98 protein-coding genes, 2 tRNA genes, 2 pseudogenes and 1 riboswitch (1 of these 103 only partly in view) are annotated in these 115,343 nt (G+C 68.3%); of the genes and pseudogenes, 60 read left to right on the top strand and 42 right to left on the bottom strand.

Annotation, left to right across the window (positions count from 1 at the left end; all coding sequences use genetic code 11):
- The first annotated feature begins 126 nt into the window (after positions 1 to 126).
- The 7 genes from BM362_RS37190 to BM362_RS37160 all read left to right on the top strand — a co-directional run bounded on the left by BM362_RS37190 (position 127) and on the right by BM362_RS37160 (position 8,996).
- Positions 127 to 651, top strand: a complete 525-nt coding sequence (locus tag BM362_RS37190) for a hypothetical protein (protein ID WP_143132597.1) — start codon at positions 127 to 129, stop codon at positions 649 to 651.
- 149 nt (positions 652 to 800) lie between these two features.
- Positions 801 to 2,216 carry a hypothetical protein gene (locus tag BM362_RS37185; protein WP_143132596.1) on the top strand — a complete coding sequence of 472 codons (1,416 nt, stop codon included), beginning with the start codon at positions 801 to 803 and terminating at the stop codon, positions 2,214 to 2,216.
- Complete coding sequence (locus BM362_RS37180) at positions 2,213 to 3,154, top strand: polyprenyl synthetase family protein (RefSeq protein WP_167545575.1); 942 nt, start codon at positions 2,213 to 2,215, stop codon at positions 3,152 to 3,154. The genes BM362_RS37185 and BM362_RS37180 overlap by 4 nt, the downstream gene beginning before the upstream one ends.
- Positions 3,139 to 5,019 (top strand): FAD-dependent monooxygenase, encoded by a 1,881-nt coding sequence (locus tag BM362_RS49580; protein WP_167545574.1) that lies wholly within the window; start codon positions 3,139 to 3,141, stop codon positions 5,017 to 5,019. The genes BM362_RS37180 and BM362_RS49580 overlap by 16 nt, the downstream gene beginning before the upstream one ends.
- Positions 5,016 to 5,945, top strand: coding sequence for a glycoside hydrolase family 6 protein (locus BM362_RS37170; RefSeq protein WP_167545573.1), 930 nt, complete (start codon positions 5,016 to 5,018; stop codon positions 5,943 to 5,945). The genes BM362_RS49580 and BM362_RS37170 overlap by 4 nt, the downstream gene beginning before the upstream one ends.
- Positions 5,946 to 6,033: 88 nt before the next feature.
- Positions 6,034 to 7,032, top strand: a complete 999-nt coding sequence (locus BM362_RS37165; protein ID WP_093576323.1) for an FG-GAP repeat domain-containing protein — start codon at positions 6,034 to 6,036, stop codon at positions 7,030 to 7,032.
- A gap of 1,244 nt (positions 7,033 to 8,276) precedes the next feature.
- Positions 8,277 to 8,996 (top strand): S1 family peptidase, encoded by a 720-nt coding sequence (locus BM362_RS37160; RefSeq protein ID WP_093576322.1) that lies wholly within the window; start codon positions 8,277 to 8,279, stop codon positions 8,994 to 8,996.
- A 442-nt stretch (positions 8,997 to 9,438) separates the two neighbouring features.
- Here BM362_RS37160 and BM362_RS47885 read toward each other — a convergent pair whose 3' ends face one another.
- The 3 genes from BM362_RS47885 to BM362_RS37150 form a co-directional block, all read right to left on the bottom strand.
- Positions 9,439 to 9,579, bottom strand: coding sequence for a hypothetical protein (locus tag BM362_RS47885; protein ID WP_157904891.1), 141 nt, complete (start codon positions 9,577 to 9,579; stop codon positions 9,439 to 9,441).
- 100 nt (positions 9,580 to 9,679) lie between these two features.
- Complete coding sequence (locus tag BM362_RS37155) at positions 9,680 to 10,963, bottom strand: hypothetical protein (RefSeq protein ID WP_093576321.1); 1,284 nt, start codon at positions 10,961 to 10,963, stop codon at positions 9,680 to 9,682.
- 58 nt (positions 10,964 to 11,021) lie between these two features.
- A complete protein-coding gene (locus BM362_RS37150; protein ID WP_143132595.1) occupies positions 11,022 to 11,915 on the bottom strand; it encodes a hypothetical protein in 894 nt (297 codons plus the stop codon).
- Positions 11,916 to 12,309: 394 nt separating this feature from the next.
- On the opposite strand from BM362_RS37150, the gene BM362_RS37145 reads away from it, so the two are divergent.
- On the top strand, positions 12,310 to 12,528 hold the full coding sequence (locus tag BM362_RS37145) for a hypothetical protein (RefSeq protein ID WP_093576319.1): 219 nt from the start codon (positions 12,310 to 12,312) through the stop codon (positions 12,526 to 12,528).
- A gap of 46 nt (positions 12,529 to 12,574) precedes the next feature.
- Here the strand turns inward: BM362_RS37145 and BM362_RS37140 are convergent, their stop codons facing one another.
- The gene (locus BM362_RS37140) at positions 12,575 to 13,588 is read right to left on the bottom strand and encodes a hypothetical protein (RefSeq protein WP_093576318.1); all 1,014 of its coding nucleotides are present in this window, start codon (positions 13,586 to 13,588) and stop codon (positions 12,575 to 12,577) included.
- Between the two features lie 105 nt (positions 13,589 to 13,693).
- On the opposite strand from BM362_RS37140, the gene BM362_RS37135 reads away from it, so the two are divergent.
- From BM362_RS37135 to BM362_RS49575, 3 genes are all read left to right on the top strand, one after another.
- Positions 13,694 to 14,038, top strand: a complete 345-nt coding sequence (locus BM362_RS37135) for a hypothetical protein (protein WP_093576317.1) — start codon at positions 13,694 to 13,696, stop codon at positions 14,036 to 14,038.
- A 535-nt stretch (positions 14,039 to 14,573) separates the two neighbouring features.
- Positions 14,574 to 15,593, top strand: a complete 1,020-nt coding sequence (locus tag BM362_RS37130; RefSeq protein WP_093576316.1) for a ferritin-like domain-containing protein — start codon at positions 14,574 to 14,576, stop codon at positions 15,591 to 15,593.
- A 1,095-nt stretch (positions 15,594 to 16,688) separates the two neighbouring features.
- Positions 16,689 to 17,756: an integrase core domain-containing protein gene (locus BM362_RS49575; RefSeq protein WP_093576314.1), complete on the top strand. Its 1,068-nt coding sequence runs from the start codon at positions 16,689 to 16,691 to the stop codon at positions 17,754 to 17,756.
- A 76-nt stretch (positions 17,757 to 17,832) separates the two neighbouring features.
- Here BM362_RS49575 and BM362_RS37115 read toward each other — a convergent pair whose 3' ends face one another.
- The 3 genes from BM362_RS37115 to BM362_RS37105 form a co-directional block, all read right to left on the bottom strand.
- Positions 17,833 to 18,849, bottom strand: a complete 1,017-nt coding sequence (locus tag BM362_RS37115) for a hypothetical protein (RefSeq protein ID WP_143132594.1) — start codon at positions 18,847 to 18,849, stop codon at positions 17,833 to 17,835.
- Between the two features lie 128 nt (positions 18,850 to 18,977).
- Positions 18,978 to 19,832 (bottom strand): GNAT family N-acetyltransferase, encoded by an 855-nt coding sequence (locus BM362_RS37110; protein WP_143132593.1) that lies wholly within the window; start codon positions 19,830 to 19,832, stop codon positions 18,978 to 18,980.
- A complete protein-coding gene (locus BM362_RS37105; protein ID WP_093576312.1) occupies positions 19,829 to 21,049 on the bottom strand; it encodes a M16 family metallopeptidase in 1,221 nt (406 codons plus the stop codon). The genes BM362_RS37110 and BM362_RS37105 overlap by 4 nt, the downstream gene beginning before the upstream one ends.
- Positions 21,050 to 21,509: 460 nt before the next feature.
- Here BM362_RS37105 and BM362_RS37100 point away from each other — a divergent pair, with 460 nt between their 5' ends.
- From BM362_RS37100 to BM362_RS37085, 4 genes are all read left to right on the top strand, one after another.
- Entirely contained in the window at positions 21,510 to 22,448 is a 939-nt protein-coding gene (locus BM362_RS37100; protein ID WP_067581087.1) for a putative PEP-binding protein, read from the top strand.
- Positions 22,449 to 22,485: 37 nt separating this feature from the next.
- Positions 22,486 to 23,430, top strand: a complete 945-nt coding sequence (locus tag BM362_RS37095; protein WP_067581088.1) for a nucleoside-diphosphate kinase — start codon at positions 22,486 to 22,488, stop codon at positions 23,428 to 23,430.
- Positions 23,427 to 24,173: a hypothetical protein gene (locus BM362_RS37090; RefSeq protein ID WP_093576310.1), complete on the top strand. Its 747-nt coding sequence runs from the start codon at positions 23,427 to 23,429 to the stop codon at positions 24,171 to 24,173. The genes BM362_RS37095 and BM362_RS37090 overlap by 4 nt, the downstream gene beginning before the upstream one ends.
- Before the next feature lie 242 nt (positions 24,174 to 24,415).
- Entirely contained in the window at positions 24,416 to 25,522 is a 1,107-nt protein-coding gene (locus tag BM362_RS37085; RefSeq protein ID WP_167545572.1) for a PLP-dependent transferase, read from the top strand.
- Here BM362_RS37085 and BM362_RS37080 read toward each other — a convergent pair.
- Positions 25,485 to 26,678 (bottom strand): putative PEP-binding protein, encoded by a 1,194-nt coding sequence (locus tag BM362_RS37080; RefSeq protein WP_244287406.1) that lies wholly within the window; start codon positions 26,676 to 26,678, stop codon positions 25,485 to 25,487. The genes BM362_RS37085 and BM362_RS37080 overlap by 38 nt on opposite strands.
- Between BM362_RS37080 and BM362_RS37075 the strand changes: the two genes are divergently transcribed.
- The 4 genes from BM362_RS37075 to BM362_RS37060 are packed head-to-tail and all read left to right on the top strand — an operon-like array spanning position 26,581 to position 29,892.
- A complete protein-coding gene (locus BM362_RS37075) occupies positions 26,581 to 27,465 on the top strand; it encodes an ABC transporter ATP-binding protein (protein WP_198545306.1) in 885 nt (294 codons plus the stop codon). The genes BM362_RS37080 and BM362_RS37075 overlap by 98 nt on opposite strands.
- Positions 27,465 to 28,235 (top strand): ABC transporter permease, encoded by a 771-nt coding sequence (locus BM362_RS37070; protein WP_093576308.1) that lies wholly within the window; start codon positions 27,465 to 27,467, stop codon positions 28,233 to 28,235. Before BM362_RS37075 ends, BM362_RS37070 begins: the two co-directional genes overlap by 1 nt.
- A gap of 6 nt (positions 28,236 to 28,241) precedes the next feature.
- Positions 28,242 to 29,054, top strand: a complete 813-nt coding sequence (locus tag BM362_RS37065) for an ABC transporter permease (RefSeq protein ID WP_067581095.1) — start codon at positions 28,242 to 28,244, stop codon at positions 29,052 to 29,054.
- A gap of 28 nt (positions 29,055 to 29,082) precedes the next feature.
- Positions 29,083 to 29,892 carry a hypothetical protein gene (locus BM362_RS37060; RefSeq protein WP_093576307.1) on the top strand — a complete coding sequence of 270 codons (810 nt, stop codon included), beginning with the start codon at positions 29,083 to 29,085 and terminating at the stop codon, positions 29,890 to 29,892.
- 81 nt (positions 29,893 to 29,973) lie between these two features.
- Here BM362_RS37060 and BM362_RS37055 read toward each other — a convergent pair whose 3' ends face one another.
- Together BM362_RS37055 and BM362_RS37050 are read right to left on the bottom strand one after the other, a co-directional pair.
- Complete coding sequence (locus BM362_RS37055; protein ID WP_157904898.1) at positions 29,974 to 30,990, bottom strand: ParB N-terminal domain-containing protein; 1,017 nt, start codon at positions 30,988 to 30,990, stop codon at positions 29,974 to 29,976.
- Positions 30,991 to 31,532: 542 nt separating this feature from the next.
- Positions 31,533 to 34,631, bottom strand: a complete 3,099-nt coding sequence (locus BM362_RS37050) for an AfsR/SARP family transcriptional regulator (protein ID WP_143132592.1) — start codon at positions 34,629 to 34,631, stop codon at positions 31,533 to 31,535.
- A 648-nt stretch (positions 34,632 to 35,279) separates the two neighbouring features.
- On the opposite strand from BM362_RS37050, the gene BM362_RS37045 reads away from it, so the two are divergent.
- From BM362_RS37045 to BM362_RS46595, 3 genes and pseudogenes are all read left to right on the top strand, one after another.
- Complete coding sequence (locus BM362_RS37045) at positions 35,280 to 35,822, top strand: hypothetical protein (protein ID WP_143132591.1); 543 nt, start codon at positions 35,280 to 35,282, stop codon at positions 35,820 to 35,822.
- A pseudogene (locus tag BM362_RS50825) lies at positions 35,810 to 36,652 on the top strand (sporulation-delaying protein SdpB family protein); the annotation flags it as partial. The gene BM362_RS37045 and the pseudogene BM362_RS50825, both read left to right, overlap by 13 nt.
- A gap of 145 nt (positions 36,653 to 36,797) precedes the next feature.
- Positions 36,798 to 37,802, top strand: coding sequence for a GNAT family N-acetyltransferase (locus BM362_RS46595; protein WP_208865445.1), 1,005 nt, complete (start codon positions 36,798 to 36,800; stop codon positions 37,800 to 37,802).
- A gap of 382 nt (positions 37,803 to 38,184) precedes the next feature.
- On the opposite strand, the gene BM362_RS37035 is transcribed toward BM362_RS46595, so the two are convergent.
- Together BM362_RS37035 and BM362_RS37030 are read right to left on the bottom strand one after the other, a co-directional pair.
- On the bottom strand, positions 38,185 to 38,406 hold the full coding sequence (locus BM362_RS37035; protein WP_093576304.1) for a hypothetical protein: 222 nt from the start codon (positions 38,404 to 38,406) through the stop codon (positions 38,185 to 38,187).
- Between the two features lie 406 nt (positions 38,407 to 38,812).
- Positions 38,813 to 39,013, bottom strand: a complete 201-nt coding sequence (locus BM362_RS37030; protein WP_067581107.1) for a hypothetical protein — start codon at positions 39,011 to 39,013, stop codon at positions 38,813 to 38,815.
- 573 nt (positions 39,014 to 39,586) lie between these two features.
- On the opposite strand from BM362_RS37030, the gene BM362_RS37025 reads away from it, so the two are divergent.
- The 5 genes from BM362_RS37025 (at position 39,587) to BM362_RS37005 (ending at position 43,255) form a co-directional block, all read left to right on the top strand.
- A complete protein-coding gene (locus BM362_RS37025) occupies positions 39,587 to 39,931 on the top strand; it encodes a hypothetical protein (RefSeq protein ID WP_093576303.1) in 345 nt (114 codons plus the stop codon).
- Positions 39,928 to 40,170: a hypothetical protein gene (locus tag BM362_RS37020; protein ID WP_143132590.1), complete on the top strand. Its 243-nt coding sequence runs from the start codon at positions 39,928 to 39,930 to the stop codon at positions 40,168 to 40,170. The genes BM362_RS37025 and BM362_RS37020 overlap by 4 nt, the downstream gene beginning before the upstream one ends.
- Positions 40,171 to 40,241: 71 nt before the next feature.
- The gene (locus tag BM362_RS37015) at positions 40,242 to 41,513 is read left to right on the top strand and encodes a 7-cyano-7-deazaguanine synthase (RefSeq protein ID WP_093576301.1); all 1,272 of its coding nucleotides are present in this window, start codon (positions 40,242 to 40,244) and stop codon (positions 41,511 to 41,513) included.
- A gap of 14 nt (positions 41,514 to 41,527) precedes the next feature.
- On the top strand, positions 41,528 to 42,721 hold the full coding sequence (locus BM362_RS37010) for a helix-turn-helix domain-containing protein (RefSeq protein WP_143132589.1): 1,194 nt from the start codon (positions 41,528 to 41,530) through the stop codon (positions 42,719 to 42,721).
- Between the two features lie 3 nt (positions 42,722 to 42,724).
- Positions 42,725 to 43,255, top strand: coding sequence for a hypothetical protein (locus BM362_RS37005; protein WP_067581113.1), 531 nt, complete (start codon positions 42,725 to 42,727; stop codon positions 43,253 to 43,255).
- A gap of 467 nt (positions 43,256 to 43,722) precedes the next feature.
- Here the strand turns inward: BM362_RS37005 and BM362_RS37000 are convergent, their stop codons facing one another.
- Positions 43,723 to 44,253 (bottom strand): hypothetical protein, encoded by a 531-nt coding sequence (locus BM362_RS37000; RefSeq protein WP_143132588.1) that lies wholly within the window; start codon positions 44,251 to 44,253, stop codon positions 43,723 to 43,725.
- Positions 44,254 to 45,070: 817 nt separating this feature from the next.
- Between BM362_RS37000 and BM362_RS49570 the strand changes: the two genes are divergently transcribed.
- From BM362_RS49570 to BM362_RS49565, 3 genes are all read left to right on the top strand, one after another.
- Positions 45,071 to 46,138, top strand: a complete 1,068-nt coding sequence (locus BM362_RS49570) for an integrase core domain-containing protein (RefSeq protein ID WP_093576299.1) — start codon at positions 45,071 to 45,073, stop codon at positions 46,136 to 46,138.
- Positions 46,139 to 46,935: 797 nt separating this feature from the next.
- Positions 46,936 to 47,565 carry a LysM peptidoglycan-binding domain-containing protein gene (locus tag BM362_RS36990; protein WP_208865443.1) on the top strand — a complete coding sequence of 210 codons (630 nt, stop codon included), beginning with the start codon at positions 46,936 to 46,938 and terminating at the stop codon, positions 47,563 to 47,565.
- A 9-nt stretch (positions 47,566 to 47,574) separates the two neighbouring features.
- Entirely contained in the window at positions 47,575 to 48,633 is a 1,059-nt protein-coding gene (locus BM362_RS49565; RefSeq protein WP_093576298.1) for an integrase core domain-containing protein, read from the top strand.
- Here BM362_RS49565 and BM362_RS36980 read toward each other — a convergent pair.
- Entirely contained in the window at positions 48,608 to 49,117 is a 510-nt protein-coding gene (locus BM362_RS36980; RefSeq protein WP_143132587.1) for a hypothetical protein, read from the bottom strand. The genes BM362_RS49565 and BM362_RS36980 overlap by 26 nt on opposite strands.
- A gap of 302 nt (positions 49,118 to 49,419) precedes the next feature.
- Between BM362_RS36980 and BM362_RS36975 the strand changes: the two genes are divergently transcribed.
- The 5 genes from BM362_RS36975 (at position 49,420) to BM362_RS36955 (ending at position 55,766) form a co-directional block, all read left to right on the top strand.
- Positions 49,420 to 50,586, top strand: a complete 1,167-nt coding sequence (locus BM362_RS36975; protein WP_093576296.1) for a tyrosine-type recombinase/integrase — start codon at positions 49,420 to 49,422, stop codon at positions 50,584 to 50,586.
- A 250-nt stretch (positions 50,587 to 50,836) separates the two neighbouring features.
- Positions 50,837 to 51,127, top strand: coding sequence for a transposase (locus BM362_RS36970; RefSeq protein ID WP_067581121.1), 291 nt, complete (start codon positions 50,837 to 50,839; stop codon positions 51,125 to 51,127).
- A gap of 47 nt (positions 51,128 to 51,174) precedes the next feature.
- Entirely contained in the window at positions 51,175 to 52,008 is an 834-nt protein-coding gene (locus tag BM362_RS36965; protein ID WP_093576295.1) for an IS3 family transposase, read from the top strand.
- A gap of 66 nt (positions 52,009 to 52,074) precedes the next feature.
- The gene (locus BM362_RS36960) at positions 52,075 to 52,464 is read left to right on the top strand and encodes a hypothetical protein (RefSeq protein ID WP_093576294.1); all 390 of its coding nucleotides are present in this window, start codon (positions 52,075 to 52,077) and stop codon (positions 52,462 to 52,464) included.
- A gap of 665 nt (positions 52,465 to 53,129) precedes the next feature.
- Positions 53,130 to 55,766, top strand: coding sequence for a P-loop NTPase family protein (locus BM362_RS36955; RefSeq protein ID WP_143132584.1), 2,637 nt, complete (start codon positions 53,130 to 53,132; stop codon positions 55,764 to 55,766).
- 931 nt (positions 55,767 to 56,697) lie between these two features.
- Here BM362_RS36955 and BM362_RS36950 read toward each other — a convergent pair.
- Together BM362_RS36950 and BM362_RS36945 are read right to left on the bottom strand one after the other, a co-directional pair.
- Positions 56,698 to 57,204 (bottom strand): hypothetical protein, encoded by a 507-nt coding sequence (locus tag BM362_RS36950; protein WP_093576292.1) that lies wholly within the window; start codon positions 57,202 to 57,204, stop codon positions 56,698 to 56,700.
- Between the two features lie 472 nt (positions 57,205 to 57,676).
- Entirely contained in the window at positions 57,677 to 58,741 is a 1,065-nt protein-coding gene (locus BM362_RS36945) for an aldo/keto reductase (RefSeq protein WP_093576291.1), read from the bottom strand.
- A 73-nt stretch (positions 58,742 to 58,814) separates the two neighbouring features.
- On the opposite strand from BM362_RS36945, the gene BM362_RS36940 reads away from it, so the two are divergent.
- Positions 58,815 to 59,750: an AraC family transcriptional regulator gene (locus BM362_RS36940; protein WP_093576290.1), complete on the top strand. Its 936-nt coding sequence runs from the start codon at positions 58,815 to 58,817 to the stop codon at positions 59,748 to 59,750.
- A gap of 1,449 nt (positions 59,751 to 61,199) precedes the next feature.
- Here BM362_RS36940 and BM362_RS36930 read toward each other — a convergent pair.
- Both BM362_RS36930 and BM362_RS36925 read right to left on the bottom strand, forming a co-directional pair.
- Positions 61,200 to 61,502 (bottom strand): annotated as a pseudogene (locus tag BM362_RS36930) (dihydroxy-acid dehydratase); the annotation flags it as partial.
- Between the two features lie 78 nt (positions 61,503 to 61,580).
- On the bottom strand, positions 61,581 to 62,339 hold the full coding sequence (locus BM362_RS36925) for an IclR family transcriptional regulator (RefSeq protein ID WP_067581135.1): 759 nt from the start codon (positions 62,337 to 62,339) through the stop codon (positions 61,581 to 61,583).
- A 273-nt stretch (positions 62,340 to 62,612) separates the two neighbouring features.
- Between BM362_RS36925 and BM362_RS36920 the strand changes: the two genes are divergently transcribed.
- Genes BM362_RS36920 through BM362_RS36895 form a run of 6 tightly spaced genes read left to right on the top strand, consistent with a single transcriptional unit; the run spans position 62,613 to position 68,688 of the window.
- On the top strand, positions 62,613 to 63,191 hold the full coding sequence (locus BM362_RS36920) for a VOC family protein (RefSeq protein WP_067581137.1): 579 nt from the start codon (positions 62,613 to 62,615) through the stop codon (positions 63,189 to 63,191).
- Entirely contained in the window at positions 63,188 to 64,171 is a 984-nt protein-coding gene (locus tag BM362_RS36915; protein ID WP_093576288.1) for a fumarylacetoacetate hydrolase family protein, read from the top strand. The genes BM362_RS36920 and BM362_RS36915 overlap by 4 nt, the downstream gene beginning before the upstream one ends.
- Entirely contained in the window at positions 64,171 to 65,253 is a 1,083-nt protein-coding gene (locus BM362_RS36910) for an alpha/beta hydrolase (protein ID WP_067581141.1), read from the top strand. The genes BM362_RS36915 and BM362_RS36910 overlap by 1 nt, the downstream gene beginning before the upstream one ends.
- A gap of 47 nt (positions 65,254 to 65,300) precedes the next feature.
- Positions 65,301 to 66,233 (top strand): NADP-dependent oxidoreductase, encoded by a 933-nt coding sequence (locus tag BM362_RS36905; protein WP_067581287.1) that lies wholly within the window; start codon positions 65,301 to 65,303, stop codon positions 66,231 to 66,233.
- Between the two features lie 51 nt (positions 66,234 to 66,284).
- Positions 66,285 to 67,826 (top strand): bifunctional 3-(3-hydroxy-phenyl)propionate/3-hydroxycinnamic acid hydroxylase, encoded by a 1,542-nt coding sequence (locus BM362_RS36900; RefSeq protein WP_093576287.1) that lies wholly within the window; start codon positions 66,285 to 66,287, stop codon positions 67,824 to 67,826.
- Positions 67,827 to 67,872: 46 nt separating this feature from the next.
- Positions 67,873 to 68,688 (top strand): alpha/beta fold hydrolase, encoded by an 816-nt coding sequence (locus tag BM362_RS36895; RefSeq protein ID WP_067581144.1) that lies wholly within the window; start codon positions 67,873 to 67,875, stop codon positions 68,686 to 68,688.
- Here BM362_RS36895 and BM362_RS36890 read toward each other — a convergent pair.
- Positions 68,624 to 68,929: a pyridoxal-phosphate dependent enzyme gene (locus BM362_RS36890; RefSeq protein WP_093576286.1), complete on the bottom strand. Its 306-nt coding sequence runs from the start codon at positions 68,927 to 68,929 to the stop codon at positions 68,624 to 68,626. The genes BM362_RS36895 and BM362_RS36890 overlap by 65 nt on opposite strands.
- A 200-nt stretch (positions 68,930 to 69,129) precedes the next feature.
- Between BM362_RS36890 and BM362_RS47880 the strand changes: the two genes are divergently transcribed.
- Complete coding sequence (locus tag BM362_RS47880) at positions 69,130 to 69,306, top strand: hypothetical protein (RefSeq protein WP_157904903.1); 177 nt, start codon at positions 69,130 to 69,132, stop codon at positions 69,304 to 69,306.
- Between the two features lie 79 nt (positions 69,307 to 69,385).
- Here the strand turns inward: BM362_RS47880 and BM362_RS36880 are convergent, their stop codons facing one another.
- On the bottom strand, positions 69,386 to 70,333 hold the full coding sequence (locus BM362_RS36880; protein WP_093576285.1) for a hypothetical protein: 948 nt from the start codon (positions 70,331 to 70,333) through the stop codon (positions 69,386 to 69,388).
- Between BM362_RS36880 and BM362_RS36875 the strand changes: the two genes are divergently transcribed.
- Positions 70,230 to 71,792 (top strand): tyrosine-type recombinase/integrase, encoded by a 1,563-nt coding sequence (locus BM362_RS36875; RefSeq protein ID WP_342029830.1) that lies wholly within the window; start codon positions 70,230 to 70,232, stop codon positions 71,790 to 71,792. The genes BM362_RS36880 and BM362_RS36875 overlap by 104 nt on opposite strands.
- A 65-nt stretch (positions 71,793 to 71,857) precedes the next feature.
- Here the strand turns inward: BM362_RS36875 and BM362_RS36870 are convergent.
- The 3 genes from BM362_RS36870 to orn all read right to left on the bottom strand — a co-directional run bounded on the left by BM362_RS36870 (position 71,858) and on the right by orn (position 72,970).
- Positions 71,858 to 71,930: transfer RNA gene (locus BM362_RS36870), tRNA-Lys, on the bottom strand.
- 283 nt (positions 71,931 to 72,213) lie between these two features.
- Positions 72,214 to 72,286: transfer RNA gene (locus BM362_RS36865), tRNA-His, on the bottom strand.
- Positions 72,287 to 72,361: 75 nt separating this feature from the next.
- Positions 72,362 to 72,970: an oligoribonuclease gene (gene orn, locus BM362_RS36860; RefSeq protein WP_067582978.1), complete on the bottom strand. Its 609-nt coding sequence runs from the start codon at positions 72,968 to 72,970 to the stop codon at positions 72,362 to 72,364.
- Between the two features lie 118 nt (positions 72,971 to 73,088).
- Here orn and BM362_RS36855 point away from each other — a divergent pair, with 118 nt between their 5' ends.
- The gene (locus BM362_RS36855; protein ID WP_093576283.1) at positions 73,089 to 74,627 is read left to right on the top strand and encodes a helicase HerA-like domain-containing protein; all 1,539 of its coding nucleotides are present in this window, start codon (positions 73,089 to 73,091) and stop codon (positions 74,625 to 74,627) included.
- Between the two features lie 73 nt (positions 74,628 to 74,700).
- Positions 74,701 to 75,087 carry a DUF3224 domain-containing protein gene (locus tag BM362_RS36850; protein WP_093576282.1) on the top strand — a complete coding sequence of 129 codons (387 nt, stop codon included), beginning with the start codon at positions 74,701 to 74,703 and terminating at the stop codon, positions 75,085 to 75,087.
- A 118-nt stretch (positions 75,088 to 75,205) separates the two neighbouring features.
- On the opposite strand, the gene BM362_RS36845 is transcribed toward BM362_RS36850, so the two are convergent.
- From BM362_RS36845 to BM362_RS36835, 3 genes are all read right to left on the bottom strand, one after another.
- On the bottom strand, positions 75,206 to 76,129 hold the full coding sequence (locus BM362_RS36845; RefSeq protein WP_093576341.1) for a S1C family serine protease: 924 nt from the start codon (positions 76,127 to 76,129) through the stop codon (positions 75,206 to 75,208).
- Positions 76,130 to 77,019: 890 nt separating this feature from the next.
- Positions 77,020 to 78,342: a M20 family metallopeptidase gene (locus tag BM362_RS36840; RefSeq protein ID WP_093576281.1), complete on the bottom strand. Its 1,323-nt coding sequence runs from the start codon at positions 78,340 to 78,342 to the stop codon at positions 77,020 to 77,022.
- 37 nt (positions 78,343 to 78,379) lie between these two features.
- Positions 78,380 to 79,141, bottom strand: a complete 762-nt coding sequence (locus BM362_RS36835) for a class I SAM-dependent methyltransferase (RefSeq protein ID WP_208865441.1) — start codon at positions 79,139 to 79,141, stop codon at positions 78,380 to 78,382.
- Positions 79,142 to 79,306: 165 nt separating this feature from the next.
- Between BM362_RS36835 and BM362_RS36830 the strand changes: the two genes are divergently transcribed.
- The 4 genes from BM362_RS36830 to BM362_RS36815 all read left to right on the top strand — a co-directional run bounded on the left by BM362_RS36830 (position 79,307) and on the right by BM362_RS36815 (position 84,317).
- A complete protein-coding gene (locus BM362_RS36830; RefSeq protein WP_093576279.1) occupies positions 79,307 to 80,233 on the top strand; it encodes a DNA-3-methyladenine glycosylase family protein in 927 nt (308 codons plus the stop codon).
- A gap of 207 nt (positions 80,234 to 80,440) precedes the next feature.
- A complete protein-coding gene (locus BM362_RS36825) occupies positions 80,441 to 81,157 on the top strand; it encodes a M50 family metallopeptidase (protein WP_093576278.1) in 717 nt (238 codons plus the stop codon).
- 789 nt (positions 81,158 to 81,946) lie between these two features.
- Positions 81,947 to 83,179 (top strand): aldehyde dehydrogenase family protein, encoded by a 1,233-nt coding sequence (locus tag BM362_RS36820; protein ID WP_093576277.1) that lies wholly within the window; start codon positions 81,947 to 81,949, stop codon positions 83,177 to 83,179.
- A gap of 31 nt (positions 83,180 to 83,210) precedes the next feature.
- The gene (locus BM362_RS36815; protein WP_167545579.1) at positions 83,211 to 84,317 is read left to right on the top strand and encodes a dihydrofolate reductase family protein; all 1,107 of its coding nucleotides are present in this window, start codon (positions 83,211 to 83,213) and stop codon (positions 84,315 to 84,317) included.
- Between the two features lie 69 nt (positions 84,318 to 84,386).
- Here the strand turns inward: BM362_RS36815 and BM362_RS36810 are convergent, their stop codons facing one another.
- The 5 genes from BM362_RS36810 to BM362_RS36790 all read right to left on the bottom strand — a co-directional run bounded on the left by BM362_RS36810 (position 84,387) and on the right by BM362_RS36790 (position 92,509).
- Positions 84,387 to 85,607, bottom strand: a complete 1,221-nt coding sequence (locus BM362_RS36810) for a chitinase (protein WP_093576275.1) — start codon at positions 85,605 to 85,607, stop codon at positions 84,387 to 84,389.
- A 1,098-nt stretch (positions 85,608 to 86,705) separates the two neighbouring features.
- The gene (gene cobN, locus BM362_RS36805; RefSeq protein ID WP_093576274.1) at positions 86,706 to 90,311 is read right to left on the bottom strand and encodes a cobaltochelatase subunit CobN; all 3,606 of its coding nucleotides are present in this window, start codon (positions 90,309 to 90,311) and stop codon (positions 86,706 to 86,708) included.
- A 52-nt stretch (positions 90,312 to 90,363) separates the two neighbouring features.
- Positions 90,364 to 90,439, bottom strand: a riboswitch (cobalamin riboswitch).
- 67 nt (positions 90,440 to 90,506) lie between these two features.
- Positions 90,507 to 90,746: a helix-turn-helix transcriptional regulator gene (locus BM362_RS36800; RefSeq protein ID WP_037354504.1), complete on the bottom strand. Its 240-nt coding sequence runs from the start codon at positions 90,744 to 90,746 to the stop codon at positions 90,507 to 90,509.
- Positions 90,747 to 90,752: 6 nt separating this feature from the next.
- Positions 90,753 to 91,607, bottom strand: a complete 855-nt coding sequence (locus BM362_RS36795; RefSeq protein ID WP_093576273.1) for an ABC transporter permease — start codon at positions 91,605 to 91,607, stop codon at positions 90,753 to 90,755.
- Positions 91,604 to 92,509 (bottom strand): ABC transporter ATP-binding protein, encoded by a 906-nt coding sequence (locus tag BM362_RS36790; protein ID WP_093576272.1) that lies wholly within the window; start codon positions 92,507 to 92,509, stop codon positions 91,604 to 91,606. The genes BM362_RS36795 and BM362_RS36790 overlap by 4 nt, the downstream gene beginning before the upstream one ends.
- Before the next feature lie 96 nt (positions 92,510 to 92,605).
- On the opposite strand from BM362_RS36790, the gene BM362_RS36785 reads away from it, so the two are divergent.
- The 3 genes from BM362_RS36785 to BM362_RS36775 are packed head-to-tail and all read left to right on the top strand — an operon-like array spanning position 92,606 to position 95,864.
- Positions 92,606 to 93,730 carry a nitrite/sulfite reductase gene (locus tag BM362_RS36785; protein ID WP_093576271.1) on the top strand — a complete coding sequence of 375 codons (1,125 nt, stop codon included), beginning with the start codon at positions 92,606 to 92,608 and terminating at the stop codon, positions 93,728 to 93,730.
- The gene (locus tag BM362_RS36780; protein WP_067582668.1) at positions 93,727 to 94,350 is read left to right on the top strand and encodes a precorrin-8X methylmutase; all 624 of its coding nucleotides are present in this window, start codon (positions 93,727 to 93,729) and stop codon (positions 94,348 to 94,350) included. The genes BM362_RS36785 and BM362_RS36780 overlap by 4 nt, the downstream gene beginning before the upstream one ends.
- Positions 94,347 to 95,864, top strand: a complete 1,518-nt coding sequence (locus tag BM362_RS36775) for a precorrin-2 C(20)-methyltransferase (RefSeq protein WP_093576270.1) — start codon at positions 94,347 to 94,349, stop codon at positions 95,862 to 95,864. Before BM362_RS36780 ends, BM362_RS36775 begins: the two co-directional genes overlap by 4 nt.
- On the opposite strand, the gene BM362_RS36770 is transcribed toward BM362_RS36775, so the two are convergent.
- Entirely contained in the window at positions 95,855 to 96,283 is a 429-nt protein-coding gene (locus BM362_RS36770) for a MarR family winged helix-turn-helix transcriptional regulator (protein ID WP_093576269.1), read from the bottom strand. The genes BM362_RS36775 and BM362_RS36770 overlap by 10 nt on opposite strands.
- A gap of 59 nt (positions 96,284 to 96,342) precedes the next feature.
- Between BM362_RS36770 and BM362_RS36765 the strand changes: the two genes are divergently transcribed.
- Positions 96,343 to 96,834 carry a hypothetical protein gene (locus tag BM362_RS36765; RefSeq protein ID WP_093576268.1) on the top strand — a complete coding sequence of 164 codons (492 nt, stop codon included), beginning with the start codon at positions 96,343 to 96,345 and terminating at the stop codon, positions 96,832 to 96,834.
- Here the strand turns inward: BM362_RS36765 and BM362_RS36760 are convergent.
- On the bottom strand, positions 96,734 to 97,522 hold the full coding sequence (locus tag BM362_RS36760; protein ID WP_067582677.1) for an AraC family transcriptional regulator: 789 nt from the start codon (positions 97,520 to 97,522) through the stop codon (positions 96,734 to 96,736). The genes BM362_RS36765 and BM362_RS36760 overlap by 101 nt on opposite strands.
- 54 nt (positions 97,523 to 97,576) lie before the next feature.
- Between BM362_RS36760 and BM362_RS36755 the strand changes: the two genes are divergently transcribed.
- Positions 97,577 to 98,731, top strand: coding sequence for an MFS transporter (locus tag BM362_RS36755; RefSeq protein ID WP_093576267.1), 1,155 nt, complete (start codon positions 97,577 to 97,579; stop codon positions 98,729 to 98,731).
- Positions 98,732 to 98,774: 43 nt separating this feature from the next.
- Here the strand turns inward: BM362_RS36755 and BM362_RS36750 are convergent, their stop codons facing one another.
- Genes BM362_RS36750 through cbiE form a run of 6 tightly spaced genes read right to left on the bottom strand, consistent with a single transcriptional unit; the run spans position 98,775 to position 106,176 of the window.
- Entirely contained in the window at positions 98,775 to 101,864 is a 3,090-nt protein-coding gene (locus BM362_RS36750; RefSeq protein WP_093576266.1) for an arabinosyltransferase domain-containing protein, read from the bottom strand.
- A 32-nt stretch (positions 101,865 to 101,896) separates the two neighbouring features.
- Positions 101,897 to 102,541, bottom strand: a complete 645-nt coding sequence (bluB, locus tag BM362_RS36745) for a 5,6-dimethylbenzimidazole synthase (protein WP_067582680.1) — start codon at positions 102,539 to 102,541, stop codon at positions 101,897 to 101,899.
- Entirely contained in the window at positions 102,538 to 103,266 is a 729-nt protein-coding gene (locus BM362_RS36740; protein WP_093576340.1) for a cobalt-precorrin-6A reductase, read from the bottom strand. The genes bluB and BM362_RS36740 overlap by 4 nt, the downstream gene beginning before the upstream one ends.
- Positions 103,263 to 104,273 (bottom strand): Gfo/Idh/MocA family protein, encoded by a 1,011-nt coding sequence (locus BM362_RS36735; RefSeq protein WP_093576265.1) that lies wholly within the window; start codon positions 104,271 to 104,273, stop codon positions 103,263 to 103,265. The genes BM362_RS36740 and BM362_RS36735 overlap by 4 nt, the downstream gene beginning before the upstream one ends.
- Positions 104,270 to 105,031, bottom strand: coding sequence for a precorrin-4 C(11)-methyltransferase (gene cobM, locus BM362_RS36730; RefSeq protein WP_093576264.1), 762 nt, complete (start codon positions 105,029 to 105,031; stop codon positions 104,270 to 104,272). The genes BM362_RS36735 and cobM overlap by 4 nt, the downstream gene beginning before the upstream one ends.
- On the bottom strand, positions 105,028 to 106,176 hold the full coding sequence (gene cbiE / locus BM362_RS36725; RefSeq protein WP_093576263.1) for a precorrin-6y C5,15-methyltransferase (decarboxylating) subunit CbiE: 1,149 nt from the start codon (positions 106,174 to 106,176) through the stop codon (positions 105,028 to 105,030). The genes cobM and cbiE overlap by 4 nt, the downstream gene beginning before the upstream one ends.
- Before the next feature lie 70 nt (positions 106,177 to 106,246).
- Here cbiE and BM362_RS36720 point away from each other — a divergent pair, with 70 nt between their 5' ends.
- From BM362_RS36720 to cobC, 4 genes are read left to right on the top strand one after another with little or no spacing between them, the layout of a single operon-like run.
- The gene (locus tag BM362_RS36720; protein ID WP_093576339.1) at positions 106,247 to 108,226 is read left to right on the top strand and encodes a putative cobaltochelatase; all 1,980 of its coding nucleotides are present in this window, start codon (positions 106,247 to 106,249) and stop codon (positions 108,224 to 108,226) included.
- The gene (gene cobO / locus BM362_RS36715; protein ID WP_093576262.1) at positions 108,226 to 108,840 is read left to right on the top strand and encodes a cob(I)yrinic acid a,c-diamide adenosyltransferase; all 615 of its coding nucleotides are present in this window, start codon (positions 108,226 to 108,228) and stop codon (positions 108,838 to 108,840) included. Before BM362_RS36720 ends, cobO begins: the two co-directional genes overlap by 1 nt.
- Positions 108,834 to 110,186, top strand: a complete 1,353-nt coding sequence (locus BM362_RS36710) for a cobyrinic acid a,c-diamide synthase CobB (RefSeq protein WP_093576261.1) — start codon at positions 108,834 to 108,836, stop codon at positions 110,184 to 110,186. Before cobO ends, BM362_RS36710 begins: the two co-directional genes overlap by 7 nt.
- Positions 110,179 to 111,204: an Rv2231c family histidinol phosphate aminotransferase CobC gene (cobC, locus tag BM362_RS36705; RefSeq protein WP_067582695.1), complete on the top strand. Its 1,026-nt coding sequence runs from the start codon at positions 110,179 to 110,181 to the stop codon at positions 111,202 to 111,204. Before BM362_RS36710 ends, cobC begins: the two co-directional genes overlap by 8 nt.
- Here cobC and BM362_RS36700 read toward each other — a convergent pair.
- Positions 111,182 to 112,381 carry a hypothetical protein gene (locus BM362_RS36700; RefSeq protein WP_244287404.1) on the bottom strand — a complete coding sequence of 400 codons (1,200 nt, stop codon included), beginning with the start codon at positions 112,379 to 112,381 and terminating at the stop codon, positions 111,182 to 111,184. The genes cobC and BM362_RS36700 overlap by 23 nt on opposite strands.
- 469 nt (positions 112,382 to 112,850) lie before the next feature.
- On the opposite strand from BM362_RS36700, the gene BM362_RS36690 reads away from it, so the two are divergent.
- On the top strand, positions 112,851 to 113,087 hold the full coding sequence (locus BM362_RS36690; RefSeq protein WP_093576259.1) for a hypothetical protein: 237 nt from the start codon (positions 112,851 to 112,853) through the stop codon (positions 113,085 to 113,087).
- A gap of 54 nt (positions 113,088 to 113,141) precedes the next feature.
- Here the strand turns inward: BM362_RS36690 and BM362_RS36685 are convergent, their stop codons facing one another.
- Both BM362_RS36685 and cobT read right to left on the bottom strand, forming a co-directional pair.
- Positions 113,142 to 113,897 carry an adenosylcobinamide-GDP ribazoletransferase gene (locus BM362_RS36685; RefSeq protein WP_244287403.1) on the bottom strand — a complete coding sequence of 252 codons (756 nt, stop codon included), beginning with the start codon at positions 113,895 to 113,897 and terminating at the stop codon, positions 113,142 to 113,144.
- A 487-nt stretch (positions 113,898 to 114,384) separates the two neighbouring features.
- Positions 114,385 to 115,343, bottom strand: the 3' portion of a protein-coding gene (gene cobT / locus BM362_RS36675; RefSeq protein WP_067582701.1) for a nicotinate-nucleotide--dimethylbenzimidazole phosphoribosyltransferase. Its footprint extends 55 nt past the window's final position; only the last 959 of its 1,014 coding nucleotides appear in the window; its start codon lies beyond the right edge, outside the window; its stop codon occupies positions 114,385 to 114,387.

Genomic DNA, 115,343 nt, shown 5'->3' with positions numbered 1-115,343 from the left:
GGATTTCGCATCCGCCCTGGGGGGACTGGGGAGCGTGCGTTCGACGCACCGGAGGCGACGACGGAGTCCAAGGAGGAAGCTGTGTTTCCGCGTTATTCGGGTCTTTCGCGCTCTGCCGCCGGCGCCATGGCGGAGCGGGTCGCGCGGCGAACAGTGCTCGCGGGCACTGTCGCAGCCGCCGCGGTGTCCGTCGTCGGTGTGGTGCCGACCGCTGCCGCGGCGCCCTTGACCTCGCACGATTCCGACGAGGAATTGCTTTTGCACGTCGCGGGCACGGTCGCGGTTCTCCCGGTCGCCTTTCCCGCGTTCGACGAGCTGGGGACTGCGAAGCAGCGGGTCACCAAAAAGCGTTTGCAGCAGGTGCTTTCGCGGATGAGCGACGACGTCCGCGGCGATCTCGTCGACGGTCTTGCTCAGGTGCGGACGATGCTGTCGGTGCGGGACGACGAGGAAACGGTCGTCCGGGCCTTCGGCCGGGCGGCCGCGAGTTCCGCTCAGGTCCGCGGACTGCTGGCCGTGGTCTCTGCTGCGATTGCGACGATCTCGTCCCGGTTCGAACCGGGTCAGCGGCCCGCGGCGGAGTTGTGGCTGGACTACGCACGCAGGTTCGCCGCGATGCCGGCGCGCGGGAGAGAGGCAGGAGCGAGATGACGTTCTCCCGGCAGGCCCACAATCGACTGCAGCAGGGTCGCGACGACCTGATCCGCGGATTCGCGCAGCGGCGGGGTTTCAACGGCGCAGGCGTGGCTTACCGCATCCGCAACGGCGAGACAACCGACGAGCCCGTAATCGTTGCCTTTGTGACAAAGAAACGTTCGCCCGCGCTCCTCTTGCAAGAGGATCTGCTGCCGAGGCAGGTGAACGTCGACGGGGTGAACCACGGTGTCGACGTGGTCGAAGCCGGTCCCTTCATGCTGGGCGGCACGACGACATTCGACCCGGACGCGCCGGCGACGATCACCGGCAGGTACCGGCCGGTGCGCCAGGGCGGCCAGATCAGCAACATCGCGATGAACGGTTACGGCAGCCTCGGCGCGATCGTCCGGGACCTCAAGGACGGCTGGCCGAGCATCCTGTCGAACAACCACGTGCTCGTCTTGAACAACTCCAGCACCTCGATCGGACAGGCGATTACCCAGCCGTTCACCGGGAAAGCGGCGGACACGGTCGCCAACGTCACGCGGTTCGTGCCTTACACGTTCGGGGTGACCAAGCCGAATATCACGGACGCCGCTCTGGCGCGGCTGTCCGAGGCCGAGGCCAAACAGGTGACCGTCGCGGTCGCGGAAGACCTGATGGAGCCCTACAGCGCCGACCACCCCTGCGTCGGATTGTTCTTCGCGGCCGATCCGACGAACTTCTACAGCGTCTCGGCGAAGATCGACAACACGTTGACCGAGGTCGGCGCCGACCTGCTGACTGCGGAAGCCATTTACGTGCCCGGCCCTCCGGACCTCAATGCCCCGGTGGAGAAGGTCGGCGCACGGAGCGGTTACGCGTCGTCCCGCATCCACGCGATCAACATGAAGTTCCCGGTGTTCATGAACATCAACGGGGGCATGCGGATCGCGTGGTTCACCGATCTCGTCGGCGTTCCCCGGTTCGGCTGGCCGGGCGACTCCGGCTCCACGATCCGGCTCGGCGGCGACGGCGACACCCGGCTGCCGATCGATCTCGGCCTCAGCAAATGCGAGGTGACCGGCGCGGTCGCGTCCATGTACGACCTGCCGCTGGAGAACGACATCCCGCTCGCTGACCGCGTTCGCGACCAGTTCATGGCTTCGAGCACGACGGGCAACTTCCTGACCCAGCTGTTCTACCTGAACAACGGCGTGATCCTGGACCGCACGCAGGGAATCGAGGCGTCGCCGAGCGAGAAGGCGGGCGCGGCGAGCATGTACGACAAGTACCGGAACTTCGTCGACTCCGCGCTGGCGAACCCTGATCGGCCGGGTCTTGTGGTGACCCGGGAGAACATCGACGACGCCGCGCTGGGGCTGGCGTCGCTGCAGGGCCGGATGACTGCTGAGGAGACGAACGCGACCAACGATCTGTTCACCTCGCTCGTCCGCCAGACCGAGGGAATGAACCACCAGCAGCTGGTGGCGTTCATGAACCGCACCGACGTGTTCAACAAAGTCTGGGACACGACGGCCGCGGTGCCGACCATTCGGGCGCTCGGATCGCTCTACGGGGCCGAGCATCGCCCGCGGTGACGAATTTCGAGCGGACGACGGACTTCCCCGCATCCGTCCGGTTGAGACTCCTCGAGCTGACCGAAGACTTGCCCAGGGTGCTGCGTCCGGCGGTGGCGCCTTTGGTCCAGCGGCCGGGCAAGGGGATCAGGGCCGCCCTGGTGGAGGCCGCGGCCGCGGGGAGTTCTGCCCGGCGTTCGGAGCTGGTGCGCCTCGGCGCGCTCGTCGAGCTGCTGCACCTCGCGTCGCTGGTCCACGACGACGTGGTGGATCGCGCCGCGACCCGGCGTGGTCTGCCGAGCGCGCACGAGCGGGAGGGAGCCGACGTCGCGCTCTTGGCCGGCACTGCCTGCGTCGCCCTGGTGGGGCAAGAAGCCGCCGACCTCGGGCCGCGCACCGCGGCCGCCGTCAGCAGGTGCAGCGCGAATCTGGCGCTGGGCCAGATGATGGACGTGGAGCGGGCGTACGACACCGAACTCGACGCCGAGGACTACGTGGCGATGGTGGTCAAGAAGACCGGCGAGCTGTTCGTGCTCAGTTGTGTCCTCGGTGCCGGAAGTGCTGGCCGCGACAGCTCGTTCGTCACCGCGGTCGCGGCGTTCGCCACGGAGATCGGCGTGTGCTTCCAGATCCAAGACGACTGCAAGGACTTCCTGCCCGGCGATTCGGGGAAACCCGCGGGCACAGACCACAAACTCGGCCTCTACGGGCTGCCGACGCTGCACGCCTTGCGCGTCCGTCCCGCCGAGCTTGAGCCGTTGCTGCTCGCCCCGGAAATGGACGCGACCGCGGTGCGGCGAATCCGCGAGCTGGTCGTCGCGTCCGGCGGCCTGGACCACGCGATCGGCGAAGCCCGCCGCCATCGGGAGTCAGCGTTCGCGGCACTTCGCCCGTTCGAACACGAGGCCGCCGGAAAGAGGCTGCGGGAGGTGACCGACGCGGTATGGATGTTCTCGTGAAGGGGGCCGGTCCGGCAGGCTGCACCGCGGCGCGGCTCCTCGCCGCGTCCGGCTTCGACGTCCTGCTGGTGGAGCGGCCCAGGACCGGACCTGACCACCAGATGGTGGTCGAACAGCCCGTGGCACCTGCTTCCGCCGCGGGGACGAGCCGCCTGCTGCTTTCGTTCGGCGGTGAAGCGCCGCGGGACTTCGGCCGCTCAAACATGGTCATCTGCTCATATCGCACGCTGGTCGAGTCGTTGCGGGAAGCCGCGGTAGCCGCCGGTGCCGTCATCGCCACCGCAGTGCCCGACGAAGACATACCCGGGCTGGTGGTCGACGCGACCGGTGCGCCGCCGCACAGCGAGCGGCCGGGACACGGGTGGACAGTCACCGGAACCTGGCGGAACTGCTCCGTCGAAGGCACTGTGGTTACCCACCTGACCCAACCGGACGACGAGAACCCACGGGCGGCCCCTGTGGTCGTCCGCGTGGTTCCGGTTTCGGGCGCACCCGGGACGGCGACGGTGTCCGTGACCACCATGTCGTCCCGGCCGCTCGCCGGAGACCGCATCGAGTCCGCCGTGCGCTCGGCTGACCCGCGGATGGCCGCAGCGGTCGCGGTCAGTCCGTTGACGGTCTATCCGGTCAACGCAGGTTTCGCGCCGGAGAACGCGATCCGAGACGGTGCTCTTGCAGCAGGCGAGGCGGCAGGACTAGTCAACCCGTTCACCGGCGACGGGATCTCCTACGCGATTCGCAGCGCGGAGATCGCAGCTGAGGCGGTCGCTCGCCATCGAAAAGATCCGTCGCGGGTCAGCGATGCCTACCAGGCAGGGCTCCGGGCTTCCTTCGTCGGCTACTTCCACACCGCCCGGCACGCGATCCGGCACTACCACCTGGCCTGGCGAATCCTGTCGAGTTCGGCGTCCTCGGAGCATCCGTTCTTCCGGCAGAGCCATCGTGCGGTCCTTTTCGGCGGCGCGATGGCACACGACGCTCTCCGGGCTCGGCGAGAACCGGCCGATCCTGTGCGCCTGTACCTCGCCCCGTTCACCATGGCCTGCAATGAAGTGGCTGTCCGCAGGATCGGTGACGAATGGCCGCTGTTAGCGATGCACACGCTTGGCGGCCGCGATGGTCTTCACCGGGGCATCCGGCCCTCTGCGTTGTTCGCAGGCGCGTTGATGGCGGCGGGCGACCATCCCGATGTGCGCCAGGCGCCAGTGGCCGCTGCGATCGAACTGGCCCTTCTTGGCGCACTCGCGCACAGCGTTCCGGCCGGGGAGGCGAGCGCTCCGTGCCGTGGCGTGGACTGGCGTTATGCCTCCTCGGTGATGGCCGCGGACTACCTGCTGGCGACAGCGACCGACGTCCTGACCACTGCGCGACCAGACCTGTCCGCGGCTTTCGCGGCCTGGCTGGCCTCGCTCGTCGCGCTTCGGGCGGAACACAAGGCGGAGGCGCTGTTCGAGACTTTATTCGAATTCCCGGCTCGCCTCGGCGCTTATGCGGCGGGCTCGGATGACGCGACAGTCGACGTATTGCGCCGGTTCGGACGCACGTGCGGCAGGCTTTTCCTCCTTGCCGAGGACCGGGCGTTGCTGCTTGAGCGGCAAGGAAGGCTGGACACCACATTGACCGGCGCGTTAGCCGCGCGCCTCACCGGGTTGCCAGTTCGATTCGGACGGTTGAGCGAGAACGAGATGCGGGCCCGGAGAAACGTTCTGGCGGAAAAACTCGATGAGACCATCGCGGGAGAACTCCGTGCGGTCGACGAGTCGGTCGCGAAGGCGGTGCCGGCGCGATGCGAGCGAGTGCTGCGCTATTTCGCGCGTTCGCTCGCCAATCCGGTCCCCGGTGTGGACGAGGAGGCGGCGCGGTGAACCGGCTGGGACCGATCTTGCTGGCAGTGCTGCTGCTCGTGGGCGGATGTGTCGATCTGCCCGGCGAAGCGGGTCCGCCACCTGCGTCGCGCCTGCTCGCCGGCACGTTCCGGCTAGCTCGTGATCCCGAAAGCCCAGCCGCGATATGGACGCGCCAGAACGCTGGTGGCAAGTCGCCAGCCTTCGAACCGATCCAGCGCGACATCGCCTACACCCCAGTCGCCCACCGATTCACCGCGGCTGACGTGGACCTGAGCCAGCGCGTCCGCGACTACCTGGCCCAGGCGGCGAAACAACGTTGGATGCCGATGCTCGTCGCGGCGTTCACCGAGCCTGGTGTTTGTCCCGCCGAGCGTTCGCCCGCCGTCGGCGACCTCGCGCGCGGCCTCGGCGACGGCAAAGCGATCGTGGTGCTCGAGCCCCGCCTGCTGGGCGGACAATGCGCGGACACCGCGGGTGTCACCCGCTACCTGAACGCGTCGGTGCGGCAACTCCGCGCTGAGGCACCCAACGCGTTCGTGTTCTTGGACGTGTCAGCAGGTGGAACGGTGGATGAGCAGCGTGCGTGGTTGATTTCTTCCGGGGTAGCGCAGGCCGCCGGCGTCACCTTCGGCGTCGGCGACTACACGCCGGCCGCACAGCTGGCCGGGCCCGCCCGGAAACTCCACGACGCCCTTGCCGCCGCGACCGGCCGAAGCGACTATTTCCTTCTGGCTGACAGCTCCCGCAACGGTGCCGTCGTCACCGGGACCTGCAATCCCGCCGGTGCCCGGATCGGGCCGGACTCGGTGCTGTCCGACCAGCCGGGCGCACTTCAGCAAGCCTGGCTCACCGTCCCAGGGGTCTCCGACGGTCCCTGCGGAGCCGCGCCCGCCTCGCGAGCGGGCGAATTCGTCCCGGATCTGGCTCGCCAGCTGACCGGGTAGTCCGCCCACACCACGAATTGGGGGAGACGATCATGAAACGCACCACGAAGAGACCGCTGCTGGCCGGAATGGTCACTGCCGGACTGCTGTGTTCCACGCTGGTGACGACCAGCGCGACCGCTCAAGGTTCCCCGCACAAGACCGCCGTGCCGAGCATCGGACCGGCACTCGCGACGATGCTGCGGCACCAGAAAGCCGCCCCGCGAAGAGCCGTGCGGCGATCACCTCGTCCGCCAACGATCTGACCGGCGACGGGATCGACGACGTCATCGCGAGAGACCGCGTCACCACCCGGCTGGACGTCTTCGCGGGAAGCGGAAGCCTCGACGGTGCCGCCACCCTCGCCGGCCCCACCCAGATCCGGGCATCGACTCCGGACCGGGTGTGGTTCGGCCAAGGCGACCTCAACGGAGACGGCCGCAACGACGTCGCGAGCATCGACAGCGCCGGCGTGATGTACGCCGCGTACAACCAGGGCACCGTTGCCGGGGCGCCCCAGCTCAGCGCCGACGCGTCGTTCATCTCAGGCTTCACTCCGGGTTCGCCGATCTGCTTGGCGGACTTCGTCGGCAGCGACCCGAAAAACCCGCTCGAGCCGGACGGCCGCGCCGACATCATCATCAAGAAGGCCAGCACGAAGGCGATCGACCTCTACGTCAACGACGGAATGGTCAACGGCAAGCCGTCCTACAGCTACCGCGGTCAGCTGCTGACCGCCGCGGACTACGTGACCGGCATCCAGCTGGCCGATCTGACTGGCGACTACTTCAAGGACATCCTCATCACGATGTCCGACGGAACCCTGTGGATGCTCGACCTCTTCGCCGACGTCGACTCCAGCGGGAAGCCCGTCGCCAAATGGTTCAAAATCATCGGGTCGGGAATGAACACGGCCGACCACATCCTGTTCCCCGACTTCAACCACGATGACTACCCCGACTTCGCCGCCCGGCTCACCGCGTCCGGCGAGTTGCGGGGAGTCCTCCACTCCGGAGTGTGGAACCCGGCGAAGCCCGAAACGGTGTTCAACGCCGCCACCGGCCAGCTGATCAAATCCGGTTGGTCGAACTACGACTGGGTGTTCTGACGCAGCGCTGTGGTGCGCCCCATCGGGGCGCACCACAGCACGGTTCCCAGACGGGAGGCATGGGGTGCGTCGGTATGGCGGGGTTCGAAACCTGCAAGATCGACAGGCCTCGGCAGCCGAAGCTCACCAGCGTCGAGCGAATCCGCCGTCCTAACTGCAGCAGGAGGAACCCGACGCCGGCCACGTGCTGCTTGCGTTCCACTTATGCGGTAACGGCCCACGTTCCTAGCTGCCTCATCGCCTGCGGTTCTGACTCTGCACGACAGATCCGTCAGCGTGTCCAGGCGGAAGGCGCCGCCTGTCGCGCGCCGACGGCCAGCAGACTCGGTTCGCTGGCGTCAGGGAGCGGGTGACGACGAGCACCTCGTCGTCAGCGGCCGGTCGGCACCCGGCGACGGGGAGGCCGTGACGTTCACGGCGTAGGCTGAAAGCGGGGTGCGTCGGTCTTCGCCCTGAGGCTTTGTACAGCTGGGGAGCGCTCTTTCCCCGGTCGCGGCGGCGGTCCTGCACAACGCGTCGTCGGTCGCGGTGGTCGGCAACAGCTCACGTCTGATCCGCCACCGGCTCTGAGCAAGGTTCGTTCCGGCGGATGCGCAGGGCCGGATCGGTGCCGGTCGCGGTCTGACCGACCGCCTGGCCCGTTCGGCGCCTCTGCGCCCAGTCGGCGCGGTCCAGTGCGTACCTGTTCTCCGGCCAGCCGACCCGCTCGCGGCGACCCGCCAGCCATGCCAGGCCAGATCGAGCGTGGTGCCCTCGTCGAGTCACTGGTGTCTTCGACGAGGGTCGGATTGGCTCGGGTGCCCCAGATTTCCGCGTTGCCGCGGTGCCGGCGGTAGAGCTGTTCCCAGAATCTTTTCGGTCTCCGCCCGTCGAAGCCGGGCTTGTCCGGGGCTCCGATGTCACGCGTCGTTCCTTCCGGCGGTTCGTGCCGGGGGCTGTGCGGCCCTGCTGGCGTTCCGGCCGGGTTTTCTTGCCAGCCCGGCGAGCGGGTCGGTCGTGGTGAACGTTCTCTGTTCAACCCGGGATCCCGTGCCGGTGCCGGGGAAGCACCGGCTGGCCGGTGTTCCGCGAACCGCCTCGGACCCGGAACGATCCGCGACTTTCGTCTTCCTACCGACGACGGTGGTTCCGCCCGGGGACGCCGGGACATCGTGCTGGGTGCCGGGCCCGCGCATCAGGGGTCCCGGCGTTCCCTGACCGTTCCTACTACCAAGCGGCAACGAAGCCGCTGATTGCGAGCGATCATGCGCAAGGTGCTTTCGACCGCGCTCGGGATTTTCGCGGCCGCTCTCGTGGCGGCCGCCCCCGCAGCCGCGCAGGCCCAGCAAACCCCGGGTGCCCAGCCCCACATCATCGGCGGGACGACCGCGTCCGAGACCTACAGCTTCATGGTCTCGCTGAGCAACGGCTGCGGCGGCAGCCTGGTCGCGCCACAGTGGATCGTGACCGCCAACCACTGCGGCAGCGCGTCGCAAGGCCGCGTCGGCTCCGTCAACAAGAACTCCGGCGGCGAAGTCGGCCGCATCGACCGCCGGATCACCAAGCCTGGCACCGACCTCACGCTGATGCACCTTTCTTCGGCGGTGCGAGCCGCCCCGGTGCCGATGGCCACGAGCAACCCGCCCGCGAACACGACCGCCCGGTTGCTGGGCTGGGGCTGCACGAGCTGGCCGAACTGCGGCACTCCGGCCACGCTGCGGCAGATCGATCTGCGGGTGCTGCCCAGCAGCTCCTGTTACGCGGGCGGCGGCGGTGCGGGAGACGTGTGCGTTTCCGGAGACCGCGCGCATTCCGCTTGCCACGGCGACTCCGGCGGTCCGGCGATCGTAGGGACGGCCGGAAAGTGGACGTTGGTCGGCGAAACGCACGGCCCTGGCGACAACAACGGCGAGTGCGCGACGAGCACCCTTTACACCGGGATCGCCCAGCACCTGAGCTGGATCCGGCAGCAGATCGGATCGTGACGACCGGCCCGGCGCGTAGCGGTTCCTCCGCCGCGCTCCGCGCCGGGTTGCCTGATCACCACTGAGGCGGTGTCAACGGAGTGTCCCCGAGGCACTTCCGTTGGCACCGCCCTTGAGCCGAGCAAGTGTGATTCGTTCCGCGGTCGGCAGAGGGCGAAGCACCTCGCGGGAGGTTGTCGATCTCGGTCGCTGTCGCGCCCACTCACGATCCCCGCGCGCTCAAGCCGTCGGCGAGAACGGTACTGCGGCCGAGAAACCAGCCGAGCCGCACGTCCACAGGGCAGTAGGACAAACCTTGGTTCCGGTGCTGAGCCGTCATCGCGGCAGGAGAGGCGAACGTCGCGCGAATCAAGTCGTGGAGGATGCCTCGACGACGCACCAGCAGAGACAGTCTCGGGTGCTGATCTTGGCCCAGCCGGCGAACAGCGTTGGGCTGCAGATATCAGGCGAGCTTGCCGGTGTCGTTCTCGGGCAGCTTGTCCGCGTCGCGGCGCTGTGTCGAGCGCTTCGCGGGCTGGGACAGCTGTGCTGTTTCGTGCCAGAACAGACTCGCTGTCGTCGTCGGGCCGAGTGTGCGTCGCAATCGTTGGCCTCTCTTCGCCTCTCGCGCGGCTACCGGCTGAAATGGGAGCGGGGCACCGGGAAGATCCCCGATGCCCCGCTCCGTGCGGTCCCGCGCTCCGTCAGACGGTGTGCGGGGCGTGCGCGACGGTGTTCCAGCCCGTGGCGATGACGCCGGCGTTGCCGCCGTTGCCCGCTTGGCCGGAGTTGCCGCCGGTGGTGCTGCTGGTGTTGCCCGCGTCACCGGTCGAGCCGGTGGCGCCGGTGTCGCCCGAGTCGCCCGAGGTCACCGCGGTGTGCGACGTCGTGCGCTCGTGCTTCCAGCCGTCGTGATGGCGGCCCTGGTGCTCGTGCCCCCGGGCCGAGGCGACGGCCGTGTTGCCGCCGGTGGAGCCGGAGTTGCCCGAGGTGCCGGAGTTCCCGGTGACGGCGTTGTTGTGGCTGGTGGCGTTTCCGGCGTTGCCGGAGTCGCCGCCGTTGCCGCCGCCGGCGGTGCCGGTCACGGAGCCCAGGACGCCGGTGCGGCCGTTCTGGTCGTGCCGGTTCCGGTTCCAGTTGTTGCCGCCGTTGGCGGTGGCGGCGTTCTGGCCGTCGCTGACGACGGTGGCTTCGCCGCCGTTGCCCGCTTGACCGGAGTTGCCGCCGATGGTGCTGCTGGTGTTCGAGGCGTTCCCGGTCGCACCGGTGGCACCGGTGTTCCCGGAGTCACCCGAGGACACCGAGGTGGAGCACCGGGCCAGCACGCACAGGCCGTAGGCACTGTTGCCGCCGGTGGAGCCCGAGTTCCCCGAGTCGCCGGAGTTCCCGGTGACGGCGTTGTTGTGGCTGGTGGCGTTTCCGACGTTGCCGGAGTCGCCGCCGTTGCCGCCCTTCGCGGTGCCGGTCACGGAGCCAAGGGCCCCGACGATCCCGCCGCGCGCGGAGCGCCCGCCGCCGTGCGATCCGGCGGTGTTCTTGCCGGAGGACGCCGCGGTCCCGGAGCCGCCGTTTCCGGCGTTGCCGGAGTTGCCGCCGGTGGTGGTGCTGGTGTTCGAGACGTTCCCGGTTGAGCCGGTCGCGCCGGTGTTCCCGGAGTTGCCCGAGGTCACCGAGGTGCTGCACTTGGCCAGGACACAGACGCCGTAGGCGCTGTTGTGCCCGGTGGAACCGGAGTTGCCCGAGTTGCCGGAGTTCCCGCTGACCGCGTTGTTGCCGCTGGTCGCGTTCCCGCCGTTGCCCGAGTCGCCGCCGTTGCCGCCGGCGCCGGTCGCCGATGTCGCGCCGGCCACCGCCGAGTGCAGCGTGCCGCCGAGCCCGCCCAGCGGGCCCGGGTTCCCGGTGTCCGCACTGGCCACCGCGCCGCCCAGCAGGACGAACCCGCCGGAGATGAACGCGGCGGTCAGGCCGCGTCGTACGTACTTGTGCATGAACTTCCCTTTCCTTGCCGTCTGTCCTTGATGGATTTCTGGAAGCGGAAAGGGAATGTCAGCTCGGATGGTCGTTTCCGTAGAAGACCAGCCAGTACGGCGACGCACGCCAGCCCGGCGGAGCCCGCCAGGCCCGGTCCGTGCCGGGCGCGGCGAAACCGGACTCGGTCACGGCGAACTCGCTGCCGTGTGCGCTCCCGGCGCTCGCCGATACCGCCCCGACCGTGCCGGAGAGGTCCGCGGGCATCCCGCCGCCACCGGTACCGGGCTCCGGACCGGCAACGCCGGCGTCGGCCGAACCGATGTGTCCAGCGGCGTGCCGGACGGCGGACGTCACGGCAGGATGCTGTGCGACCGGCCGCGTGAACGCAGCTGACGTACTGGGCACCGCGGGCGCTGCCGGCGGGGAACTCACGTCGCCGCGTGGTGCGGACGCCGTAGGCGTTCCGTCGGCAGGATGTCCGCTCACCGCGGGAGCGGCATGCTCGCCACCGACCGCCCGAGCCGCGGGTGCGGTCACCGGGGCCGTGGCGTGCCCGGCCGGCGAGGTCACCGGCGATACTGCGTGCAGCACCGGCTGGGTCACCGGCCCTACGGCCGACAGCAGCGGCTCCGCCGCGTGCAGCACCGGACGGGTCAGCGGTGCGACCACGGGCTCGAGCCCGCTCGTCGCCGCCTTGACCGCTGGCGCTGCCTGTGACGACACGAGATGCGCGGTGTCCATGACCGGTTTGAGCGCCGGTCCGGCGGGCTTGAGCACCTCGTGCACGGTGTTGCCCGCCCGGTCGAGCAGACCGGGCCGATCCGGCGGTGGCGAACCCTCGGACGCGTCCGCCGCGCCCGATACGGCCAGAGCCAGCAGGGTGAACCCGAACAACGCACCGGTCACCACGAGCAGCCGCAGCAAGAGCGGCTGCCCGGCCGGCGAGTCATCCGTCAGAGAAGTATTCATCCATCTCACCCCCCTTCTGGTGTGAACTTCACTGTCAGTCGTATTTCGGCGCGGCCGGCGTCATCGGATTGGGTGTGAGCGGAAGTTTTTCTTTTCCCTCAAACGAGTTTGCTACCTCGGAGTAGCGGGTATCCCGCGCGGGTTTTCGCCGCGGGCCGCTCGGAGGTTTGACCAATCCGCGATGGGCCCAGCCTCGAATGCGCACGGTCCACAAAGGATCCGTCCTCGTGCGGATGCGCCGTACGTGTGCGGGAGGGGAGGAGTTCGCCCGTGTTCGGCAAACGCTGTGCCGCTTCGGCGAGGCGACCGGCATGACCGGCCTCGCCGCGGGGACCGCGCACGCTGCGCAGGTCGCGGAAACAAGACTTGTCTGGAGGCGGCGGGGATTCTCGCGGTGGATGCCTGCCGCGCGGGCAACATCCGCAGCGCGCTCTACCAGCGCGGCGAAGGCGCAGCCGCCATCAAGCGGCATCGCCTGCAGCCGTTCCCCGGTCAAGTCCTCGACATCGTCTGCCTCACCGCCAAAGCCGCCGCCTCCGGCGGCTTCTTTCCCAAAGGAGGCAATGGCGCTGTCAACACCAGCGTCGGGTGCCGCAGTTTCTTCCAGCGATAGACAGGCACTCGCGTTCCCGGCTCTCGGCGTCGCGCGGGTGCGGCGCTCATGCGGCCTCAGGAGGGATGATCTCGACGGTCCCGTCCGCGGTCCCGGTGACGTAGCGAGTGCCGGTGGCGGAGTCGACGGCGACGGTGTTGGGCTGGCGCACGGTGGGGATGGTGGCGAACACGCGCGGAACGGGTCCGGCGAGCGTGATGCCGACCAGTTGGTTCTTCGCGGTCAGGGTCACCCACAGCTGGTCGTGTCGCGCGTCGTAGGCCACGCCGTAGGGCGTTCCGGGCAGATCAAGCCTGCCCAGTGCGTGCGCGGGCGCTTCGGGGTCGAAGGTCAGCACTGCGCCGCCACGGGTGTCGATCACCGCGAAGCGGCCGCGGCGGTCGGCGACCACGTGGGTCGGTCCGGCACCGGCGGGCAGTCGCGCGACGCGGGTCAACGCGGCGGCGTCGTAGACGCTCAGATCGTTCTGGCGGACATCGACGAGGCCGACCAGATCGCCGGCCGCGGCGAGCCCGGCGGGCTGGGTGACGTCGGTGAAGGTGTGCACCAGCTTGCCGTCCTGGGTGACCGCGAGGCTGCGGCCGTTCTCGTTGGCGGCGAACACCCGGCCGTTCGCCGCGCGGGTGGCGTCGTGCGGCGAACGGCCGGTGGCGATCTCCCCGGTGATCCGGCCGTCCGGGAGCGCGACGGTCAGCAGCCGGTTCGAGTTCTCGTCCGGGACCAGGACCGGCCCGCCGGGCGCCGCGAGCTGCAGGTGCCGCAGGTGCCCGGGCAGTGCGACCGTGGTGGTGACCTGGCCAGTGGCTGTGTCGAGCAGCGCGAGCCGGTCGGGGTCTCGGATCCCGACTGCGACGCGGTGGCTGGGGCTGTCGGCGACGATGCCCTCCGGCTGCGGCCCCACCCTGACGATCGTGCCGGCGGGCACCGCGCCCAGCGGGGGCGATACGGCGGGCTCGGCGGCGGGCGGCAGCGGCGGCTGCGCTGGTCCGCCGGTCGACGGGGACGGCCCGCAGGCCGTGGCCAGCACCATGATCGAGAACAGCGCGCATCGTCGTCGCATGTCCGCTCACGGTAGAGGTTTCCCGGCTGCCGGTCGCGATGCGTAAGAACACCGTAAGCGGGTAGTCAAATGATTCGGACGGGCAAATTCGGAAGGGCGGGACGCATGAGCGCACTCGAGGTACGGGCACCCGTGCGGGCGGAACGCTGGCTGAAGACCCGGATGCTGGCCGCGGACGGGACGATCACCGTCGTGCTGGAAGGCCGGTTGATCGGCTCAGGTGTCGACACGCTGGTGGCCGAACTCGCCGAAGCGCTCGAATTATGTTGCGGCGTAGTGATTGTGGAGGCGACTGCCTGCCGGTGCGACGGCGACACCCTCGCCTCTGCCCTCGGCGACGCCGCAGTAGCGGCCCGGCGCGCCCGTTGCGGCCTACGGGTCGTCACCGCGGATATCGACGTCGCGATCGCCTTGGACGGGGCGGGGATCAGCCGAACGGTGCGAACCTGAACACGCGATTCGTGCCGAGGGGCAAAGCGCAGTCTTTCCCGCAGTTCGACGGTCGTCGGCTCCCGCCGCTTGTCGTTGTCCCGCCGACCCGAGCCGTCAGGCACGACGGAGTCGGCGCGGTTGCCGCATGTTCGCGGTAGTTCTTCTTCGACGGCTTGCGGCGAACCCGAACAACCCGCCGGCAATATCCAGCACCCGGAGCAAACCGGGTGCTTTCCCCGAACGTGTTCACCGGCCCCGGAGCAGCGGCGCAGGGCGCTGCGTTGTGCGGTGAACCAGCGGGCAAACCACGCAAACAGGTCATGAACCGCCAAGCCGAGAGCGCACCGTCACCGATACCGGCCATGCCGTCGCCTGCCGGCGGGTGACAATCTCGCCAGCCCCGGAGGGTTTCTTCACTTGATCAGAGGCGGCCGGCCAATCCAGACCGGCGTGGGCTCCGAATGCGAATAGTCCGAGAACGATCCGTCCCGCTGTCGGGAGCCGGCGGCGGGTACGCCCGCACCTTCGCGCGCGGGCGGGAAGGAGTTCATCCGTGTTTGGCAAGCGTTATGCCGCGTCGATGATCAACCGGAGCGCGGAGAACGATCAGGACCGCCGCCGTTTCCTGCGGGCGGCCGGGATGACCGGACTCGGGGTGGTGGGGGCCGGCGCGCTCGGCGGCCTGACCGCGGGCACCGCGTCGGCGTCGGCCCGCTCGGCCGCGCCGATGGCCGAAACCGCCGAAGCCGCCCAGGTGAGCGACGGCGCGGTGCTCAACTTCGCGCTCAATCTGGAATACCTCGAAGCGGAGTTCTATTTGCACGCGGTCACCGGCCGCGGGCTGCCGGATTCCCTGGCCACCGGCACCGGCGCCCAGGGCGGGGTGACCGGAGGCCGCGCCGTGCGGTTCGAGTCCCGCACCGTGCGCCAGTACGCCCAGGAGATCGCCGGCGACGAGAAGGACCATGTCCAGTTCCTGCGCAGCGCCCTCGGCGGGGCCGCGGTGTCCCGGCCTCAGATCGACCTCCAGTCCAGTTTCACCGCCGCCGCGCAAGCCGCGGGCCTGGTGAAGAAGGGCCAGAGCTTCGACGCCTTCGCCTGCGAGGAGAATTTCCTGCTCGCCGCGTACCTGTTCGAGGACGTCGGCGTGACCGCCTACAAGGGCGCTGCCCCGCTGATCACCAACAAGACCTACCTCGAAGCCGCCGCTGGCATCCTCGCGGTCGAGGCCTATCACGCCGGCAACATCCGCAGCCAGCTCTACGACCGGCGTGACGGCCTGCTCGGCACCGGCCTGCTCGGCACCGGACTGTTCAGCCACGACCTGCGCGAAGCCTCGGTCAAACTCTCCGACGCCCGCGACAGCCTCGACGGCCCGACCGACGACGACCAGGGCGTCATCGACGACCGCGGCAACGCCAACATCGTCCCGGCCGACGCCAACGGCATCGCCTACAGCCGCAGCCCCGGCCAAGTCCTCAACATCGTCTACCTCACCAGCAAAGCCGCCACCTCCGGCGGATTCTTCCCCAAGGGCGTCAACGGCGAAGTGAACACCAGCGCCGCCCACTGATCCCGCAGACCCCGGCACCGGACACCGCTGCCGTCCTCCGTGTCTTCTTGGCCCTTCGGCGCGGCGGATTCCGGTGCCAGGCCCGCGTTCTACGGGCTTTGGCTGATCGTCCTGACACACGAGGCCTTCGTTCCGCGGAAAATGGCTCACCGGCCAGATCGAGGCAGAACACCTGGACGCGGATGTCGCCATGCGACAGTTCGGCGAGTACAGGAGCGAGCAAGCTCGGACCGCGACCGGCGAGGTGCACCTGAGCTGCTGGTGGTTTGCTCGGAGCGCGTCCTTGATTCGATCCTGGTTCACGAGCGCGGAATGGCAGGATCGCCGGCCCTTGCCGAAGACTCTCCTCGGCGTCGGATTGGTCGTCGCGGGGGAACCTGTCGTCGAGGCCGCGCTCGTCGGCACCGGCCCGCCGCCTCGTCGCCTACCAGCTGTCACTGCTCCAACGCGCGGTTTTCCGGTGCCGCGACAACGGTTCGGCGGTTGACGAATTGTCCGGGGACGATCGCATAGCGGGTTTCTGGTGCTGCACCCGAATACGGGGTCCGACCGGCCGCGCGGTGCGCATTCGACGTTCTCAAGGGTCGTTCGACGCCTCTGGGCGACTCGGGCCACAGAATCTCCTACGGGTCAGTGCGGGTAGGCATACGGGCATTACGTAATCCGCCCCGCGCGGGGGACAGCGATGTGCGGCTCGGCGTTGAAAGACCGGTCGTTAAAGGGATCTGAGGTTCGGCGCAAGGTGAGTAGGATGCGAAGCGGACGGCCGGTTGTGCCGACCGCGAATTTCTTGGTGAGCGGAGTCCAGGACGCCGAACACGAGACGCTGTTGGATGCGCTCCGCGGGCATTCCCCGGCGGTGCTGGTCGAGGGCGCGGCAGGCACCAGGCGAGGCGGCGTGCCGTGCGTTGATCGGACCACAGCCAGTCGCGTTTCTTGAAGGACGCATACAGGGCGGCGGAAAGAATGACGATGACCAGCGTGGACGTCCAGAACCCGGCTGTGGTCTGAAAACCTGTGGGGTCCCAGAAGTCGGTTCGTGGATCTGACCTGCGGTGCTGGGCGCGTTCGATGGGCAGGGCATGATCGCCAGCCATGGCGCTGCGTTTGCTCTATCTGATCTTCCTCCGGCTGGTGGGTCTGCTGGTGTTGCTTGGGCGCTCGTCGGCGTCGAAGGATGTCGAGTTGCTGGTGTTACGCCATGAGGTGGCTGTGCTGCGCCGAGGTAACCCGAAACCTCGTCTGGACTGGGCTGATCGGACGGTGATCGCTGCGTTGGTTCGGCTGCTGCCCAAGACGCTGCGAACACACCGGCTAGTCACCCCGGCCACGATCCTGCGCTGGCACCGTCGCCTGGTCGCCGCGAAGTGGACCTACCCACACCGAGCCGGCCGTCCGCCTGTCGACGAGGCGATCACCGGGCTGGTCGAACGGATGGCCACCGAGAACCACCACTGGGGCAACAAGAGGATTCAAGGCGAGCTGCTGAAGCTTGGTCATCGGGTCGGTGCGTCGACGATCCGGCGGATCCTGAAGCGGGCACGCGTACCTCCCGCGCCGGACCGGCGTACCGACACGTCCTGGCTGCGGTTCCTACGCACGCAGGCGGCGACGATGCTGGCGTGCGACTTCTTCCACGTCGACTGTGCGTTCACCCTGAAGCGGATCTATGTGTTCTTCGTGCTGGAGGTCGGCAGCCGCTACGTGCACGTCCTGGGCATGACCACGAATCCGGACGGGGGGCGGACTACGCAGCAGATCCGCAACCTGGTGATGGATCTCGGTGATCGAGCCGACGAGTTCAGGTTTCTTGTCCGCGACCGGGCTGGCCAGTTCACTGCGTCGTTCGACACTGTCCTGGCCGGCGTGGGCATCGAGGCGGTAAAGATTCCTCCGCGTTGCCCGCGGGCGAACGGCTACGCCGAGCGGTTCGTGCTCACGGTCAGGACCGAGCTCACTGATCGTGTGTTGATCGTGGGTGAGCGGCATCTGCGGGCCGTGTTGGCCGAGTACGTCCGGCATTACAACGGTCGACGGCCGCATCGTTCCCGCGAGCTTCGCCCACCTCGGCCGACCCACCCCGTGGCGAACCTCGGCTCTCAGCGGATCAAGCGACAACAGCTCTTCGGAGGTCTGATCAGCGAGTACGAACGGGCCGCGTAAAGCTACTGGTCAGGACCGGTGACTGACTTTTGGAACCCTACAGGGTACCAGGCACGCCTTTGTTCGCACGACTGCCTCACTCCAGGAATTCGAGAGCAGGATCGAGCCAGCGCTCCTTGACCTGAGCCGAGTTGACGAGAAGGAATTCCCTTCCCGCCCCGCTGAGCAGTTGCCCGTCGTAGCTTCCTGTCCGGCGAACTGGGACTCCGAAGCCGAGCAGCTGGGTTCGGACCCGTGCTGACACTGGGAGCACGTCGTCGACGAGACGCCATGCCCTGCGGCGAATTTTGGCCCAGGGACCGGGAAACACCTCCGAGCGTTGCAGTGCCTGAAGAAGAGCCGTGCGCGGATAGTGCGCGCTGTTCAGCAAATGCGCCGCGACTCTCCTGAACCGACCTTCGCGGGCCTCCCGATCGGGGACCACGGCGAAGGAGGGGAGCGGAAGTCCATGAACCCGGGCGAGTGTCAGCAGCCGGGCGAGTTCCGGCACCAGCTTCAGCTCGCACGCATACTCGCGTGCAAGCCGGAACTCCTTCTCGGCGTCGGTGCCCAGGAGGAGAACTGCCGCGTCGACCATGTCCTTGGGCGAGAAGCCGCCTTCAAGCCCCTCCGCTGCGATGCTCGTCAAGTGTTCGGCGGTACCGAGCACCGGGGCACGCCCGATCTCCCTCCGAGCAGGGACTGTGCCGATGTCACCGGCGAACCCGTGTGTGTAGAGATCGATGGCGAGCGGCAACTCGAACTCACCGTCCCTCGCGGCGACGACAGTCGCTATGACGCAGTGCTCGCCGAATGCACCTCCCGCGCGAGCTGGGTAGCGGATCACCGCCTGCACCGCGGCCTTCCACTGATCTCGCAAGACTTCGGCGATCAGCCACAGCGAATCGACGTCGGTGACCACCAGGTCGAGATCCATCATCGTGCGGACGAGCGGCGACGGATACCGATCCGCCACCGCGTGTCCTTTGATCGCGTACGCCCCGGGTACCACCTCGACCACGGTGTCACGCACGGTACGTAACAGCTGCGTCCGCCGGCGGGCTTCGTCGATTTCATGGGCGAGGTGGTCGGGCAGCGTCGTGCGAGTGGCCACGGCGCTGAGCCAGGTCGGGACGAACGACGGGGCCCGTTTGCGGAGGTCCCGGAGCGTTTCGGACACCTCCGAGGACGGTGCGGGCAGCCAGGATTCGACGAGGTCGACGATATGGCCGGGCTCCAGCTTCAAGCGTCCGCACCTCCGCTCAGCGGCACCGCCCAGTAGCTTTCGGCACGATGCCAACCCGCTGCGAGCAGTCGCGCGGTGACCGCTTCGGAATGCGGATTGTCCCCTACGACGTGGCCGCGCAAGGCGTGGCCCGCCGAGCGTGCCCGCCCGACAGCGGCCGAGGCGAGGAGCCCGCCGGCGGCGGTGCCCCGCCACTCCCGCAGGACGAACTGGTCGAAGAGTTCGAGCTGTGGGGCACCGGTCAGCTCGTCCTCGTCTGTGACGACGGTCGCGTGCCCGGCGAACGTGTCCCGGTGGTAAGCCGTGAACACGGTGACGCCGTCGCTGTTCAGCAGCGATTCCACGAATTCGCCGACGTCCGGAACCGGAACGTCCGGCACCGTCGTCCGGTAGCCGAGTTCGAGCGCTTCGCGGAGCAAAGCGGCGACGGCGTCGTGGTTTTCCGGCCCGTAGGGCCGGAGCGTCCACTCTCCCGATTCCGTCACGGTGCGCACATCGGGACCGGCAACGATGTACTGGGTGGCTCGCTTGCCCACGAAGGTATCGGTCGGCTCGACCTCGGGCGGAAGACGCAAGACCAGGGTGCTGACCTTCTCGTCCCGTTCTCGCACTGCGTCGCGTACCTCGTTGAGCAGGGCCGGTTCCGACACCACCGGTGCAGTGTCCAGCGCGAGCAGGGCTTCCCGCCGGCCGCTGAGGGGCTCATCGCGGATCGAAAGGATCAGGCGGACGTCCCCAACCGCGAGGACCATCTTCTCGGCAGCGAACAGCCGGGCGCGAGTGCGAGGCAGCCCTCGCGAGGTCAGTTCGGACAGCATCCGGTCGACGCCGCCGGAGGTGCTCATGGTCATGACGACACCGCCACGTAGGTCTCCAGCACCCGATGCGCCGACTCCGCGACCATGTCGGCATCGATGGTTTTAAAGGCGGACTCCATGCGCCGGACCGGCGATTCTCCGGGAAGTTCGTCGCACGCCCGTGCCCCGGTCAAGTAGGCGCGCGACACCGGGTCCTCGTTGTCGATCAGCACCGCTCCTCGGCACTGGGCGATCGCGAACTCGAACGCGCCTTCGGGCAGTCGCCCGCTGGCGACTTGGTCGAGGCAAGCGAAGATCGCCTTCTCGACTGCTGCCGCCTCTGCGGGCGTCGTTCCGGCCAGGACTCGCCACGCGCCGCAGTCTGAGAAAGCCGTGTTGATCGTCTGCAGTTGGTACGCGGCGCCGAGTTCCTTGCGCAAGCGCTCGTAGAGCAACGAGCCGGGTATCCCGCCGACGAGTGCCGCCAGCACTTCGTACGCGGGCTGTAACTGGTGCCGGCGAGACGCACCGGATCCGCCGACTGCGAGGCAGATGTAGTCCGTGTCCGCAGCTGGCCGGAAGCCCTCCACCCGTCGGCTTTCCTGCAGTCGAGGGGCCTTCCTCTTGTCCTGTGACGACGAGACTGACTGCGCGAGGCGGGACGCGGCCACGGCGTCTATCGCTTCCCCCATGAGCTCGTCAGGCCCGACAAGGGACACCGCGATCGGCCGGGCGGTCAACCCCCGCCGGTGCCAAGAGAGCAGTTCGCGTGGGGTGAAATCCGGGAAATCGTCAGCGGTGCCCCCTACCGGCCGGCCAAGTTCGTGACCGTCGAAAAGCTGGGCGTAGAAGCGTTCCGTCGCGACGTCGGCGGGATCCGCTGCCGCGCTGAGCAGTTCTTGGAGGACGACCCGTCGTTCGGAAGCGCAGAGGTCGTCGGGAAAGGCGGGATCCGCGATCGCCCGGGTCAGCCGCAGTACACAGTCGATCGCCGAATCGGGTGGGGTCCGTGCCCAGTAGACCACGGTCTCTTTGGTGGTCATGGCGTTGGCCTGGCCGCCGACTTCGCTGACCCAGTCGCAGAAGCTGCGTCGGCGACTGTCGGCAGGAGCACTCATTACGAGGTGCTCGAGCATGTGCGTGACGCCGATCCGGTCGCCAGGCTCGTCCCGGGACGACGATGGCACCGTCACGCAGACGGTGAAGCTGTCCAGACCGAGATCGCTGTCCGCCGTAACCCTGGCCTCGCCCAGGGTCTTCGCTGTGAACATGACCAGACCTTTCGGGTTCCGGAAGAAGGGGGCGCGCGGCCCCGCAGGGCCGCGCGCCCGGCGGGCTACTTGCCCTTGCCCTTCACAACCAGCTTCGGGCGAAGGTTGGCGATAGCGTTGCGCGACATTGTTTCCCTCCCTTCAATCGTGAAAGTTTCTCCGCCGGCAGGCGGAAACCACGTCCGCACCGAATCCGGTCGCACAATGGTGTGTGCTCCGATGAAGCAGGGAGCGATCCTGATTGGTGCTGGGAATGTCCGAGCGGGAGTCCGGCAGGATTCCGTGATCACCGCTTCGATGCGATGAACGCTAGCAGCGTCTCCGTTCTGGCGCAAGCATTGTTCAACAAGTTCAACCAAGTTTGACACTTTTGCCGCCTCGTGTGAATGTCGATCGCATTGGATTTTCGTCTTTTCCGGCGTGAAAGAATTCGCATTGGTTCGGCATTCGAGGGGGATTTGTGTCGTCAGCGAGTCTGTTCGGAGCGAAAGCGTGGCTGGCCCTCAGCGGCGAGAACCCGGACCGGCGTGTGCTCGCTTCGTGCCGCGGCATCGGTCTCGTGCGGAGCGAGTACGTGGTCCGGCGGTGCGGCAAGGCCTGGCAGGACGCCTCCTGTGCGGCGGCCTTGCACGAATATCTCCGGTTGGTGGTCGACGCGGCCGGAACCCGACAGGTTTGGTATCGCTTCACCGATCTCGAAGCCCGCGACGTCAATGTCCTCCAGGCGAATGCCAATGTAGTCCACGACGACAATCCGCTGCTCGGAATGCGGGGAGCGCGACGGTACCGTCGATTCCCAGACGAGTTCACCGCTGAGTTGGACGCCGTCGCGGAGGTGGCGCACGGCGCGCCCAACCTGGGGTTTGTCGTCCCGTTCGTCCGCGACGCCGAGGAATTCGGCGAGGTGCTCTCCGTGATCCGCGGCAGAGGCATCGCGAACCCCGTCGGCGTGATGGTCGAGGTGCCTTCCGCGGCGCTCACGGTGGCGGACTTCCTGAGTGCCGGAGCCGGGTGCCTGCTGGTCGGCCTCAACGACCTGACCGGTCTGACCTTAGGGTCCGCTCGGAGCGACCCCAGGTTCAACTCGGCGCACAGTGCAGTCCGCGAGCTCATCACGCACATATGGCGCACCGCGAACGCGGAAAAGGTGGCGTGCCGCATCGCCGGCAACTACCCGGCCGCGACGGTCGCCAAGTTCACCGAGATCCCGCTTGAAGCCTGGACGGTGCACTACGCGGACTGGGCGCGGCTTGTCGACCCGGCGATCGGGGGTTATCGCGACCAGGACCTCATCCTGCGCTACCGGCACGCCAGTGACGCCAAGCTCGTGCGCTCCGGCGCGATGCACAGTTCGAACACCGTCGTTGCCGCCGGACTGCGGCTGGACGACGCCAGGTGAGACCTGCTCAGCCACTCCGACGATTCCCGAGGTGCCCATGCCTTCAGCCGACCACGCACTCGCTGTCCTGCTGCCCGACGCGGTGCGGCTCGGCCTCGTGCCCGCGCTCGGCGAAGAGCTCCAGGCACGAGGGTTCTTTCCGGTAGCGTGTCGGTCGCTCCAATTGGACGAGGAACACCTTTCGACGCTCTATGCCGGCACCCGATCGAAAACCTCCGAGTCCGGGCGCCAGTACGGAGTACTGCTCACCGCCCGGCTGGCTGCGATGGATTCGTCCCTGGCGGTCGTACTCGGCCGGCGGGACGGCCGCGACGCGAGCCGGACACTGCACGACGCGAAGGGCGCTAGCGTCCCATTCGAACGGGCGCCGGGAACTCTGCGCTGGCTGTCCCGCGTGTCCGGGCGCTGCCTGTCGCTCCTCCACACCCCGGACGACTTCGCAGAAGCCAGACGGGACATCGCCGCACTGTTTGCGCCGATGGGCATCGACGAAGTCGTGGCCATGGACCGTCGCCCGTCTTGGCGTGAGATCGCCGATCTGCGCGCCTACGTGCCGCCGGGTGACGAGAGCTCGCGCCACAGTGCCGTCGTCACTGCGATCCTCCGCCTCTCGGTCGCACTCACCGTCGACACCGCCCAATCTGTCGGCCTGGGCTTCCCGGAGGTCGCGGCACTGGCCCGGGATTTTCTCGCGGACGCACCGGCGACGGATCCGTTCGACGAGGCGAAGCGGTTCGCGTGCTTCTGCGACCAGGCGCGGGAGCGTGCGACCGCCGGCTACTCCCCAAGACCTTCTCCGGGGTCGTTCGGTCACCTGCTGACCGCGCTCGTTGATCCCCGCTGCCACTCCCTTCGCCTCGGTTTCGAACTCGTCCGCGCGATGGAGTCGGCGGGCTTCCGGCTGACCGACTTCGAACAGCAGAGATTGCTGACATCCCTGGCATTCCACCAATCCGAATATCTGAAGGAGCGCCTTCCGTGACAGTCACCTGGGATCCGAAAACCGTGGCCGGGGACTTCGCCGGCCGGATGGCCCTGGTATTCGAGCGCGATCTCCATCGAGCCGAGGCCGCCGAACTCGCCACGTCGATCGGTGCCGCATTGGCCGAGGAGGGGCCTTCGTCGAAGACCGGGCGCCGGTTGCTTCGCGAGTCCGGTGTCCGAGACACATGGAACCGCGTGTTCGCGGAGCAGCGATCCGCAGCGGTCGCTGCGGCGATCCGACCGCATGTACGCGGCCGCGTCGTCGATCTGCTGGCCGGCGACGCCACGGTCGCAGCAGCGCTGCGAGAACTCGGATGCCGGGATATCAGCTGCTGGGAACGCAGGGGAGCGTACCCGGAACCACCGCGGCTCCCCGTGTCGCCGTTCGAAGAGCTCCTGACCGTGCGGCCGGTCGCCGACACCGTCCTGATGGTCACGGTGCTGCACCACGAGAAATCCGCACCCGAACTGCTCGATCAGGCGCGCGAGCTGGGTGCTCGACGATGGGTCGTGGTCGAGAACTGCGTGAGCGAAACTGTGAGCGATCACCTGCACGAGTTCGCGGACATCTTCTTCAACACCTGCCTGAACGAGTTTGACGTCGACTGCACCACCGAACACCGGACGTTAGAGGCGTGGTGCGAACTGCTGGGCGGCCACGGGACAGTCGCACACGCCGGGGATCTGGGCCGGGTGCCCGGGATGCCGTTCCCCTACGAGCTCATCGTCGTGGACCTGTGATGCTCGGGCTCCCCGCCGAATGGTCCTACCTCAGGGATCTCACGAGCGCGTTGACAGACGAGGTCCGCGCCGCGAATGCCTGCCCGCACGTGAAAGCGTTCACCGACGATGCGAATCGGCTGACCGCGGCGGAGCCCGGTCGGCACAATTGGTATCCGGCGCTGGCCGCCTACACCAAACTGAAGCGCGCCTTCGGATCCTGGCTGGCCGGACGAGCTGAGGTAGCGGACAGCTACCTCACCATGGAGGAATTCTGGGACGCCGCCGCAGCCCAGCGGGCCGGCACATCCGGCGGTACCTTCTGGGACACCTACGAACACGGTGATCGACGGCGGCTCGAGCAGGTGTTCGCGGAGACCTTCCGATCCGACAGTTCCGTGCTGGTGAACTCGGGGATGTCCGCTGTCCACGTCGCACTGTCCGCGGTGCTCCGGCCCGGTGACACTGTGATCGTCGACCGGCGGTCGTACTTCGAGACGGGCGAACTGCTGGACACCGTACTGGCCCCGGCCGGGATCACCGTCGTTCGCGTCGATCTATCGCAGCCGGATCAACTGGACACGGCCCTGCAACGGTACCAATGCGCGGCTGTGCTCGTCGAAACGGCGTTGAACGCGCCGGTATGCACCGTGCCGGTCTTCGGAGGCTCTCCGTCACCGGTGGTTGTCGTCGACAACTCGATCCTCAGCCACGCCGTCGACTTCCGCCAGCTTGCTCGGGCGACCTGCGCTGAGCGGCTGCTGGTCGTGGAAAGTGCGATCAAGTATGCGACACACGATTGCAGTGCGGGCGTCGTCTACGGCAGCGGCGAAACGATCGAAGCAGTCCGTGCGTATGCCAGGCGGACGGGGCAACAGCTCCAGTCCAAAGCGTTCCATTTCCTGCGCGCGGCGGAGATCCGGTCACTGGCAGCGCGAATGGCACTGCACGCCGAACGCAACCGGCGATTCGTCGAGTGTCTCGACGGGACGCGCCTGGAAATCGCGAACACTGACTTCGCGGCAGCCGGCCGCCTCGACGCGTTCGCCGGCTTGGCGCGTCAGACAGGGCCCGGCAGCCTGGTCTTCCTTCGCACAGCCGTCGAACCAGAACGCGATTACACCTCGATTGTGAACCAGTGGGCGGCCCGGTGCCGTGACCGTCGCCTGCGCTTGGACATCCGCGCCGGCTTTGGCTGGGACGTGACCAGCGCGCGCAGCTACCGCTCCGGCTTCCTCAACCAGCCGGACGCCCCGACTTTCATCAGGGTGAGCTTGGGGATCGGGCCGATGGAGGAGGTCGAGGAAACGGCTCAGGAACTGCTCGGTGTGGTCAGTACACTCGCTGCTCGAAACCGTTCCGCGCGTTGAATTCCGCGATGGCGGCCCGGGTCCTGGCCTTGGTCGCGGCCAGCACCCCGAGATCGGGCAGGTCGTTCCACTGAGGGCCGAACACCTTCGGCAGGTCGGAATAATGCACGACGCACTCGTCGACCCCCAGCGTGCGGCAAGCAGAGATGAGCTCGGGGCTGAGGTATCCGGCGACGGCGAGCTCGGCGCCGATTCGCGAGGTTTCGCGCCTGGCCAGCTCGATCGCGCGAAGAAGCGGCGAAGCCGGCTCAACCGGGCCGCGCACTGACCGGGATCGAGCCAGCAGCAGCGACGACAGGTCGTTGCACCCGATGACCACCCGGCTGATCCCGGTGCCAAGGAGCCGGTCGAGCTCGACGAGCGCGGCTGGCGTCTCCAGCATCGTCGCGACCGGGGTACCCGATGCGTGGCGGTCGATCTCCGCTACTGCCCACTCGAGTTCTTCGGCGTAGGTGACGAACGGGATGATCACCCCGACGTCGGCTCCTGCCGCGCGGGCCGTCGCCACCCCTCTCAGCTCGGCCCTGAACGCTTCCGGGTAAGTGCGCGAACGGCGGATTCCGCGGAGACCGAGCAAGCGGTCTTCCTCGACGAGAACCGCTTCGACGCCCTCGAGCACATTGGCTTCCGCGGTGTCGACCTCCATCGTCCGGTACCACACGCGGCGTGGTGCCGCGGTCGCCGCGACGGCGCGCAAATACGGCTCCAGGAACTTGCGCACCGATTCTTGCGCTGGATAGCAGCCTTCCGCTCGGAATACATATTCGCCGCGGATGAGCCCGACGCCGTCGAAGTGTGCGGCCAATGTTTCGTCGAATCTTTCATAGCTCAGAGCAACCGTAAGCCTCACTGCTCTCCTTCGCAGGGTGACGGGCAAACCTGGACGACTGTTGCATGGCCGCGGAGGAGCCGTCAAGATCGACCGACGGAACGCCGGACTTCCGGATCGGGAAACAAAGGTGTCGATTGTGGCGAGCAATTCGTGTATCGAAATCCGCGGGCTCACCCGCACGTTCCGGGGACGGGCGAAAACGGCGGACGGGACGAGGAAGGTTTCCGTGGCACTGGACGACGTCGCGCTGAGCGTCGGGTACGGCGAAGTACGTGGCCTTCTCGGGCCGAACGGCGCGGGCAAGACCACGTTGTGCAAGATCATCTCCACGATCCTGCTGCCCACGAGCGGGGAAGTCCGGGTGTGCGGGCACGACGTCGTGTCCGAAGCCCGTGCGGTCCGTGCCCGGATCGGGATCGTCTTCGGCGGCGACCGCGGCCTCTACGGACGGCTCACCGTCCGGCAGAACCTCCAGCACTGGGGTGCGCTGTACGGCCTGCGGGGCCAGGCGCTGAACACTCGGCTCGACGAGCTCATCGGCCGATTCGGCATGACCGCGCGGCAGCACGATCGGGTCGAAGGCTTCTCTCGGGGGATGAAGCAGCGGGTCCATCTGGCACGCGGCCTGATTGGCGACCCGCCGGTGGTGTTGCTCGACGAGCCGACCGACGGCATCGACCCCGTGGGCGCACGCGACTTTCGGACGCTCGTCGAGCAGCTCCGCCGGGCCGGCAAGACGATTCTCATCACGACGCACGACATGGCCGAGGCGGAGCAGGTCTGTGACCAGGTCTCGTTCATCGACAACGGCAGGCTCATCGCCACCGAACCGCCGTCCGCGTTGGGATCCCTCGTGTCCCGGTGCGAACGGGTGGATGCCTGGCAGGTTCCCCAGCAGGTGCGCGAGCGGATTTCCCGCCTGGCCGGGGTGCGCTTGGTCGAGGAGCTTCCCGACGGGTACTTGCGGTTCCACGCCGACGACCAGGCCACCGCGGGCGAGATCCTGCTGTCTCTCGTGCAGGCCGGCGTGACCAGGGTGCGCAACACCGTGCCTGATCTCGAAGAGGTCTACCTCCACCTCATCGGTGACCGCGGAATGAAGGTCCACTGATGCATGCGGCGCTGAACGGCGCAGTTTTCCAGCTTCGCCTGCTGCGACGATCACCAGGCGACCTGATGGCTCTAGCGACGACGCCGCTCATGACGGTGATCTTCCTGGCGATCGTGCACCACGGTGCGCGCCCGGACCTGGAGGCGAACGCAGTGCTGGCACCCGCGCTTATCGCGCTGTGGGGCATGTCGTTGCTCATCGCAGGCGACATGATCGACGTCGAACGGGAAAACGGCACACTCGAGGCGCTCATCGCCGCGCCAACCAGCCTCTGGCCTTTGCTGACCGGTCGCATCGCGGTCGTGACGTCGGTGAGCCTGCTAGGACTGGCGGAGTCGTGGTGCGTCGCGAAGTTCGCGTTCGGAGTGACACTCACCTTGGGTTCGCCCACGGTCTTCGTCTTCGCGCTGATCGCCACCGTCTTCGCCATGAGCGGCTGGGCCGGTGTCATGAGTTCGTTGTTCGTATTGTCCCGGTCGGCACGTATCTTCCAGAACTCGCTGAGTTTCCCGTTCTACATACTGGGGGGCGTCCTGGTGCCCGTCGCGCTGCTCCCCGGCTTCCTGCAACCGCTGAGTCACGCGGTGTTCCTTTCCTGGAGCTCTGATCTGCTCCGGGAAAGCCTGTTGTCCGAGGCGCCGCGGGCACCGTTGCTCCGGATCCTCGTGATCGTGCTGTTGGGTGCGGCCAGCGGTCTTCTCGGCCGAGGCCTGCTCGCGGTGGTGCTCAACCGTGCCCGGACAACCGGAACGATTTCGTTCGGAAGCTGAGGAGAAATGACGACTTTGATCTCCACTGCCGCGGCCTGGTTGCGGGTGGGCCGGGCGGGCTCGGCGAACGCCTTCGCGGACTTCAAGGCGATGTACACGCCTGTCACGTGGACTTGTGGCTGGTTGACTCGGATTTTGGCGCAGGTGGCCTTCTACGCGCTCATCGGCCGCCTGCTCGATTCTCGCGAGCAGCAGGAATACTTGCTCGTCGGCGCGGCGATGACCGTGCTGGTGACGGAACTGATGCTGGTCTGCGCGTCGACGGCGTGGGAACGGCGGGCCGGAACGCTCCCGCTCCTGATCGTGGCTCCGGTGAGCTGGGTGCCCGTCTTCCTGGGACGCAGCGTGCAGTGGATCCCGAGTTCGCTCGCGACTTCCTCGGTTTCGCTCTTCGTCCTCGGCCCGCTGTTCGGTGTGCGGTGGACAGTCTTGACCGGAGTGCTCGCGTTCGGCGCTCTGGTGGTGAGCTGCCTTTCCAGCTACCTCTTCGCGTTCGCCATGGCGGTCGTCGTGCTCAACCGCCCGGAGCTGCGCAACCTCATGGGTGCGGTCGTCTCGGCTGTCACCTCCGCCGTATGCGGGGCCGTCGTTCCGGTGGGCTTCTGGCCCTTGCCTGTGCGCTGGCTGGCTCATCTTCTGCCACCGACCTACGGACTCGATGCGCTCCGTCGGCTGGCCCGTGGCGAGGTCGGCGTTCCGCTCCTGGCGGACGCGGGACTCGCCGCAGGCAGCGGATTGGCTTGGTTGGGGGTAGGCGCTTTGTTGCTGAAGCTGTTCCTGGACTCAGGGCGGCGTGAGGGCACGCTGGAGTTTTCCTGAGTTCCGCAATCCGAGGGAGAGGGATTCGATGTATATCCTGGGCCATGTCGAGACAGCCACTCGGTCCGAAGTCGTGCGGAGCGTGGATCTCCGCGCGGGCGAGCGGGTGCTCGAGCTGATGTTGCCGGATATCCTGAACTGCCACGACTGGGCGTACGAGCACAGCTGGTACCGCCACGAGTCCGCTCGTGACCAGCTGATCGTCACGCACATGGTGGGTGACGCGGTCGTCCACTACGGGACCCGGTGGTCCGGGGAACGCCGGAGGCGCGGATGGGCGTATGTGCGGATGGGCCAAGTCGCCCGGCGGTACGAGACGTTCTGGACCACCGCTGAACAAGCGGGTTGGCGCCGCCCGGACGCCGGAGAGCGCGACAGCCGCCGCGGCTGGGCACACAGCCTGGTCGAATACGCCATCGACCAGTTGCTGGCAGACACCGGCGACTGGACCGAAGTCTTCGAAGCCTGCCGGGACGGCGCTCGTGCGACGCTCCGCGACCCGGACTGGGTTGATACGTACGTGCACCAGCACACGATTCCAGACAGTTCGCTGAGCCGTACTTTCCCCGGACTCTATCTGGGCGCTGTTTCCCGGGCGCGGCAGCCAGACGAGATCCATCTCCGTGGCCTAGCCCTCAAGTTCGGCCTGGTCGAGACGGACGAGGTGCTCGACTGGCTGCGCACCTGGATGCGAGACATCGTGTCCGGTATCGGCCGCGAGGAGATGGAGCGGGCGCTGGCCAGCATCACCGAGGTTGTGGCCGAACCGGACGCCTACGCCTATCCGACGTCGTTGAAGGCGGCTGCACTGATTCCCGACCCTGCGCGCGTTCTCTGACGCGGCAAGACGTCCGAGAAGAAGCTGGGGGCCTCCGCTTGTGCAACGGAGGCCCCCCAGCACTTGTTCTCTCTGCACCCCTCAGCGACCGGACGCGGACTGCTCGAAGGTTCGGGATTCGAGCAGTGCGGCAATGCGCCGCCAGGAGTTCACACAGCGTTGAGCCGCGTCGGCGATCGCGCGGGTGCAATGGGCGGGAATGCTCTCGACGAGTCGTTCCCAGTCATCGTCGTGGGAAGCGTGGGCGTCGAGCAACCGGAGGAGTACGCGACCGGACTCGCTCAACCGCAACGAGGGATCTCGTTTCAAGACAGCGACCAGGTCGTCGAAGGTCCCAGCCGCTCTCGCGGCGGACGACGGGTCGCCCCGGCCGAACATGCCCGGCGGTGCCAGCCAGCGAGGCTCGTCGTCGATCTTCCGGACCCTTGGCGGCAACGGGTCCTGGCCGTTGCGGAGTCGTTCGCGGACGTCCTTCGCAGTGCCGATGGCTATCCCGGCGGTCCGGGCGATCTCGCGCAGCGTCGCGTCCGGATTCCGCCCGAGGAACTCGGCGGCGCGCCGCCGTCCCAGCGCCGGATTGACCGGCCGTACCCGGCCGTCGTGTCCTACACGGCCGTTCGACCTCGGAATCTTCGAAGTCGAACGCGCGCGTATCGTGGCCACCGTCTTGTCGGAGACACCCGCCGTCGCCGCGATCGCCGCGTTCGACCAATGAGAATGGGTCTCGAGGATCCTGACCACGGCCGCAGTGCGGTCGGCTCGGCTCAGCGGCAGCCCATGGTGGGCGTTGCGGCGGACAGCCTCGATAAACGCCTCGTCCGAGTTCCCGTCGAAGAACACGACGCCGATCCGGTCCTGGTGGCGGAGTGCCGCTGCCTTGAGCCTGTGCATCCCGTCGACCACGCGCATCGTCGTCCGATGCACGACGATCGGAGGCAACGGGCGATCCAGCGCCGCGAGAGCGTGCACGTGCTCGTCGGATTCGCCTGCTAAGCGCGGCGAATCCGACGGCGTCAGCAGGTGCAGGGGAATCGAGACGGTGGTCGACGCCGGTGCCGGTTTCCGGGCCATGACTACCGTGAACTGCCCGTGCCGCATCGGGTCAGGTTCTCGGACGTGTGTCGTTTCGCTTCTTTCCGAATCCGTGTCAGACGGCTTGCCCATCATCGATTCATCCAGACCATGTAACCGCTCATCCTCCCCATGCACGGAAGCCGGACTCGGCGCGGGATCGCTGCACAACGCACGTTCCCGCGGCCGTCGTTCGGACGGATCGGGAGAACGTTGCCAGATCCCGCTACCGGTCCGGCACTCCGCAGCTACTCGACCAGGCCGAGCAGTCCGGTCGAGCGTTGTCTCAACGGAACTTCGGCGTGGAGAGGCATTTTGCACGGCAAGAGCCGTCGGCGGCACGCTTGACCCGGATCAGTGCGCGTTCTCAGCGTCGGCGGCGAAGCTGACCCACTCGGTCGTCGGAAGCCTTCGCGCCATACGGGTATCGTGCAGCCCACGATCATCCTGGAGCACCCGTTCCTCCGGATCTTGGCGACGTCGTCGCGCTTTTCCTCCTGCTCGCGCACATCGAGGACTGAACCTGGTCTCCGCGTTGCCGCATCCGGCGCGAACAACGCCGTGCGGACCTACGCGGCGTCGTAGTGGAAACCACACCTGAAACAGTCTCCCGCCTCGGCTCTGCCCAACGAGTCAAGGTGGAAACGAGCGTATGCTCGTTCGTGCATGTTCGCAGGGTAGGTGTCGAGCGCGTCACGCCAGTGCCGCTCGGCCGTCGCCATATCGCCGCGAGCGTAAGCGATATGGGCGAAACCCTCAAACGCACGCGCTATAAAGCGGGAAAACGAGTATTCGCGCGAATAGCTCATCGCCTGATCGAACACCTCGGAGGAACTAGCTGTCGCGCCCGAGGAAAACCATGCCTCGCCGATCGTGCTGAGAGCCTCGCATTCCACTCGCCGAAAAGCGAACCTCCTCGCCAACGCAAGGGCTTGCCTGCCGAAGTCGATGGAATCCTCCACCTTGCCGAGCGAGCGTCGCGTCGCACTCATGCCGACGAGTCCGAGGGCCTCGCCATGGCTGAAGCCGCCGCGCACGCTGTCCTCGTACACCCGCGAGAAGAGCTCGTCAGCCTTGTGGTGCTCCCTCCTGAAGTGGGCGATCGAGGCGATGTTCCACAGCGGGACAGCGGTCCCGCGGATCGAATTCGTCCGGCTGCGCTCCAGTTCCAGAGCTGCGTGCAGGTAGTCCAGAGCCTCGTCGAACCTGCCGAGGTCTCGGCATGCCACGCCGAGGTTGTTGCGGATGGTGCGCAACATGTCGATGTTCTTCAGCTGTGCCGCTTTCTCCTCGGCCGCGAGGTAAGCGTCGAGGGAAGCTTGCAGCCGGTCTTCATTCGAGAAGAGCGCACCCAGATTGGTCAACTGCTCCATGTGGACGGCCTCGTCCCCGCTCGCGCGGCTGAGACGCAGCGCCCTGTTCAAGTGCTGGTGCGCTTCGGCCGTCGAGCCGCGCTCCCGGTGCACGGCCGCCAATCCCTGCAGACAGATCGACTCGGCCAGCTCGCTGCCGTCCGAGCGCGCTGAGGCGACGCCCAGTTCGCACAACTTTCGCGAGTTACCGTCGTAGTTGCGGCTTCGCAGATACGGCTGGACCATGCAGGCGAGCTGCCACGCAGTCCGGTGCCAGTTTCGCTCGGCCGCAAACTGGGCCGATGACACGATATTGCCGAACTCGTATTCGAACCCGCCGGCCGATGTCGAGGCCTGCACCTCGGCGTCTGTCCAGAAGGCGGGTCGTTCCGCTTGCGGCATCCCTAATTCGATTCGGCTGAGCGGCTCGCAGTGAGCGAATGCGGCGTGCACGTAGTAGTCGAGAAGCGCGCGCTGCGCCAGGTCTCGGTCCTCACGGCTGTCGACGTCTACGCACAGTTCATGGGCGCAGTCACGAACAAGATCATGGAAGTAGTACCGCCCCGGCACATCCTGCCGGACCAAGTTGTCGTCCAGCAGTGCCTCGAGTGTCTCCTCCGCTTCTTCCGCGGAGATACCGGCGAGTGCGGCCGCCGCGTATTTGTCGAAATCAGCGCCGGGGTGCAGGCCAAGCATGCGGAAGACGCGCTTCCCCAACGGCCGGAGGTAGCGATAAGAGACCCGCAGCACGTCCGCGACGCTGCAGCCCTCGACTTCGAGAAACTTGCCGCGCCGCGCCTGCCCCTCCAGCCGAATTACCAAATCGGCGACGGTCCACGCGGGACGTTCGCGAAACCGGGAACCAGCGATGCGCAGCGCCAGCGGCAAGCGGCCGCAAAGACGCACCACGTTGGAGATCGCCTCCGCCTCGGCCTCCGTCCGCCGTTTCCCCGCGACCAGCCGGAACACCTCGATCGCGTCCGAATGGGGCAGCACGTCCAAGTCGATGGACGTCATTCCTTCCAGCGCGGCGAGCTTGCGGCGGCTGGTGATGACGACCAGGATGCCAGCCGTCCCCGGGAGCAGCGGGCGCACCTGCTCCACGTTGACTGCGTTGTCAAGAACGACAATCGCGCGTTTGCCGGCCATATGGGCCCGCCATCGGGCCACCCGCCCCTCCAGCGCCGGCGGCACCAGTTCGCCCGCGACACCGCTGTCCCGCAGGAGCGAATCCAGTGCTTCCGCAGGCGTCAGCGGTTCGACGCCGAGCGTGAAACCGTGGAGATCGATGAAGAACTGCCCGTCCGGGTAATCCGCCAGCACGCGGTGTGCGAGATGTACCGCGAGAGCCGTTTTGCCGACTCCGCCCATCCCGCCGATCGCGGAGATCGACAGCGCTGTCGGCGACGAGACTTCGATGTCCGCCAGAAGGTCGGTGAGCTCGTCCGACCGGCCGAAAAAGTCCCGAGTGTCGTTGGGCAGATAGCACTGTGCCGGCCGCTCGGCGGCCAGTGCTGAGGAGTGCGTGCCGGGCGCTTCGAGCGTTCTGATCTCGCCGTTGACCAGAACGCCGATATCTCGGGCTCCCTGCAGGATATCCGCGTGCAAGGCCCGCAACTGCGGGCCGGGATCAACGCCGAGTTCTTCGGCGAGTTCGCGGCGCGCATGGTCGAACACCTCGAGCGCGTCCGCCTGCCAGCCTGCCTTGTAGAGCGCCAGCATGAGGTTGTAACGCAGAGACTCTCGCAACGGATACTGAGAGACCATCTCCCTCAGTTCGCCGACGACGGTGGCGAACTCGCCGGAAGCCAGCCGGAGCGCCGCCAAGCGCTCGCGAGCGACAAGCCGCCGCTCCTCCATGCTGGTCGCTATCGCGTCGATGGCAGGGCTCGTTATGCCGAGCAGGACCCGCCCCCGCCATAAAGCCAGCGCTTCTCTCAATTCGGCGACAGAGTTGTCGAGGCAGCCCATCGGGTCGATGCGTTCGACGTTCTTGACGCGATCGCTGAAAACGTGCAAATCGATCGCGCTGCGCTCGGCCTCGAGCAGGTACCCGGCAGGGCTTGTCGAAATCTGCAATCCAGGGTAGCCGGACAGTGTCCGGCGCACGCCGGCCACCGCGTTGTGAATCTGCTGGCGAACCGACTTGGGCGGCGCCTCCCAGAGTTCGTCAACGAGCCAGTCCACCGAGACGGTGCTGTTAACGTTCAGCAACAGGAGCGCAAGGAGCTTCTGCTGCCGCATGCCATTGATGGCTATCGCCTGTCCTGCGTGACGCACTTCGAGTGGCCCGAGTGCCAAGAATTCGACTGCCACTTTCCCCTCTCGCTCTACTGACCGCCTACCGAACGCACCCGCGAGCGCGAGTACCGGTACCGAGTCCAGCTCGCAAGCCTACCCGCATGGTCGTCAACGTCGAACGGTTTCCGGCTGAGAACTGACAGGTTCGGCCCCGACGGCCGGTGCGAGATGTCCGGCCGCGCCCGCCCGCCGGCTTGTCCTGCACCGAGCGAGCCAGCAGCGAAGCCAGCTCGAACTGTACTGCACCGAGCGATGCGGTCCAGTTCCCATGATCAGCCAGATGGAGCAACCGCTCCGCATGGCGGCCCGGCCGACGTCGCAAGCGGCCGGACCGCAGCACCCATCGGCCTTCAGCGAAGGGGTAGCAGTTGGGTAGAGATCGAGTAGGCCGAGTGCTATAGTAAGTCGCTGATCACGCTCAGCGAGCGTGGTTAAACGAGGGAGGGAATTTCTATGAAGAGGTCTTTTCTTGCTGGCCTAGCGATCGCCGTCGCCGTCGCCTTCGCGTTCTTCTTCACCGCGTCGGGCTCCGCCAGTCCGAACTCGGATAGCAAACCCGCTGCCGTAGGTGTAGAGACGGTTTTGTGAGCTGATTCGACGGCACGCCGAATGCGGAGAAGATTAAGTCGCAATACCGCGCTGGACGCTAGCGGCAAGAGTTTCGTGGCTGCAGCGACCACCTTGCTTCTCACCTTGGTTTTCACTAGCCTCTCCGGAGCCGTCTCCGGCTCGTCGACGGGCTGGCTGAGCGAGCGACTTCACTCGTATTCACTATTGTGGCCACAAGGGTGGTCTTTCTTCACCGGACTTTCCCGTGACGACGTCTTTGTGGGATACAAAGTCATCGACGATACCACGAAGCCGAACGCAATCGGCTTCGTGGAACAGAGTCGCGCGAAGTTTACCGACCGTCTCGGCGGACTGGACCGGTCAGGCGACACACAGCAGTACGAGCTCACTCAACTGGCGAGCCTGGTTCCGGAGCAGTACTGGCAGGGCTGTCATGCGCAGACCCCTTCCAGTTGTCAGCCAGCCTTCGATGCCGGCCGCTACGTCCGCATGAAGAATTTCTCGAAAAACCGGACGTGGTGCGGCAAGATCGCGGTTTCAGCGGCCAGCCCTGCACGCGTCACACTGTCGACGCTGCGCGGTATCCCACGAGTCATCGACCGAATCGCTTTGGTAGACCTGCAATGCGGTGGTTGACCAGGGCGGCCCGGTCGACGCTGGATGCAGCCGGCCGTTACGACCCTCGAGGGCTTCCTCTTGCGATCGGCCGGACCCTGCTTGCGGTTGCCACGCTTACCGAACTGCTGTTTACCCCGACCGCTGGCCTTTTTGGAGATGTCTCCGGCAAGGACGGCGGCGCGCACTGCGACGGAATCAGGTCGCTTTCCCCCTGGTGCATCAGCAACCGCGTCACCGGCAGCTTCGGTGCCGCTGAAATCACGGCGGTCGTCGTCCTTGCCGTCGTTGCGTCCGGATACCGGCCTAAGTGGACTTGCGTTCCGCATTGGTACGTCTCATTCGGGCTCGCGGTCAGCATGTCCGTGCCCGATGGCGGAGACAGCGTCGCGAAGATCGCCACGTTGCTCGCGATCCCGCTGTGCCTCGGCGATGGCCGTCGCTGGCAGTGGACAGCACCTTCGAGGCCGCTCGCTCCGCCCTGGCGTGGGTTCGCGCTCGCCACAGTGATGACCGTTCGTCTGCAAATCTGCATCATCTACGCCAGCGTGACACTGTCGAAGCTGATGGACGAAGCCTGGTCGCACGGCAGCGCGATTTACTATGTATTCTTCGACCCGGTCAACGGCCTGCCGCCCAGCGCGCGGCGATCGCTCAGCCCGCTGCTGGAATCGCCTTGGATCATCGGTTCGCTCACCTGGTCGGTAATCGGCATTCAGCTGGTGCTGGCCGCATGTGCCCTCGGCACGCACAAAATGCGCGTGTTTTCCGTGGTCTTGGGCATCGCCCTGCACACTGCGATCATCGTTGTGATGGGGTTGCCCAGTTTCGGCCTGGTAATGATCGCCTTGCTGACGATCTCCCTCGCACAGTCGCACAGGCATCCCTCCTCGCTCGACGGCGACATCGCCATGACAGAGGGTAAGTGCACAGCTGAACAGAAATCATCCGCGATTCTACAGAAACTCACGGCAGGGCTTGATGACCTCTCACGCGATGGTCGAACCGATCGATCCGGCGAATTCAGACCGTCTGACGCTCGAGGATGTTTACGAGGTGATCGCGTCCAGCAGCCGACTCGACAATCCGGAAGCCCCAGTACTGACGTTCGACGAAGCCATCGGCAGGCTCAAGAACCCGCAACCGGGTCTTGGCCAGGTCCTGCGCTGGGCAGTGCGTCGGGGCAACCACGTCGTCGGCCTCGCTTCCTTGTACTTCCCCGAGGCCGAGAACAGTCATCTGGGCCTCCTCGAGCTGACCGTGCACCCCCGGGCCCGCCGCGGCGGCATCGGAACGGCAGTCCTCCGCACGATAACGCCGGAGCTGCGGGTACGCGGACGCACAGTCGTGGAATGCTGGAACATCACCGAGGGGGGTGCCGGTGCGTCTTTCGGAACCGCGCGCGGCTTCGAAGCGGTCAGCACGACAGTGCTCCAGATGCTGTCGATCAGCACCGTCGACCGTTCCGTGTGGGAAGTCGAGCCACCGATCGGCTACCGACTGGTCTCCTGGTGCGGCCTCGCTCCGGACGAACTGCTGGCCTCCTACGCCGAGGCGCGGAGAGCGATCGCGGACAGCCCGTTCGGCCGTTCCGCATTCCGATTTCCGGCCTGGACCGCCGAGCGTGTCCGCGAGTCCGAAGCAGACCGCCGGCACCGCGAAATCGATCACCGCGTAGTCGCGATCGTGAGACAAGATTCCGACGAGGTCGTTGGCTTCACGGAGCTGCAGGTCTACCCGCATCGCAAGAACTTCGCCTACCAAGGCGACACCGCCGTGCTCGCCCAGCATCGCGGGCACTCGCTGGGTTTCTGCGCGAAGGCTGCCATGCTGCGGTGGCTGCAGACCGAGCGGCCCGAAGTCGAGCAAGTCATGACCTCGACGACAGCAGCGAACCCGTACATGGTCAACGTGAATCTCGCACTCGGCTACCGCAGCGCGCGCAGAATGGTCATTCTTGCTTGCGAGACCGAAAAACTGGCTCAGCTTCTTCGCGCATAGCCGAGCAGTCGAGCTCCGCCGCTGCGCTGGTGCTACACCTCGCCCGAATGGCATCGCCGGGAAAGTGACGCAATTTTTCCGTCCCGCTTGACGTTTTGTCGGGCCGGTGTAGGGATGTCGAGGGCTGCCAGCAGTCATCTGGAGATGAGGCACCAGGGGAAGGCGGCCTGGCAGGAAGCCAGGCCGCGTCCGGGTTCGAGAGTGAGGCGTTGGCCGTGTGCTGTCCACGCTCGGGCCGACGCTTCGACTATGACCGGTTCGTGGCCGAGCATGGCGAGAGCGCGGCAGATGTTGTCCCCGGAAATCCGGGTGACGGCGGCTTCCTGGGGCCGTTTGCTGACGATGACCGCGACGCGTATGAGTTTCCCCGTCCCTGTGGTGGTCAGCGTGTTCTGGGCGAGGTGAAAGGGATGGCTCGCTCGGCGTAGAAGCGGGTGAAGTCGTTCACCCGCACCGCGGCCGAGCGCTGGCTCTCCGGCGTGTCGCCGGAGGGGTTGTGGAAGACCAGGGCGCCGGGAGTGGCCGCGTGGACGAGGACGAGGTGACCGCTCTTGCTCGCGGGTGTTTCGCCGGGGCGGCGGATCTTCGGGCTGACCGAGGCCATGGCCCAGTGGCTTCCTGGACGGCGTGATGCAGTTCGTGGACGTCCAGCCGGGGCTCGACTCGCGAGTCGAGCGACCAGCGAGTGCGCGCGTAATCCACGAAAGGCGCGTAGATGAGTCCGTCGAGGCCGTCCGAGCTGCGCCGGTACCCGCCTGCGGCGAGAACCTCTCGGCCGAGGCCGATCGTGGTCGCGGATACGCCGTGCCAGGCGGCGAGGATGCCCTTCAAACACGCCATGCCGCAGGCGCGCCAGCTCCAGAAGGCGTACTCCTGCGGGCTGTCGGCTCCGGAGCCGGCCCGGCGCGGATCGTCCTCCACGGACATCTCGCCGCGAATTATGGGCCCCACCAATTTCGGAGATTCCCATTGCGCGAAGTACGGAACAGCGGTCGGCGGCGCGTCGAGTGTCATCGAGGCTCTCCCGCGGGTTCTTCGGAGGTGTTCGGAGCCTCGACTTGAGGATCACGCGAACGCGGCACCAGCAGCGCGGCCGCGGACGCGACAATTCCGCTGGCCAGCAGCACGACCCGGACGCCGGCGATTTCGGCCGCGAGGCCGCCGACCAGGGATCCGAACTGCATGGTTCCCCAGGTCAGCCAGCGGTACACGGCGTTGACGCTGCCGAACGGGGCCGTTCTCGGCCAGGGCGCTCAGGTCGGTGGCGAGAGCGCCTACGCGTTCGGTCTTCCAGCTGGTGAGCTCTTCGACGGAGTAGGCGCTTCCGGTCTCCGGACCCGTCGACACTCCCGTGGTGAGAGGTGCACAGCAGGATCAATTTGCGAAACGCGTGGCGGTCGTCGTCGGTCATCTGGTCGTCGTAGTGCAGGCCGTCCGGCCTCGCCGCGCGGATGTGGGCGATCCTGGCCGTGGCGACGGGGAGGTCGCCGTTCATCTTCATGACTGCTTGGGGCAGCCGCACGCGTAGCAACGGCCAAGGCTCAAGGCCAACAGCGCCTCTTTCGTCGGTGATCGCGTGGTCCAGGCAAGGGTTCAACTCTCGCCTTCGTCGCCAGGACACCTGACTCCAGGTGTACGGGTCGTTGCGGACTGTACGGCCCCCGACTGACAGTTTTGGGCGGGCGAGTCATCGTGGCTGGCGAGACCACCTTTCACTGATTTACTTATTGACATCCATCAAGGTCTTGAGCGACTATCGATGTCAATAAGTCAGGGAGGTGCACGTGCCTGATGGTGACTACATCGCCTGGCACGCGGCAGCGAAGTGGCGCAAACTTGCCAACCTGCTGAAGTCGGGTGCATCGGACATCGAGATCGAAGACAGCGCAGCTTCCGCTGTCGCCAAGACCATCCGAGCGTCCGGCGGGGTGCCTGACTTCGCAGCGGCTGCGCAACAGGTGTTCGCAGCCGTCGCCGTCGACTCTGCGGTGGTGGCCCGCCCCAAGCCGTCGGCGACCGTGGTCGACCGGATGCTGTCGGATTCGATCCAGGCACTTGCGGTCCGGTTGCAGAACTCGATGCAGTGGTCTCTCCGGCCCAGGCCGCTCAGCTGCTGGCGCGCCAGATGATCGGCCGGATCGTGGCGGCTGGCATCGACCACGACGTGCCTGCTCTTGTCGGCAAGGGGCACTTCACGGCGGGGGAACTGCAGACTGCGCTGCGCAGGGTGGTTGACTCCACCCCTATGAAGGAGCTGGCGATCCGGTGGTTGGCGCATCCGACCGGCATCGGACTAAGGGCTCCGAACCGCAGAACCGCTGCCAAACCGCTCGACGAACTGCTCGGCACCGCTTTGGATGAGCTGTGAGCGCCGTCTCGCGAAGCGTTATCGCCTTTCGCTCGTCGTCTGACCGGGCGGCGAGACGCATCGAGTTCGGGGTGGACGCTCGGCTGGACGGACAAGGCGTCCCCGACGTGCTGTCCCGTCAACTTGACCCGCTCGCGGCGGACTTGCTGGAAGTCGCGGCCGCCGTTTACGCCGTCGACCGCAGCGTGGTCCGACCGCGCTACGCGGGGTTCGAACGCGGGGAAAACTGGGCGCGGCAGATCGACCTGACGATCCCGGTGCGCTGCCGGGAACGCTGGGAGTCCGTGCGGACCGACCTGGCGGAACTGCTCGCATGGCTTACCGACGACGAATGGTCCGTCTCGTTCAGCGAGTCGGATCGCGACAGGCTCACCGGAGGCCAGGGATACCTGGTGAGCACCTTGCCGGATGACATCGAGCCGGTGTTGTTCTCCGGCGGCCTCGACTCGTCCGCGGGGCTGGCTCTCCGCCTGGGCGGGCCGCCGCTGCTGCCGGTCAGCGTGCGCACGAACAACGACATGGCTGGGGTCCAGGAGCGCGTCCTGTCCCGACTCCGCGGCGTGTCCCGCGAGGTCCTGCCAGCGGCCAGTTTCCGGGTCAACCTCACCCAGTCCAGGACCCGAGCTCCTGGGGCGAAGCAGGAGAATTCCCAACGCTCGCGCGGTCTGCTCTTTCTCGCCGCGGGCATCGCGGTGGCGATCACGCTCGGAAAGGGACGGCTGTGGTTCCTCGAGAACGGGATCGGCGCGATCAACCTGCCCTACTTGCGGTCCCAGGTCGGATCGCAGGCGACGCGGTCCGCGCATCCGCGGACGGTGCAGGCGATGGCCCGGCTGGCCGGGACCCTCACCGGTCAGGATTTCGCAGTGGAAACGCCGTTGCTCGGCCTGACCAAGGCCGAGGCGGTGTCGGCTGTGCCGCCGGAATACGAGCACGCTATCGCGTGCAGCGTGTCCTGCGACACGGGATTCGCGTCCCGGATCAGCGGGCATCCGCCCTGCGGCACCTGCACCTCGTGCTTGCTGCGGCGGCAGGCGGTGACAGCTTCGCGGTATCCGAAACTCGACGAGGGGAAGCGATTCCGGCGGATTCCGGACCGGACGACGCCGGAGCTGGCCGCGATGCTGTGGCAGGCTTCCCGGATCGAGTCGCGGCTGGCCGAGCAGGATCCGTGGAGCGGCTTCGTGGAGGAGTTCCCGGAGATCGCCGGAGCTGCGGAGTTCGTGCCCCGGGACCGTCTGCTGAGGCTGTTCGGCGCCTACGTCCGCGAGTGGCCTAAGGTTTTGGCCCCGATGGACGTGCCGGTCGGAGACTGGTTCAGCGGGCAGGAATTGGCTTCGTGACGACGGGAAAGACGATGGAACAGACCGAATCGGCCCAGGCGCTCGCCTCGCGGATTCGGGGTGCCCGCGAGGCGGCGAACCTCACCCAGGCACAGGCGGCAGCCGAGCTGGGCGTGAGCAGGCCGACACTCATCGCGATGGAAAAGGGCACCCGGTCGGTCAGTCCGCCGGAACTGGTCAAACTCGCGAACGCCTATGGGCGCGACGTCGCCACCCTGCTGCGCCCGACCGCGCCGCCGGCGTCGATCCGAGCCAAGTTCCGTACGGCGTTCACCACCGGGCCCGACAAGAGCGAACAGCTCGAGACCGCCGTGTCCGAGCTGGAGGAACTGGCCGACAACTACGTCGATCTGCTGCGGCGATCCGGATCGAGACTGCCCGGCCGACAGCCCGCGAGCAGATCGCTGGACTATCTCGCGCCCGACCGTGCCGGCGAGGACCTCGCGACGGAGGAACGCAACCGGCTCGGGCTCGGCGACGGGCCGATCCAGCAGCTCCGGGAGATGCTCGAAGTCGAAGTCGGGCTCCGGGTGTTCTTCCTCGACCTGCCCTCGAAGATCGCCGGGCTGTTCATCTACGTCGATCCGCTCGGCGGTTGCGTCGGTGTCAACCGCAACCACCCAGCCGAACGACGGCGATGGACGATGGCGCACGAATACGCCCACTACCTCTCCTCGCGCGACCGCAGCGAAGTCACCCCGATCGGCGCACGGGGCAGGATCCCGGACACCGAACGGTTCGCCGAGGCCTTCGCCGGGAACTTTTTGATGCCCCGCAACGGCATTACCCGTCGTTTCCACGAACTCAGCCGGGACAACGGAGGAAAGCCGACTCCGGCGACCATCGTCCAGCTCGCGCACGCCTACCGGGTATCGGCTCAAGCGCTCTGCCTTCGCCTGGAAGACCTTGCGCTGGTGCGCCCGGCGACCTGGGATCGGCTGAAGGACAACAACTTCCAGCCGCGAGCCGCGGCGGAGCGACTGCGGTTGCCGAACCTTCCCGACAACGGCTCCCGGCTGCCGTATCACTACCGCACGCTTGCGACGCAGCTGTTCGTCGACGGAGACATCACCGAGTCGCAGTTCGCCCGCTATCTCGGGACCGACATCGTCGGCGCGCGTGAGGAGTTCGAGCGCTTGACCTCCACCACGGATGTAGGGGACGACGGAGAGATGCAGGTGCTCGACCTCCTCGACGGCGTGGAGTGATCCGTGCCGTCTCCGCTGTTGCTCGACGCTTGCATCGCGATCAACCTCGCGGCCACCGGACGCTCACGCGACATCGAGGAGGTGCTCGAGCTCAAGTACCTCATGGTGGTACCGGCCGCGAAGGAATGCGGCAGCATCGAACTCGCCGGCGACCTGCCGATCGTGCGGCGCGCGCACGGCGGAGGCGGGCAAGCCCTGGTGGCCGAGGTTCTCTGGCTGATCGAGGCGGAATACGACATGTACGTCGAACTGGCGGCGGACGTCGACGACGGCGAAGCCGCGACCGCCGCGACTGCACACCATCGGTCCATTTCCGCCGCGACCGATGATCGGAAAGCCCGTCGCGTCATGAAGAGCTTAGGTCTGGCCGAGCCGGTCGGCACCCCGGAGCTCCTCAGGGACTTCGAAGCTGCAGCCGGGCTTCCGCCCGAAGAAACAGGCGCGATGCTCAGAGACGTCCGGGACAGGGCTCGTTATGTTGCTCGCCGGAACGACCCCCTGCACGACTGGTGGGAAGACCGGCTTCAGCGCTGACGGCGCGAAGGCCCGCGACTGGCCCGGACCAGCTCCGCCTGCGGCCAGGGCCGATTCACTGGCATGGGCGTCGCTGTCTCGGCAGCTGTCTGGCGCGATCGCGCGTACTGGATGCTCCAAGAGGCCGAAGCCAAGACCCGGCTGTTCCGCACTCTCGGGAAACGCGGTCTGAGCTGATTTGGTACCGCATTTCCGACACGAGCAAAACTCTCGCGTGGTGCATTCTAGGAGGGTCGAGGCCTCGTCGGCCGCAGTTAGTCGGACGCGGCTTGCAGGAAATCGCTCAATCGGCCCGCCTTGTTGATCCAACCGCGTTTGCTGGCCTGTTTCCGCGAAATGAGGACGATTCCCGCGCGTTCGAACGCGGCCGCCAATGCGTACGGATGTCGCCGCGTGGACTGGGTGCAGCCGCTCGGCCAGCGCCCGCTGAATCCGTCCGGGCTCAGCAGGTGCGGAACTCGGTGCGTTCAGGCCAGCAGATCTCCGCGAAAGCACCCGTCCAACGGTCGCCGCGTGCCGGTCGACGGGCGCAGGGAGTCCGCTGCGGCGTGTTTTCCGGTCGGAGTCTGGATCATCGGGATGATGTGCGTCTCGTCCAGCAGGGAGGCACGCCTGGCGACGACGACGGGAAAGTTGTTCCGGCTTTCCGGCCGAGGAGCTCGAAGCCAGCCTGCGGCCGTCTTCCCTTTGCCGAGCCTGATGCCTTCGAAACTGGAGTAGATGACGACCTCGCAGCCGTCGATGATCCCCCGGTAGGTTACGTCCGCGGCATGTTTTCCTCCGGACGGGCGCAAGCGCAGTGCGCGTGCCCACTGGGCTGCCGTGGCCGGGGCTCCGGGCCCGCACTCGACGGGCGGAAAGCCGATCACCTGACGGGAATTTCCTCGCTGCACTACGAGGGACTCGTAGTGCAGCGAGGGGTCGTTTTCCCTGGCGCGAGCGGTGATCGCACGTCGCAAGTTGGCGTCGCGTACTTCATGCAGCGGCTTGCGTCGCACCGGTACTCCTGGTTCGTTCCGTCGTCGTCAGGTTGACCAGGACATCTTGCCGTACCGGCCGATTACCCGATCGAGTTCCCCGGTTTTGCAGGAGCGGGCCGGCCCGGGCGAAGTGTTCGGGAACGCTGGGGCCCGATCGGTGAGGCGTCTTCCGTCCGCCCTGGTCGGCGAGACCGGCAACCTGATCATCGAGCTGGAGGACCTGTGGCCTCCACCGCCGCGCCGCGCGACGACCGGTTCGCGGCCGTCACCGACAATCTGACGGTCGGCGGGTTCTCATTCATTTGTGCTGGGCAGCGTGGGTTGTGGGTTGTGTGCGTTTCAGTAGTCGTTGGATCTCGGTGGCTTGTGGTGCTTCGAGGCGTCGGTAGATGTCCTGGGCCGATGGACGGGAGACCGCCAACTCGTCGGTTCCACGGTGCGGTGAGCGTGGTAGGGGTCGGTGACAGCCCTTGCCAAGGCCACGTTGGCACGCCTGTTCCAAGGTCGAAGCGGCGAGGTTCCGGTGTGTGGAATCGTGAGATGGACTCGCATGCCGCCGCCCCGCGACCATCGTCGTCGGACGGAGGAGTACGAGTCTTGACGAACTCGGTCCGCCCGCTGGTGGTGGCCGAATCCGAGCTGTCCGCGGCGGCCGCGGCTGCTGAACCCATCACCCAGAACAAGGAGTCCTGAGGCGTGGCCAATCTATTCCGGCTCTCGAAGCCCGTTCAGTGCAAGCCGCTCGACGAATGGGGCTGCGGGGTTCCAGAAGTCTGATCATGCATTCTGACCAGCGGCAATTGCTCTTTCGGCGGGTAGGGCATGATCGCCGGGCATGTCGCTGCGTCTGCTCTATCTGATCTTCCTCCGGCTGCTGGGTCTGTTGGTGTTGTTCGGTCGTTCGTCGGCGTCCAAGAACATCGAGTTGCTGGTGCTGCGCCACGAGGTCGCCGTACTGCGCCGAAGCAACCCGAAACCTCGCCTCGACTGGGCCGACCGGGCTGTGTTCGCCGCACTGGTCCGGCTGATGCCCAAGACGCTGCGAACACACCGGCTGGTCACCCCGGGAACGATCCTGCGCTGGCACCGTCGGCTGGTAGCCGCGAAGTGGACATATCCACACCGGCACGGGCGTCCACCCGTCGACGAAGGTATCGCCGGGCTGATCGAGCGGATGGCCACAGAAAACCACAGCTGGGGCTACAAGAGGATCCAGGGTGAGCTGCTCAAGCTTGGCCACCGGGTCGGGGCCTCGACGATACGGCGGATTCTGAAGCGTGCGCGTATACCTCCAGCGCCGGCCCGGCACACCGACACGTCCTGGCGGCAGTTCCTGCGCACGCAGGCCTCGACGATGCTGGCCTGCGACTTCTTCCACGTCGACTGCGCGTTCACCCTGAAGCGGATCTGCGTGTTCTTCGTACTGGAGGTCGGCAGCCGCTACGTCCACGTCCTCGGCACGACCACGAACCCGGACGGTAGATGGACCACGCAGCAGATCCGCAACCTCGTGGTGGCGCTCGGCGATCGAGTTGACGAGTTCAGCTTTCTCATCCGCGACCGGGCTGGCCAGTTCGCGGCCGCCTTCGATGCCGTCCTGGCGGACGTGGGCATCGAAACGATAAGGATTCCGCCGCGTTGTCCACGGGCCAACTGCTACGCCGAGCGGTTCGTGCTGACAGCCAGATCCGAACTCGCCGATCGTATGTTGATCCTCAACGAGCGGCATCTGCGGGCCGTGCTTGCCGAGTACGTCCGGCACTACAACGGTCGACGGCCGCACCGTTCTCGCCAGCTTCGCCCACCTCGGCCCACCTACCCCGCGGCAGACCTCAACGCTCAGCGGATCAAGCGACAGCGACTTCTCGGGGGCCTGATCAACGAATACGAACGAGCCGCGTAAAGCCGCTGGTGAGCGCCGGTGAGCGACTTTTGGAACCGCACAGGCGGTCACGTGTGCATATCTCGTCCGCCGGTGCAGCAGCGGAACCTCGATCAGCAACTGAGTCCCGGCTCGGTCGCCGTTGTGCGTACCGAATATTCCGTCCATGTAGTTCAGCGGTCATCGGCGTGTGACTGATCGCCGTCGGGCATGATCGCCGTCAGGCATGATCGCGACTCATGGTCGCTCGCTTCGCATATCTCGCCGTCACTCATGCTTTCGCCGAATTGCGGCTACTGCCGAACAACCGGCACCGAACCCACCGATCACTGGCTGCCGCGGCACCGCTGCGAGCCCGGCCTCAACCCCTTCAGCTCGACCGCATCGAACACCTCGCCATACGCCGAGAAGCCCGACTCGGCGGACTCATCCACGAGTACCAACATGCGGCTTGACCTGCTTGGACGCAATTTTCGGCACTCGCAACCCCCGCTCGCGCGGGGAGAACACTTCTTGACCTGGGAGTTTATCTGACGGATGGCGGGTTTTCATTCACTGTGCTGAGCAGCGTGGGTTGTGTGCGTGTCAGCAGTCGTTCGATCTCGGTGGCTTATGGTGCTTTGATGCGTCGGTAGATGTCGAGTGCCCGGCTGAGACAGGTTGTTGCTCGCTTGTGGTGCCCGGGGAGGCGCGTCCGAGGTAGCTGAGGGAGATGCCTTGGCAGGAGCGGCTTCCAACGGTTTCGTAGAGGCGCAAGGCTTCGGCGTGGTGGTCGACGGCGCTCCACAAGCAACTGTGCGCGAACCGCGCTGTGCCGAATGGATGACATACCGGGATGGAAGCTGCTGTTGCCACCGGATGCCGTCGCCTTGCCTCGTCCCGCGGACATCGCCACAGCGAGCGGGCGCACCGTCACCGTCGAGCCCACCGACACGCTCTCGGCCATCGCTGAACGCGAACTCGGCGACCCGGATGCCTGGCACGCGATCTTCGACCTCAACGCCGGCCGCAACCAGCCCGACGGCCGCGCGCTGCGCCACCCCGACCAGATCCTGCCCGGCTGGCACCTCGTTCTGCCCGCCCAGGCGACACCACCACCCGCGCAGCCACCAGAGCAGCCCGCGACGCCACCGAACAGCCCGACACCCGCGCCTGTCCCAGAAGGCCCGGCTACCTCCGCCGAGCAGCCCGCCCCGCCGCACGCACCTCGAGGAGAACAGCCCGACATGCCCGAGGCGCATCCCGGAGCTGGTATCGCACTGCCGACCGGCGCGTTCGTCGGCCTCGGACTGGCTGCCCTGATCACCCTCGCGATGATCACCGTCCGACTCCGGCACCGCCGCTGGTACCACCCCGGCGCACGCGACGACGCTGACCCTGCGGGGTTCCAGAAGTCGGTGCACGTATCCGACCTGGGGCAACGGGCAGATTCGACGGGGAGGGCATGATCGTCAGCCATGGCGCTGCGTCTGCTCTATCTGATCTTCCTCCGGCTGGTGGGCCTGCTGGTGTTGCTCTGCCGCTCGTCGGCCTCCAAGGACGTCGAGTTACTGGTGCTGCGCCACGAAGTCGCCGTGCTGCGCAGAGGGAACCCGAAACCTCGCCCGGACTGGGCCGACCGGGCTGTGGTCGCCGCGCTGGTGCGGCTGCTGCCGCAGGCGCTGCGGGCACACCGGATGGTGACCCCGGGCACGATCCTGCGCTGGCACCGTCGACTGGTAGCCGCGAAGTGGACCTATCCACACCGGTACGGGCGTCCGCCCCTGGACAAGACGATCGCCGGGCTGATTCAACGGATGGCCACCGAGAACCACGCCTGCTACCAGAGGATTCAGGGCGAGCTACTCAAGCTGGGACACCAGGTCGGCGCCTCGACGATCCGGCGGATCCTGAAGCGGGCGCGTGTACCTCCCGCGTCAACCCGGCACACCGACGTGACCTGGCGGCAGTTCCTGCGCACGCAGGCCTCGGGGATGCTGGCGTGCGACTTCTTCCACGTCGACTGTGCATTCAGCCTCAAACGCATCTACGTGTTCTTCGTGCTGGAGGTCGGCACCCGCTACGTCCTCGGCACGACAACGAACCCGGACAGCGGCTGGACCACCCAGCAGATCCGCAACCTCATGATGGATCTCGGTGATCGAGCCGAGGGGATCAGATTCCTCAACCGTGACGGGGCTGGTCAGTTCGCGGCCTCCTTCGATGCCGTCCTGGCCGACGCGGGCATCAAGACGGTCAAGATCCCGCCACGTTGCCCACGAGCGAACTGCTACGCCGAACGGTTCGTGCTCACAGCCAGAACCGAACTCACCGACCACATGCTGATCCTCAACGAGCGGCATCTGCACACCGTGCTCGCCGAATACCTCCGGCACTACAACGGTCGACGGCCGCACCGTTCCCGCGAGCTCCGCCCGCCCCGGCCGACCCACCCCGTGGCAGACCTCAACTCTCAACGAATCAAGCGTCAGCGCCTTCTCGGAGGCCTGATCAACGAATACCAACGGGTTGCGTAAAACTACTGGTCAGCGCCGGTGACCGACTTTTGGAACCCCGCAGGTCCTCCAGATCGTCTTGGAGCGTGACGAATCCGAACTGGTCGCGGCCGCCGAAGAGCGGGATGAATTTTGCGTAGTCTTCGCTGCGGGCATCGAGTGCGTCGTGCACGTCCTCGACGTGCTGGAGGTCGATGGTCAAGCCGGTGGCTTCGAAGATCGTGATATCGCTGCTTTCCTCGTCGAGTCGTTTCGTCGAGAGTGCCGTGCCTTCTGCCTTGTACCAAGGTTGGATGCCGTCAGCTTCGTCCTCGTCGGGAAGGACCCGCACGGTGGCGCTGGCCCACCAGTCGCTGGTTCCGGGATCGGTCTCGTCGCTTCCGGCGAGGCTTGCCTGGTTGTTGAGATGAAGTTCAACCCATTCCAGTTGAGCAAGCAACTGTCGCGAAAGGTCGGGGTCCCTGCGGCGTGCGGCCATAGGACCGTAGTACTCGGATTTCTCCATCTGCTCAAGATGAGCGCACCCTGATCTGACGGAACAGTCGGCGGCAGGGAGTTGTGATGGCGGAGCGCGGTGTGTGGAAGCGATGTGGGTGTGTCGATCCGGAGACAAAGCGTCCGTACGGGCCTCGGTGTCCCCGGCTGGCTGCGCGGGGGCACGGCAGCTGGTATTTCACGGTGGAGTTGCCGGGGCAGCGCGATGGCGGGCGGTGCCGGCTGCGGCGTGTTGGGTTTTCGTCGCGGGCGGCGGCGTTGCGGGCTCAGCGGTATTGGCGGGGTGAGGATGTCGAGCCTGATCTGAGTTTGGTGACGGTGGGGCAGTGGCTGGATATCTGGTTGGCGACTCGTCACGGGATTCGTCCGGCGACGCGGAGGATCTATACCCAGCTCGTGCGGGACTACCTCAGGCCCGGCCTCGGGAATGTCGCGCTGAGGGAGTTGACGATCGGTCGGGTGCAGGCGATGTTCACGTGCCTGCTGCGAGCGAATGCCGCCCGGGTCCGGCCGTTGTCGCCGACGACGTTGCAGCGGATACGTGAGGTGCTGCGTGCGGCGCTGAACGGGGCGATCCGGCGTGAGTTGATCACCAGCAACCCGGCGCGGTGGGTGGAGCTGCCATCGCTGCGCCGGCCGCGGGCGGTGGTGTGGACCGAGGCGCGGGTCGCGGTGTGGCGGGCGACCGGGGAGCGTCCGCCAGTGGCGGTCTGGACGGCCGAGCAGACGGCCGCGTTCCTCCGGCACGCCGGGTCGCATCCGTTGCATGCGGTGTTTCACGTCGCGGCTCTGACGGGGCTGCGACGTGGTGAGGTCCTCGGCTTGCGCTGGTGTGATCTCGACCTGGTTGGGGCGTCGTTGACGGTGACCCATCAGATTCAGGAGCGGGATGGTCGGGCGGTGATCTGTCTGCCGAAGTCCGCGGCCAGCGGCCGCGCGGTGTCCCTGGATCGGGGCACGGTCGCGCTGCTGGTGCGGCTGCGGTCTGCGCAGCGCCGCGAGGGTGGTGGAGCGGCTGACGGGTGGGTGTTCGCGCGGGAGAACGGCAGTCACTGGAGCCCGAGTTACGTGTCGCACACGTTCCGGCCGCTGATCGAGAAGGCTGATCTGCCGCCGGTGCGGTTCCACGACCTGCGCCACGGCGCGGCGACGCTATCCCTGGCCGCAGGCAACGACCTGAAGACCGTGCAGGCACTGCTCGGCCACGCCAGCATCGTCCTGACGGCCGACACGTACACCAGCGTGCTCCCCTCGCTGGCTCAGGCCTGCGCGGAGGCAACCGCGAGCTTGGTCCGCCGCGCCGGCTACGACCGGGGACGGAAGATCTGCAGGTCAGGTGCTAGGTCTACCCGGCACGGGCGACGTCGAGCGGTCGGACGCGGTCCGCGCTTCATCCGTGCCGGCGGGACTCTGGGTGGGACCCACAGCGGCCCCAGCGCGGACCCACAGATCGACAAAGCCCACCGACAGCGACCCTGAATTTGCAGGGAAACTGTTGGTGGGCTTTGCTTTCCGACTGTGCGCCATCAGGGACTCGAACCCCGAACCCGCTGGTTAAGAGGGCCTTTTCGTCTGGTCGCAAGGTGCTTGCGGTGTCGTGGTGTGTCGGCCGGTGTTGTCGTGTGGCGGAGGTCTCGGGCTCGCCTCGGGCTCGCAAATGTCTGAGCTTCCCCCGGTTGTCCGGACACCTCATCTGAGGTGACCTCCGGTCACCAGGGAGGATGTTCTCGTGCCTGCACCACACCCGCCTGAGTTCCGTCAGCGTGCCGTCGAGCTGGCCCGGTTGGGCGACAAACCGGTCGCCGCGCTGGCGAAAGATCTGGGCATCAGCGAGTCCTGCCTGCGCAACTGGATGGCCCAGGCCGACACCGACGAGCACGGTTCGGCCACCCGGCTCTCCAGCGCGGAAAAGAAGGAACTGGCCGAGCTGCGCCGCAAAAACCGGCAGCTCGAACTGGAAAACGAGATCCTGAAACGGGCCGCCGCATACTTCGCGCGGGAGAACATCCTCCCAAAGTAACGTTCCCGCTGGTCCACGAACTCGCCGCTGACGGAATCGACGTCGCGGTGGCCTGCCGGGCCCTGAACGTGTCCCGTTCCGGGTATTACGACTGGCGCGATCGGCCGATACCCGAGCGCGACCGGGACAACGAGCTGCCGCTGAAACACATCGAGCAGATCCATGCCGATTCCCGCCAAACCTACGGATCACCGCGAGTACACGCCGAATTGACGCTGGGCTTGGGCCTGCCGGTGAACCGCAAACGCGTCGAGCGGCTCATACGCGAGGCCGGCATCCAGGGCCTCTACCGGCGGAAACAAGCCTGGACCACCATTCGCGACCCGGCCGCCGAACCAGCCCCGGACCTGGTCAACCGCCACTTCGCTGTCACCGAACCGGATCGGTTGTGGATCACCGACATCACCGAGCACCCCACCGCCGAAGGGAAACTGTATTGCGCCGCGGTCATGGACGCCTATTCCCGGCTGATCATCGGCTGGTCCCTCGCCGGCCACATGCGCACCGAACTCGTCACCGACGCGCTCGGCATGGCCATCATCCGGCGCAAACCAGATGACAATGCGACAATTCTGCATTCCGACCACGGCTCGCAATACACGTCCTGGGCATTCGGGCAGCGACTCCGCGCCGCCGGACTGCTCGCCTCCGTGGGCACCGTCGGCGACTGCTACGACAACGCGATGATGGAATCGTTCCGGGGAACGCTCCAACTCGAAATCCTCGACCAGAAACAGTGGGACACCCGCGACCAGCTTGCCAATGCGATATTCGAATGGATAGAATGCTGGTACAACCCGAAACGGAGACACTCCGCCATCGGGATGCACAGCCCCGTCACCTTCGACGCCCTGCACACCCGGTCAGACCAAGATCACTGACCCCACACCGCAGGTGTCCGCCAAACGGGGGGAAGCTCAGCGCGGTTGTTGCTGGTAGGTGCGAGCGTGGTGACGTTGGCGTTGAACGTGGCTGAGCCGCTTGTTGCCGATTGTCTGGGGACAGCGTTGTTCGATGCGGTGGGGCCGTTGCTGCTGATCGGCTGGTCCGAGGTCGGGCCTGCTCTGCTGCAGGCCCTGGCCGCGGTGCCAGCCACCGCGTATCCGGTCGGCGTCGCCCCTTCTGCTGACTCGACCGGGCCCACCATGGACGGCGAAGAGGGCGCAAGCGTGGACGCTGAGTTGCTGGAGCGGGCTCGGCATGAGGATCTGCGGCATCGTGAGCTGTATCAGCGCCCGGTCTCTGCCGAGAATCTCCGCAAGGCCTTGGGCGTAGGCGCGGAGCGATCGCGGACGCTCGTAAAATTGGTGCGTGCGGAGTGGAGCATCCCGGCATAGCGTGATCGAGCTGCTCAGAGGAGTCGCTGCTGGCTTTCTGCCAACGTGGCACGCAGCGGGACCAGCGGGTGGAGATGATATTCGGGTGGCTCTCGGCGCGTTCTGCAAACGTTGCTGGCAGGCAGTAAGGGCGTGGCAGTGGAAAGAGAAAGGTCACGGACGACGTCGATTCGCTTGTTGCCTCGGTCGGAGCGGGCGACTACGAGGTGGCGTTCGCGATCATCACGGTGAAGGATCCAGCCCGGAAGGCGTTGAACCTGCCGTTGTTCTCGCGCATCAGCGGAATGCCCGCGTCCTGAGCCGGGCGATGGGTGTGCCGGTAAGGCTTGGCTCGTCAGAGACGTGTCGCTGCCGCAGCCTTCGAAAACCAAAGACCAGCAACCCGGCCGGGCCGTCGGTAGCTGCTTCCGGCATTCGAGTGGAATTCCGTTCTGGTCGGCGTGGTGACTCTCTACCGCTGGTGACTGCGGCTGTACTGGGCTTGGGCCTGTTTTCAGGGGAGGAACCGGGCATGAGAGCTGAGACTGGCTGATGGAATCTGATCTGGCCTGCGGTGCCTCTGCTGCGCGTCCAGCGCGGTATTGAACCAGGCGGCAACACCGAGAGACCGGGATGCGGCCCCGCACGCTGGCGGTTGGCAGCGCGTCGGCTCGAGCCGCGGGTACTTGATCGCCGGGGAGGGGATCATGCGCGAGAGCGGAGAGTCCGGCAATCGTAGTTCATTGCCGAGGGACTTCGATTCGATCATCACAGAGGTTCTGTGGTCCAACGACCTGCGCGATGTGTTCGCGGAGCGTCGCTGGCCGGCCAGCGTGATTGATCAGATCTACCTGAACCTGTTGCGAGACGAAGATTTTCTGCGTCGCTTGAGATCCGCGTACGCTGCGGTGGAGGACCGGGCCACTCGGCTTGACGAGCATGTGGACGAGAAACCGATCGTCCGCGCCGACGATTTTGCAGGGCTGCGGGAGAAGCCGCGCGCACGGACGCTGATCCTGGTGTTCGGGGCGATACTGACATTCGCGATCGCCGTGCCTCTGCTGGTGTTGCCTGACTGGTTTGTGCTGCAACTGGTGGCGATGTTCATGATCGCTGCTGCGTTGTACTGGCTGCCGTGGATCGACCGCGTCGTCGCTGACTCGCTGCCTCCGGCGCTGGAGCAACGCCGCGCGTGGGGACGGCACCGATGGCGGCTGCGTGCGGGGTTCACCCGGTTGCGCTGGGACTGGAAAACTACCGTGCGGAACGAGGTGGTGCTGCCGGAGATCCTGGCCCGCATCAACCGAGGCGTCCACCGCACGTTCAGCCACGATCTGCGGATCTACTATCGGTTCCTCGCTGGCCGGTCCTCGGCGTCGGTGTTCATTCCGACCGAGGCGGTGCGGCGGCTGGGCAGGGAACTGTCGCAGACTGCGTCGGGAGCGATCGCCTTGGCCGGACGGCGCGGCGTGGGAAAGACGACGTTGCTGCGGGCGCTGGAGAGCGGCATGCTGCCCGGAATAGACGTGGGCGACCGGCTGACGGTCGTCGTGCCGGCTCCGGCGCGCTACCAGTTACGGGAGTTCGTGCTTCACCTGCACGCGACGGTTTGCCGAGCTGTGCTCGAGGCCTTGGGCAATCCGCGGGTCGCCCACGGAGTCGCGGTACTGGACCGCTGGGAGCACCACTCCCGCAGCGCCGACCGGCGCGCGACGTGGAAAAGGGCTGCCCGTTGCTTCATCCGCGCGACGGCGTATGCGGTTCTTGCGGTGGCCTTGGCGGCGATGATCTGGCAACGACGGCCTGACCTCTCGAGCCTCCCCGGCGTCTACGGCGCGCAGGCCCGTCAACTGATCGAGGCCGCGCCGGCTCTCTCCCGCGACAACATCGGGAAGTGGCTGCTTATGTTGCTGGGTGCCGGCGCGGTCGTGCTGAGCTTGCTGGCTTCTGCGCTATGGCTGCTGGAATTGGTGACGCTGCCGCTGCGGCACGGCGTCATGCGCGCAGGGAGGCGATTGCGGGAGCGGGCCCGCAGATGCCTGCTGTGGTGGCGTGACTCTGCCCCGCGCTCCGGCGTGATGTACGTGCTGACCCGGTTGGCGCCGGTGCTGCCGCCGTCGCTGCGTCCAAGAGTGTCGTCAGCACCGGCGAGCCGCGTGCGGGCGAGGGCGACGCTGACCGGAATCGAGCGCGGCCGTCCTCTGCATCAGCTGAGCCAGCCGCTGAGAGTGCTGGCGACGCTGGCGACCGAGCAGCTGCGGCGGATCCGGTTCCTGCAGACGCATACCAGCGGCTGGTCGGGCAAGGTCGAAGGCCCGCGTGCGCTCGGCATGACCGTGACCCGCTCGATCGCCCATGCCGAACAGCCCCTGACCCAGCCCGAGGTCGTCGACCAGTTGCGCGGTTTCCTCCAGCACGCCGCGACCACGCTGATGCGCGCGCGACAGATCACCGGCATCGCCATCGCCATCGACGAACTGGACAAATTCGCCGACCCTGCTCAGGCACACGAATTCATTAACGAGATCAAAACCGTCTTCGGCGTCGACAACTGCGTGTTCCTGATCTCGGTGTCCGACGACGCGCTCGCCTCCTTCGAACTGCGCGGCATACCGGTCCGCGACGCCCTCGACAGCGCCTTCACCGCGATGATCACCGTGGACCCGTTCACCCTCGCCGAAGCCCACGACTGGCTCGACCACCGCCTCATCGGCCTGCCCAGCCCCTATGCGTGCCTGTGCTACGCCCTTTCGGCCGGGATCCCCCGGGAACTGGAGCGAGCCGCGGCCACGCTGCTGGACATCGAGCTGGACCACATGTCGGGCAGCGAAGCGTTCCCGGGCGGCATGTTCCGGTCGTACCCGCAGCTCGCGCACGTCACCCGCATGATCATCGCGGCCGACGTCGCGGCGAAACTACGTGCATTCACCTTCACCGTGCACCAGCATCCGCCGGGGGAATTGGCATCGCAGGTCATCGTCACCCTCAACACCGTCGGCGACCTCACCCATCCCGACGACAACGACCTGATCGAGCGGCTCGACGCACTGGCTGCGGCGTTGTGTGCACGCACCGAGGCCGCCGACGACGCCGAGCTTGTCCGGACCTGCCGCGAAGCCGCCGGATTCTGCCACCTGTGCGCCGCCATCCTGGAAATCTTCGACGACGACCTGGACGAGGCCACCTTGGACGCTCTGTCTGCCGAAGCCCTGCCGACACTCGCCGAGGCGCGTCGGGCGCTCGCAGTCGAACCCTTGCTCACCTGGTCGCTGGTCAACACCATTCGCGAACAGCGCGCCCAGTTGCGCGCTGACACTGCCTAGCCCTGCCAGACACCACGCCATCGGCGGACCGATCCCTCGGATGCGCTCCCACCGCGCAGCTGGCCTGGGACGCCGGGGAGCTCAGACACTCGTGGCCGGTCCGGCGGCTGATCGTGTCATTCGAGCTCGGCGACCAGTGCCCGCGGCTTGAGCCTGAGGAGAGGTTGTTCTTGTCCGCGTTTGCTGGCACCGCTGTCTCGAGCGGTGTTGCGTTGGCTTCGGCTTGTGGTCAGCTCGGATATCGTGCTGCGGTGGCATCACGACCTGGTGGGACGCCGTAATGTCCGTGAGAATGGGAATCGAGGACTCGAGGGCACGCTCCGCGCGCGAGAGGTCCGCGTACCTCCGTCTCCTAGTCAGTGATTACCGGCCGATCAGTTGAAGCGATCCGCGGAACCCGTCTCTCCCTCGCCGAGCGGCAACTGCCAGGTGACGACCGTCTCGCCGCCCACGCGGACGTAGCCGCGAGCGCGTCATGGGCGGCGTGAAGGTGCCCGAACAGCAAGGAAAAGCGTTGGGTCAAGCTGGGTCGACGAAATCACACGAATGGCCTGACCCTCTTCCCCTGTTTGCCTAGGGGCCGGGCCTACAGTGAGGAGGCGGAACAGGAGCAGAAAGCGGCGGACCGTTCCTCGGTCAAGGAACAGCCCGCCGCCTGTGATTGCGGTGCTAGCCCTGCCAGTGCTGGTACAGGGTTGCGACTCCCATGCCGGCCAGCATTAGCAGGAACACCACGCGGCAACCCTGAGGGGGAGGTGAACCAGATGCGGTCACCGCCCCTTACTCCAAGACCAGCAGTGTCGACCGGCTTCTGAACGGCCGCTGGCAGGGCCGTCGTTGTCCGCGCGGCCCAACTCTCGCCCGAGCCCGAGGCATCTGCACCAGCCGCTGCAGCCAACTACCGGACGAGGCCGCCGTCTCAACCGTCTGTTTAGCCGCCGATGGTGAGCGAGATCGGCGCGTGCGCCCGATCGGCTGTCAGGTATTGGTCTCCGCGGTGGGAGATTGTCAGTACGTAGGACGGGAGTCCGTCGGGGACGTCGTTGACGGTGAATCCGAGTTGGCATCCGGTCACGACGTTGTGGTCGTAGACGTAGCTGGTTTGGGCGGTGCCGCTGGTGATCGAACCCGTTGCGATCACGTGGCCGGCCCCGTCGGACACCTTGACGGCTGTGCCTGGTGTGAGGTCGGAGTACCCGCCCGTTCCTTGGCAGTCGCTGTCCGCCGCTCCGGTGTCGTTCGTCCTCACATCCGATGAGTCGCTCTCGATCGTGAGGATGCCGGTCAGCATGAACGTCTTCGTGGGCGGTGCGATCAACGACGACGGGACCCCGAGCGACATGCCCGACGGTCGGGTGGCGACGTAAGTGACCGTCGCGGTGGACGCGAGGGCGAGCACCGACGCGCTGACACCGGCGATGAGGCGGGTATTGGTCATCTCGTTCTCCAGTCGCTCGGACTGTTCTGGAGCAGTCGCACGGGACGCGGTGCGTGTTACGGGACCGATCCGCGAAGATCCGCCCTGTGCCGTCCGCCGTCGCGGCCCGGGATGAGCGGTCCCTCGGATCACCTGGACTACCGTGAGGAACGGTGGCCGTAACGCGCGTTCGGCCCGAGTACGCTCGTGAGTACGTGCGGTGCTTCGCCGACCCAGCCGCAATGGCGGTTGGTGCCTGCCTGAAGACGCCGGCGGTCCGGGGGTTTGGGCTTTGCGCCGTGTCGTGTGATGTTTCTGCTGTGGCCGCTCGTGATCTTGAGTTTTTGTCGTCGCGGGGTGGCAGTACCGGGACGTCGAGTAACGGTCGGTGATCCCGGAGGGGATGCCGTTCCTGGTTGACGATGATCTGTTGTTCGAGGACGGCCCGTCTGCGCCGCGGGTGGCGTCGGTGGTGAACGGTGGCTGGTGCTGGTCAGTGGGACGGTTGCCAGTTTCGGGACGGGATCCCGTTGATCGTCGCGCCGCCTTGGGCGAGGTCAGCCGCGCTGTTGTCGAGGAAAGCGAAGGGGAAGGGCAAGGACGGAGCGGTCAAGGTGTCCAGCGTGGCGAGCTGTTCCGCGGAGAGTGTCACGGTGAGGGATGCCAGGTTGTTCTCCAGTTGGTCGAGCGTCCGGCAGCCGATGATGGTCGCGGTCACTTCCGGGCGGTGGTTGACCCAGCCGAGAGCGACGGCGGGCATCGGAACCTGTTGCTCGGCAGCGATTTCGTGCAGTACGTCGAGCAGGGTGAAGGTGTTCTCGGTCAGCCGTGCGCGTGTGCTCGCCCAGTCCGCGCGGCCTGACTCGGCGGCACTGGTTCGGGTGTGTTTCCCGGACAGCACTCCGCCAGCGAGCGGGCCCCATGGCGTCACGCCGATGCCCAGGGCCCGGGCAGCGCCGAACAGCTCGCCCTCGACGGTCCGCTGCAGCAGCGAGTACTCCACCTGGATCGCCGTGACCGGGGCCCAGCCCCGGGCTTCGGCGAGGCTCGCCGCGCGGGCGACGGCCCACGCGGGGGTGTCGGACAGGCCGTAGTAGCGGATTTTGCCTGCGGTGATGAGGTCCTGCAGGGTGCCGATTGTCTCCTCGATCGGTGTGTGCTGGTCGAAGTAGTGCTGCCAGTACAGGTCCACGTGATCGGTGCCCAGCCGGGTGAGTGACGCGTCGAGTTGCCGCAGGATCGCTTTGCGGCCGGTGCCGCCTCCGTTGGGGTCGCCGGGGTGCAGGTTGCCGGCGAACTTCGTGGCGAGCACCAGCCCTTCCCGCAGCGACGGGTTGGTCCGGAGGAACTTCGCGATGGTCTGTTCCGCACGGCCGCCCGCGTAGCCGTTGGCTGTGTCGAGGGTGTTTCCCCCGGCGTCGACGTAGCGGTGCAGCAGGCGCAGCGCGGTGTCTTGATCGCAGCCCCAGCCGGGCTCGTCGAAGGTCAGCGTGCCGAGGATCAGCGGGCTGATCCGAAGACCGGTCCGGCCGAGAGTGCGGTACGAAGCAAGGTTCATAACCCCAGCGTGCACCCGGCAACGTGTACGATGAATAGTCTGGCGTCCACGTTTTTCGCGCGAAAGTACAGATATGCTCGCCGACCGGCATCCCGACCCGCTGTCGCAGGTCCTCGCCCTCGCCGGGGCTCGCTGCCACCTCACCGGAAAGCTGTCGGCGAGTGGCCGGTGGGCGCTGCGCTTCCCGGCCCGCGGCCGGCTCAAGATCATCGCCGTACGGCGCGGGAGTTGCACCTTTACCTCCGGCGGGCAGTCAGGCGAATTGCGGTCCGGCGAGGCGATCGCGGTGAACGGGGCTCATCCCTTCGTCCTGCGCACCGATGCCGACGTGCTGCCGATCGATGCCGAAACGATGACGGTGCCCGACCATCGCATCGGAACAGCGGACGAATTCTCCGGCATAGGCGGAGAAGTGACGGTCGAACCGGGTGGTGAGGCACTGCTGGTGCAGGCATTGCCGCCGCTAATGCACATTTCGGCAGCGCACCCGCAGGCGTCGGCTCTCGACTGGCTGCTGCGGGAACTGGACACGGAAATGGGCCACGACCGGCCCGGTCGCAGCTTCACTCGGGATCAGCTCGCGCAGTTGCTCCTCGTCCATATCCTGCGTGCATACCTGGCGCAGCCGAACGCCCTGCCCGCAGGCCGGCTACGGATCCTCGCAGACCCGCGGCTGGCCCCGGCCGCGCAGGCCCTGCACGAGAACCCGGCCCACACGTGGCGGCTCGACGAACTCGCCCGCCTCGCCGCGATGTCCCGCACCGGTTTCGCCGCGCGATTCCGCGCCGTCGCCGGCGTCCCGCCACTTGCGTACCTGACTGAGTGGCGCATGCGGATCGCGGCATACGAACTCACCCACCACGACACACCAGTAAGCGCACTGTCAGCACAGCTCGGCTACACCTCGGAAAGCGCCTTCATCACAGCCTTCAAACGTGCCTTCGGCAGGACACCCCTGCAGCACCGGCACCAACACCACGACCTTCACCGGGCCGAACCCTTGGCGTAATCGCCGCGCAGGAGCACCATGTGTCGCGAACCTGGCTCTCCGAAATCGGCCATGCCAAACGCGACACGAACCCAACCGCACACGGAGATCGTTGCAAGAGCGGAAGCTGGTGCGGCAGACAGGGGCGCGTTCGATGATGACGTACCAGATCCCGACTTGAGCCAGGAGCCCTGGTGCGCCTCTGGTTCGGCACAAGCTCTGGTTCCAGGAACGATGGCTTCGTCTCGGCCTATGGCACAGGCAGCCGCCGGGACCGAGCGTGCTGCGCATCGTCGCTGCAGCCGCCTCTGCCGCCTCGGCTGGGTGTAGTTGATGCCGCAACGTCGGAAATGTTCGGCCACAGCGGCACACGCGGCCTCTGTGCGTGGGGGATTTCCGCGTTACAGCGCGTTTCGCTGCCGCTGACGTCCCGCGGCAGCGGAGAGGCTGTGCGCCGCCCGGATCCCGGGTGCGCGTGATTATTGCTGCTGTGAAGGGAAGAATGTGCTGAAGAAGGGTTTGCGTCCGCTTCGGGCGGTAGGTCTTGCCGGGGTCGTCGCCGCGGGGATCGTGGCGTGCTCCGCGTGCACGCCCAGTCACGCGACAGGGCAGCAACCCAGCAGCGGCAAGGCATCGGCCCCGGCCGCCGACAGTGCCGCGCTGTCGGTCGGAAGCTTCTCCACGCCGCTTCCGCGGACGGGCTCGTGCCGCCTCGGCAACCGCAACGGGCAACCGACGCCCGACCCGTCCTGCACCCCCGGAGCGGTGAATCCGCAAGTCTCCCAAGCGAATATCGCCAGCACGGTGTGCAAGAGCGGCTGGACCAAACCGTGCGGCCGCCCACCGGCAAGACCGGCCGCATGAAGGACACCACGGCGAAGGCGTACGTCCTGCCGTCCGGCGAAACCGGCGAATACGACCACCTCGTCTCCCTCGAACTCGGCGGCGCGCCTGACGACCCGCGCAACCTCTGGGTCGAGCCGGGGAAGATCCCCAACCCCAAGGACGCGGTCGAGAACAAGCGTCAAAGACGCGGTCTGCAGTGGCCTGATCCCGCTCACCGCCGCGCAGGCCGCCGTCGCTCGCTCCTGGACCACCGCCTTCGACGACGCCGGACTCCGTGTCAGCGGCGGCAGCGCGTGCCTGCGTGCCGACCCCGGCCGGTGCACTCACGGCCAGCGCGGAGACAACACCGGCGAGCAGTCCCGGCCCGGCCGCGCTACGCGGTCCGTCGACGGCTGTTCGCGGACGAGCTTGATCGCCGGTCCGCGGACGGAGAACGCGCGGCAAGACGGTGGCGATGAACGAGTTCAGGCCGCGGCAGCCGGAGTGCCCGAACCCCGCACCCTGCTTCCTGTGGCCGCGGACCTCGATGAGAGGCGACGCCGGGCCTGAGTGGTGCCGATGCATTGGCCCCTCGGGGATCCAGGATCGACGGCTGGTGCCGGGGGAGGTGGCGCGGGTCGCTGCTCAATGCGACTCGCGGCTGACCTCTGAACCGCTCGAGCCCACGAGGAAGTCGAGGTCCGCGCCCGTGTCGGCCTGCGTGACGTGATCGATGTAGAGCCGCTCCCAGCCGCGTCGCGGGTTTGCGAACCCTGCGATCGTGCTGGCATTGGGGTGTCGCGCGGCCAGCTCCTCGTCGCTGAGTTCGACGTCGATGCGGCGGGCAGCGACGTCGAGGCTGATGACGTCACCTGTGCGCACGAGCGCGAGAGGGCCGCCGGCTGCTGCCTCGGGGGAGACGTGCAGAACGACTGTCCCGTAGGCGGTGCCGCTCTCACGGCTCGCTCTATTTTCTCAGCGGCCGTTTCATGTTGACTTCATCCGTGGGTGTGCTCAGTCTGTGCCCTAACCGAGGCGCGCGCCGAGTTCGGTGGCCGCGGCGACGACAGCGGCGCTGAGGAGGGCGAGTTTGGCGCCGGCCCGCCTCGCCGGGCCGGATACAGACAGCGCACCGCAGGCCACGCCCTGCCGGTTCCGTACCGTGGCGGCCACCGCGCAGAGGTCCCATTCGCTTTCTTCCATGTTGGTGGCGTAGCCGGTCTCTCTTACCTTCTCGAGTTCGGCCTCGAGTGCCCGGCGGGTGCTCACCGCGCGCTCAGTTCCGCCTCGCAGCCGGGCGCCCGGATAGCGGCGCCGCAGCTCTTCGCGGGAAAGCTCGGCGAGCAGAGCCTTCCCCGCGGCAGACGCGTGCGCCGGGCCTCGCTGCCCGGTACGCAGCCCGGCACGGATTACCTGCCGGCTCTCCACGCCTTCGACGAAGACGGTCTCCGTGCCTTCCAGCACGAGCAGATGCGCGGTTTCGGAGGTGTCGTCGACGAGCTTTTCCAGCAGGAGACGCGCTTCGTCGCGGAGGGCGCCTGCCCCGATCACGGCGATGCCGAGCCTGGCCAGGGCGGGCCCAGGTCCGTAGCTCTTGGTCTGGGCGTCCTGGCGGAGCAGGTCGCGAGCCTGCAGGGTGGTCAGCATCCGATGAGCGGTCGACCTGGCCACCCCGAGTTCGGCGGACACGTCGGCAACTCGCAACGACGGGTTATCCACCAGCATCAGCAGGATCCGCGCGGCGTTGTCGATCGCTTCCACCGGGTAGGCGGCCGGAACTGCCACAACCCCTCCATCTCGCCGTCGCCAGTTCGGCGTGGCTGTTCTGGTGATTGAACTGCATTTCGGCTGCCAGAATAGCCGGAGGCCCCCTCGGTGTCTCGGCGGATCTCGCGAGTCAGTCCGCAGCCGCCATTCCGTCGATGTGCCCGCCTTGTCGTGGTTCTGATGAGCAGAACATTTACTGTTCGGCAGAACATCGCCGTTGACGAGGCGCGAGATCATGCCTACCCTGCAGAACATGATCTGTTCTGCAGAACACTGCCTTGAAGGAGCGGCGTGACGACTCCAGCGCCGTCCATCGCGGAACTCGGCCATGTCGGCCTGCGCTGTCACGACGTGAGCCGGCAGCTGGCGTTCTACGCCGGCGTGCTCGGACTGACGGTCACCGACCATGACGAACGGCTCGGCATCTGGTTCCTGTCCGCCCGGCCGGACACCGAGCATCACGAACTGCTCCTAGCCGAGGGCCGGGACGCGCCGGTCGGAGTCAAACTTATCCAGCAGGTGTCGTTCCGGTGCGCGCGCTTCGAGGACATTCTCGGCTTCCATCGACGTTTCCGGGAACACGACGTCCGGCTCGACATGATCGTCTCGCACGGCAATGCCATCGGCGTCTACTTCTACGACCCCGAGGGCAACCGGTGTGAGGTCTACTGGCAGACCGGGCTCGTGGCACGACAGCCCTTCGTCGAGCACATCGACATCGAGACCGATCCCGAGGAGCTTCTGGACGCCATCCGGACTTCGGTCGAGCGCCACGGCGCGACGGGTTTCACCGAGGAGAGTTACCGCGCCTGGACGCGTGAACAAGCGATGGCGGCCGATGCCGCCGAAACCAAGGAGGCAAGGCAGTGAAGTTCGTTCGCTACGCGGACGGGATGTCCGCACGCGTCGGCGTCGTGGACGGCGACCTGGTCCGGGTCGTGGACGGCGTGGCGGACCTGTTGCCTCTCCTCGAGGCAGGCGAGGGCGAGTTGCTCGCGGCTGGACGGACCGCGCTGCGCAGCGGCACGGCCGTGCCGCTGCCGGACATCGTTGCCCTGTCGCCGATCGCGACGCCTCCGACAGTCCGCGACTTCTATGCTTTCGAACAGCATGTCCGGGCAGGCCGCGCCTGGCGGGGCCTCGAGATGGACCCGGACTGGTATGAGCTGCCCGTCTTCTACTTCTCCAATCCCTACGCCGTGACGGGCTGCGGGCCGGTGGCGATGACGCCGGGCGCGGAGCGTTTCGACTTCGAGTTGGAGGTCGCCGCGGTGGTGGGGCGCGGCGGCCGCGACCTGACCGCCAAGGACGCCGAACACGCCATCGCCGGTTACTGCGTGCTCAACGACTGGAGCGGCCGGGACGTTCAGCAGCGCGAGATGAAGCTGTCGATGGGACCGGTGAAAGGCAAGGACACCGCGACGAGCCTCGGCCCGTACTTCGTGACCCCGGACGAGATCGCCGATTTCCGCGAGGGCAACGGATATCGTCTCGAAATGTCCTGCACGGTCAACGATGCCCCCTACTCCCGCGCCGTGTGGTCAAACATCCACTGGTCGTTCGGCGAGATGATCGCCTACGCCTCCCGCGGTGCCGAAGTGCGGCCCGGCGATGTGATCGGCTCCGGCACCTGCGGAACCGGCTGCATCCTGGAACTGTCCCGCACTCACGGCTCGGCGGCCTACCCCTGGCTGCGGCCGGGCGACGAGGTCGTCGCGGCGGTCGAAGGTCTCGGCGAGCTGCGCAACACCGTCACCGAGGCGGTGCCGGTCGTTCCGTTGCGAGCCCGGGGCGCGACAGGGCAAGAGGGCGGAAGCCGACCGCGATTCGCCGGCGAAGCCGCGCGCTGATGGACGCTCCCGTATCGGCGGAGGACCCGGTCAAGCTCCGGGCCGCGCTGCTGCGTGCCATGCCGATGTCCCGGATGCTCGATTACGGCATGGACCACGGGGACGCCGTCCGCCTGGCCAACGCGGCCGTTTCGGAACCGTGGCACGAAGTCGCGGCTCGGCTGGCCGAGGCGCAATCGGCCCGCGCGGAGGCGGCCGCCGGCCGCGGTGATGTCGAGACTGCGGCCGCGTGCTACCGCCGGGCAACAGCCTGCCTGATCTTCGCGCAGATGGCCTTCAACACCGACCGCCCGGCCAAACGCGCGCTCTACGCCCAGCTCATCCGGGCCTACGAGGCCGCGGCCGAACTCGACACCGAGTTGCGCGTGGAACGGCTGTCGATCCCGTTCCGGCAGAGCCACTGCACCGCCTGGTTCGTCAGCCGCACCGGCGATCGTCCTGGCCCCGCAGTGGTCATTGTCGGCGGGCAAAGCGGTTGGGGCCCGGCCTTTCACCAGCAGGCTGAAGCACTGGCCCGACGGGGACTGTCCGCTCTTCTGCTCGAGGCACCGGGCCAGGGTGATTCGCGCATGGCCGGCGGACTCCACCTCGACGGGAACGTCGACCGAGTCTTCAGCACTGTCCTCGACGCCGTGCGTGCCCGTACCGGCTACGACGGCCGGTTCGGGGTGTGGGGCAACAGCTTCGGCGGACTGCTCGCCGCCCGTGCCGCGGTGCACGACAGCCGTTTCGGCGCGTGCTGCGTCAACGGGGCCAGCGCGAAGCCGGAGCCGCTGCCGTTCCGGACTGCACGCGAACAATCGCGGGCGCTCCTGGGCGTCGACACCGACGACGAAGCCGCAGCCGTCTTCCGCACCCTGTGGCTCGACCCGGCGGCCGAGCGCACAAGCGCGGCGATGCTCGTGCTGCACGGCGGCAACGACCCGCTGGTCAGCCTCGACCAGCAGAAGGTGTTCCTCGACCTGTCGGCGCATCCCACCCTGCGGGTTTGGGACGACGGCGAGCACACCATGTACAACCACTCTGCCGAGCGCACGGAATTCGTCTGCGACTGGTTCCGCGCCCAGCTCGGCCGCACGTGACGCAGGCGATCACACATCCGACTCCCGACAAGATCATCGAGGTGGCCATGAAAGCGATCGCACTCCCGCGGCACGGCGGCGCGGACGACCTGGAACTCACGGAACAGCCGACACCGGCCGTCGCGCCCGGGGAGTTCCTCGTCCGGGTCAAGGCAGCCGGAGTGAACCCGGGCGACGAAAAGATCGCCGTCGGCACTCTCGACGGCATCATGGTGACCCACTTCCCCCTCATCCCGGGCTTCGAGATGTCCGGCGTCGTCGAGGCTCGCGGTTTCGGCGCCACCGAGTTCGAGATCGGCGACGAGGTGATCGGCTTCGTCGTCAAGGACTGGGCGCAGAACGGCACCTACGCCGAATTGGTTTCCGCCCCGGCCCGCACGCTGGCACGCAAGCCGGCGTCCTGGGACTGGCTGCACGCGGCCTGTCTGCCGCTGAACGGGCTGACGGCTTACCAAGCCATCAAACGCATCAACATCGGCGAGAACGACACCGTCCTGATCCACGGGGCCGCAGGCGGCGTCGGCACGCTCGCCGTGCAGATCGCCGCCGACCGGGGCGCAAACGTCATCGGCACCGCCAGCGAGCGCAACCACGACTACCTGCGCGAACTCGGCGCCACACCGGTCAGCTACGGAGAAGGACTGGCCGAGCGGGTGCGCGAACTGGCGCCGGCGGGCGTCGACGCGGCGCTCGACTTCTACGGCGGGGACGCGGTGGCCGTCTCGCGGAAGGTCTTGAAGTATCCCGCGCGGGTCGCCTCCGTGGCCGACATCACCGCTCCCGATCAGGGCGGCCAATTGGTGTGGGCACGCGCGAACGCCGACGAGCTGACGGAAGTGGCTGCGCTCGCCGAGTCCGGGAAGCTGTCCGTCCCGGTGAATCGCTCCTTCCCTCTGGAGCAGGCCGCCGACGCGTGGCGGATGCTCCACGCGGCCAGCCGCGCTCGCGGCCGGATCGTACTGGACATCGACGCCGCCTGAGGTGATCTTCCGACGCCTGCACGCCGCTGTGCAAGGGAAGGGTTGGGACACATGAAGCTTGCCGATGAACCCCGCGCGTCCACGGCCGCGCCGGACGCGGATGTCCTCGTCGTCGGGTACGGCCCGGTCGGCCAGACCCTCGCTGCGCTGCTGGGGTCGTCAGGGCACCGCGTGCTGGTGTGCGAACGCCGGGTCGGGCGCTACGAGACGCCTCGGGCCGGACACTTCGATCACGAAATCATGCGCGTCTTTCAATCTTTGGGCATCGCCGACGAGGTGCGGCGCATCGCCGAACCAGCGCGGGTATACGAATTCCTCGATCCCGACGGAGGCGTGATTTCCCGTCTGCCAAGGGGATGGAGCGCTCCCTCCGGCTGGGACGCCTCGTACCACTTCTACCAACCGGAACTCGAGGATGCACTGGACGCGGCGGTCCGCAGAGCGTCCACTGTGGACGTCCGGTTCGGCGCGGAGCTGGTCTGCCTGCGCCAGGAGGCCGACCACGTGGTGGCTACGCTGGCGGACGGACGCGTGGTCACCGCTCGCTACGCGGTCGGGGCGGACGGCGCCAACAGCGCGGTGCGGACGCTCTGCGAAACTCCGGCGAGAGATCTCGGGTTCCGGGGCGACTGGCTGGTCGTCGACGTCCGGCCAAGGCCTGGCGCCCCGGCCCTGGACATCCCGGACACCGGCCAGGTGCTCGACCCCGCGCGGCCGAACCACCTCGGCCGGGTGGCCGACCGGTACTTCCGCTGGGAGTTCATGCTCCTCGAGGACGACGATCCCGCCGAGATGGTGCAGCCCGAACGCGTCTGGGAACTGCTCAGGCCCTGGATCGGCCCGCACGAGGGGGAGGTGATCCGGCGGACGGTCTACCAGTTCCGGTCCATCGTGGCCGATACGTTCCGCCACCGGTCGGTGCTGCTCGCCGGCGACGCCGCCCACGTCATGCCGCCGTTCCTCGGACAAGGCATGAGTTCTGGCATCCGGGACGCCGCGACCCTCAGCTGGATGCTCGATCTCGTGCTGACCGGCGCCGCGGGTCCGGACCTGCTGGACTTGTACACGCTCTCGAGAAGGCCACAGGTCATCGCCTACATCGAAGAGTCGGTCCGGGTAGGGACCGTCGTCTGCGAGACCGACCCCGTTCGTGCTGCGCGGCATCGTGCGGAGATGCGGTCGGCGACCGAGCTTCCGCCGCCGTTCGAGCCGCCTGTCGGCGCAGGCTTCCAAGACGGACAACCGCTGGCCGGTCACTTGGCCGTACAGCCTTTTCTGCGTACGGGCAACGGGAAGACCGAGCGGTCCGACGACGTCCTCGGCAGCGGGTTCACTCTCTTCAGCTTGGTCGAACTGGACGCGGCGACGACCGAGGCCGTCTCGGAACTCGAGCGCGCGATCGGACTGCGGTCCGTGGTGGTCGGCGTCGAGGGGGTCCGGGAAGAGGGCGAGGCGCTGAGCGGCTGGCTCAAGGAATCCGGCGTCGTGGCCGTGCTGGTTCGCCCGGACTTCTATGTCTTCGGCACTGCTACCGGGCTCTCCGAGGTGGCGGATCTGCTCGCCGCACTTCGCTCGAGCCTGTCGCTGGCGTAACGGCGGCCGCCGACATCCCGGATCACGTGACATACGGAGGAATCTCATGCCGACGACGACCAACGGCATGCATTACGAGGAGCGGGGAAACGGGCCGGACTCGATCGTTCTGCTGCCCGGACTCGGGTGCTCGCTCAACTGCTGGTCCGAGGTGGCACCCCTGCTCGACGGCTATCGCCTCGTTCTCATGGACCTGCCGGGCCACGCGGGCTCAGTCCACGCGCCCGCCGACGGATCAAGCCTCGCCCGGATCGCCGAACCGGTGATCGACGCTTGTGATCAGCTCGGCCTCGAACGCTTCGCCCTCGTCGGTCTCTCCTTCGGCGGCGCGCTCAGCGTGCGGATCGCTCTCGACCGGCCCGGTCAGGTGTCCGCGGTCATGGCGCTCATGCCGTGGAACGCGGGCGGTACCGAGGCGGGCGATCCAGTCATCGAAGGGTTCCACAAGTCCTTCCGTGACGTCGAAGCCATCACGCAGGCCATCGGGGCCATCTCGCTGGAGCCGAGCAAGACGACCGACGTCGTACACACGATGACCAGCGCGGTCACCGAGCAGTTCTGGCACAGCTGGCTCGGAACCGGCGGCGGTGCTTACACGAGCATGTTCGAGGAGTTGCCCGAGATCGCCGTGCCGACGTGCTACGTCATCGGCGGCAGAGACACCATCGCCCCGCAGGACAAGTTGATCGCCGACGTCCATGCGATGCCCGGAGGCCGGCTGGTCTTCCTGTCGGACGCAGGACATCTCGCCCCATACGAGTCTCCCGACCTCGTCGCCTGTGAGATCCGCGAGTTCGTCAGCCGCTACGCGAACACCCCGTCGCCGGCCACGGCCGACGAAGCCCCCCGGGGTTTTCGATGATCGCCGCGACCCCGAGTGCCGCTGATGGTTCGACGATGAGGCCGGCGTGCTCGTGGAGCATCCGCATACCGGTGACAATGGAGGCTTCCTGGACAAGTACCGCGTCATCTGCGACCTGAAGGAGGCCGGCCAGGGCAGCCGGAATGGGGTGTCGGCCAACGACGCCGTTGGCGATAGTGCCGGTCGAGTCTGTGCTGACGACACGCCGCTTGCGCCAGGATGTTGGGGTCAACCCCACCATGATTGTGTTGCTAGTGCGCGGCGATGTGGCCGTAGCCCTCTTGCGAGGACGGAACGCGTTAACCCAGCGCAGGCTTGCGCACGCGCGCCGGGTTCGCGAGCGCAAGCTCGAGACATCGCCGATGCGGTGCCGTTGTCGGCCGTGCCAAGGCCGGGACGTCCGCCGTGGTGAAAAATCACATGCAGGAGGCCTGCACCCTGGTGGGAGAAGTCGGCTCCGTCGCCCAGCGCGCCGGGGTCCGCGCGCTCGCGGTCTCGCACCTGACCGACTTCAGCGGGTACGTGGACACCGCCAAGCGGTCGAAACCGGCGGGGAACGGCTACGACGGCCAGGCAGCCATCGGGACAGGACCTGATGCGGATTCCGTGTACAAGTAAAGACCGCGATTCTGTATGCGGGCTGAGCACATGCCGGGGATGATGAGCAAGTTCGACGGTAGTCTGGCGTTCATCCCGTTCAGCGGCGGAAGGGTCGTCCAGTGTCCCGCGGTTCCATGTTGAGGAACCATTCGAACCAGGCTTGGGGCCGGTAGTCGCCGATGCCGAGTTTTCGGTTTTGGTCGGTGGCGGGGTCTTCGATGCCGTCGAGTCGTTTGCTGAACAGCGCGAGTATGTCGGTGTCTTGGAAGAGTATTTCGGTGAGCATGTTCCAGTTGTGGTCGTCCTTGTGCTCCGGCAGGTCCGCGTAGCGTCCGGTGAGGCTGGCCCAGTCGTCGTCGACGGCGGATTCCGCGTAGCGCAGGATGAGGTGCAGCGCCATTTCTTCGGCTGGGCAACGGGGTTCGGGCCAGTCGCCGGCGGCCAGGTCGCTGCTGAGGTCGTCGAAGGAGCGCGCGGCCTGTCGTCGCCAGACGACGTTCTGTCGCCAGGTGATCCGCGGGAATTCGTCGAACACCAACCAACTGCCGGCGTCGTCCGCGTGCTGGTCGCCGTGTTCGAGCACATCGTCGTAGGCATGGTCGGCGAGGAGACCGGCAGCAGTCCACAGGGCTGCTGCTGTTCGTGGTGTCACTTGGAAGCCGCTGCACTGGTCGCAGGTGTCCGCGCCGCAGGTGCACAGGGGGAAGAGTTCTGCGAACTGCGGCCAGACCGAGAGTGGTATGTCGTGTTCGTCGATCTCGATGGCGGACTCGGTGGCTTCGGCGAATTCGATGCCGGGGTGATCGTCGATCACCGCGCCGGAGTCGATGAACCATTGCACGGCGGCGACGGCGTCGCCGCGGATGTGGTCCTGCTCTTGCTGCCGGACCTGCGCGACAGTGAGGTCGCTGCCGGGCGAAACGGAGAACTGTGTTGTTTCGATGTCGGCGATGGCGGCTTGTTCGAGTGCGTTCTCGTCGGTGATGTCGACGATCGCTTCGACGGTGACTTTGACTCTGCGGCGGCGTCTGGGGGCGCTGGTCATTCGCCCAGGCTATCCCCGCGAGCAGCGTGTGGTGGTTGAAGAGACGGAGGCGCACGCTGGGGTGTCCGGCAAGGAGGTCGTGATGAGGCGAGCGGCGGTGTACAAGCGGTGCGGCTGCAAGACGCGAAGTGAAGCGGGTGGCGGGCGTTGTCCTCGGTTGGGGGAGCGGGGCCATGGGAGTTGGTATTTCTCGCTGGAGTTGCCGTGTGGCCGGGACGGTCGTCGGCATCGGGTGCGCCGCGGCGGTTTCCGGTCCCGTGCCGCTGCCGAGCAGGCCAGGGCGTATCTGCTGGGGGCGGATGTGGTTCCGGGGCGGGGTGCGGTGACGGTGGGGCAGTGGTTGGACATTTGGCTGGAGATGAGGCAGAGCTTGAGTTTCAACACGCGTCGGCTGTACACGCAGCAGGTGAACGACTATCTGAAGCCGTGTCTGGGGAGCGTGCCGTTGCGGTCATTGACGGTGGCGCGGGTTCAGGCGATGTTCGTCGGGCTCGTCCGGGCGAACGCGACGCGACAGCGGCCGTTGTCGCCGGCGACGTTCGTGAGGATCCGCGGCACGCTGCATGCGGCGTTGAACGGCGCGATCCGGGTCGGGTTGATCGAGCGAAATCCCGCGCATCTGGTGGAGTTGCCCTCGGGACGGCGGCCGCGCGCGGTGGTGTGGACGGATGCGCGGGTGGCGCATTGGCGAGCTACCGGGGAGCGTCCGCCGGTGGCGGTGTGGACGGCGAAACAGACGGCCGAATTCCTGGAGCATGCTCGCGGTCACCCGTTGTACGTGCTGTATCTGGCGGTGGCGTTGCTCGGGTTGCGGCGTGGTGAGGTGGCGGGGCTGCGGTGGTGCGATCTCGACCTCGACGCCGGAGTGGTGCAGGTGTCGCACCAGGTCCAGGACCGCGGTGGCCGCACGGTGGTGTGTCCGCCGAAGACCGAGGCGAGCGTGCGCACGGTGGCGTTGGATCATGGCCTGGCGGCGGCGTTGCGGGTGCTTCGGTCGCAGCGGCGGCACGGTGACGGTGGTGAGCCGGTCGGGTTCCTGTTCGCCAACCGGGACGGCGGGCCGTTGAGCCCGGGATATGTGACGCACACGTTCACGAGATTGTTGGTAGAGGCGGGTTTGCCGCCGGTCCGGTTGCACGATCTGCGGCATGGCGCGGCGAGCTTGTCGTTGGCTGCGGGCAACGATCTGAAGGTCGTGCAGGCGATGCTCGGGCACTCCAGCATTGTGCTCACCGCGGACACTTACACGAGCGTGCTGCCTTGTCTGGCTCACCGCGCTGCCGAGGCAACCGCGGCGCTGGTGTTGGAGGCCGCCCGCGACACCGCGATCGCGTTGCGAGAACGAGGGAGGAGAGAACAGCGCAGACGAGGAAAGGGACGCCGCAGCCGGGGAAGGGTGGCTAAGAAGCAACATCGACGGGTGCGGCCGCATTCGGCCCCACGCCGGTCCCACTCATGATCAAAGCCCACCGGCAAGATCCCCGTGATGAAGGAACCCTGCAGATGGGCTTCGATTCAGAACTGTGCGCCATCAGGGACTCGAACCCCGAACCCGCTGGTTAAGAGCCAGCTGCTCTGCCAATTGAGCTAATGGCGCTTGGTGCTTCCCGCCGCTGTGGTTTCCCTCGGCGACGTGGAAAAGATTAGCAGGGCGTTCAGGCCCCGTTTCAAGGGGGTCCCCTTTCCGGCTCGCCGGGACAACAGCCCAGGTCAGCGGCGGTGACCCACCGTGAACCCGGTCAGGGACAACCGACGCGGCAGCGGGCGGGCCAGGAGAGAGAGCCCAGTGACCTGCGCGACACCGACACTGGCAACAGTACCCCGGAAATGACAAAACCCCGGCCTCTCCGAAAAATATCTCGGTGAAGCCGGGGTGCGCGGGTGGCTAACGGGGCTCGAACCCGCGACCTCCTGGACCACAACCAGGTGCTCTACCAGCTGAGCTATAGCCACCATCTGGCAAAAAGATCTCGCGATCACCTTGCTGGAAGCAATCCTAGCGGGTGCCCGCGAGCGCTTTTCAGGGGGTCACCCTCGGTGGCGTTCCAGCACTTCGGCGGCGGCGGCTTTGGCCTCGTCGCTCGTCGGGCCGGGCTGGGGGACGAAGGCGATCGCGCGGTAGTACTCGAGTTCGCCGACGGACTCCCTGATGTCCGCGAGCGCGCGGTGGGCCAGGCCTTTCTCCGGCTTGGCGTAGTAGATCCGCGGGTACCAGCGGCGGACGAGTTCCTTCACCGACGACACGTCGACCATCCGGTAGTGCAGGTGGTTGTCGAGCTCCGGCATGTCGCGGGCGATGAAGCCGCGGTCGGTGGCGATCGAGTTGCCGGCGAGCGGCGCGCTGGCCGGGTCCGGCACCCATTCGCGGATGTACTCCAGCACGCGCTGCTCGGCCTCGGCGAGCGTGGTCGTCGAGGCGCGGACTTCTTCGGTGAGGCCGGACTTGGCGTGCATGTCGTGGACGACCTGCGGCATGCCGTCGAGTTCGGCGTCGTCGGCGTGGATAACGATGTCGACGCCCTCGCCCAGCACGTTCAGGTCGGCGTCGGTCACCAGCGCGGCTATTTCGATCAACGCGTCCTTGCCGAGGTCGAGCCCCGTCATCTCGCAGTCGATCCAGACAAGATGGTCGTTCACCCGCACCACCCTAACCCGACACGGGGATATCAGCGGCGTCACCTGGGCTTCCGGCGCGTTACGCTCGGTCAGCCAGTGCAACGAGGTGTGATTTCGGACTCGGAACGGGGTGCGGCCAGTGGCCGAGCAAGCGTCGGGACCAGCGGCGGAGATCGCGCAGGGATACGTGAGCGACGGGGCGGCCGTCGAGCTGGGCGCGGTGGTGATCGACGGGAAGACGGAAGCGTCGGCCGCGGTCCGGCTGCCGCTGGCGACGCTGAACCGGCACGGCCTGGTCGCGGGCGCGACCGGCACCGGCAAGACCAAGACGCTCCAGCTGATCTCCGAACAGCTGTCCGCGGCCGGGGTTCCGGTCGTGCTGGCCGACGTCAAGGGCGACCTGTCCGGCCTGTCCGCGCCCGGCGAGGCGAGCGATCGCACCGCGAAACGGTCCGCGGAACTGGGCGACGAATGGGTGCCCGAGGCGGGTCCGGTGCAGTTCTTGTCGCTCGGCACCAGCGGCACCGGCATCCCGGTGCGCGCGACGATCACCAGCTTCGGGCCGGTGCTGCTGTCGAAGGTGCTGGGGCTCAACGAGACGCAGGAATCGACGCTCGGCCTGATTTTCCACTGGGCTGACCAGCGCGGTCTCGCCCTGCTGGACACCAAGGACCTGCGGTCGGTGATCACGCATCTGACCAGCGACGAGGGCAAGGAAGACCTCAAGGGCATCGGCGGGGTGTCCGCGGCGACGGCGGGCGTCATCCTGCGCGCACTGTCCAATCTGGAGGCGCAGGGCGGCGAGGAGCTCTTCGGCGAGCCCGAGCTGGACGTCCACGACCTGATGCGCCAGCAGGACGGCAAGGGCGTCATCACTCTGCTGGAGCTGGACAATCTGCAGTCCAAGCCGGCGCTGTTCTCGACGTTCCTGATGTGGCTGCTGGCCGAGCTGTTCGAGGAGCTGCCCGAGGAGGGCGACCTCGACCAGCCGAAGCTGGTGTTCTTCTTCGACGAGGCGCACCTGCTGTTCTCCGACGCGTCGAAAGCGTTCCTGGAGCGGATCGAGCAGACGGTGAAGCTCATCCGCTCGAAGGGCGTCGGCGTGTTCTTCTGCACGCAGCTGCCGACCGACATCCCGAACAACGTGCTGTCCCAGCTCGGCGCGCGGGTGCAGCACGCGTTGCGCGCGTTCACGCCGGATGACCAGAAAGCGTTGGCGCGCACGGTAAAGACGTATCCGAAGTCGCCGCACTACGAGCTCGAGACGGCGTTGACGTCGCTGGGGATCGGCGAGGCGATCGTCACCGTGCTGTCCGAACGCGGCGCGCCGACGCCGGTCGCGTGGACACGGCTGCGCGCGCCGCGGTCGAAGATGGGGTCGATCGGGGCGGACGCGATCCGTGCGGCGGTCACGTCGTCGGAGCTGAACGCGAAGTACGGGGAGACGATCGACCGCGAGTCGGCGTACGAGAAGTTGGCGGCGAAAGCCGGGCCGGCCCCGGATTCGGCACCGGCCGCAGAGCCCGAGGCACCGGCCGCGCCCAAGCCGGAGAAGGAGGAGCCGGGGATGATCTCGCAGATGCTGACCAACCCGGCGGTGAAGTCGTTCATGCGCTCGGCGGCGAGTTCGCTCGGACGGGAGTTCTCGCGCGGGCTGTTCGGCAATCGGCGGCGTTGAAATACCTGACAGGAGATGGCAGGTATCGGCGGTTGACTGTGCGGGATCGAGTTTCCGGCAGAGGAGCAACAGCATGACCAGGACCGCCGTCGCCGCGTTCGAGCTGGACAAATGGGAGCCGCAGGCGCAGGACGAAACCGGTGGCACGACGTTCGCGCAAGTGCTGATCGAGAAGACCTTCACCGGTGCGGTCGAGGGGACCAGCCGGGTCGAGATGCTGACGGCGTCGAACGAGACGTCGCGCGCGTATGTCGCCTTCGAGCGTTTCACCGGCTCTGTCGACGGGCGGAAGGGCAGCTTCGTTCTCCGGCACACGGCCGGAGACGAGGGACTGTCGCTGCTCTTGCTGCCCGGTTCGGGCACGGACGAGCTGGCGGGCATCTCCGGGTCGGCCGACATCGCCGTGGATGAGGCGGGCAAGCACACCTTCACGCTGGTTTACCAACTGCCGGGTGCGTGAAGAAGCCGCTCTCTCCAGGCCCCGAATTCCCGGAGAGAGCGGCCAGGTTTCCTCACCGTCCCGAGAGTGAGGAGCGGAGGCGGGCCGCCCCGACCACGGTCCGCCTCCGGAGTTCCGGTCAGCCGTTGACGATCTGGTCGACGATTTTCTTGGCGTCGTTGATCGGGATGGCGAACCCGATTCCGACGCTGCCCGCCGAGGAGTCCGGGCTGTAGAGCGCGGAGTTGATGCCGATCACCTGGCCCTGGCCGTCGACGAGCGCGCCGCCCGAGTTGCCCTGGTTGATCGAGGCGTCGGTCTGGATCGCGGTGTAGCTGGGCCCGGACGTGACGTTCGAGGTTTGCCTCCCGAAGGGCGAGTTCTGCTGACCGCCGTCGCCGCCCCCGACGTCGGACAGCGGCCGGTTGAGTGCACTGACGATGCCGGTGGTGACCGTGTTCTGCAGCCCGCCCGGCGACCCGATCGCGATCACCTGCTGCCCGACGGCGAGCTTGCTCGAATCGCCGAGCGTCGCCGCGGTGAGCCCGCTCGCGCCCTGCGCCTGCAGCACCGCGATGTCGCTCTTGGTGTCCGAGCCGACGACCCCGGCCTGGTACTTCTTGCCGTCCGACATGGTGACTGTGACGGTCTGCGCACCCTGCACGACGTGCGCGTTGGTGAGGATCCGGCCGTCCGCGGTGAGGATGACGCCAGATCCGATCGCCGTCCCCCGCCCGGTCGTGACGTTCACCTGAACGACACTGGGCACCACCTTCGCAGCGACGCTGCTGACGTCCCCGGAGGCCGTGGTGTTGCTGATGGTCTGCCCCGTGGCGGCCGACGACGCGGTGCCCGGGGACGCACTGGAACCGCTCGTCAGCCCGACGATCGCCGCACCGGCACCGCCGCCGAGGAGAGCGGCGGCCAGTGCAGTGGCCCCGACGAGTGCGGCCAGCCGACCGGGCCGCTTCCGCGGACCAGCCAGGGCCGCGGGTGGTTGCACGGGTTGTGGCATTGGGCCGTAGTGCGGATTGCCGGGCTGATGGTGCGCGGTGCCGGGCAGCTGCTGTGGGGTGCTGGGCTGCTGCTGTGGGGTGTTGGCTTCGTTGGGCGCGGCGCCGGGCTGCTGCGGCGCGGAGGTTTCGTTGCGCGGGGTGCTGGGCTGGTGCTGCGGAGCACCGGTCTCGTGTTGCGGCGTGCTGGGTCGATAATGCGGCGTGCCGGTTTCCTGGTGCGGGGTGCCGGGTGGGTTATGCGGGGCGCCGGGTTCGTGGCGCGGAGTGTTCGGTTGGCGGCGCGGAATGCCGGTTTGGGCCTGCGCGGCGTGCGGGTTCGGCAGGGGCGCGGTGTTCGGCCCGGGCTGCGCGACAGCACCCGTCTGGGGCACTCGGGCCGCGCCCGGTCCGGTTGCCTGCGCACCGCTGGACGGCTGCGCGTTGCTCGGCCCTGCCTGCTGAGCGCTGGCGGCAGTCTCCTGCCCGCCACGCACTCCGGCCTGCCCAACAGGACCGCCTCCGACCCCCTGCGGATGCCCCTGCCCCGCGGCGAACGGACTCGACCCGGCCCCAGCGGGGCCGTACTGCTCACTGCTCTGGTGCGGCTGGCGCCCACCGGCTGTAGCGGGGCCGCGCCGGCTCTCGTTCTCGGTCATGAACCCAGACTCGCGCCCGTGCTTATGAGCAGCCTGTGGAAAACCCTCAGGCTTTCCTGAGAAGAATCAGCTGGCCGTGCCGTGCCGTGCCGTGCCGTGCCGTGCCGTGCCGTGCCGTGCCGTGCCGTGCCGTGCCGTGCCGTGCCGTGCCGTGCCGGACAATGAGCCCGCCGGTTCTAGTCCTCGCTACTGGCGCAGTGTCAGCCCAAACCGCCCAAAGCTTCAACCCAACACGTCAAACCGGCCGCGGCGCACCTCCTTTCCAACCTCCTGGCCGTCGTCATCCGCCGTCTCAACACCTGTCAGTCAAAGAAACTCGGCACGTCCAGCGCCCCTCCCGATGCCTCGAACTCGTCGTGCACGGCTTCGCGCAGTTCCGCGTCGGCGAGATAGTCGGCGGCAGTCAGGGCCAACCCCAGCGCGCCGTCGACGACTGCCTGATCACCCGTCGGCGATCCGGCAGCCTCAGCGAATTCCTTGGTGTGCAAGGCGACCGTCGGTCCGGACACCGCGATCATCGGGTGCAGTGCGGGCATCCGGAAAGACAAATTCCCGAGGTCCGTGCTTCCGGTCAGGAACTCCGGCACGATGCCCGGCGGCAACGGTTTCCGCCCAGTGCCCTGTTGATTGACCGACCATCGCCCGGCCAGCGTCGTGTTGAACCGGATCGGCAGGTACGCCGGCTGCTCATCCCAGTGCAATTCCACCCCGCAGCCAGTCATTTCCGCCGCGCCGTGGGCGATCGCGGTGATCCGGCTGGCCAAGTCGCGCAGCGTGTCGGGATTCGCCGACCGGAGGTAGAACAAGAGAGCCGCGCGGGCAGGGATCACGTTCGGCCGCGCACCGCCGTCGGTGAAGATGCCGTGCACTCGGTCGCTCGACGGCAGCTGTTGTCGCAGCGCGGACACTCCCTGGTAGGCCGCCACCGCCGCGTCGAGCGCGTTGCGTCCCATGAACGGCTGCGCCGATGCGTGTGCGCCGACGCCGTGGAACACCATTTCGAGCTGTCGCCTGCCGAGGAACGGGTGCAACGCGATATCGTGGCTGAACGGGTGCAGCATGATCACCGCGTCGACATCGTCGAAGACCCCAGCTCGCGCGAGCGTTTCCTTGCCGCCACCGCCTTCCTCCGCTGGAGTGCCCACCAGTGACACACGTCCGCCGAGTCGTTCGGCCACTGCTGCCGCACCGAGGAATCCGCCTGCTCCCGCAGTGCAAATAACATTGTGTCCGCAGCCATGCCCCAATCCGGGCAGCGCGTCATACTCGGACAGAACCGCGATGTGCGGCCCGCCGTTGTCCGGAGTCCCGGTGCGCAAGGCGGTGTCCAGCCCGCCGAGCCCGACGGTCACTTCGTGACCATGGGCGCGCAGCAACTCGGCGAGTGCGCCGACTGACCGGTGTTCAGCGAACCCTTCTTCCGGATGTGCGTGCAGATCCTGGCTGAGTGCGACGAGCTCGTTCGCGCGGGCACGCACTTCTTCGTCAACCGCAGCACGGGTTTCCGCGTCAGCCCCGGCGTAGTCGGAGCTGAGTGGTTCTGCAGCAGCCACGGCATCAGCGGTGGCTTCGATGAGGGAACGGAGGTGGCTGTCGTCGGGCGGGACAGGTGCGGCGTGGGTCATGCGGGGAATGCTAACTCCGAACCCCGACAGAAATGGATCACTGCACGTCGGACAGCCGACCGGAGACGAGTTGGGCGACACCGAAGTACTGCTCGCGCACCTCGTCGAAGCCACGCGCACGCAAGCTGGCCGCGACCTCCCCGCGGTCGAACATGCGTTGCCCGCTGACGATTCCTCCTGCGGTATCGGCGATCCGGGCCAGCTGGCAGTCCCGGCGGGCGCTGGTGAGCAGGACGATCCGGCCGCCGGGCCGCAGAACCCGGGCGAATGAATCGAGCGCGCGTTCCGGCTCGGCGAACATATGCAGGGCGGCGAAACAGCAAACAGCGTCCACAGTGGAGGAAAGCAGCGGCGGTTCGACCGCGTCGGCGCGAAGGTAGGCCACGGCTGGCGAATCGGTTTCTTCGACCGCGCGCGAAAGCATGCTGCGTGCGCCGTCCAGTCCGATCACGAGCCCGTCCGGGCCCACCGCGTCCCCGAACGCGCGCGTGAACCGGCCGGTTCCGCACGCGACGTCGAGCACGACCTGACCCGGCTGCAGCGCGAGCTGTTCGGAGGCAAGCACGACCTCGTCGGCCATGCTCGGGCCGCTGGGGCCTTTGAGTACGCGGCCGAGTACGGGCCGCCAGTAGCGTTCGTAGACCTGCGGCAGCAGCGTGGTGCGCATAAGTCGCTGAGTGAGCCCGGTGGGCGGGCCGGCCTGGGCCGCGTCGCCGAGCGTGTCGAGGAAGCCGTTGGCTGTCGTGGCCGGCTCGCTGAGCAGATCGGTGAGCCGTTGCTGGGTGCTGTGGTGCGGCACGGAGGTCCTCTCGGTGGGATACCGGCAGTATGCGGCATCAGTGCCTAACTCGTTCGAGTGAAGATCTCCCCGATCAAACGTTCGAGGACCGGCATTGTCGGTGCCTGTTCCTAACGTCGTCCGCATGGTCTCCGACTCGCGGAGACCAGCGAGGAGGACTGACTGATGACCGCACCGATCCTGCGTCCGATCGACCTGCCCACCGGTGAGATCGCCGTGCACGGGGCCTTCGACCTGAGCGCCGCCTCGCGGTGGCTCGCCGGGGCGGGCCCGGCGGGGTCCTTCGCCGCCGAACCGGGCGTGCTGCGGATGGCGTTCCCGGTGGAGGGGACCTGGACCCATGCCGGGGCCGCGATCCGGCAGAGATCCCCGGGCACGGTCGAAGTCGGAGTGGCGGCGCCGGTGGAGATCGCCGCGCGGGTGGTCGCGCAGGTGCGCCGGATGCTTTCGCTCGATGTCGACGAATCCGGGTTCGCCGAGGTCGCGAGCCGGGACTCGGTGGTCCGGCGGCTGCACGCCCGCCACAGCGGAGCGCGCCCCGTGCTGTTTCCGTCGCCGTATGAAGCAGCCTGCTGGGCCGTGCTCACGCAAGGAATGCGGGCCCAGCAAGCGCGGCGATTTCACGAGCAGCTCGCTCTGCGACATGGCTGTCAGGTGGGCGAAGACGGCCCGTTTTCCTTTCCCTCGCCGCAGATTCTGGCCAAGCTGGGCGACGAACCGTCGGTGGGGCCGTTCCGGCTCGCGCGCCTTCGAGCTGTCGCCCGGGCAGCTGTCGACGGCCGCCTGGACGCCGAAGAGCTGCTGGCGCTGCCGATCCCCGACGCGATGAGCCGGCTGTGTGCTATCCCGGGCATCGGAGCGTTCTCCGCCGAGCACATCCTGCTGCACGGTGCGGGGCATCCCGATCTCTTCCCCCGCCTGGACACCCAGCTCCACCAGATTCTGTGTGCGGAGTACGCATTGCCTCCCGACACGCCGCCGGACGAGCTTGAGCCGTTGGCTGAGGATTGGCGTCCGTATCGGTCGTGGGTCGTCCATCTGTTCCGGCTTGATCGGCTGGGGGCGTCGGTGTCCGGGGAGGTGGCGGACTGAGCGGTGCGTGAAGTCGCGGATCGGCAGGAGGGGGACGTCATGGAATGAAGCCGCGCCCATACCGAATCGTGGTCGACGGGTGTTGCCTGGGCTCTCACCGCAGCCAAATAGGGCCTGTGGTGAGGTGTCCGCGTGATTACGTCTGCACTCGCCGTCTCGACTGTGCTCAGTGCTCGACCGGGCACCGGAGAAATCTCCGGTGCGGCCATGGCAGCGGGCACTGGGACAGTCGGCGCGGCGCTGGAACAGGCGAACACGCCGAGTGTCATCACGTTGGTCACCGGCGGGATCGCGTTGCTGGTCGTCCTGGCCGGCGGGACGCCGTGGCGGTTCGCCCGCAACGTCATCACGATCGTGCACGAGGCAGGCCATGCGCTGGCCGCGGTGACGGTCGGACGGCGGCTGCGGTCGATCCGGCTGCACTCGGACACCTCCGGGGTCACCGTGTCGCGCGGCAAGCCTGAGGGACCGGGCATGGCGTTTACCGCCTTGGCCGGATACATCGCGCCGTCGGTCCTGGGACTGCTGTTCGCGAGCCTGGTCGGGGCCGACCTGATCACCACGGTGCTCGTGCTGGTCGCGTTGCTGCTGCTGGGCGTGCTGATCATGGTGCGCAACGCCTACGGCGTGTTCACGGTAGTGGCGAGCGCCGTCGTGCTCGGGCTGGTGGCCCTGGTCGCGCCGAAGATGGTGCAGGCGCCGTTCGTGTATCTGCTGACCTGGTTCCTGCTGTTCGGCGGGGTTCGGCCGGTGGTGGAGCTTCAGCTCAAACGGCGGCGTGGCCAGGCGCGGGACTCCGATGCCGATCAGCTGAGCCGGTTGACCGCTGTGCCCGCGGTGTTGTGGGTGCTGGTGTTCGGCGTGCTCACGGCGAGCTGCGTGATCGCGGGCGGGTTGTGGTTGCTGCAGCCGTTGGCGTTATGACGCGGTCGCTGCAGTTCTGGCTTGCGGCACGGTGGCGCGAACTGGCGGCTCGGCGGCGTCGTGCGACGGCGCGGGGTCGCTGGGTTGCGGCGGAGCCGGTGGTGGTTCGGCGGTGAGGTCCGCGGACGGCGGGCTGCTACGGATCGGTCGACAGCTGGGCTGGGCGGCCAGTGGGCACGCAGAGTGGCCAATGGCTGGGCTGAGCGGCTGCGGTTGGGTTGAGCGGCCGCAGTTGGGCGAAGTGACCGATAGCTGGCCGAAACGGCTGGTGGTTGGCAGCGAGGCCGGTGGGTCGGGCTGTGTGGACTGTGTCGCGGGTGCTGAACTGCGGTCGAGCGGGGGTTGGCCGCCGGGTCGCATGAGCTGGTGCTCTGGCCGTTGAGCGCGGTGGAGCGGGCAAGCTGCGGGCTGCGTCGGTTTGACGTCGGTGGGTGGCTGGCTCTGCTGCGGCTTGCTGGCCGGTCACTAGGCCCGACGGTACCGCGAAGTGTCTGGTGGCTGGACGGCCGCTGGGGCGTTGGTCGGCTAGCCAGGCGGGCAGCGCGACGGCGTCACGGTGCGATCGCGGGCCTGTGCTCTGGCGGCGCGGATGGTTGGCGGGGCATGCGTCCGTGCCAGTGGCGGCGGGCCGCAGGCTGGGCCGCTGCGGTCGTGAGCGGCGGCGTTGTCGACCATGTCGCCGACCAGGAGGCCGGTGCCGCGGGTGTCCCGAGGGCTGAGCCCGTCGTCTCCCCATGTGGGCGGTACGGCAGACTGGACGTCTGCTGAGCCGCCGGAGGGAGACAGGCGATGGACGAGGTCGCGAAGGCCGTCGAGGAGTGTGCGCGGGCGGCGAAGGCGGCTGCGCCGTCGTTGGCTGCCGCCGGGGACGACGCGGTGGACGCGGCGCTCGTCGGGATGGCGGAGCGGCTCGTCGCGCACCGGGACGAGGTGCTTGAGGCGAACCGGGCCGACGTCGCCAAGGCTACGGCCGACGGGATGAGCGCCGGTCTGCTCGATCGGCTCACCATCACGCCCGAGCGGCTCGACGGGATGGCCGCGCAGCTGCGGCTGCTGGCCGGCGCGCCGCACCAGGAGCGGTCCGTCGACGTGTCCACGTTGGACGGTGGGCTGCGGCTGGTCGAACGGCGGCGTCCGGTGGGCGTCATCGGCGCGAACTACGAGGCGCGGCCGAACGTGACGGTCGACGTGGCGTCGCAGCTGGTCAAGTCGCGCAACGGCGGCGTGCTACGGACCGGGTCGGCGGCGCTGGGCTCGGCGCAGCGGTTGCGGGACGTCGTGATCGCGCCCGCGCTCGCCGCCGCCGGGATCGATCCGGACGTGGTGCAGCTGGTGCCGCGCGTGGAGCGGGAAGCGGCGTCGGCGCTGGTTCGGCTGCCTGGGCTCGTGCCGCTCGTCATCCTGCGCGGCAGCGGCGACAGCACGCGCGCGCTGGCGACCGAGGCCGCGGTGCACGGGGTGCGCACGTTGGCGCACGCCGATGGCGGCGGAGTGCTGTACGTCGACGCCGCGGCGGATGCGGGCAAGGTTCGTGACCTCGTGTTCTCGAGTCTTGACCGGCTCGGCGTCTGCAACCGGCTGAACCTGCTGCTGATCCACGAGGACGTGCACGACACGGTGTGGCCGCAGATCGAGTCGGCGCTGGCCGAGCGCGGCGTCACGCCCTCGCTCGCGCCGCACGAGCATCCGATCGGCTACGAGTGGGCGCTGGACTCCGAGCGGGAGGCGACCGTCACCGTGGAGAAGGTCGGCGGGCTCGTCGACGCGGTCGAGATCGCGAACGAGCGCACGTCCGGGCTCGCCGCGGGGATCGCGACCGAGAACCCGGCGGCCGCGGAGCAGTTCTTCGACGGCTACACCGGCACGGGCGTCTTCTGGAACGCGCCGACCCGGCTGCTGGACGGCTTCAAGCTGCTCGCGGTGCCCGAAACCGGCATCAACCTCGACCGGGTGCCGGGGCCGCGCGGGCCGGTGACGTACACCGACTTGTACGTACGTCAGTACGCCGTGATCCCCGGCTGACTGGCTGGAGCACGATGACCGGATGAGCACGATGACCGGACGGCCGCACGTCCTGCTGTCCGCGGCGCAATCGCTGGACGGCTACCTCGACGACGCCGGCAGCACCCGTCTGCTCCTGTCCAACGAGGACGACTTCGCGGAGGTCGACCGGCTCCGCGCCGGGGCCGACGCGATCCTCGTCGGCGCGGGCACGGTGCGGGCCGACAATCCGCGGCTCCTCGTGCGCTCCGCCGACCTCCGCCGCGAGCGGGTCGCGGCGGGGCGGCCGGAACAACCGGTCAAGGTGACGGTCACGAGCAGCGGCAAGCTGGATCCGGCGTCGCGGTTCTTCACCTTCGGCGACACCGAGAAGCTCGTCTACGCGCCGCGAGGCAGCGCGGACAGCTTGAGCGCGGTCGCGACTGTCGTGGAGGTCGGCAGTCCGCCACGGCTAGAGCACGTACTGGACGACCTCGGCGCGCGCGGGATCCGGACGCTGCTCGTCGAGGGCGGCGGGGCAGTGCACACGCAGTTCCTCGACGCCGGGCTCGCCGACGAACTCCGGCTCGCGATCGCGCCGATCATGGTCGGCGACCCGCGCGCGCCGCGGTTTCTCGGGCCGGGCGCGTTCCCGCGGCCGCTGGAACTGACGGAAGTGCGGCGGCTCGGAGAGGTTGCGGTGCTGCGGTACCGCGCCGCGGCTGAACCGTCGTCGCTTGATCTGCTGCGGTTGCGGCAGGCCATCGAGCTCGCCGACGAATGCCCGCCGAGTTCGACGTTTCGAGTCGGTGCGGTCGTCGGGCTGCCGGACGGGACGGTGCTTGCCACCGGGCATTCAGGAGAAGGCGATCCGCGCAACCACGCGGAAGAAGCCGCGCTGGCGAAGCTGGATCCGCACGACCCGCGACTGGCCGGCGCGACCATGTACAGCTCGCTCGAACCGTGCAGCGATCGCGCGTCCCACCCCCAAAGCTGCACGCAGCTGATCCTCGAAACCGCCATTCCGCGCGTGGTGATGGCCTGGCGGGAGCCCTCGTTGTTCGTCGAGGCGGAGGGGGTCGAGCGGCTTGTCGCGGCCGGACGACGGGTGATCGAGGTGCCTGCGCTGGCTTCGGAAGTCCGCCGGGCGAATACCCACCTGCCCGGCGTTCGTCCGTGATTTCTCAACGCGGCTGACGGATCGGGCGCCGCGGCACGGAATCCGCGTCGCCGCGCCCGATCGGGAAAATCAGCAGCCTCCGTTGTCGGTCCAGACGCCCCACTGGCCGGTCGTGCCGGGTTCCTCGCCCTGGGTCCACCATTTGGCGGTCCATTTGTGGCTGTTGTGCGAAACCAGGGTGCCGGCGGTGTAAACCTGCGTTTTCTGCCATTCCGGTGCCGAGCAGGTCCCCGGGGGATTGCTGGTCGGACTGGTTGGGCTCGTCGGCGGAGTGGTCTGCGGCGGGGTCGCGCCGGCGAACCGGGTGGTGAACTTCGTGAAATCCCAGTCGTTTTGCTGGACGTTCGAGCACACGCTGTTGTCGGTCGTCGTCGTGCATTGCCGGTCGCGGTTGACCGCCCAGAAAGTGAACCGGCCGAGGTGGTGGCTCGTCGCGTAGTCATACACCGTCTGGAAATCGGAAATATTGAAGTATTCCGACGTGTCGGATTTCCCGTTCATTCCCGAGAAACCCTCGTGTGCATACGCGGTGTCGCTGTCCCAGCCGAGGTGGCTTTGCAGCAGGCCGTGGAACGCTTCGAGCGCCGACACCTGCGACGCGCCGCCGCCGTTGAAGCCGCCGTCGAACGGCATGATCGAGAAGTTGTTGGGAGAGAAGCCGATCGACTTCGCCTGGTCCAGCAGCTGGGTGCCGAACCAGCCGGTGCCCGCCGCGGTTCCCGGCATGGTCACCGAGACGAACAGGCCGGGGTTGTCCGCCTGGAGTTTCTTCGCGGCACCGAGTTCGTTCGCGATGGCCGCGGTGTCTTCGTACTCGGGTTCTTCGAGGTCGAAGTCGATGGCCTTCAGGTTGTACTTCGCGACGACCTGCTGGTAGGCCGCGGCGGTCGCATCGACGGTGCCGCAGGTCTGGCCCAGTTTCGTGCCGCCGTAGCCGCCGACCGAAACCGACACGTCGCCGCCGTTGCCGCGGATGCGGTTGATCGCGTCGCCGACGGTCGTGTCCGAGGAGACGGGCGAGGTGCCGTCCCAGGTGGGGCTGCATCCGCCGCTCTTGGGCGCGAGGATGAAAGCCAGCTGGAACGCTTTCTGCCCGGTCGCGTTCATGACAGTCACCGGGTCGGGCGGGTTGTTGCTCTGCGGCATGAGGTACGGCGCGGCGGCGTACCAGTTGTTGTCGAGGCCGGTCGACGTCCCGGTCTGCGCGTGCGCGGTCGCGGCCACGACGGCAGCTGCCCCGGCCACGGTGGCGGCGGCGACGAGTGTGGCGGCCAGTCTGCTTCGCTGCATCTGTCCTCCGGCGAGCATTCGGAAAATGACTGCCGTAAGCATTGGACTAGACCATTATGAAGTCAAGGTGCGGTCGGCTGCTCTTGTCCGGCGGGGGGCTGGTTCGGGAGGTATGCCGGAATTCGCTGCGGCGGGTTCACCCTTGCGGCGCAACGGTTCCGCGCAAAGGGACGCGGACCGCGGGGGCGAGTGGTCCGCTGGGGAGAGGGGGAGACGGTGACGGTGCGGTTGGACTGGGCAGGCGCGGGCAGGGGAGGCCGGTCGGGGAGCGTGGCGACTGCTCGGCGAGGGAAGTTCGGGCGGTGCGGCGAGTGGTGGCGTGGGCAGTGGCGGTGGGCGGTGGTGGCGTGGGCAGTGGTGGTGGGCAGTGGTGGTGGCGCGAGCAGTGGTGGTGGCGGGGCTGGGCGGGGCGAGCTTGGCGGTAGGGCGAGGATGGTGGGGTGCTGTTCCGGCGGACGTTCACGAGGGCGGGCGGCTGCGGACGCGGTTGGTCCAGTGGGTGCGGCCGAAGGGGAGGCGCGACGACGGAGCGGGGGCTGCGTCATGGTGCTGGGTGGGCTGGCCGGGTGCGGGAGTGCTGCGTGGCGGGGTGCGGGAATGCTGCGTGGCGGGTGTGGGAATGCTGCGTGGCCGAGCGCGTCCCCACTGCCGCGCCGGTGGCGGGAGTGCTGTGTGGCGGTGGCGAGAGTGCTGCGTGGCGGGTGCGGGAGTGCTGTGTGGCCGAGCGCGTCCCCACTGCCGCGCCGGTGGCGGGAGTGCTGTGTGGCGGTGGCGGGAACGGCGTTGGGTGGGTCGGCGGTGGAAGGACTTGGACACCGCGGTGTTGTCGAGGCATTGAACGGCTGGCCAGTGGCATGGCGGAAGTGCCGCGCGACGGCTGTCGGATCTGCGTCGAGGTGCTGTGTGGGTTGGTCGTCTGGGACGGCGAAAGTGCTGTAAAGCCGTAGGAGAGCGCTCAGCGGAGCCATGATCCCGCAGGCAGGGAGGCAACCCCGCCGAGCCGCCTGCCCGGACGGGCCCGCGGTGCGGCTCGAAAAGCGCTGGACGATTCAGCCGTGTAGTTGTGCCCGGGTCGGCCCGCAACCCGGCACAACGGGCTCAGTCGTTCTCCAGATCGCCTTCCAAACTCAGATAAACCTCACGCATCTGGGCCATCAGCTCCGGGTCCGGCTCTTCCCACAATCCGCGATCCGCGGCTTCCGTCAGGCGTTCGATGATTCCCCGCAACGCCCACGGGTTCGCGTCTCGCAGGAACTGCTGGTTTTCCTCGTCCAGAACGTAGGACTGCGACAGCTTCTCGTACATCCAGTCGCCCACAACACCCGCGGTGGCGTCGAAGCCGAAGAGGTAGTCCACGGTTGCCGCGAGTTCGAAGGCGCCCTTGTAACCGTGGCGGCGCATCGCGGACAGCCAGCGCGGGTTCACGACCCGGGCGCGGAAGACGCGGGCCGTTTCTTCGCCCAGCGTGCGGGTGCGGACGGCGTCGGGGGTGGTGGAGTCGCCGACGTAGGACGCGGGCGCGGAGCCGGTCAGGGCGCGGACGGTGGCGATCATTCCGCCGTGATACTGGAAATAGTCGTCCGAGTCGGCGATGTCGTGTTCGCGGGTGTCGGTGTTCTTCGCGGCCACGACAATGCGTTTGTACGACGATTCCATGTCCTCGCGAGCGGGGCGCCCGTCCAGGTCTCGGCCGTAGGCGAAGCCGCCCCAGACCGCGTAGACCTCGGCTAGATCCTTGTCGTCGCGCCAGTTTCCGGAGTCCATCAGCGGGAGCAGGCCGGCTCCGTAGGCGCCTGGTTTGGAGCCGAAAATGCGCGTGGTGGCGCGGCGGTTGTCGCCGTGGGCGGCCAGGTCCGCGCTGACGTGGGCGCGGACGTAGTTGGCGGATTCGGGTTCGTCCAGGGAGGCGGCCAGGCGGACGGCGTCGTCCAGCAGGGTGATGACGTGCGGGAAGGCATCGCGGAAGAAACCGCTGATGCGGACTGTCACGTCGATCCGCGGGCGGCCCAGTTCGGACAGCGGGATGGGTTCGATGCCGGTCACGCGGCGGGAGGCTTCGTCCCAGACCGGCTGGATTCCCAGTAACGCCAGGACTTCCGCGACATCGTCGCCGGAGGTGCGCATGGCGGAGGTGCCCCACACCGAGAGGCCGACGGACCGCGGCCAGTCGCCGGTGTCTTCGCGGTAGCGGCGGAGCAGGGAGTCCGCCAGGGCCTGGCCGGTTTCCCAGGCCAGGCGGCTGGGGACGGCCTTCGGGTCCACGGTGTAGAAGTTCCGGCCGGTCGGCAGGACGTTGACCAAGCCGCGCAAGGGGGAGCCGCTGGGGCCGGCGGGGATGTAGCCGCCGTCCAGGGCGTGCAAGACCGCGTCTGCTTCGGACGAGGTGCCGGCCAGGCGAGGGACGATCTCGGTGGCGGCGAAGGTCAGGACGCGGGCGACTTCGGCGTCGGGGGAGCCCAGCACGCCGGTGACGACGGAAGAAACCGACGCGGGGGACCACGACTGGGTCTCCATGGCGGAAACCAGCGTGTGGGCGGTGGTTTCGATGGCGTCTACTTCGGACAGCGGGGCGTCCGAGTTTTCCTTCAGCCCCAGGGCGGAGCGGAGGCCGGGGACCGCGCCTTGCTTGCCGCCCCACATTTGCTGGGCCCGGAGCATCGCCAGGACCAGGTTGACGCGGGCCTCGCCGACCGGAGCCTCGCCCAGGATGTGCAGGCCGTCGCGGATCTGGGCGTCCTTGACCTCGCACAGCCAGCCGTCGATGTGCAGCAGGAAATCGTCGAACTCGGCGTCGTGCGGGCGTTCCTCGACGCCCAGGTCGTGGTCGAGTTTCGCGGCCTGGATGAGGGTCCAGATCTGCGCGCGGATCGCCGGGAGCTTCGCCGGGTCCATCGCGGCGATGTTGGCGTGTTCGTCCAGCAACTGCTCAAGCCGGGCCAGGTCGCCGTAGGACTCGGCGCGGGCCATGGGCGGGACCAGGTGGTCCACGATGGTCGCGTGCGCGCGGCGTTTCGCTTGCGCTCCTTCGCCGGGGTCGTTGATCAGGAACGGGTACACCAACGGCAGATTGCCCAGCACGGCGTCGGGGGCGCAGGCGGCCGAGAGGCCGGCGGTCTTGCCGGGCAGCCATTCCAGCGAACCGTGTTTGCCGAGATGGACGACGGCGTGCGCGCCGAATTCCTCTTCCAGCCAGCGGTAGGCGGCGAGGTAGTGGTGGCTCGGCGGCAGGTCCGGGTTGTGGTAGATCGCGACCGGGTTTTCGCCGAATCCGCGCGGCGGCTGGATCATCAGGATGACGTTGCCGGACTGCAGCGACGCCAGCACGATGTCGCCCTCGGGGTTCGCCGACGTGTCGACATACAGCGAACCCGGTGCGGGGCCCCAATGTTGTTCCATCGCCTCCCGCAATTCCGCGGGAAGCGCGGCGAACCACGAGCGGTAGCGGGCGGCGGGGACGCGGATCGGGTTGCCGGAGAGCTGTTCCTCGGTGAGCCATTCGGGATCCTGGCCGCCCGCGGCGATCAGGGCGTGGATCAAGGCGTCGCCGTCCGGCTGGTCGGTGCCGGTCGGGTCGACGCCGGGGAAAGCGTCGGGGCCGAGGTCGTAGCCGCGGTCGCGCATGAGGCGCAGGAGTTTGATCGCCGAAGCGGGGGTGTCGAGGCCGACGGCGTTGCCGACGCGCGAGTGCTTCGTCGGGTACGCGGACAGCATCAGGGCGATCCGGCGGGAAGCAGGCGGGGTGTGGCGGAGCCGGGCGTGCGCGAGGGCGATGCGCGCGACGCGGGAGGCGCGCTCGGCGTCGGCGAGGTAGCGGGGGAGGCCGTCGTCGTCGAATTCCTTGAAGGAGAACGGGACCGTGATGATCCGGCCGTCGAATTCGGGTACCGCCATCTGGTTGCCCGCGTCGAGCGGGGACAGGCCGTCGTCGCTGGCGGACCAGGTTTCGCGGTCGCTGGTCAGGCACAACGCCTGCAGCACCGGCACGTCCAGCGCGGCCATTTCCGCGACGTCCCACGATTCGTCGTCCCCGCCGGCCCCGGCTTCCGACGGACGGGTGCCGCCCGCCGCCAGCACGGTGACCAGCAGGGCGTCGACCTTGCCCAGCTCAGCCATCATCTCCGGCGCGCGCGTGCGCAGGGACGCGGTGTGGATCGGCAACGCACGGCCGCCCGCGGACTCGACCGCGTCGGCCAAAGCGTGCACGAAGCCGGTGTTCCCGGACAAATGATGCGCGCGGTAGTAGAGGATCCCGATGACCGGGCCGTCACCCGCGGGAGCGGGCCGCGAAAGCACGCCCCACGAAGGCAGTTCGGCGGGCGGCTCGAAGCCTTCGCCGGTCAGGAGCAGGGTGTCGGACAGGAACCGGTGCAGCTGCGTGAGGTTCTCCGGACCGCCCTGCGCGAGATACAGATGCGCTTGCGCGGCGATCCCGGCGGGAGTGGTGGAGAGCTTCATCAGCTCCGCGTCCGGCGTCTGCTCGCCGCCGAGCACGATCACGTGCGCACCGGACGCGCGCAGCGTGTCGAGGCCTTCCTGCCAGGTCCGCGGCGTGCCGAGGATCCGGACGACGACGATCGACGCGCCATCGGCCAGTCCGGGCAGCTCCCGCAGCGGCAGCCGGGACGGATTGCCGAGCCGGTAGTCCGCTCCGCTGGCCCGGGCGCTGAGCAGGTCGGTGTCCGAAGTGGACAGCAGCAGGATCACGGCGTTCCTCACTCGGGGTGTCCGCGCCCCGGGTCGACGGTGTCGCCGGCGGGAGTTCCTGGCTGCCGACGGCCGCGGGGCCGCCGGTCACAGTGGCGGGACCGCCCCGGATTTCCACCGGGTTCCTCCGCGTGCCGACGCGTGTGCGCTCTTACTCTCGCCGGGCGCACCCGCGTCGTCAAGGTGAGCAGACCCTCATGCGGGCTTGCTTTCGTCCCCGATCCGGGGGAAGGGCGCGGTGGAGAACAGCACCTCCACCGCGACCTCGAAGAACTCCGCGATCCGCAACGCCAGGTAAAGGCTCGGGCTGTACTCGCCGCGCTCCAGGTACCCGATGGTCTGGTAGTGCACGCCGAGCGCGTCCGCGAGCTGCCGCCGCGAGATGCCGCGTTCGGCGCGGAGCACCGCGATGCGGTTGTAGACGTTCTCGCTCACCGCGTCTCACACACGCTGAAGTGCCCTTTCCCGTCGCGCCGCCACCGACGACCCCGATTCGCGCCGGGCCATCCGCTTCAGCAGGATCGGGGCCAGCACCAATCCGATCACGGCCCACGCGAGCAGCACCCCCAGGGTCGCCCACGGCCGCCACGACTGCCCGATTTCGACGACGACCGCCTGGCCGGGCAGCAGTGCCGAGCGCATGCCGAGCCCGAGCCAGTACATCGGGAACACCTGCCCGACGCCCTGCAGCCAGCCCGGCAGCGCGGTGATCGGGTAGAAGATGCCGGAGATCGCGCCGAGCCCGAGCATCGGCAGCATGACCAGGGCCATCATCCGCGAATCCTGGATCAGCGAGCCGATCGCCGCGCCGATCGGCATGGTCGCGACCAGGCCCGCGGCGAGCACCCACACCAGGTTCAGGATGGAGAAGAACCCGTCCGGGGCCAGCCCGTCGAACAGGAACAGCGCGGGCACCAGCAGCGCGACGATGCTCGCGACCTGCACCATCGAGAACGTCGTGATCTTGCCGATGAGGTAGCCGAGCATGCCGTTCGGCGTCGCCTTCGCCCGCAGCAGCGTGCCGTCCTCGCGGTCGACGATCAGCGCCCCGGCTACGGCGGACATGCCGTTGAACACGAGGCCCGCGCCGATCACGCTCGGCACCGTCGCGGCACCCAGCGAAAACGAGGTGCCCGGCAACTGCGCGCCGCGCATGAACAAGAGCGTGCCGAAGATCATCGCCAGCCAGGCGACCTGGCCGATCAGGTCGTCCCGGTTCGTCCATTGCTGGCGGAATTCGACGAGACCGCGGCGGAGGCCGGCCCGCGCCGCGACTCGCTGCCCCGACGCCGTCATCGCGCCCCTGCCGCGGCCATCCCGGACTCCGCGCGCTGCACGAGCGTCAGGTAGGTGTCCTCCAGCGACGCGCGCCGGACCTCCAGGTCGGCGACCGCTTCGCCGTGCTGTTTGAACAACTCGTACACGTATTTCGTCGCCTCCGTGGTCGAGTGCACGAACCGCTGTCCGCCGACCGTCCAGCGCACCTCGGCCTCGCCGGCGATCTGCCTGCTCAGCTGGTCCGGCGATCCGTCGGCGACGATGTGGCCGCCGCTCAGGACCAGGATCCGGTCGGCGAGCTTCTCGGCCTCGTCGAGGTCGTGCGTGGTGAGCAGGATCGTCGTGTCGTCGTCGGCGAGGCGGTGCACGAGCTCGTGGAAGTCGCGCCGCGCCCGCGGATCGAACCCGGCGGTCGGCTCGTCGAGGAACAGCAGTTCGGGACGGCCGACGATGCCGATCGCCACGTCCAGCCTGCGCCGCTGCCCGCCGGAGAGCATCCGGATCTTCTTGCCCGCGTGCTCGCTGAGCCCAACCGCCTCGATCAGCTCGTCGGTGTCCCACGGACGGCGGATCCGGTCGGTGGAGTACGGCGAGTAGAACGACCCGAGGAGGTCGAGCAGTTCGCGCACGCGCCATTTCCCGTGGTCGCGCCAGGACTGCAGGACGACCCCCAGCCGCGCCCTCCAGTCCTCGCCGCCGCGCGCCGGGTCGGTGCCCAGCACCGACACCTCGCCGGCGGATCGCATGCGGAACCCCTCAAGGATTTCGATCGTCGTGGTCTTGCCAGCCCCGTTTGGGCCGAGCAGGCACAGCACCTCGCCGCGGTGCGCGGTGAACGACGTGCCGTGCAGCACGTCGTTCGCGCCGTAGCGCATGCGCAAGCCTTCGACGCGGAGCACGGTGTCCGCTGGATCTCTCATGAGATGTCCCCCATCCTGCCTGTGCGATGAAATGTAGCAGACGTACTACATATGATCGCGAGCCTGTTAAACCAGCCGCGGGTTACAGTGAGCGCCATGTCCAGCCCTGCCCGCGTGCGCGCCGACGCCTGCCCCGGAGTCTTCGCGACGCACGACGCGGCCGACGGGCCGCTCGCCAGGGTCCGGCTTCCCGGCGGCGTGGTGACCGCGGATCGGTTGCGGGCGTTGGCAACCTGTGCGGAAGACCTCGGCGACGGCGACGTCCACCTGACCTCGCGAGCGAACGTCCAGCTGCGCGGCGTGCACCGGCCGGGCTTGGCCGCACGGCTGACGGGAGCGGGGTTGTTGCCCTCGCCCAGCCACGAACGCGTGCGGAACGTGCTGGCCTCGCCGTTGAGCGGGGTACGGGGCGGGCTCGCCGATGTCCGGGGGTTGTCCGTGACGCTGGATCGGGCGTTGTGCGCCCAGCCGGAACTCGCCGAGTTGCCGGGACGGTTCCTGTTCGGTTTCGACGACGGGCGCGGCGACGTGGTGGGCACGGATGTGTGCTGGCGCGCGATCGGTCCGATGACCGGGGCGGTGCTGCTGGCGGGCGTTGATTCCGGCTGGCTGGTGCCGCGGGACGAGGCGGTGTCCGCGCTGCTCACGGTGGCGGAAACGTTTGCGCGGACGCGCGGGCAGGCATGGCGGATCGGGGAACTGGCCGATCCTTCGACGCTGCTGCCGGACGGTGCGCGGGAGATGCCGCGAACGCGCCCGAGCCGGATCGACCCGACGGTCGGGAGGATCCGGCGCGACGACGGCGGCGAGGCGGTGGGGGTCGCACCTCGATTCGGCCAGTTGACCGCCGCTCAGTTGCGCACGCTGGCCGGCTTCGGCGACGCCGTGGTCACGCCGTGGCGTTCGGTCCTGCTGCCCGGCGGCGCGGATGTCGAACGCCTGCACGCGGCGGGACTCTCGACGGATCCGGCGACGGCGGAGCTGAGCGCCTGCATCGGCGCGCCGGGGTGTGCGAAGTCTCTCGCCGACGTCCGCGCGGACGCGGCGACACTGGTCGCGGACGGCGAGCGGGTGCACGTCTCGGGCTGTGCCCGGCGGTGCGGACGACCGTCCGGCGCCCACCGCGACGTTGTCGCCGAACCCGGCGGCTACCGTGTCGACGGACGCTGGAGGACGGCGTCCGAGTTGGCGGATGCGTTGGCGAGAAAGGGACCTTCGTGATCGACTACCTGCGGGACGGGGCCGAGATCTACCGGCACTCGTTCGCCACGATCCGCGAAGAGGCGGACCTGGCGATCCTGCCCGGCGACGTCGCGGGCGTCGCGGTCCGGATGATCCACTCCTGCGGCATGGTCGACCTGGTCGACGACCTGCGGTACTCGCTCGACGTGGTCGAGGCGGGCCGTGCCGCGCTGGAGGCGGGTGCGCCGATCCTGTGCGACGCGAAGATGATCGCCAGCGGCATCACGCGCACACGCTTGCCCGCGGCGAACGACGTCGTGTGCACCTTGGCCGACCCGAGCGTGCCCGGCCTGGCCGAACGGCTCGGCACCACGCGGTCGGCCGCCGCGCTGGAGCTGTGGCGAGACCGGCTTCCCGGCTCGGTGGTGGCGATCGGCAACGCGCCGACCGCGTTGTTCCGGTTGCTGGAGCTGCTGGACGAGGGCGTCGGCGCACCGGCGGCGATCATCGGTGTGCCGGTGGGGTTTGTCGGCGCGGCGGAGTCCAAAGTGGAACTGGCGAAGCGCGCGCCCGCGCCGTACCTGGTCGTGCACGGCCGGCGCGGCGGCAGTGCGATGGCCGTCGGCGCTGTGAACGCGATCGCGAGCGCGGTCGAATGACGGGGCGGCTGTACGGCGTCGGGCTGGGTCCCGGCGATCCGGAACTGATGACGGTCAAAGCGGCGCGGCTGATCGGCGAGGCGGACGTCATCGCCTACCACAGCGCGCGGCACGGGCGGAGCATCGCGCGGTCGGTGGCCGAACCGTATCTGCGCGAGGGACAGCTGGAAGAGCGGCTCGTTTATCCGGTCACCACCGAGACCACCGACCATCCCGGCGGGTACGAGGGCGCGATCGCCGATTTCTACGAGCTGAGCGCGAAAAAGCTTGCCGAGCACCTCGACGCCGGACGGGACGTGGTGCTGTTGTGCGAGGGCGATCCGTTCTTCTACGGCTCCTACATGTACATGCACGAGCGGCTCGCCGGGCGGTTCGAGGCCGAAGTGGTGCCAGGCGTGACGTCGGTGAGCGCGGCGGCGTCGGTGCTCGGCCGCCCGTTGGTGCAGCGCGACGAAGTGCTCACGGTGCTGCCCGGAACGTTGCCAGCGCCCGAATTGGCGCGGCGGCTGGCGGACACCGAAGCGGCGGCGGTGCTGAAATTGGGCCGTACCTTCGGTTCTGTGCGGGAAGCGCTCGCGGAGTCGGGCAAGCTCGACGATGCCTGGTACATCGAGCGGGCGACCTGGGGACAGCAGCGGGTGGAGCCGTTCGCGGACGTCGATCCGGAGTCGGTGCCGTATTTTTCCTTGGCGCTCTTGCCGAGTCCGGCTTATCAGTCGCGAGTGGACGGTGAGCCCGCGGTCGCTCCTTCGGCTCCAGCTCCGGCGGCAGGCGGCGAGGTGGTCGTCGTCGGGCTCGGCCCGGCCGGGCCGGAGTGGCTGACGCCGGAAGCGTCGGCGGAACTGGCGGCGGCGGACCACATCGTCGGCTACGGGCCGTATGTCGCGCGGGTTCGGCAACGGGCGGGGCAGCAGCGGCACGCGTCGGGGAACCGGGTCGAGGCGGACCGGGCGGTCGAGGCGCTGCAGCTGGCCGCGACGGGCGCGCGAGTGGCCGTGGTGTCGTCCGGGGATCCGGGTGTGTTCGCGATGGCTTCGGCGGTGCTGGAACAGGTTTCGGCTGGGAACGGTGCCGGTGCTCGGGTGCGGATCGTGCCCGGCGTGACGGCGGCGCAGGCGGCCGCGTCGCGGGTCGGGGCGCCGCTGGGGCACGACTACTGCGTACTGTCCCTTTCGGACCGGTTGAAGCCGTGGGAGATCATCGAACGCCGCCTGGACGCGGCTGGTGCGGCGGATCTGGTGCTGGCGCTGTACAACCCGGCTTCGCGGACCCGGGTGACACAGCTGGCTGACGCGCGGGAAGTTCTGCTGCGGCACCGGGACCCGGGAACGCCCGTGGTGGTGGCCCGGGACGTCGGCGGGCCGGAGGAGGACATCCGGGTTACCACGTTGGGCGGGCTTGATCCGGCTGCTGTGGACATGCGGTGCCTGCTTATTGTGGGCTCGTCGCGCACAGTGGCGGAGGAAGGGCCGGACGGGCGGTCGATTGTGTGGACGCCGCGGAGTTATTCCTGACCTTCTCGCAGCAGTCGTTCCGCCTCGGCGAGGTGGCGGGTGAGTTCTTTCCGCTGTGCGGCACTGAGTTTCGGTGCGAACGCGGCGAGGGCTGAGGCGATCGAACCGTCCGCGCGAGCGCGGAACAGCGTGCGGGCGGACGGTTCGATCTCCAGCCTGGACTTGCGCCGGTCCCTCTCGTCGGGCCGCAGGCGCATGATGCCCGCATCCGCCATCCGGTGCGTGATCCTGGAGACGAGGCTCTGCGCCAGCCCGGTCCGGCGCGTCACGTCGCTGATCGTCGCGCCCGGGTTTCGCGAGACGTCCTCGACCACTGCCAGTTCTCCCGCGTTGACCTGGTCCGCGCCGGTGTTCCCGGTGCTGGTCAGTGCGATCTCGCGCAGCGTGCGGGCGAGGCGGTGCAGGTCGGCGGCGCGCATGGCCTCATTCAATCACCGGTGATACATTCGGAGAAGTATCACTAGTGATGGAGTTGGCGATGGTTGACGACGTGCTGATCGCGGTCGCGGCCGGGATCCTGATCGTGCGGCAGTTCCAGTGGCGCTCCGCCGAACCGCGGCGGATGCTGGTGATGCCGCTGGCGCTGATCGCGGTGGGACTGGGCTGGCTGGGGTTCGAGCTGGACGGCGGGTTCCAGCGCGCGGACTGGCTGCTGATCGGCGAGCTTGTCCTGGTGGCGGGCACCGGTGCCGCAATGGGTTGCGTAACGAGGTTCCGGCAGGCCGACGGGCTGCAGTATCGGCTCACCGGGGCGGGAATCGCGCTGTGGGCGGTCTTTCTCGCGGTCCGCGTCGGCTCGTTCGCGCTGGCCGGCGTCCTGGGCGCGCATCTGCTCGACGCGACCGGCCTGATCCTCGTTTCGTTCGGCGTCAACCGGTTCGCGGCGAGTCTCGTCGTGCGCCGTCGAATTGCCCGCTGTGGAGGTAAAATCCCGGCGTATGCCCAAGAGACCGCCGGAACACGTCGATGAACGCGCTGGTGGTAGCGAATCCGCACAACTGCGCCACGGACGTCACTGACCGGCCTTCCACCAGCAACCGCAAGGCGTGATACAGCCGCAATTGGGTGCGCCACTGCGGAAACGTCATGCCGGTGTCCGCGCGGAACAACCGGGTCAGCGTCCGGGCGCTGGCGCCGACAGTGCGGCCCAGCGCTTCCAGGCTGCGCGAATCGGACGGATCCGCCTCCAGCGACTGGCACACGGCCACCAGTCGGGGATCGTGCGCGGCGGGCACCCGCACCGGACGTTCCGGAGCCAGCGCGAGCTGGTCGAACAACACCGCCCGCATCCGCTGGCCAGCCGGGGTCGAGCGGTCCCCGCCGAGTTCCGTGTACGCGATCAGCAGTTCCCGCAGCAGCGGGGTGACCGCGAGGGCGGTCGGCTCGGTGACCGACAGCGGGCTCAGTTCCTGCGGAAAGCCGAACAGATGCAGCCGCGTGACGCCGTAAGCGCGGTGGGAATGCACGGTGCCCGCCGGAATCCACAATGCCCGGTGCGCGGGCGCGATCCAGCGTGACCGGTCCGTGTGCACGGCCAGCACCCCGCTGCTGGCGTAGACGATCTGGTGCTCGTCATGCCAGTGCTCGGCGATGCCCGCGGTCGCGGCCAGATCGCGGATGTTCGTGGGCGCGGCCGGCAGGTGGCTGGAAATCGACACAACTCGGCATAATAACGGAATCGCGAAGCTCGTCCGAGGCCTGACGATGCTTGAGTGACGACAACACTCCCCGCTCCGCCGCGGACCGCGCGCTGGCCGATGCCGTTGATGGTGATCGGCCACGCGGTCAACGACCTCTACCAGGGCGCGGTCGCCGCGCTCGTCCCGTTTCTCGTCGCCGAGCGGCATTACGGCTACCTCGCCGCGGCCGGGATCACGGTGGCCGCGACGTTGCTGTCCTCGGTGGTCCAGCCGCTGTTCGGCGTGCTGACCGACCGGCGGCCGATGCCATGGCTCGTGCCGGCCGGGATGACAGTCGCCGGGGCCGGGATCGGACTGTCCGGGCTCGCCGACTCCTACGCGCTGACCTGGCTCGCGATCGCGCTGTCGGGCCTCGGCGTCGCCGCCTACCACCCGGAGTCGGCGCGGATCGCCCGCCGGATCGCCGGCGACGGGCACGTCGGGATGAGCTGGTTCTCCCTGGGCGGCAACGTCGGTTTCGCGCTCGGGCCGATCGTCGTCACCCCGGTGCTGCAGGCGGGCGGGCTGGTCGCGACGCCGTATCTGGTGCTCCCCGCGTTCGTCGCCGGGGTAGTCATCGCCGCGTTGTTCCGGCGGATGAGCGATCTGCATGCCACGGCGAAAAGCCGCGTACACACCGGGCGCGACGATTGGCGGCAGTTCGGCTGGCTGACCGTCGTGGTCGTCGGACGCTCCATCGTGGCCTTCTCGCTCAACACTTTCCTCGCCATCTGGGTCACGCAGCGAACCGGCAGCGTGTTCGCCGGGGAAGTGGCGTTGGTGGTGCTGTTCGGCGTCGGCGCGCTGGGCACGCTGCTCGGCGGGGTGCTGGCCGGACGCTGGGGGCGGATCCGGACGGTCCGTGTCTCGTACGCGGCGGCGGTGCCCGCGGTCGCCGGAATCGCGCTGGTGCCGGGGTACGGGGTGTTTCCGCTGGTCGCGCTTGCGGCGGTGGCGTTGTATGTGCCGTTCTCGCTGCATGTGACGCTGGGGCAGGACTACTTGCCGAACCGGCTGGGGACGGCCAGCGGAGTGACGCTCGGGCTGGCGGTGAGCGTCGGCGGGGTGGCCGCGCCCGCGGTGGGGGCGCTGGCGAACGCGGCCGGGCTGCAGTGGGGCTTGCTGGCGTTGGCGGTGCTGCCGGCGGTGTCGGCGGGGGCGGCGCGGCGGCTGCGGGAGCCCTCGTGAGTGGCGATCCCGGTTCTCCCCGGGACCGCCACTCACGAGGCACTTAGCGCGTCGGGTCCTTGCCGTTCGGCTGCGAGGGCCCAGGCCCCGGCGACCACCAGCCCCACACGGTCTTCTCGCCGTGCCGCACCGTCGGCGCCACCCCGGTCGTATACGGCTCGATCTGCAGCAACTGTCCCCACGACTGGTAGGGCTGCCCGTTCAGATAGCTCGGCACCTCGGGCTCGTCCGCGATCTCCTCAAGCCAGCCGTTCGGGCCGCCGTTGGTGCTGGACGCCCATTTCGCCTCGTCGGCGAGCTGGCCGGGGGTGATGCGGTAGTCCGGCATCGCGGAGATGCCGTCGTGCGAGGTGACCGGGTCGGCGCACGGGTACACGAACGACGCGGGCCAGTCGATGTACACCGATTTGCCCGCGAGCTTGTCGGTGAGCGTGGTGAAGGTCGGCACGCGCGGTGCGGACGCGGCGATCCAGCCGTCCTCGGTGAGGTCGTTGTCCACCATCACGATCCGCACCGACGTGGTTTCCGGCGGCAGGTCGCGCAGGTTGATCCGGGTGTCGTTCCAGCCGCCGGTGCCCGCGCCGGGCGGGAGCGCGAACTGGCCGCGCAGCACCCGCACGCCCTCCGGTGTGTTCACGCCGTACTCCAGGCTCACCGAGGTGGGACGCCGGGGCTGGCTCGCGGTGGCGACCACGATCTGGCCGTTCTCGGTGCGGTCGGTGAGCGCGTACCAGTCGCTGCGCAGCCGTCCGGCGCGGGTCTGGGTGTCGAGGTAGCTGCTCCACATCGGCACCTGGTCCTGCTTGAACCCGTGCGGCGGTTCGGCCAGCGGGTCCTTGTCGTCGACCGGGCTGGTGTGGAAGCCGGTCTGGATCCGGCCGTTGTCCTGGTCCGGGTTCGGCAGCGGGTTCGGCGGGTTCTGCGTCACCGGCTTCTCCGGCACGGTCCGCTGTTCGCGCTGCGGGTGCAGGATGCTCTTCACCGCGTCGCGCTCGACCATCACGTGGTCGGACAGGTTGCAGCTCTTGCCGAACAGGTGCCCGATGTTGGCCGCGCCGAGGCTGTAGCTGTCGCGCTGGAAGTAGATCGCCGCGCCCATCGTGTAGATCTCGCCGGCCGCGACCAGGCCGCACACCACGACCAGCGACAGCGAACCGAGCCGCAGCGACCGGCTGCGGCCTTCCTGCGGCGCCGGTCCTGGCCGGTGCGCCCGGACGTTCTCCACGAATGCGTAGATCCCGGCGACCGCGGCGGCCCCGAGCAGGATCGTCGACAGCGGGATGCCGCCTGCCGAGGGTGCGCCGTTCGTCCACGGCACCCCGATCCGCGAGACGAACCAGTACGCGTTCGGCCCGGTCGCGGCGAGCGCGCCGACCACCAGCAGCACGGCCAGGAACGCCGCGCGGTTGCGGTTGGAACGCAGCACGGTCGAGCTGGTCGCCAAGGCGGTGAGCGCCGCCATCGACGCGCCGACCGCGGCGAACGCGCCGAAGTGGTGCGTCCATTTCGTCGGAGTCAGCGCGAGCAACAGGAAGAACAACGCGGTGGTGCCGATCAGCCGGCGGCTCGGCCCGAGCGCGGCGCCGGGAATCCGGCCGCGGCGCAGCAGCACCACCAGGCAGGTCATCGTGCAGAGCAGGACGAGCAGCACCGGGAACCGGCGCGGCGCGGAGCCGTCCGGAAGGTTCTCGAACAGCAATTGGTACCGCGCGAGTTCCTGGAACCACGACAGGTTCGGGCCGACCGCGGTGCGGATGCGGGTGGCCTCCTGGACCGTCGCGAACGTCTGGTCGGCGAACATCACCACGAGCACCAGGAAGCCGGACGCGAGGATCGGCGCGAGCATCGGCAGCCAGCCGCTCGCCGACCGCTGCCGGACCAGCGTGAACAGCGGTTTCCCGGCGACCAGGAACGGGGCCACGGCGATCAGCCCGGTCGGCGTGGCGGCGAGGGTGAACGCGGCCGCCGTGAGACCGAGGCACAGCGGCAGCAACCGGCGGGTGACCAGCGCGCGTTCGACCGCGCAGATCGCCAGCAGCGACCCGAGCGCGGCGACCGGTTCCGGCCGGACGCCGTTGTTGTAGGGCATCCACCAGACCAGGAACACCGCCGCGGCGGCCCAGCCCGCGGCGCGGCTGCGGCGGACCTGAGTGCCCAGCCGCGGCATCACCTCGCGGCTGATCAGCAGCCAGCTGATCACGCCGAGCAGGTACGAGGGCAGCCGGATCCACGGCGGCACCGTGCTGACGTGCGTCATCAGCTCGTACAGGTGATAAAACCAGCCGAACGGGGCTTCCGCGACGCCGAACCAGCGGTGGTAGTTCGTGAGGTACCCGGTGGCCTCGGTGACCCGGGCCATGGTGAGGATGTAGCCGTCGTCCGAGGTCACCGGCCCGATGAAGACCCACGCGCCGAGCACGCCGAACACCGTCGCGTCGCGGCCGGTCAGCCGCCACCAGCCGACCGGGGCCCAGCGCGGCGCGCGGCGGGCGAACCCGGAGTCCATCCGCCACACCGCGATCAGGCAGCCGAGGAACGACAGCGCGGCGAGGACGCCGACGACGATCTTCAGCGCGGTCGGCGAGGTCTGGTAGCGGGTGTCCGGGACGACCGACACGTGCAGCCCGGCGATCGGGTCGCGCGCGGAGGTGATCGAGGAGTAGATGCCGAGCACGCGCGGCCGGACGTCGCCGGTCGTGTGGAAGATCGGGGTCTTGCCGACCGCGAGCGTCATCTGGGTCGCGTCCGAGTCCAGCGTGACCGAGCAGCCGGTCTGCGGGAGCGGCTGCTGCGAGATCTGCTGGCCCTGGCTGGACGCGAGCAGCACGCCGTTGTCGACGCGCAGCTGCAGGCCGACGCCGTTGGCCGCGTGCTTGCCGGTGCGCCCGTCCGGGACGGTCGAGAACAGCAGCGCGGGGCCGTTCGTGCGCGCGTCGAGCGAGCGGATCGTCTCGCAGGGCAGCTCGGCCTTCAGCTCCTGTGCCCAGTACCCGGTCAAGGGCGCGTTGACCGAACGCGTGTCGGAGGCGGCGGGCCAGACGACTTCCGCGGTGTCCTGCACTACCGGCAGGAAGGGATAGGCCAGGGCGCACAGCGCCGAAAGCAACCCCAGCACTACGGCAATCGGACGCATTAGAGGAAATCTATTGGGTCACTCCGGCAGGTTCACGCTGACCCCTCGTCGCGCGGGGTGAACCGCTCGTGGTGTAACGCGCTGGCCAGTGGCGCTCGGCCGCGCCAGCCGTGCCGTTCCAGGTCGGGAACCTCGGCCAGATTCGTTACCGGTCCTATACAAAGCCAGGCCACCGGCCGGATCCCGGCGGGAATGCCGAGCAGGTCCGCGAGCGCGGGTTCGCGGTAGAAACTGACCCACCCGACGCCGAGCCCCTCCGCGGTCGCGGCGAGCCACAGGTTCTGGATCGCCAGGCAGACCGAGTACAGCCCGGCGTCGGCGATCGCGTGCCGCCCGAGCACCGCCGGGGCTCCGCGCTGCTCGTCGTAGGTGACGACGATGCCGAGGCTCGATTCGCGGATGCCCTCGACCTTGATCTTGGCGAACGTCTCCGCGCGCTCGCCGTCGAGGGAACGGGCGAACACGTCGCGCTCCTCGTGCACGTGGCGGGCGAACTCCTCGCGCGTGGCGGGGTCGCGGACGAGCACGAAGTCCCACGGCTGGCTCATCCCGACGCTCGGCGCGGCGTGCGCGGCCTCGAGCACCCGGGTGAGGACGGCGTCGTCGATCGGTTCGCCGGTGAACTCGGCGCGGACGTCGCGGCGGCGGTGCAGGACGTCGTAGAACAGTTGATTCATCGGTTGAGCACCCATTCGACCGCGGCGGCGGGGTCCGCGGTTTCCGTAGTGGACGGCCGGGGCGGGCGGCGCACGACGACCACCGGCAGGCCGAGTTCCCGCGCGGCGGTCAGCTTCGCGGCCGTCATCGCGCCGCCGCTGTCCTTGGTGACCAGCACGTCGATGTCGTGTTCGGTCATCAGCGCGCGTTCGCGGCCGAGGCGGTACGGGCCGCGGTCGAGCACCACCTCGTGCCGGCGCGGCAGCGGCTGGCCGGGCGGGTCGACGCAGCGGATCAGGAACCACAGCGGGTCGAGGCCGGCGAACGCGGCCAGGCCCTGGCGGCCGCTGGTGAGGAACACGCGGGTGCCGAGGCCGGGCAGGAGCGCGGCGGCTTCTTCGAGGTCGGCGGCCCAGTGCCAGCGGTCGTCGCCGCTCGGCTGCCAGCCGGGCCGCGCGAGTCGCAAGAGGGGAATGCCCGCCGCCTGGGCGGCGTGGAAAGCGTTGGCGCCGATGCGTTCGGCGAACGGATGCGTGGCGTCGACCACTGCCTGGACACTGTTTTCGCGCAGCCAGGCCGTAAGGCCTTCGACGCCGCCGAACCCGCCGATCCGCACTTCGCCGACCGGAAGGCGCGGCCGCGTCACGCGTCCGGCCAGCGAGGAGACCACCGGGACGCCGCGGTCGTGCAGCTGGGCGGCGAGGTCGCGGGCTTCCGCGGTGCCGGCCAGGACCAAAACAGTCATCGCCCGTACCCGACGGCCGCGCGCCACCGGTCGAGGGTGCGCATGTTGGCGAGCGTTTCGGCCCAGGCCAGTTCCGGTCCTTGCCGGTCCGCGACGTGCGCGGCGACGTAGTCCGCTTCCCGGGCGTAAACCCCTTGGGTGGCTTCGATTTCGATGACCTCGGGCTCGCCGTCCGGCGGAGTCAGCACGATCGTCGAAACGCCCGGCGTGCGCAGTTCGTGGATCCACGCGGGCTTCGGCACGTACAGCTGGCCGGCGGTGCCGTAGATCCGGATGTGGTCGTCCTGCGTGAGCAGGTAACCGCAGGACAGTTGCGCGATGATGTCGCCGGGCAGGCGCAGCAGGCCCATCGCGAACTCGTCGACGCCGCTCTCGGTGAGCCGTGCCATGCCGGTGACGCGTGTCGGCTCCACGGCCGGAATTCCGGTCGCGGCTTGCGAAACCAGGCGGGCCAGCGAGGTGCAGTAGCAGCCGACGTCGAGGATTCCGCCGCCGCCGAGCGCGGGATCGCCGAGCCGGGCCGCGTCGTTCTCGCCGGAGTCGAAGCTGAACGTGACGTCCACAGCCCGGACTTCGCCGATCGCGCCGGACTCGATCAGCTCGACCAGCCGTCGCGTCTGCGGGTGCAGCCGGTACATGAACGCTTCCATGAGGAAAACGTCGTTGCGCCGCGCGGCATCGATGACCTTCTCCGCGTCGGGCGCGGTGAGCGTCAGCGGTTTCTCGCACAGCACGTGCTTGCCCGCTTCGGCGGCCCGGATCGCCCATTCCTCGTGCTGCGCGTGCGGAGTGGCGACGTAGACCGCGTCGACGTCCGGTTCGGCGAGGAGTTCCTCGTAGCTGCCGTACGCCTTCGGGATTTCGTACCTGGCCGCGAAATCGCGCGCCCGCTCGGCGGTGCGCGAGGCCACCGCGGCGAGCGCGCCGTGACGGCTTTGCTCGACGCCCGCGGCGAATTCGGCGGCGATGGTCCCGGTGGCCAGCAGGCCCCAGCGCAGATCGGTCACAACGACTCCGGTTGGCTCGCCCGGTCCCGGGTGCTCGAATACAGGAAACTGTCCGGGAATCCGCCCGCGGCGAGGACCCGGCCGACGAAAATCGTGGCCGCGCGGGTCATTCCGGCGGCCCGCGCTTGACCGGCGATGTCGGCGAGGGTGCCGCGGACCACCGTCTCGCCGGGCTGGCTGGCCAGCGCGACGACGGCGGCGGGACAGTCCTCGCCGTAGTGCCCGGCGAGTTCTTCGGTGACCCGCTCCACGTGGTTGATCGCCAGGTGCAGCGCGAGAGTCGTACCGGTGCGGGCGAAATTCTCCAGCGTTTCGGCGTCCGGCATCGCGGTGGACCTCGCCTGCGCGCGCGTGATCACCAGGCTCTGCCCGATTCTCGGGACGGTCAGCTCGCGGCCGAGCACGGCGGCGGACGCGGCGAACGCCGGAACCCCGGGCACCACCTCGCAGGGCACGCCTTCCGGTTCCAGCCGCCGCACCTGCTCGGCGACCGCGCTGTAGAGCGACGGATCGCCCGAACACAGCCTCGCGACGTCGTGCCCGGCTCGATGCGCCTCGATCAGTTTCGCGGCGATCTCGTCGAGGCTGAGGTTGGCGGTGTCGACGCGTTCGGCGTCCGGCGCGCAGTAGGCGAGCAGATCGGTCGGCGTCATGCTGCCCGGGTACAGGCACACCTGGCAGCGTGCGAGCAGGTCGCGGCCGCGCACGGTGATCAGGTCGGCCGCGCCCGGTCCGGCGCCGATGAAGTAAACGGTCATTTCCAGCTCCACTGCGTGACTGCTCGGGACGGCGTCCATCCGGTGTACCCGCCGAGCGGTTTCGCGTGCTCCACGGAGATCCGTTGCAGTTCCCCGCCGTGCCGGGCGTACGCGGCGGCCAGGATCTGCTCGGCTTCGAGGGTGACACCGTGCGCGACGATCCGGGCGTCGGTTTCGACACACCTGTCGAGGACACCGGGCACGGTCAGGCCGCCGCCGACGAAGATCGCGTCCGGACGGGGGAGCCCCGCGAGCGCTTCGGGTGCTGGACCGGTGACCACCTGTAGTTCCGGCACGCCAAGGGTATTGGCGTTGCGCTGGATGCGTTCGGCGCGCGCGGGGTCGCGTTCGATCGCGACGGCGCGGTTCAGCGGATGCGCGCGGGACCATTCGATGCCGATGCTGCCCGCGCCCGCGCCGACGTCCCACAGAAGTTCGCCCGGGTTCGGTGCGAGGCGGGCGAGGGCGGAGGCGCGGAGGTCGCGTTTGGTGAGCTGGCCGTCGTGCTCGAAGGCATCGTCGGGGAGACCGATGAGCGGGAGCCCGGGTCCGTCGCAGAGCACGGCGAACACGGTGAGCGGACCGGGGTCGCGGGTCCAGCCGTCGGAGATCCGTTCGTCGTCCGCGCCGAGGTTTTCCAAGGCGGTGAGGGCGGAATCGCCGTACCCGCGGGCCTTGAGCAGCTCGCGCAATTCTGCCGCGGAGCCGCCCAGGACCAGCAGTTTCCGGTGGGGTGCCAGGGCTCGCGCGACGCGGTGGACGGCGCGGCCGACGACCGTCACGACCTCGGTTTCCTCGAACGACCAGCCGAGCCGTGCGCGAGCCAGTGTCACTGACGAAACGGAGGGATGGACTTCGAGCGCGTGGCCGCGGTCACGGAGGGTGGTGGCGATGCCGGAGAGGAAGGGGTCGCCGCTGGCCAGCACGCACACCCGGCCGGTCTGCTCGGCCAGGATCCCGTCGAGCGCGGGAAGCAGCGGGCTCGGCCAAGGCCGGGTGCGGAGGCCTTCGGGCAAGGTCGCCAGGTGCCGTTCCGCGCCGAGCACGACGTCCGCCTGCCGCACGGCGTCGCGGGCCTCGGGGGTGAGCCCGGCCCACCCGTCGGCCCCGATCCCGACCACCGTCAGGCGTGATTCTTCGCGCACGATTTCCCACCCTAAGCGAGGGGCTCGTTGTGCGATGATCGGCCGGACGCCGACCCACGAGGGAGTGCTCTTGAAGCCCTATCCGTTCACCGCTGTCGTCGGGATGCCGGACCTGCGTCTGGCGCTCGTCCTGTCCTCGATCTCGCCCGCGGTCGGCGGGGTACTGGTGCGGGGCGAAAAGGGCACCGCGAAGTCGACCATGGTGCGCGCGCTCGCCGGGCTGCTGCCGGGCGTCGACGTAGTGGACAGCTGCCGGTTCTCCTGCGACCCGGTCAGCCCGGACCCGGCGTGCCCGGACGGCCCGCACGCGGCGGGCGTTCCCGCGCACCGGCGGCCGGCGCGGCTGGTGGAACTGCCGGTCGGCGCGGCCGAAGACCGGGTCGTCGGCTCGCTGAACCTGGAGAAGGCGCTGGCCGAGGGCGTCACCGACTACCAGCCCGGCCTGCTGGCCGCCGCGCATCGCGGGCTGCTGTACGTCGACGAGGTCAACCTGCTGCACGACCATCTGGTGGACACGCTGCTCGACGCGGCGGCGATGGGCCGGGCGACGGTCGAACGCGAGGGCGTTTCCGTTTCGCACGCGGCGCGGTTCGTGCTGATCGGGACGATGAACCCGGAGGAGGGCGAGCTGCGGCCGCAGCTGCTCGACCGGTTCGGGCTGACCGTCGAGGTCGCGTCGAGCCGGGATCCGGAGCAGCGCGTCGAGGTCGTCCGGCGGCGGCTGGCCTACGAAGCGGATCCGGACGGTTTCGCGGACGGCTACGCCTCGGCGGACGCGGCGCTGGCGGCGGAGATCGAGGCGGCGCAACGGCTTCTGCCGTCGGTGAAGCTGCCGGACGCGGCGCTGCAGCAGATCGCCGAGGTGTGCGCGTCGTTCGAGGTCGACGGCATGCGCGCGGACATCGTGACGGCGCGGACGGCGGTCGCGCACGCGGCGTGGGCCGGGCGCGCCGAGGTCACCACCGAGGACATCCGGGTCGCGGCGCGGCTGGCATTGCCGCACCGGCGGCGGCGGAATCCGTTCGACGCGCCGGGGATTTCCGAGGAGCAGCTGGAACAGGCGCTGGAGGATGCGCAGCCGCAGCCTCCGGACGGACCGGACGACGACGGGCCTTCCGGCGGCGGGCCGGGTCCGGACGGCGGCGGGCCGCTTCCGGACGACGGCGGCCCTTCCGAGGGCGCTCCGTCTTCCGGGCCTTCCGAGCCTTCGGGCAATGGGTCTTCGCCGCAGAAGACGGTCGGCGCCGGGGATACCTTTCGTGCGCGGGTGTTCCGGGTGAAGGGCACCGGCGAGGGCGAACGGGGCCGTCGGTCGCGCGCGATCACCGACACCGGCCGGACGATCGGCGTGCAGCCGCCCAGTGTGCGGGACGGGCGGCCGCATCTGGTCGCGACGATCCGTGCCGCCGCACCGCATCAGCAGGCGCGGGGCCGATCCGGGGCCGGTCTCGAAGTGCGGTCCGCGGATCTGCGGTTCGCGCTGCGCGAAGGCCGCGAAGGCAATCTGGTGCTGTTCTGCGTGGACGCGTCGGGTTCGATGGGCGCGCGGACGCGGATGCGGGAAGTGAAGACCGCCGTGCTGTCCCTGCTGTTGGACGCCTACCAACGGCGGGACAAGGTCGGTCTGGTCACCTTCCGTGGCACGGACGCCGAGCTGGCGCTCCCGCCGACGATCAGCGTCGAAGCCGCCGCGGCCCGGCTGGAGGGCTTGCCGACCGGCGGCCGTACGCCGCTGGCCGAGGGATTGCTGGAAGCCGCGCGGGTGCTGCGGGTCGAGGCGATCCGCGATCCGCGCCGCAGGCCGCTGCTGGTGCTCGTCACCGACGGCCGCGCCACGAGCGGTTCCGACGCGGTGGCGCGGGCCAACGCCGCCGCGGGTTTGCTCACCGACGTGACGACGATCGTGATGGACTGCGAGACCGGCCGGATGCGCCTCGGCCTGGCCGCGGAACTGGCGGGCCGCCTGGGAGCCGAGCACGTGCCACTGTCCGATGTGGCCGCTGAATCGCTGGCCTCGGCCGTGCGCGAACGGACGGGAAGGGCTGCCTGATGCCGCGGGGAAAACCGGCTGTCGTGCCGAAGGACGGGCTCACCACCCGGCAGCGCCGCAACCGTCCGCTGCTCGCCGTGCACACCGGCGAGATGAAAGGCAAATCGACCGCGGCCTTCGGCATGGCGTTGCGCGCATGGAACCAGGGCTGGTCGATCGGCGTGTTCCAGTTCGTGAAGTCGGCGAAATGGCGCGTCGGCGAGGAAGCCGCGTTCAAGGCGCTCGGGAAGCTGCACGACGACACCGGGCAGGGCGGTCCGGTCGAGTGGCACAAAATGGGCGAGGGCTGGAGCTGGTCGCGCAAGCCGGGTTCCGAAGCGGACCATGCCGCCAACGCCCGGGAAGGCTGGGCGGAAATCAAACGCAGGCTCGCCGCCGAAACGCACGATTTCTATGTCCTGGACGAATTCAGCTACCTGCTCAAATGGGGCTGGCTCGAAGTGGACGACGTGGTGTCCGCTTTGGCCGCCCGGCCCGGGCACCAGCACGTCGTGATCACCGGCCGCTACGCGCCGCCGGAATTGGTCGAGGCCGCGGATCTGGTCGCCGAAATGACGAAAGTGAAGCACCCGATGGACGCCGGGCAGAAGGGCCAGCGGGGGATCGAGTGGTAGCACGGGTCGTCATCGCCGCGCCCGGTTCCGGGCACGGCAAAACCACCATCGCGGCCGGCCTCATGGCCGCGTTGCGCAGCGCCGGGCACGCGGTGTCCGGGCACAAGGCCGGCCCGGACTTCATCGATCCCAGCTACCATTCGCTCGCCACCGGCCGGCCCGCGCGTAACCTGGACCCGTTCCTGCAAGGCGAGGACACGCTGGTTCCGTTGCTGCGCCACGGTTCCGCGGGCGCGGACATCGCGGTCATCGAAGGCGTGATGGGCCTTTTCGACGGCGCTTTGGGCACCGAAGGCTACGCGTCGACCGCGCATGTCGCGCGGTTGCTCAACGCGCCGGTCGTGCTGGTGGTCGATGCTTCGGCGGCTTCGCGCAGCGTCGCGGCGACCGTGCTGGGGTTCGCGCAGTACGACACGCGCGTCCGGCTCGCCGGGGTGATCCTGAACAAACTGGGCTCGCAACGGCACGAGGACGAGATCGTCACCGCACTGGAAGCGACCGGCGTTCCGTTGCTGGGTGCCTTGCGGCGCAACGAAAACGTGCATGCGCCGAGCCGGCACCTCGGTCTGGTTCCGGCCGCCGAACGGGCCGCGGAGTCCCAGCGGTTGCTGCCGGAACTGGCGGAATGGGTCGCCGCTGGGGTCGATCTCGAAGCCATTGCGCGGGTGGCTCGAACTGCTCCCGCGCTGACTGGTCCGTTGTGGACTGCCGGTCCGGGGTGGGCCGGTCCGCGTGCGACCCTCGCCGCCGCAGGCGGTCCGGCGTTCACCTTCCGCTACGCCGAGAACATCGAACTGCTGGCCGCTCGCGGAATCGACGTCGTGGACATCGATCCCTTGCGGGACAAGACCTTGCCTGCGGGGTGCGCCGGTTTGTACTTCGGCGGCGGATTCCCGGAGGTGCACGCCGCCGAGTTGTCGTCCAATGTGGAACTTCGGACGGCCGTCGGCGCGGCGATCGACGCCGGAATGCCCGTGAGCGCGGAATGTGCGGGCTTGCTGTACCTGTGTCGTTCGCTGGACGGGCTGCCGATGGTCGGCGCCATCGCCGCGGATGCGACCATGACGTCGCGGGGGAAGCTCGGCTACCGCCGGGCCGTCTCGGTCGCGGACAACGTGCTCGCGGCGGCCGGGCAGCGGGTCACCGGGCACGAATTCCACCGCACCGAAATCACGCCCGCGCACGGGGAAACCGCCGCGTGGGGCTGGGATCGCAGCCTGGACGGGTTCGCTTCGGCCTCCCTGCACGCGTCCTACCTGCACGTGCACTGGGCCGGAAATCCCGAACTGGCGGACCGGTTCGCCTCGCGGGTGCGCGCCCATTCCCTGGCAGCGGTCCATGGCTGATTACGACCTCCACCACCACGGCGACCGCGAGGTCGGCGAGGGTCTCGTCGACCTCGCGGTGAACGTCCGGCTCCCGGCTCCGCCTTCGTGGCTGCGTGCGGAACTCGCCGCCGCGCTGGACGACCTGGCCGCCTACCCGGACCCAACCCGCGCCGCGGAAGCCGTCGCCGCCCGGCACGGCCGGGATTTCGACGACGTCCTGGTGACCGCCGGTGCCGCGGAAGCGTTCACGCTGCTGGCTTCGCTTCCCGCTGAGCACGCGGTGGTGGTCCACCCGCAATTCACCGAACCGGAAGCCGCTCTGCGCGCCGCCGGACACCCGGTCGACCGGGTCATCCTGTCCGAAGCGGACGGTTACCGCCTGGCTCCCGCCGCGGTCCCTGATTCGGCCGACCTGGTCTTCGTCGGCAACCCGACCAACCCGACGTCGGTCCTGCACCCCGCCGATTCGCTGCGGGCCCTGGCGCGTCCCGGACGGGTGCTCGCGGTGGACGAAGCTTTCCTCGACGCCGTCCCCGGCGAAGTCGAAAGCCTTGCCGGAGAACGAATCCCGGGCGTGGTGGTGCTGCGAAGCCTCACCAAAACCTGGGGCTTGGCGGGCCTGCGAGCCGGATACGTGCTCGGCGAGCCATCGCTGATCGCCCGTTTGCGCGCGGTACAGCCACCCTGGTCAGTGTCCACTTTGGCCGCTGTGGCCACAGTCGCCTGCTGCCGCCCCGCCGCCCTGGAAGAGGCCGAAAAGCTGGCCGCCGCCGCGGAAGCCGACCGCGACTACCTGGAATCCGGCTTGGCCGCACTGGGAATTCCCGTACCCGGCACCCCGCGCGGCCCGTTCGTGCTGGTCCGAATCCCCGGCGGCGCGGACGTCCGATCGCGACTGCGCGAAGCAGGCTACGCCGTCCGCCGCGGCGACACGTTCCCTGGTCTTGGCGCAGACCACCTGCGTATTGCGGTCCGCGACCGCGCGACGACGGACGCCTTCCTCGCCGCGCTGGCTAATGGTTCTGGAGCACGGTGAATTCGTCTAGCCAAGCGTAATTCGGCGCTGCTGTGCCGTCGGGATTCTTCTGCACGGTCGCCCGTGCGAACACGCTGTTGAGGAGCCACGGCGGGGTATCCGGTCCGAAGTCCCCGCCGTTGAGCGCGGCAATGCCCTGATCGATCCCGTAGGCGGCGAGGGCGAGCTTGCCGGTCGCGCGGAACTTCGTCATCTGGTCGGTGAGGAAGCCCTTGTTGTTCTCGAACCACGGGCTGGTGCGGAGGAAATCGTCCCACCGCGCCTGGGGGAACGGCTGGTGCAGCGCGTTGCGGATGACCTGCCAGACCTTGGTGTCCTTCGGCACGTGGTATTTGCCCGCGTACTCGGCCGAGATCCGGTCGGCGAGATGCTTCTTCCACAGCTGGACCAGCGAAAACTCGGTGACGAGGAACTTCTTGCCGCCCAGCCTGGGCAGGGTGTAATCGAGAAACGCCCGAACCTGGTCCGGCGCGCCGACGTGCGGATGGAGGTCGGTGCCCTCGATCTCCGGCGTGTCGCGGACGTAGGCCATCCAGCGTTCCGTGCCGGTGCCAGTCCACTGGGGATCTTCGAGATTGTTGAGCGCGCCCATGTAGAGGACGGTCTTTCCCTTGCGCTGCTTGATCACGTGCGCGGCGACCGTCTCGTAGAATTCGTTGAGCGCGCCGTTGTTCCAGTCGGACTGCGGGCATTCGATGAACGGCTCATTGCCGATCACCAGGATGTCGACCTTGTCCATGACCGCGGGCAGCACTTTGCCGACCCGCGCGAGATCGGCTTGCATCGCCGGGGTTCCGGGCCGCGGAATCGGTTTGCGGGAATCAGGAAAGTACGGAAACTTGAGCGACAGCACAGTGCCGTACTGGCGATCGGCCGCTTGCCGCAGTTTCTTGATCGTCGGGTTTTCGGCGGCGTCGTGCTTGTCCAGATCGGGCATCGCGGTGAACCCGCGCACCCACTTCGTGCCGGATCGCCGGAGCTCGTCCCAGCCCATGGTGTCCGGATCGGCGTTGAAATTCGCTCCGAGCGCTCCGTCCGGCTTGGGTGCGGCGGGGTTCGGAGCTGGGCTGTCCGGCGTCGAACCGCAGGCAGCCGTGGCGAGAACCGGAAGACCGGCGGACAACTGGAACAGCCGACGCCGGGTAAGGTGCGCGGATCCGGGCGAGCTGGGTGCCACGAGGTCCCCTCGGTCATACGTCGCGGGCACTCCCTTGGTAACACGGATTCAGCTCCCGCCGCAGCCTGGGACGGTCCGGCCGTGTTCTGGGGGGATTTGGCCGTGGGGGGCGATGGTGGAGTTCGCGTACTCCCGTTTCGACACCTCGGATCTGGATTACCGGAGCGAGGGCGACGTCTTCGTCGACGTGGAAGCCGACTTGGAGGTCGTCGACGGTTGGCGCCTGGCAGTCGTTCCCGGTGGCGGAACTTGCCGTGGCGCTGCGGATGTGGAAGGCCGGCCCGGAGGCAGAACGGCACGAGTTCCTGTCGCTTTCGCTGGAAGCACGGTGGTCGCTGCGGATCTGCCGAACCTCCGACGGCCGGCAGGCAATCGACGACGCCGCGCAGGGCCGTGCGTCCGGCCACCGAGACCGACGCGGCGATCGACGACTTCGCGCGGAGAGTGCGTGGATCGAGGAGTTCTTCGTATGCCGCGGCCGCTGAACTCGGATGAGCGCGCGGTGCTGCTCGCGCAAGCAGACCGGGCGGAAGTCGTCGCGGCCTGGGCTCCGGGTTCGGTGAGCGTCGACCTCACGGTGCCCGATGCCGTCCCGGACGGCGAGCTGAACGGTGTGTTCCCCCGGCGCGCCTGGGTGGCGGATGTCGGCGAGATCCTCGCGTGGGTCAGCTGGGGAGCGCTGTCCGGTTTGGAATACGCCTGGTAGGTCGACGAAGCCCCGACCTCGTTGCCGGACGCGCCGGCGATTTCGTTTGCTGATTCAGGCGGTCGCCAGTAGCGCCGCGGCGACCGCCACCTCGACGCAACCGCCGAGGACGTCGCCGGTCACTCCGCCGATGCGCTGGACGCACCGGGCCAGTAGCACTGCTGCGGCCGCGTACCCGAGCGCCACCGCGAGAACCCCGCGCCACCACGGAAAACCCGGCGTCAGCGCGGCACATCCCGCCGCCAGCACGAGCACCACCGCGGCCACCAGGACCGGGACCGATCCGGCGACCGTCGCGCCCAACCCCTCCGGCCGGGCCGAGGGGATCCCTCGTGCGCAGCACAGCGAGAGCACGCACCGTCCACAGAGGACGGACAGGATCGCGGCGGCGATCCCGTGCCCGTGCGCGATCGCGCCGGTCAGCGCGCCGGTCTGGACGAGCAGGACGAAGAGCAGCGTCGCGACACCGGTGGGCCCGGAGTCTCCGCGGCGCATGACGTCGAGGGCTTTCGCGCGGTCATAGGAGGCACCGAGCCCGTCGGCGGTGTCGGCTAGGCCGTCGAGATGCAATCCGCGGCTGCCCAGGGCTACCGCCCCCAGCGCCAGTGCGGCTACGGCCAGGGCGGGGAGCCCGAGCGCGACCCCGCCCGCCACGATGAGCCCCGCGACCGCGGCGAGGGGGAGCGCGGCGAGCGGGCCGAGCACCATCGCCACCCCCGCGACCCGCCGGTCGATCGTGCGCGGCGCGGGGACCGGGACGGTGGTCAGGGTGCCTGCGGCCAGGCGGATGCCGTCGCTGAACGGGATCACGGGTTGCGCCCCGACGTGGTGTTGGGTGCGTTTAGCGCACCCAACGTGGCATGGGGGCGGTCCTCGGCGCGCCGTGCCGCCGACCGTGCTGTCGGCTGAGCTGTCGGCCGTGCTGTCGGCTGAGCTGTCGGCCGTGCTGTCGGCTGAGCTGTCGGCCGTGCTGTCGGCTGAGCCGCCGGCCGTGCTGCCAGCCGTGCTGTCGGCTGAGCCGCCAGCCGTGCTGTCGGCTGAGCCGCCCACCGAGCCGCCGGCTGAGCTGTCGGCCGAGCCGTCGGCGGTGCTGTCGATCGAGCCGTCGATCGAGCCGCCGGCTGAACGTCGTTGGCTCCCACCCGGAACCGAACTCCGAGCCGGGCCACGATCCGGGTTTCGGGCTGGCCGCCGGACCCCACCTCGAGCCGAGCCGAGGAACGAGCCCTGTGCTGAACCGCGGAGCCCTCGCGGGACCAAGCCTCGAACCGATCCCCGGGCGAACCCTGCACGCCGGTCACCCGAGGTCCGCCAGCAAACCCATCTCCGCGATCACCGCACGAGCCGCCCGCAGGGCCGGCACCGCTTGCACCGCGCCGCTGCCCTCGCCGAGCCGCAAACCCAGGTCCAGGATCGGCGTCAACCCCAGCGCCTTCAACGCAAACGCTTGCGCCGGCTCCGTCGAACGATGGCCAGCCAGCCACCACTGCTCCGCGCCCGGCGCGATGTCCCGGGCCGCCAACGCCGCCGTCGCGGAGAAGATGCCGTCCAGCAGCACGGGGATGCCCCGGACGGCCGCTTCCACCAGGAACCCGGCCGTCGCGGCGAGGCAGGCGCTGCCGAGGGCGGTCAGGCGGTCGAAGGGATCGGTCACGGGGCGTCGCGACACAGCAGCGGCGACCACCGAGGTCTTGCGTTCCAAAGCCTCACCGGACACCCCGGTGCCGGTGCCCACGACTTCCGCCGCGGGCAGGCCAAGGGCCGAAGCCACGACCGCGGCGCAAACGGTGGTGTTGCCGATACCCATGTCGCCCGGGATGAGAACGTCCGCAGCGGACTCCGAAGCGGCGATGGCACGGCCCGCCTCAAAAGCCGCGAGCGCCTCGCCGGGAGCCAAAGCGTCCTCGACGTCGATGGCGCCCGAACCGCGGCGGATCTTGTGCGCGGTGACTTCGGCGGGAACGTCCGCGGCGTCCCAGTCGACGGCGATGTCGGCTACCCGCACAGAAGCCCCGACCTGTGCCGCGAGGACCGTTACCCCGCTTCGCCCGGCCAGGAACACGCGCACCATCGCCGCCGTGACCTCGCGGGGATACGCCGACTGCGCCGACACCCCGTGGTCGCCGGCGAAGACGACCACGCGGACGTCGTCCAGCGGGCGCGGCGGGACCACCCCGTGCGCGGCGCTCAGCCAGGCCGCGAGTTCTTCCAGCCGGCCGAGCGAGCCGACCGGTTTGACCAGGCCGTCCAGCCGCT

The organism is Amycolatopsis rubida (assembly GCF_900115345.1).
Taxonomy (GTDB): domain Bacteria; phylum Actinomycetota; class Actinomycetes; order Mycobacteriales; family Pseudonocardiaceae; genus Amycolatopsis; species Amycolatopsis rubida.
The sequence above is the reverse complement of the archived record's forward strand: the minus strand, read 5'-3'. Positions and strand labels throughout refer to the sequence as shown.

Bases quoted from the DNA above. Each gene is read 5' to 3' on its own strand.
- BM362_RS36775 (WP_093576270.1), top strand. From the start codon at position 94,347: ATGACGGGGCGGCTGTACGGCGTCGGGCTGGGTCCCGGCGATCCGGAA.
- BM362_RS36690 (WP_093576259.1), top strand. From the start codon at position 112,851: ATGCCGCGGCCGCTGAACTCGGATGAGCGCGCGGTGCTGCTCGCGCAA.
- BM362_RS37055 (WP_157904898.1), bottom strand. From the start codon at position 30,990: ATGCGGCACGGGCAGTTCACGGTAGTCATGGCCCGGAAACCGGCACCG.
- BM362_RS37135 (WP_093576317.1), top strand. From the start codon at position 13,694: ATGAGCGCACTCGAGGTACGGGCACCCGTGCGGGCGGAACGCTGGCTG.
- cobC (WP_067582695.1), top strand. From the start codon at position 110,179: ATGGCTGATTACGACCTCCACCACCACGGCGACCGCGAGGTCGGCGAG.
- BM362_RS36750 (WP_093576266.1), bottom strand. From the start codon at position 101,864: ATGCGTCCGATTGCCGTAGTGCTGGGGTTGCTTTCGGCGCTGTGCGCC.
- BM362_RS36810 (WP_093576275.1), bottom strand. From the start codon at position 85,607: ATGCAGCGAAGCAGACTGGCCGCCACACTCGTCGCCGCCGCCACCGTG.
- BM362_RS36890 (WP_093576286.1), bottom strand. From the start codon at position 68,929: ATGGTGGGGTTGACCCCAACATCCTGGCGCAAGCGGCGTGTCGTCAGC.
- BM362_RS36880 (WP_093576285.1), bottom strand. From the start codon at position 70,333: ATGACCAGCGCCCCCAGACGCCGCCGCAGAGTCAAAGTCACCGTCGAA.
- BM362_RS36790 (WP_093576272.1), bottom strand. From the start codon at position 92,509: ATGAGAGATCCAGCGGACACCGTGCTCCGCGTCGAAGGCTTGCGCATG.
- BM362_RS36815 (WP_167545579.1), top strand. From the start codon at position 83,211: ATGACCGGACGGCCGCACGTCCTGCTGTCCGCGGCGCAATCGCTGGAC.
- BM362_RS37155 (WP_093576321.1), bottom strand. From the start codon at position 10,963: ATGCACAAGTACGTACGACGCGGCCTGACCGCCGCGTTCATCTCCGGC.
- BM362_RS37095 (WP_067581088.1), top strand. From the start codon at position 22,486: ATGCCTTCAGCCGACCACGCACTCGCTGTCCTGCTGCCCGACGCGGTG.
- BM362_RS36740 (WP_093576340.1), bottom strand. From the start codon at position 103,266: ATGACTGTTTTGGTCCTGGCCGGCACCGCGGAAGCCCGCGACCTCGCC.
- BM362_RS36770 (WP_093576269.1), bottom strand. From the start codon at position 96,283: ATGCGCGCCGCCGACCTGCACCGCCTCGCCCGCACGCTGCGCGAGATC.
- BM362_RS36895 (WP_067581144.1), top strand. From the start codon at position 67,873: ATGCCGACGACGACCAACGGCATGCATTACGAGGAGCGGGGAAACGGG.
- BM362_RS37140 (WP_093576318.1), bottom strand. From the start codon at position 13,588: ATGCGACGACGATGCGCGCTGTTCTCGATCATGGTGCTGGCCACGGCC.
- BM362_RS36820 (WP_093576277.1), top strand. From the start codon at position 81,947: ATGGACGAGGTCGCGAAGGCCGTCGAGGAGTGTGCGCGGGCGGCGAAG.
- BM362_RS37020 (WP_143132590.1), top strand. From the start codon at position 39,928: ATGATCGGCCGGATCGTGGCGGCTGGCATCGACCACGACGTGCCTGCT.
- BM362_RS37160 (WP_093576322.1), top strand. From the start codon at position 8,277: ATGCGCAAGGTGCTTTCGACCGCGCTCGGGATTTTCGCGGCCGCTCTC.
- cobO (WP_093576262.1), top strand. From the start codon at position 108,226: ATGCCGCGGGGAAAACCGGCTGTCGTGCCGAAGGACGGGCTCACCACC.
- BM362_RS37065 (WP_067581095.1), top strand. From the start codon at position 28,242: ATGACGACTTTGATCTCCACTGCCGCGGCCTGGTTGCGGGTGGGCCGG.
- BM362_RS36825 (WP_093576278.1), top strand. From the start codon at position 80,441: ATGGCAGCGGGCACTGGGACAGTCGGCGCGGCGCTGGAACAGGCGAAC.
- BM362_RS37070 (WP_093576308.1), top strand. From the start codon at position 27,465: ATGCATGCGGCGCTGAACGGCGCAGTTTTCCAGCTTCGCCTGCTGCGA.
- BM362_RS36945 (WP_093576291.1), bottom strand. From the start codon at position 58,741: ATGAACCTTGCTTCGTACCGCACTCTCGGCCGGACCGGTCTTCGGATC.
- BM362_RS37105 (WP_093576312.1), bottom strand. From the start codon at position 21,049: ATGTTCACAGCGAAGACCCTGGGCGAGGCCAGGGTTACGGCGGACAGC.
- BM362_RS36910 (WP_067581141.1), top strand. From the start codon at position 64,171: ATGGACGCTCCCGTATCGGCGGAGGACCCGGTCAAGCTCCGGGCCGCG.
- BM362_RS37190 (WP_143132597.1), top strand. From the start codon at position 127: ATGGCGGAGCGGGTCGCGCGGCGAACAGTGCTCGCGGGCACTGTCGCA.
- BM362_RS37010 (WP_143132589.1), top strand. From the start codon at position 41,528: ATGGAACAGACCGAATCGGCCCAGGCGCTCGCCTCGCGGATTCGGGGT.
- BM362_RS49575 (WP_093576314.1), top strand. From the start codon at position 16,689: ATGGCGCTGCGTTTGCTCTATCTGATCTTCCTCCGGCTGGTGGGTCTG.
- BM362_RS36765 (WP_093576268.1), top strand. From the start codon at position 96,343: ATGGTTGACGACGTGCTGATCGCGGTCGCGGCCGGGATCCTGATCGTG.
- cobM (WP_093576264.1), bottom strand. From the start codon at position 105,031: ATGACCGTTTACTTCATCGGCGCCGGACCGGGCGCGGCCGACCTGATC.
- BM362_RS37150 (WP_143132595.1), bottom strand. From the start codon at position 11,915: ATGAATACTTCTCTGACGGATGACTCGCCGGCCGGGCAGCCGCTCTTG.
- BM362_RS37060 (WP_093576307.1), top strand. From the start codon at position 29,083: ATGTATATCCTGGGCCATGTCGAGACAGCCACTCGGTCCGAAGTCGTG.
- BM362_RS49565 (WP_093576298.1), top strand. From the start codon at position 47,575: ATGGCGCTGCGTCTGCTCTATCTGATCTTCCTCCGGCTGGTGGGCCTG.
- BM362_RS36875 (WP_342029830.1), top strand. From the start codon at position 70,230: ATGTCGGCGATGGCGGCTTGTTCGAGTGCGTTCTCGTCGGTGATGTCG.
- BM362_RS36950 (WP_093576292.1), bottom strand. From the start codon at position 57,204: ATGACCAATACCCGCCTCATCGCCGGTGTCAGCGCGTCGGTGCTCGCC.
- BM362_RS36785 (WP_093576271.1), top strand. From the start codon at position 92,606: ATGTCCAGCCCTGCCCGCGTGCGCGCCGACGCCTGCCCCGGAGTCTTC.
- BM362_RS36905 (WP_067581287.1), top strand. From the start codon at position 65,301: ATGAAAGCGATCGCACTCCCGCGGCACGGCGGCGCGGACGACCTGGAA.
- BM362_RS37035 (WP_093576304.1), bottom strand. From the start codon at position 38,406: ATGGCCTCGGTCAGCCCGAAGATCCGCCGCCCCGGCGAAACACCCGCG.
- BM362_RS36850 (WP_093576282.1), top strand. From the start codon at position 74,701: ATGACCAGGACCGCCGTCGCCGCGTTCGAGCTGGACAAATGGGAGCCG.
- BM362_RS36840 (WP_093576281.1), bottom strand. From the start codon at position 78,342: ATGACCCACGCCGCACCTGTCCCGCCCGACGACAGCCACCTCCGTTCC.
- BM362_RS36900 (WP_093576287.1), top strand. From the start codon at position 66,285: ATGAAGCTTGCCGATGAACCCCGCGCGTCCACGGCCGCGCCGGACGCG.
- BM362_RS49570 (WP_093576299.1), top strand. From the start codon at position 45,071: ATGTCGCTGCGTCTGCTCTATCTGATCTTCCTCCGGCTGCTGGGTCTG.
- bluB (WP_067582680.1), bottom strand. From the start codon at position 102,541: ATGAATCAACTGTTCTACGACGTCCTGCACCGCCGCCGCGACGTCCGC.
- BM362_RS36795 (WP_093576273.1), bottom strand. From the start codon at position 91,607: ATGACGGCGTCGGGGCAGCGAGTCGCGGCGCGGGCCGGCCTCCGCCGC.
- BM362_RS49580 (WP_167545574.1), top strand. From the start codon at position 3,139: ATGGATGTTCTCGTGAAGGGGGCCGGTCCGGCAGGCTGCACCGCGGCG.
- BM362_RS37110 (WP_143132593.1), bottom strand. From the start codon at position 19,832: ATGACCATGAGCACCTCCGGCGGCGTCGACCGGATGCTGTCCGAACTG.
- BM362_RS46595 (WP_208865445.1), top strand. From the start codon at position 36,798: ATGGTCGAACCGATCGATCCGGCGAATTCAGACCGTCTGACGCTCGAG.
- BM362_RS37085 (WP_167545572.1), top strand. From the start codon at position 24,416: ATGGAGGAATTCTGGGACGCCGCCGCAGCCCAGCGGGCCGGCACATCC.
- BM362_RS37080 (WP_244287406.1), bottom strand. From the start codon at position 26,678: ATGATCTTGCACAACGTGGTCTTGCCCGCGCCGTTCGGCCCGAGAAGG.
- BM362_RS36990 (WP_208865443.1), top strand. From the start codon at position 46,936: ATGGATGACATACCGGGATGGAAGCTGCTGTTGCCACCGGATGCCGTC.
- BM362_RS36940 (WP_093576290.1), top strand. From the start codon at position 58,815: ATGCTCGCCGACCGGCATCCCGACCCGCTGTCGCAGGTCCTCGCCCTC.
- BM362_RS36980 (WP_143132587.1), bottom strand. From the start codon at position 49,117: ATGGAGAAATCCGAGTACTACGGTCCTATGGCCGCACGCCGCAGGGAC.
- BM362_RS36830 (WP_093576279.1), top strand. From the start codon at position 79,307: ATGACCGCACCGATCCTGCGTCCGATCGACCTGCCCACCGGTGAGATC.